Source organism: Roseateles sp. P5_E4, assembly GCF_054049255.1.
Map to the genome: position 1 here is coordinate 168,137 of NZ_JBFUMS010000001.1, position 115,343 is coordinate 283,479.

Consider the following 115,343-nt stretch of genomic DNA (forward strand, 5'->3'; position numbering starts at 1 on the left):
GACGCGCCGTCGGGGTCGACCTGATAGATGTCGAAGGGGCTACGCGCCTGCAGGTAGTTGTCGTTGGCGCCGACGAGGCGCAGCAGGCCGTCGGCATGATCAGCCGTGCGCTCGCGCACGACGAAGCGCTTGCGCGTGGCCGTGAAGGCCGTCCACGGGCGCTGGCTGTCGCCGATGGTTCCGCTGACGATGCGCAGCTGCATGAAGCCCGCGGCGGCCGATGCACCGGCCGCGGTGACGAGGGAGTCGAGCAGGTCGTTCTTCTCCAGCACGAAGTCGATCACCAACCCCAGGCGGCGCATCAGGTGGGGGTGGTCGCCATAGCTGGCGATGCGCTGGTGGAAGTCGTAGTCCGGCTCGACCGGCGAGGCCTCCACGCCCGTGAAGCCGGGGCGGCGCATGGCCTTCTGCGCGGCGGTCGGCACGCGGCGGTTGTAGAAGCGGTCGCTCTGCCACAGCGCGTACTCGCCCGGGCCGCTGAACTGCTCCATCAGCACGGCGCGCTTCTCGCGGTCGGCCGGGTCGGTGGCGATACTGCCGTTGCGGATGAGGGCCGGGTCTTCCCACTGTGGCGGCAGCGCACGCAGGCGGAAGGTGGTGCTGCCGCCCTTTTGCCCCGGCAGGCGTGCAGGGGCCGGGATGCAGCTGTTGGCGTTGAAGACGCTGCCGTCGATGGCGCGGTCATGGGCCCGTGAATTGCCGCGCAGCGCATGGAAGCGCCCGAAGCCGGGGAAGGGGACCTCGATGGTGCGATTGCCGAAGTCTTGCTTCAGCGTGCGCGTGCCGAGGTCGGTGAGCAGACCCTTCAGCGCCGGGTCGGCCGCGCGCCAGGGCAACAGCACGGGGTGGTCGCCGTCGCCCGCCGTCTGCGCGAGCTGGGTGTAGTGCTGGCGCAGCAGGCCCAGCACGCTGCGCACCGGGTAGGAGCGCAGGTTCTTGGCCGAGATGTCCATGAAGGCGAAAGGCGCCACCGGCAGGTCGGCCGGGAAGAGCTGCTTCCACAACGCGCTGTCGGGCTTGAGCTCGGGCGCCGCGACAAAGGGCTGCAGCGGCACGGCGCCGTTGGGCAGCACCAGTTCCAGTTTCAGCCCAGCCGCCGTGCTGGGCCAGTCGGCCCAGGGCTGCCAGGCGGGGTTGCCCAGCAGGCGCTCCGCCGTGCTGCCGGGCTCCAGCCGGGGCGAGATGACGACGGAGACGCACCAGCGTCCGCCGCGTTGGCCGTTGGGAAGCACCGTCCAAAGAAGCGTTTGTTTTGCCATGTTGTCGCTCCTTCAGGCGAAGGCCTCGCAGTAGTCACGCCAGCCGTACCGCGTGCTGTCGTCGATGGCGGCCAGCTCGGCGGCCAGCGCCAGCGTCGGGTCGGCCGACAGGCCCAGCAACTGCCGCAGCGTCGGGTCGCCGTTGCTGCCGGCGAACTTCTTCTCGCAACTGATGGTCACGCTGCCGGAGAAGATGAACACCTCGATCTCGATGGTCAGCGTCGCCTTGCCCACCGCCTTGCCGGTCTCGAACTCGTAGCGCAGCTCGAGGTAGAGCTCCAGCGACGCGGTGATCAGGCCCAGCACGTCCACATGGCCTTCGAGGCGGAAATAGCCCGTCAGGCTCGCCGCATCGGCCTCCATGCGGAAGTAGATGCCGGCCATGACCGACACGCCGCCGGAGGCCACACCAAAGTCGATGCTGATGGCGGCGCCGAACTCGAAGGCCGCCTCCAGGATCTGCACGCCTTTGGGGTCCAGCGTGATGCCGAAGAAGCCGCCGCCGCCGAAGACGTAGACCGTCAGATGGAAGGGCTGCTCGCGGGTGCAGAAGTTGAAGCGCACCGACAGCGGCTGGCCGATGAAGGGCACCGTGAAGCCCGCGCCCAGGCTCACGTTGCTGAGGTTGAGCACGCCGCAGGTGATGGCCGGCAGGGAGACGTCGAAGCCCGCATCTATGCCCTGGGCCGTGATGTCCAGGTAGGGCGGGTCGGAGAAGCCATCGAGCGGGATCAGGTCGCGCAGCGTCTCGACGAAGGACAGCGGGCCGACGAACTTGATGCCCGACAGCATCACGTCGACGTTCATCTTGGCGTTGCTGTCGACGCTGAACTCGATCTTCTCGAAGTTCAGCTCGATGAAGCTGGCCGGCGCGATGAGGACGAGGTCGAAATGGTGCAGGCCGCACAGCACCTGGATCTTCGGCGCGCCGCCGCTCTTCTTCATGCGCGCCTCGACGGCGACGATGAAGGCATGCTTGTCGTGTACGACAAAGAGCGGCGAAGCCGGGTCGAAGCCCCAGCTCTTGATCTCGGGCTTCCAGTCGAAGCGCACGACGAGTTCCTCGCCGAGCAGGTTCTCCAGCATCTGCAGCAAGGGGCCCACCGCGCCCAGGGCGTCTTCCACCACGCCCAGGATGTCGAGCAGGGTTTTGCGCGGCGGCCCTTCGAGCAGCGGGAAGGCCGCGACGTCGCCCTTCACAGCGCCGAGCGCGTTCTTGACGGCCTCCACCTTGGGTGCCAGCTCGGCGGGCTTGGTGATCAGCTCGCCCAGCGACTGGCCGGCGGCCGGGTTGTCCAGCAGGTTCTTCAGCGCGTCGAACAGGGTCTTGCCATGGCCGACGAGGCCGGCGATGAGCTTGATGGAGTCCAGCACCGTGAGGGCCTGGGCCACCACGGCGTTGACCTGCTGGCGAAAGCCCGCGGGGATGACCGTCGAGGCCTGGACGGTGTTCTTCAGGTCGACCAGCTTGGCGCGCAGCGCGCCATTGCCCTGCGGCGCGTCGAGGGCGTCGGCGAGGTTGATGCCGGCCAGCGGGTTGGCGGCGTCCAGGCTCTTGCTGCCCAGGTTGTCCAGCTGGGCCTTGACGCTGTCCAGCGTGGCGAGCAGCGTGTTGACCTTGGCGGTGATGGGCGCGAGCTGGGCAGCGCCGAAGGCGGCCGCCTGCTGCAGCAGGTCATTCACCGTGCCCTTGACGACGTCGAGCGCCGCGCTGCCCAGCGAGCCGGGCTGGGAAGCGAGGCTGCTGATGAACTGGTACAGCCGCATCAGGTCGTTGAAGAAGGCCTCGACCTTGGTGCCGGCCTCGGAGGCGAACTTGGGCGCCTTGTCGATGTTGTCGAAGAGCTGGGTGATGTCGTGGATCACCGCGCTCAGCGGGATGCAGCCGAACAGCAGCGGTAGCGGCAGGTCGCCCGCGCCGCCGGGCGGGAAGAAGTTGGTGGCCTTGATCTGGCCACCCACCACGTCGGCCACATTGCCGGCCGCCGGCCCGAGCGAGCGCGACAACGCCGACGGGCTGAGGTTGGGCATGACGAAGCCGCCGCTGCGGTCGCCTTGCTTGGAGAAGTCGAGGCGCCCCATGCCGGCGCGCTCGACGACTTCGGCAAACACCTCGCCCTTGTTGACCCCCGGGTCGAAGCCGCTTTGCAGATAGGTCGTGTTCCAGCGCAGGCGGTTGAAACCGTCGGAGCCGGTGAGCTGGGCCATTGCGCCAATGCGCGCCTTCAGCCGCGACACGCGCGGGTAGAACATGGGCTTGAGCAGGTCCGGCGTGAAGGCCTTGAAGGCCTTGAACGAGGTGCTCGTGGCGACCGTGGACGGCACATGGGCGTCGAAGGTGAGATGAGCCACTTCCACCGCCGTGTCGCCGGGCTTGCTGCTCAGCGCGAGCGTGACGCGCTGGCGCTTGAGCTGGGCGGTGGCGCGCTCGGTGCCCTGCGGGTCGTCCAGCGCGTCGGCGATCTGGAACTTGCGCCAGCCGGTGAGGGCGCGGTTGGCGGTGTCCGCCGCGCCGCCGGTGCCCGAATGCTTGGGCACGAGCTTGTTGCCGACCTTGTCCCGGGGGCTGGCCATGGTGTTGGACATGAAGATCAGCGGCAGCTCAAACTGCACCTCGCGCCCGTCCAGGTCGGTACCGGCCATGCGGAAGGGGAAGGGCGTCGGCGAGTCGCCCGGGCCCGTGGCGGGCCAGAAGAGCAACTGGCCCAGGCCCGGCTCGACCTGGGTCTTGATGGGCTGCGCGAGATCGGGCGTCACCGTCGTCAGCATGCGCACCGAGGTGAAGGGCAGCTCGTGCTCGACGGTGGCGTCCCCGGCGCCGAAGGGGCGCAACGTGGACGCGTCGTCGTAGTGCTTGATCTTCTCGCGCACGATCATGAACATGCGCTGGCGCAGATAGGCCGGGTTGCCCGGCAGCTTGTGGAACTTGCGCTCGCTGACCTTGATGAGCACGGCGCGGTGGCCGAAGGGGAAGAGCACGCCGCGGTAGACGACGCGCACATAGTGGTCGCGCCCCTGCGTGGCCTGGTGCACCCAGCTCTCCACATCCAGCCCCGGCGGCTCCCAGTCGCCGCGGCTGTCGAGCCAGGCGCCCTGGCTGGACAGCATCAGCAGCCGCGTGTCGATGGGCTGGGGCTCGTAGTTCGTCATCGAGAAGTTCGACGACAGGTGGGTGATCTGGTAGCGGTCGTAGTCCGACAGCGCCGTCTCGCTGGTGACGAAGGGGTTGCCCGCGTCGGGCCCCGGCAGCTCGGTGAAGCCGGAAGGGAAGGCCGACTGCATCGCCTTCTGGCCCCAGCCCGTGGTGGCCCAGACGGCGCGCACCGTGCGCCCCGCATCAGGGGCCGGCGAGTCGACACCCGCGGGGCCGAGCAGCCGCGTGTGCCACAGCTCGGTATGGCCTGAGTAAGGCGATGTGGCCGCCTTGGTGGCGTGCCGCCAATGCTCGCCGTCGTGCGGCGAGATGATGAGCCGCCAGGGCAGTTCGATCGCCGTCTGGGTGCTGGTGGGCAGCGCGGGTTTGGGCAGCACGCGCCTGACCGGCGGGACCTCCACGATCACCGCGTCGGGCAGCGTGGCCTGGCTGCCGATCACGTCGCCCAGGCGCCGGCGCAGCGTCGCCTGGGCGGCCTCGCCGMCGCGGCGGGCGATCTGTGTCTGGCGCAGGCTGAAGGCGTTGAGTGCTGGCCCGGTGAGGCCGACCATGGCTTGCACCGGCAGAAGGGTGGTCGCCGTGATGCTGGTCGCCTTGGCTTTGGTCTTGGTGGTCACCACCACCCCTGCGGCCCGCTGCCAGCGCGGCCACAGTTCCAGCACGCGGCGCTGCGCCGGGCGCGGCAGCGCGCCGGGTGGCACGCGCATGTCCAGCGTGCGGATGGCGCCCAGCAGCCCGTCCAGCGTGTAGGGGCACTCGAAGCCGGCGGGCCACTCGAACACGATGCGCGACTCGTTGGCCGCGCGGGCACGGATCGGCGGCGGATCGACCTCGTTGTCCGGGACCACCGCCGAGGGCGCGGGCTTGCCGTCGAGCGGCGGCGGCATGTCCGGCGCGCCGGTGCCCGGAGCTTGCTGCTCGAAGAACACCTCTTCGGCGATGGACTGCGGCGGGTGGTGGACGATCAGCGAGGCGGCGCCGCTGCCGCTGGCGGCGAGCACGGGTGGTTTGCTGCCCGGCTTGCGGGCGACGTTGACGAGCTCGATGCGCAGCGCGACGAGATCGTCAGGCCGCACCACCGCATCGCCGGGGCGGCTGCCGCTGAACAGGTTGCCGACGTACTCGATGGCGTGCGGGATGGGCCCTGGCGTGATGATGATGGGCGGCGGGGTCGGGCCGACCACGACGGGCGGCGCAACCGGACCGACCACGACATCGCCGATCCTGGCCGCCGCACTGGGCCCGATGGCACGGCTCTTCACCGGCTTCCTGGCCTGCTTCTTCGCCTGCTTCTCCGCCATGGCAGCGCTCCAGCGACCGCGCAATGCCGCGGCGCGGCGCGACTATAGGACCGGGATTTCCAAGCCGTACCCCTAGAACCACTCCACCGGCAACGCCAGCCCCACGCCCTTGAGCAGCCCCGCCCGCGCGGCCTTCAGCTCAGCCGTCGGTGCCGACCAGCGCCGGTAGACATGCAGGAAATCCAGCACAACGGTGGTGTTGTTGGAAGCCTCCTGCTGGCCGCGGCGGGCGCCAGGGTTCACATAGTCCTTGTGCATGACGGCGCCACCGCCCGCAACGTGCACGGGCATTGCGCGCGAGCAGACACCCAGCAACCAGTCCCAGTCTTCCTGCGAGGCGAGATGGGCGTCGAAGCTCAGCCCTTGCAGCAGGCTGCGGCGGTAGGCCAGGCAGTGCAGGGGGATGAAGTTCTTGACCCACAACGTGTTGACATCCGCCCCGGCGAGCGGCGTGGTCTGCCGGCCCAGCTCGGGGATGCCCGGCTGCTGGCGGTCTTCGGTGACGACGGTGATGTCGGTGAACAGGACTTGCGCATCCGGGCGCTCGCAGTGCGGCTTCAGCGTGGCCAGATGCTGGGGCTCGAACGTGTCGTCGTCATCCAGGAAGATGACCCATTCGCCGCGCGCCAGGGCCAGGCCCTGGTTGCGGCTCTCGGCGGGGCCGTTGGCGCCGGTGCGCTTGAGGAAGCTGTCGGCCGGGCCCAGATCGCGGGCGACGACGGCGGCGGTCTCGGCGTCCAGCGCATCGGCGACCAGCAGGATCTCGAAGTCCGCGCAGGTCTGGGCGCGCAGCGAGCGAATAGCCCGCGCCAGCGTGGCCGGCCGGTTGTGCGTGGCCATGACGATCGAGAAGAAGGGCTGCATCGCGATGCTTCAGGCCTTGCGCCGGGCGATGGCCAGCAGCGAGATGTTGTTGAAGAACCAGATGCCCTGCAGGTCCAGCGTCGTGTACTTGTGGATGACGTTGGCCAGCGTGTAGGGCGTGTACCAGCAGTTGTGATCGGGGTGCACGACCTCGACGAAGGTCTCGGCCTCGGTCTGGTAGTCGAAATGCCGCGCGAAGCAGCTGTAGGCGTCGGGCACCGTGATGACGTATTCCTTGGCGCCGACGCGGTCCAGCTGCTCCAGGAAGCCCTTCACGTCGGGCACATGCTCCAGCACCTCGGGCACCAGCACGAGGTCATAGGGGTCCTTGATGTCGTCCCAGGACGAGAACAGCCGGCCTTTCAGGTGCGGCAGCATGTGCGGGAAGGCCTCGTCGTGGATGTCGAAGCCGTCGAGCTGGCAGACCTTGTCGAGCTGCAGGTGCAGCGAGCGGTTCAGGTCGGTGATGGGCCAGTCGACGCAGCCCACGTGCAGCACGCGCTTGCCGCGGCACATCTCCTGCAGCACCGCCACGCGCGGATGGCCCATCAGGTTGCGGCTGACCGGAATGCGGTGCACGAAATAGGGCGAGTGGGCGCGCTCCAGCGCCGACACCGGCGGCAGGCCCTCGGGCTGGCACAGGGCCGGCTTGGGGCCGCGGTCCGTGTCGGTGGAAATCGTCGTCTCGCTCATGCCAGGCTCCGTGTATGCAGCTCGTCGTAGTTCTTGCGTGTGCTGCCCCATTCCTGGTCGGCGAAGACCGGGCCCTTGCCGCTGTAGCGGATGCCGGAGTAGTGCTGCGGGATGAAGAAGTGGCTGGGCCAGATCGTCAAGTTGATGTAGTTGTAGCGGCGGTGCGCCTCGGTCAGGAACAGCGGACCAACGCTTTGCCAGGCCATGCGGTCGATGACGGTCGCCTTTTCCTTCACGTCCAGGATGAGCTGGCGGAAGAAGGGGTTCTGCGGTTCAGAGGCGACATAGCCGGCGGCGATCAGGCCGGGGCGGATGATCTCGTTCTCCCAGCAGGCGCAGGCCTCGCAGTCGAACAGCCAGGGCTCCAGCGGGCGGCGGCAGATGCTGTCGGCGTCAACGACGAAGCCGCCTTCGCGGAACAGGATCTCCCAGCGCATGATGTCGGCCACGCCGTTGAGCTCGCGGCCAGACATGGCGCGGATGTGGTCGGCGTTGTACCAGCCGTAGGACATCAGGTCGGCATTGCCCCAGACCTTGAGCTGCCAGTCGGGGTTGTGAACCCGCCAGGTGTCTATGCAGTTGTCCGGTCGCTTGGATTCGTCGCCGACCCAGATGATGTGCAGGGTCTTGGGGATCATGGGGCTCTCCTGAGCTTATCCGGTGCAGTATCCAGCGGGCGCTCGGCGTCCCGTAGGGGGAACTGAGGTCCATTCCTCGCCCTTTTGCCCCCTGGGCAAGCGCCGCGCCTCCCCTATGCTCGGCCCCAAGCATCATGACCCCACGGCTTTTCGTTGCCATCGGCAGCTCGCATCTCTTCGGCCTGATCGACCGCTACATCGAGCCAGTGTCGTCGGCCAAGTACCGCTCGGTCTGGTCGACCGGCGTGCCGTTCCGTGAGCCCATCGAGCTGGACGCCCCGCCTGGTTGGCGCGGCGAGCATGTGCTCTACAACACCCCGGTGGCCGGGCCGCCGCCCATGCTCAAGGAAGGGGTGCTCTACATCCCGGATGTGCTGACGGGCGTGCTCGGTCACATCCCTCAGGAAGCCGAGGTCATCTTCTCGCTGCTGCGCGGCCAGGAGTTCGCGATCGCGGCCCTGGTCGACGATCCCTCGCATGGCGACTTCCTCGGCGACGACGGCCGGATGGAGCCGGGCCGACGCTGGATGTCGCGCACCGATGCGCTGGCCTGGGTGCGGCAGATCGCTGAGCCGCTGTGGACGACGCATCTGGCCCTGCGCCAGCAGTTCCCGCGCGCACGCATCGTGCATGTGCCGGCGCCGCCGCCGGTGGAGTCGCATGAGCACATCGCTGCCAATCCCGAAGCCTTCGGACAGCTGTTTGCCGTGCATGGCATCAAGCCGTTCACGATGCGCCAGCGCATTTACCGGCTGATGTACGGCGACCTGAACCAGCGCCTGGCGCAGATGGGCATCCTGAGCCTGGCGCCGCCCGTCGGCGCGCTGACCGGGAACGGCGGCCTGAAGGCCGAATTCGCGCGCGGCTGCCTGCATGGCAACGAGCTCTACGCCGAGCTGCTGGCGCAACAGATACGGGAGGTACTCGCCGATGTCCCACCCCTATGAGCAGATGCCGGCCCAGGCCTTCTGGCGCAAGACCGTCAGCGCCCAGGCCTGGGGCCAGCTCGACTTCAAGCCGAACACCAAGTTCAAGCTGACCCCGTCGCTGAAGATCGCGACGGCTGGTTCCTGCTTCGCCCAGCACATGGCCAGGCGCCTGGAGAGCTTCGGCCTCAGCCACTGGGTGGTGGAGCAGGCGCCCGCGGGCCTCACGCCCGAGCGGGCGCGTGAGCTGCAGTACGGCGTGTTCTCGGCCCGCTATGCCAATGTCTACACGGTGCGCCAACTGCGCCAGCTCGTCGAATTCGCCTTCGGCCTGCGTGAGGGCGACCCGCCGGTGCTGACCGAAAAGGGCCGTATCTTCGACGCCCTGCGCCCGCGCGTCCAGGCTGGCGGCTATGACTCGCTGGCCGACCTGCGTGCCGACCGTACCTGGCATCTGGCCCAGGTGCGGCGTCTTTTCAGCGAGTGCGATGTCTTCGTCTTCACGCTCGGCCTGACCGAGGCCTGGGTGGAGCAGGGCAGCGGTGTCGTCTTCCCGGTCTGCCCGGGCACGGCAGCGGGCGAGTTCGACGCGGCGCGGCATGGCTTCGTGAACTTCGAGTACCCCGAGATCCTGGCCGACCTGGAATGGGTGCGCGAGTTCGTCGCCGGCGTGAACCCGGGCATGCGCTGGATCGTCACGGTGTCGCCGGTGCCGCTGGTGGCCACGGCCACGGCGCATCCGGTCATCGTTGCGTCCAGCTATTCCAAGGCGGTGCTGCGCGCGGTCGCCGGGCGGTTTGCGGACGCGCATGACGAGGTCGACTATTTCCCCTCCTTCGAGATCATCTCGTCGGCCCAGAGCTTTGGCCAATACCTCGAAGGCGACCTGCGCGAGGTCTCGCCGCGCGGCGTCGACCATGTGATGCGCCAATTCTCGGCCGCCTTTGTCGAAGCCGGCGAACGCGCTGCCGTGGCGGCGCCCAGCCTGGCGGCCCAGGCGGCGGCGGCTGCGCAGGTCGAGTGTGAAGAGCTGCTGAACGACCGACCCTGACGGCCCGTTTTGCCCGCTGACGAGACGGCCCCGAGAGGCCGTTCTTTCTTGGAGGGCACAAAGAGCGCGGGCCCTGAGGAATGCTCCCCAGAGCCCGCGTGGGCCGGCGCCCCAGCGCCGGCGTCAGGAGATCTGCAGCGTCAGATCCAGTTGCCGCCGTTGTTGCGACGGTGCTCGTCGTCCTCGGCCAGCTTGCGGTCGATGGCGGCGAGGTGGGCGTCGGCGCTCGGCAGGGCGGCCTTGGCCAGGTCCACGGATGGCGCCCCCAGCAGGGCGTCGGCCGGCGCGGTCAGCAGGTCGCTCAGGCTGACCGTCGCATCCTTGCCGTCGTCGGCCTTTTGCGGCTGCACGTCCTTGGCGAACCAGACGTCGGCCACGTCATGCTTGCCGCCGTCGGTCGTCGTGTAGCTGGAGACCAGGCCGATGAGGTTGCCGTGGTCGCTGCCCGAACCCTTGGCGGCGTTCAGGTCGATGGAGGCGACACCCACCTCGTCCAGCGTCTTCAGTTCGCCGGCGTCGGTCTTGCCATCGTGGTTGGCGTCGACCCAGACCTGCAGCTGCTTCCAGTTGGCGTCGTGTGCATCGAGCTTGCCGTCATGGTTGCTGTCCTGCTCGGCCATGGCGGCATAGCCGTCCTTGGCGTGCTTGCCATTGGCCAGGATGGTGCCCATGCCGAAGAGCTCGCTGCCGTTGTTGATGATGCCGTCGAGGTTGCGGTCCATGACGAGCAGGCCATCGCCGCCGGCAATCCAGCCGACCTTGTCCACGTGGCCGGAGCCGATCAGGTCGAAGTTGACGCCCTGGGCGGCGGCCAGCGTGTTGATGCCGTGGCCGTCCAGGTCGAGCACGATCGGCGTCTTGGAGAAGTAGGCGTCGAGCTGGGCGCCGTTCATCTCGCCGACGGCCGCGTTGGTCAACGCGTCCAGCTGGGCCATGCTCATGGCGGCGATGTCGCGGGTCTCCAGGCCGGCGACCTGGTCGGTCGTGATGGCATGGACCTGGTCGGTCGTCAGCGCGGCGGCCTGGTCCGTCGTCAGCGCGGTGATCTGGGTCACCTTCAGCGTCGTGAACTGGGCCGTGGTGATCGCGTCGATCTGCGCATTGCTCAGGGCCGCGAAGTTGGCCGTGGTCAGGGCGCGCAGGTCGTCGGTCTCCAGCGCCTTCATCTGGTCGGTGCTGAAGGACTGGACCTGGCTCGAGGTCATGACGCCGAACTGCGAGGCCGTGAACGAGTTCAGATCGTCCGTGGACAGGTGGTTGATCTGGCTGGTCGTCAGTACATTGACGCGGCCAGCCAGGCCGGTCAGCTGATCAGTCGTCAGGGCTGCCAGCTGGGTGTCGGTCAGGGCACGCAGCGAGGCCGTGGACAGCTTGGCCAGGTCTGTGGCGTCGATGGCCACGATCTGGTCAGTCGACAGCGAGGCCACCTGTTCCGTCGTCAGCACCGAGACCTGCGTCGAACTCATCGCCGTCATGTCGGCCGCCGAGAAGCCGTCGAGCTGGCTGGTCGTCAGCGACAGCACCTGGGCGGTGCTCAGCGCGACGATGTGGTCGGTCGACAGGGCGGCGAACTGGTCGGAATCCAGGCCGGCCAGGGCGGCCGTTGTGACGGCGCGCAGGTCGGCGGTTTCCAGCTTGGCGAGCTGGCTGGTGGTCAGCGCACCGAACTGGTCGGAGTCCAGCGCGGCGAACTGCGCCGTGCCCAGGGCATTGAGGTTGTCGGTGACCAGGTGGCCGAGCTGGCTGGTGGTCAGTGCTTCGGCCTGGGCGGAGGACAGGTTGCTGAACTGGCTGGTGGTCAGGCTGTTCAGGTCGGCCGTGCCCAGGGTGTTGATCTGCGCCGTCGTCAGGTTGTTGATCTGCGTGCTGCTCAGTGCGCGCAGCTGGTCGCTGGTGAAGGCGTCGAGCTGGTCGGACGAGAGGTTGCGCAGGGCTGCCGTGGACAGCGACTTGATGTCGGCCGTCTCGATGGCGGCGACCTGGGCCGTGGACAACACGTCGGCTTGCGTCGAGCTGATCGCGGCGATCTGCGTCGACGTCAGGGCCACCATGTCGGCCGTGCTCAGGCCCTGGATCTGGGTCGTGCCCAGTGCGCCAATCTGTGTCGCTGTCATGGAACCGACGGCATCACTGGCCAGTGCAGCAACCTGGTCGGAGCTCAGTGCGTTCAGTGCGGCGGTGGACACCGCGCGCAGGTCGGCCGTCTCCAGCTTGCCCAGCTGGCTGGTGGTCAGCGCGCCGAACTGGCTGGAACCCAGCGCAGCGAACTGCGCGGTGCCCAGGGCGTTGAGGTTGTCGGTCGCCAGGTTGGCGAGCTGTGCGTTGGTCAGGGCCTGCACCTGGCCCGAGGACAGGTTCGCGAACTGGCCGCTGGTCAGGCTGTTCAGGTCGGCCGTGCCCAGGGTGTTGATCTGGGCCGTGGTCAGGCTGTTGACCTGGCCGCTGCTCAGTGCGCGCAGCTGGTCGCTGGTGAAGGCGTCGAGCTGGTCGGAGGACAGGTTGCGCAGGGCGCCGGTGGACAGCGACTTGATGTCGGCCGTCTCGATGGCCGCCAACTGGGCGGTGGACAGGGTGCCGGCCTGGGCGGAGTTCAAGGCCGCGACCTGGGTCGAGGTCAGCGCGACCATGTCAGCCGTGCTGAGGCCCTTGATCTGGGCGGTGCCCAGCGACCCGACCTGCGCCGTGGTCAGTGTGCCGACGGCATCACTGGCCAGCGCGCCGATCTGATCGGAGCTCAGCGCATTCAGGGCCGCGGTCGTCACGCCGCGCAGGTCGGCGGTTTCGAGCTTGCCGAGCTGGCTGGTGGTCAGCGCGCCGAACTGGCTGGACGACAGGGCCGCGAACTGTGCCGAACCCATCGCGTTGAGGCTGTCCGTCGCCAGGTTGGCGAGCTGGACGCTGGTCAGCGCCTGGACCTGGGCCGTGGACAGGTTGGCGACCTGGGCGGTGGTCAGCGCGTTCAGGTCTGCGGTACCCAGGTTGGTGAACTGCGGGCTGGTGCTCAGGGCATTGAGCTGGGCCGAGGACAGGGCGCGCAGTTGGTCGCTGGTCAGGGCGTCGAGCTGGTCGGTGGACAGGTTGCGCAGGGCTGCCGTGGACAGCGATTTGATGTCGGCCGTCTCGATGGCCGCGATCTGGGCCGTGGACAGGCTGGCCGCCTGAGCGGAGTTCAGCGCCGCGATCTGACCCGAGGTCAGGGCCACCATGTCGGCCGTGCTCAGCCCCTGGATCTGGGCCGTGCCGAGGCCGGCGATCTGGGCCGTGGTCATGGCGCCGACGGCGTCGCTGGCCAGGGCACCGATCTGGTCGGACGACAGACCGTTGAGGGCTGCCGTCGTGACGGCGCGCAGGTCGCCGGTTTCGAGCTTGGCCAACTGGCTGGTGGTCAGGGCGCCGAGCTGGCTGGACGACAGGGCCGCGAACTGCGCGCTGCCCAGGGCGTTCAGGCTGTCGGTCTTCAGGTTGCCGATCTGGGTGTTGGTCAGCGCCTGGACCTGGGCCGTGGACAGGTTGGCGAACTGGCCGCTGCTCAGGCTGTTGAGGTCCGCCGTGCCCAGGGTGTTGATCTGGGCCGTGGTCAGGCTGTTGACCTGGCCGCTGCTCAGCGCGCGGAGCTGGTCGCTGGTGAAGGCGTCGAGCTGGTCGGAGGACAGGTTGCGCAAGGCGCCGGTCGTCAGTGACTTGATGTCGGCCGTCTCGATGGCGGCGACCTGGGCGGTGGACAGCGAGCCGGCCTGGGCAGAGTTCAAGGCAGCGACCTGGGCCGAGGTCAGGGCGACCATGTCACCCGTGGTCAGGCCCTGGATCTGGGCAGTGCCCAGCGAGGCCACCTGGGCGGTGGTCATGGCGCCGACGGCGTCGCTCGCCAGGGCACCGACCTGGTCGGAACTCAGCGCATTGAGGGCGGCCGTGGTCACTGCACGCAGGTCGGCGGTTTCGAGCTTGCCGAGCTGGCTGGTGGTCAGCGCGCCGAACTGGCTGGAACCCAGTGCCGCGAACTGCGCCGTGCCCAGGGCGTTGAGGCTGTCGGTGGTCAGGTTGGCGAGCTGGGTGCTGGTCAGCGCCTGGACCTGGGCCGTGGACAGGGTGGCGATCTGGCCGGTGGTCAGCGCGTTCAGGTCGGCGGTACCCAGGTTGGCGAACTGCGGGCTGGTGCTCAGCGCATTGAGCTGGGCCGAGGACAGCGCGCGCAACTGGTCGCTGGTCAGGGCGTCCAGTTGATCGGTCGAGAAGTTGCGCAGCGCAGCCGTCGACAGGGCCTTGATGTCGGCCGTCTCGATGGCCGCGATCTGGGCGGTGGACAGGCCGGCCACCTGAGCCGAGTTGATGGCGGCGACCTGGGCCGAGGTCAGAGCGACCATGTCGCCGGTGGTCAGGCCCTTGATCTGGTTGGTGCCCAGCGAAGCGACTTGCGCCGTGGACAGGGCACCGACGGCGTCGCTGGCCAGGGCACCGATCTGGTCGGAGCTCAGGGCATTGATGGCGGCCGTCGTGACGGCGCGCAGGTCAGCGGTTTCGAGCTTGGCCAGCTGGCTGGTGCTCAGGCCGCCGAACTGGCCCGAAGTGAGGGCTGCGAACTGGGCCGTGCCCAGGGCGTTCAGGTTGTCGCTGGCGAGGTTGGCGAGCTGGGTGCTCGTCAGCGCCTGGATCTGGCCCGAGGACAGATTGGAGAACTGGCTGCTGGTCAGGCTGTTCAGGTCGGCCGTGCCCAGGGCGTTGACCTGGGCCGTGGTCAGGCTGTTGACCTGGCCGCTGCTCAGCGCGCGCAGTTGGTCGCTGGTGAAGGCGTCGAGCTGGTCGGAGGACAGGTTGCGCAGGGCGCCGGTGGACAGCGACTTGATGTCGGCCGTCTCGATGGCGGCGATCTGGGCCGTGGTCAGGCTGCCGGCCTGCGTGGAGTTCAGCGAGGCGATCTGGCCCGAGGTCAGGGCGACCATGTCGCCGGTGGTCAGACCCTTGATCTGGCTGCTGCCCAGCGAGGCGACCTGCGCCGTGGACAGCGAGCCGACGGCGTCGCTGGCCAGGGCACCGATCTGATCGGAGGACAGGCCATTCAAGGCCGCCGTGGTGACGGCGCGCAGGTCAGCCGTCTCGAGCTTGGCCAGCTGGCTGGTGGCGAGGCCACCGAACTGGCTGGAGCTCAGCGCCGCGAACTGGGCGGTGCCCAGGGCGTTGAGGTTGTCCGTGCTCAGATGGCCGAGCTGATCGGTGGTCAGCGCGCGGACCTGGGCCGTCGACAGATTGGCCATCTGGCCGGTCGTCAGCGAGTTCAGGTCGGACGTCGACAGGTTGGCGAGCTGCGGGCTGGTGGTCAGCGCATTGAGCTGGGTGGAGGACAGGGCACGCAGCTGGTCGCTCGTGAGGGCATCCAACTGGTCCGTGGACAGGTTGCGCAGCGCAGCCGTGGACAGCGACTTGATGTCAGCGGTCTCGATGGCGGCAATCTGGGCCGTAGACAGCACACCGGCCTGTGCGGAGTTGAGGGCGGCGACCTGGGCCGAGGTCAAGGCCACCATGTCACCCGTGGTCAGGCCCTTGATCTGGTCGGTGCCGAGCGCAGCGATCTGGGCGGTGGTCAACGAGCCGACGGCGTCGCTGGCCAGCGCACCGACCTGGTCTGAGGACAGGCCATTGAGTGCGGCGGTCGTGACGGCGCGCAGGTCAGCGGTTTCGAGCTTGCCCAACTGGCTGGTGCTCAGCGCACCGAACTGGCTGGAACTCAGCGCCGCGAATTGAGCGGTGCCCAGGGCATTGAGGTTGTCGGTGCTCAGGTGGCCGAGCTGATCGGTGGTCAGCGCGCGGACCTGGGCCGTCGACAGATTGGCGATCTGGCTGGTGGTCAGCACATTCAGATCGGCCGTCGACAGGTTGTTGACCTGCGGGGCGGTCGTCAGCGCATTGAGCTGCGTCGAGCTCAGTGCGCGCAGCTGGTCGCTCGTCAGGGCGTCGAGTTGGTCCGTCGACAGGTTGCGCAGCGCGCCGGTGGAGATGGACTTGACGTCGGCTGTCTCGATGGCGGCGATCTGGGCGGTGGACAGCGCACCCGCCTGGTTGGAGTTGATGGCGGCAATCTGGCCGGAGGTCAGGGCCACCATGTCGCCCGTCGTCAGCCCCTTGATCTGGGCAGTGCCCAGCGAGCCGACCTGTGCCGTGGTCAGCGAGCCAACGGCGTCACTGGCCAGGGCGCCGACCTGGTCGGAAGACAGGCCGTTGAGCGCGGCCGTGGTGACGGCGCGCAGGTCGGCGGTCTCGAGCTTGCCGAGTTGGGCGGTGGTCAGCGAGCCGAACTGGCCGGAGTTCAGGGAAGCGAACTGGCCGGTGCCCAGCGCGTTCAGGTTGTCGGTGGCGAGGTTGCTGAGCTGCGTGCTGGTCAGCGCCTGGACTTGGGTCGAGGAAAGGTTGCCGAACTGGCCGCTGGTCAGGCTGTTCAGGTCCGCCGTGCCCAGCGTGTTGACCTGGGATGTGGTCAGGCTGTTGACCTGGCCGCTGCTGAGGGCGCGGAGCTGGTCGCTGGTGAAGGCGTCGAGCTGGTCGGAAGACAGGTTGCGCAGCGAACCAGTGGTCAGAGACTTGACGTCAGCCGTCTCAATAGCTGCCAGTTGGGCAGTAGACAGGCTGCCTGCCTGCGTGGAGTTCAGTGCAGCGACCTGACCCGAGGTCAAAGCGACCATGTCACCCGTGGTCAGGCCCTTGATCTGGGCGGTGCCCAGCGAGGCGACTTGCGCCGTGGTCAACGAGCCGACGGCATCGCTGGCCAGGGAGCCGACCTGATCGGAAGACAGGCCGTTGAGGGCCGCGGTCGTGACGGCGCGCAGGTCGGCCGTCTCGATCTTGGCCAGCTGGCTGGTGCTCAGTGCGCCGAACTGGCTGGACGACAGGGCCGCGAATTGGGCAGTGCCCAGCGCGTTGAGGTTGTCGGTCGACAGGTTGCCGAGCTGGTCAGTCGTCAGCGAACGGATCTGAGCCGTCGACAGGTTGGCCATCTGGCCAGTCGTCAGCACATTCAGGTCGCCCGTGGAGATGTTGACGAGCTGCGGGCTGGTGGTCAGCGCGTTCAGCTGGGTGGAGGTCAGTGCGCGCAGCTGGTCGCTCGTGAGGGCGTCGAGTTGGTCCGTCGACAGGTTGCGCAGCGCGCCGGTGGAGATGGACTTGACGTCGGCTGTCTCGATGGCGGCGATCTGGGCGGTGGAAAGCACGCCTGCCTGGGTCGAGTTCAGCGAGGCGACCTGGGCGGAGGTCAGGGCGACCATGTCGCCCGTGGTCAGGCCCTTGATCTGGGCGGTACCCAGCGAGCCAACCTGTGCGGTGGTCAGCGAGCCCACGGCGTCGCTGGCCAGGGCGCCGACCTGGTCGGAGGACAGGCCGTTGAGCGCAGCCGTCGTGACGGCACGCAGGTCAGCGGTCTCGAGCTTGCCGAGCTGGCCGGTGGTCAGCGAACCGAACTGGCTGGAGTTCAGCGCAGCGAACTGGCTGGTGCCCAGCGCGTTCAGGTTGTCGGTGGCGAGGTTGCTGAGCTGCGTGCTGGTCAGCGCCTGGACCTGGCCCGAGGACAGGTTGGCGAACTGGCCGCTGGTCAGGCTGTTGAGGTCGGCCGTGCCCAGGGTATTGACCTGGCTCGTGGTCAGGCTGTTGACCTGGCCGCTGCTGAGGGCGCGGAGCTGGTCGCTGGTGAAAGCGTCGAGCTGGTCGGAGGACAGGTTGCGCAGCGAACCGGTGGTCAGCGACTTGACGTCGCCCGTTTCGATGGCGGCGATCTGGGCGGTAGACAGGCTACCGGCCTGGGTCGAATTGATGGCAGCGACCTGGGCCGAGGTCAGGGCGACCATGTCACCCGTGGTCAGGCCCTGGATCTGGGCGGTGCCCAGTGAGGCCACTTGAGCGGTCGTCAGCGAGCCGACGGCATCGCTGGCCAGCGCACCGACCTGATCGGAAGACAAGCCGTTGAGGGCGGCGGTCGTGACGGCGCGCAGGTCGGCCGTCTCGATCTTGGCCAGCTGGCTGGTGCTCAGTGCGCCGAACTGGCTGGACGACAGGGCTGCAAACTGGGCGGTGCCCAGGGCGTTGAGGTTGTCGGTGGCGAGGTTGGCGAGCTGGGTGTTGGTCAGCGCCTGGACCTGCGCGGACGACAGGTTGGCGAACTGGCTGCTGGTGAGACTGTTCAGGTCGGCCGTGCCCAGCGTATTGATCTGGCTGGTCGTCAGCGAGTTGATCTGGCCGCTGCTCAGCGCACGCAGTTGATCGCTGGTGAAGGCGTCGAGCTGGTCGGAGGACAGGTTGCGCAGGGCGCCGGTGGTCAGCGACTTGATGTCGGCCGTCTCGATCGCAGCGATCTGCGCCGTGGACAGACCGGTCACCTGGGTCGAGTTCAGTGCAGCGACCTGGCCCGAAGTCAGGGCGACCATGTCACCCGTGGTCAGCCCCTTGATCTGGGCCGTGCCCAGAGAGGCGACTTGGGTTGTCGTCAGCGAGCCAACAGCGTCACTGGCCAGCGCGCCGACCTGGTCCGAGGACAGGCCGTTGAGCGAGGCGGTCGTGACAGCACGCAGATCGGCCGTCTCCAGCTTGCCCAACTGGCTGGTGGTCAGAGCGCCGAACTGGCTGGAGCTCAGCGCCGCGAACTGCGCGGTGCCCAGGGCGTTGAGGTTGTCGGTGGCGAGGTTGCTGAGCTGGGTGTTGGTCAGTGCTTGAACCTGGCCGGAGGACAGATTGGCGAACTGGCCACTGGTGAGGCTGTTCAGGTCGGCCGTGCCCAGGGTGTTGACTTGGGCAGTCGTCAGCGAGTTGATCTGGCCGCTGCTGAGCGCGCGCAGTTGGTCGCTGGTGAAGGCGTCGAGCTGGTCAGACGACAGGTTGCGCAGGGCGCCGGTCGTCAACGACTTGACGTCAGCCGTCTCAATAGCCGCCAGTTGGGCGGTGGAGAGGCTGCCGGCCTGGGTAGAGTTCAGCGCCGCGACCTGGCCCGAGGTCAGGGCGACCATGTCACCCGTGGTCAGACCCTTGATCTGGGCGGTGCCCAGCGAGGCGACCTGTGCCGTGGTCAGCGAGCCGACGGCATCGCTGGCCAGGGAGCCGACCTGGTCGGAAGACAGGCCATTGAGGGCTGCCGTCGTGACGGCGCGCAGGTCGGCCGTTTCCAGCTTGCCCAGCTGGCCGGTGGTCAGTGCACCGAACTGGCTGGAGCTCAGCGAGGCGAACTGGCTCGTGCCCAGGGCATTGAGGTTGTCGGTCGCCAGGTTGGCGAGCTGGGTGTTGGTCAGCGCCTGGACCTGGCCCGAGGACAGGTTGGCGAACTGGCCGCTGGTCAGGCTGTTCAGGTCAGCCGTGCCCAGCGTATTGATCTGGCTCGTGGTCAGCGAATTGACCTGGCCGCTGCTGAGTGCACGCAACTGGTCGCTGGTGAAGGCGTCGAGCTGGTCGGACGACAGGTTGCGCAGGGCGCCGGTCGTCAGCGACTTGACATCGCCCGTTTCGAGGGCGGCAATCTGGGCGGTGGACAAGCTGCCGGCCTGGGTCGAATTGATGGCAGCGACCTGGGTCGAGGTCAGGGCGACCATGTCGCCCGTGGTCAAGCCCTTGATCTGGGCGGTGCCGAGGGAGGCGACCTGCCCGGTGGTCAGCGAGCCCACGGCATCGCTGGCCAGAGCACCGACCTGATCGGAAGACAAGCCGTTGAGGGCTGCGGTCGTGACGGCGCGCAGATCGGCCGTCTCGAGCTTGCCCAATTGGCCAGTGGTCAGCGCACCGAACTGGCTGGACGACAGGGCTGCGAACTGGGCGGTGCCCAGCGCGTTGAGGTTGTCGGTCGCGAGGTTGCTGAGCTGGGTGTTGGTCAGTGCCTGGACTTGGGCCGAGGACAGGTTGGCGAACTGGCTGCTGGTCAGGCTGTTCAGGTCGGCCGTGCCCAGCGTATTGATCTGGCTGGTCGTCAGCGAGTTGATCTGGCCGCTGCTCAGCGCGCGCAGTTGGTCGCTGGTGAAAGCGTCGAGCTGATCGGACGACAGATTGCGCAGCGCACCGGTGCTCAGCGACTTGATGTCAGCTGTCTCAATGGCCGCCAGTTGGGCGGTGGACAGGCCGGCCGCCTGCGTGGAGTTCAGTGAAGCGACCTGGCCCGAAGTCAGAGCGACCATGTCGCCGGTGGTCAGGCCCTTGATCTGGGCCGTGCCGAGCGAGGCGACCTGGGCCGTGGTCAATGATCCGACGGCGTCACTGGCCAGCGCGCCGATCTGGTCGGAAGACAGGCCGTTGAGCGCGACGGTCGTGACGGCGCGCAGGTCGGCGGTTTCGAGCTTGCCGAGCTGGCTGGTCGTCAAGGCACCGAACTGGCTGGAGTTCAGCGCCGCGAACTGGGCGGTGCCCAGCGCGTTCAGGTTGTCGGTCGCAAGATTGGCGAGCTGGGTGTTGGTCAGTGCCTGGACTTGGGCCGAGGACAGGTTGGCGAACTGGCTGCTGGTCAGGCTGTTCAAGTCGGCCGTGCCGAGCGTATTGACCTGGCTCGTGGTGAGGCTGTTGATCTGACCACTGCTGAGCGCGCGGAGCTGGTCACTGGTGAAGGCGTCGAGTTGGTCGGAGGACAGGTTGCGCAGGGCGCCCGTGGTCAGCGACTTGACGTCCGCGGTCTCAATCGCGGCCAGTTGCGCGGTAGACAGGCTGCCTGCCTGCGTGGAGTTCAGCGCCGCGACCTGGCCCGAGGTCAGGGCGACCATGTCACCCGTGGTCAGGCCGTCGATCTGGGCGGTGCCCAGCGAAGCAACTTGAGCGGTGGTCAGCGAGCCGACGGCATCGCTGGCCAGCGCACCGACTTGATCGGAAGACAGACCGTTGAGGGCAGCGGTCGTGACGGCGCGCAGGTCGGCAGTCTCGAGCTTGGCCAGTTGGCTGGTGCTCAGCGCGCCGAACTGGCTAGACGACAAGGCTGCGAACTGGGCCGTGCCCAACGCGTTCAAGTTGTCCGTGGCGAGGTTGGCGAGCTGGGTGTTGGTCAGTGCCTGGACTTGGGCCGAGGACAGATTGGCAAACTGGCTGCTGGTCAGGCTGTTCAGGTCGGCCGTGCCCAGCGTATTGATCTGGCTGGTGGTCAGCGAGTTGATCTGGCCGCTGCTCAGCGCACGCAGTTGATCGCTGGTGAAGGCGTCGAGCTGGTCGGAAGACAGATTGCGCAAGGCGCCCGTGGTCAGCGACTTGACGTCTGCAGTCTCGATCGCGGCCAGTTGCGCGGTAGACAGGCTGCCTGCCTGCGTGGAGTTCAGCGAGGCGACCTGGGCCGAGGTCAGCGCGACCATGTCGCCCGTGGTCAAGCCCTTGATCTGGGCAGTGCCGAAAGAGGCGACTTGCGCCGTGGTCAGTGAGCCGACGGCGTCGCTGGCCAGGGCGCCGATTTGGTCTGAGGAGAGGCCGTTGAGGGCAGCGGTCGTGACCGCACGCAGGTCAGCGGTTTCGAGCTTGCCGAGCTGGCTGGTCGTCAGTGCACCGAACTGGCTGGAGGACAGGGCCGCGAACTGGGCGCTGCCCAGGGCGTTGAGGTTGTCGGTCGACAGGTTGCCGAGCTGGTCGGTCGTCAGCGAACGGATCTGGGCTGTCGACAGGTTGGCCATCTGGGCCGTCGTCAGCACGTTCAGGTCGCCCGTGGAGATGTTGACGAGTTGCGGGCTGGTGGTGAGCGCGTTCAGCTGGGTGGACGACAGGGCGCGCAGCTGGTCGCTGGTCAACGCATCCAGTTGATCCGAGGACAGGTTGCGCAGTGCGCCGGTGGAGATGGCCTTGACGTCGGCCGTCTCGATGGCGGCGATCTGGGCGGTGGAGAGCGCACCCGCCTGGGTCGAGTTCAGCGAGGCGACCTGGGCCGAGGTCAGGGCGACCATGTCGCCCGTGGTCAGGCCCTTGACCTGGGCAGTGCCCAGCGAGGCCACTTGAGCGGTCGTCAGCGAGCCGACGGCATCGCTGGCCAGGGCACCGACCTGATCGGAAGACAGGCCGTTGAGGGCAGCGGTCGTGACGGCGCGCAGGTCAGCCGTCTCCAGCTTGCCGAGCTGGCCGGTGGTCAGTGCGCCGAACTGGCTGGACGACAGCGCCGCGAACTGGGCGGTGCCCAGGGCATTGAGGTTGTCGCTGGCGAGGTTGGCGAGCTGGGTGTTCGTCAGTGCCTGGACTTGGGCCGAGGACAGGTTGGCGAACTGGCTGCTGGTGAGGCTGTTCAGATCCGCCGTACCCAGCGTGTTGATCTGGCCGGTGGTGAGGCTGTTGATCTGGCCACTGCTCAGCGCGCGCAGCTGGTCACTGGTGAAGGCGTCGAGTTGGTCTGAGGACAGGTTGCGCAGGGCGCCCGTGGTCAGCGACTTGACGTCCGCGGTCTCAATCGCGGCCAGTTGCGCGGTAGACAGGCTGCCTGCCTGCGTGGAGTTCAGCGCCGCGACCTGGCCCGAGGTCAGGGCGACCATGTCACCCGTGGTCAGGCCCTTGATCTGGGCGGTGCCCAGCGAGGCGACCTGGGCCGTGGTCAATGATCCGACGGCGTCACTGGCCAGCGCGCCGATCTGGTCGGAAGACAGGCCGTTGAGCGCGACGGTCGTGACGGCGCGCAGGTCGGCCGTTTCCAGCTTGCCCAGCTGGCCGGTGGTCAGTGCACCGAACTGGCTGGAGTTCAGCGCCGCGAACTGGGCGGTGCCCAGCGCGTTGAGGTTGTCGGTCGCGAGATTGGCGAGCTGGGTGTTGGTCAGTGCCTGGACTTGGGCCGAGGACAGGTTGGCGAACTGGCCACTGGTGAGGCTGTTCAGGTCGGCCGTGCCCAGGGTGTTGATCTGGCTCGTGGTCAGCGAATTGATCTGGCCGCTGCTGAGTGCACGCAACTGGTCGCTGGTGAAAGCGTCGAGCTGGTCGGACGACAGGTTGCGCAGCGCACCCGTCGTCAGCGACTTGACGTCGGCGGTCTCGATCGCAGCGATTTGCGCGGTGGACAGGCTGCCCGCCTGCGTGGAGTTCAGCGCCGCGACCTGACCCGAGGTCAGGGCGACCATGTCACCCGTGGTCAGGCCCTTGATTTGGGCGGTGCCCAGTGAGGCGACTTGGGCCGTGGTCAGCGAGCCGACAGCGTCGCTGGCCAAGGCGCCGACCTGGTCGGACGACAGGTTGTTGAGTGCAGCGGTGGTGACGGCGCGCAGGTCGGCCGTTTCGAGCTTGCCGAGTTGGCCGGTGGTCAGTGCACCGAACTGGCTGGAGCTCATCGCCGCGAACTGGGCGGTGCCCAGCGCGTTGAGGTTGTCGGTCGCGAGGTTGCTGAGCTGGGTGTTGGTCAGTGCCTGGACTTGGGCCGAGGACAGGTTGGCGAACTGGCTGCTGGAGAGGCTGTTCAGGTCGGCCGTGCCCAGCGAGTTGACCTGGGCCGTCGTCAGTGAATTGACCTGGCCGCTGCTCAAGGCACGCAGCTGGTCACTGGTGAAGGCGTCGAGCTGGTCGGACGACAGGTTGCGCAGGGCGCCGGTGGTCAGCGACTTGATGTCGCCGGTCTCGATAGCCGCGAGCTGGGCGGTGGACAGTGTGCCGGCCTGGGCCGAATTGATGGCGGCGACCTGGGACGAAGTCAGGGCGACCATGTCACCCGTGGTCAGGCCCTTGATCTGGGCGGTGCCCAGCGAAGCAACTTGGGCCGTGCTCAGCGAGCCGACGGCGTCGCTGGCCAGGGCACCGACCTGGTCGGAAGACAGGCCGTTGAGGGCCGCGGTGGTGACGGCGCGCAGGTCAGCCGTCTCCAGCTTGCCCAGCTGGCCGGTGGTCAGCGCGCCGAACTGGCTGGACGACAGGGCCGCGAACTGGGCTGTGCCCAACGCGTTCAAGTTGTCGGTGGCGAGGTTGCCGAGCTGCGTGTTGGTCAGCGCCTGGGCTTGGGCCGTGGAGAGGTTGGCGAACTGGCCGCTGGTCAGGCTGTTCAGGTCAGCCGTGCCCAGGGTATTGATCTGGCTGGTTGTCAGCGAGTTGATCTGGCCGCTGCTCAGCGAACGCAATTGGTCGCTGGTGAAGGCGTCGAGCTGGTCAGACGACAGATTGCGCAGGGCGCCGGTCGTCAGCGACTTGACGTCGGCGGTCTCGATGGCGGCGAGCTGGGCGGTGGACAGGGTGCCGGCCTGGGTCGAGGTCAGCGAAGCGATCTGGCCCGAAGTCAGGGCGACCATGTCACCCGTGGTCAGGCCCTTGATCTGGGCGGTGCCCAGCGAGGCGACTTGTGCCGTGGTCAACGAGCCGACGGCGTCGCTGGCGAGGGCGCCGACCTGGTCGGAGGACAGACCATTGAGGGCAGCCGTCGTGACGGCACGCAGGTCAGCGGTTTCGAGCTTGCCGAGCTGGCCGGTGGTCAGCGCACCGAACTGGCTGGACGACAGGGCCGCGAATTGGGCGGTGCCCAGGGCGTTGAGGTTGTCGGTCGCCAGGTTGGCGAGCTGGGTGTTGGTCAGCGCCTGGACCTGGCCCGAGGACAGATTGGAGAACTGGCTGCTGGTCAGGCTGTTCAGGTCGGCCGTGCCCAGGGTGTTGATCTGGCCGGTTGTCAGCGAATTGACCTGACCGCTGCTCAGCGCGCGCAGCTGATCGCTGGTGAAGGCATCGAGCTGGTCGGAGGACAGATTGCGCAGGGCGCCGGTCGTCAGCGACTTGATGTCAGCCGTCTCGATGGCGGCAATCTGGGCCGTGGAAAGGCTGCCGGCCTGGGTCGAGGTCAGCGAGGCGACCTGGGCCGAGGTCAGGGCGACCATGTCGCCCGTGGTCAGGCCCTTGATCTGGGCGGTGCCCAGCGAGCCGACCTGTGCCGTCGTCAGCGAGCCGACGGCGTCACTGGCCAGGGCGCCGACCTGGTCCGAGGACAGGCCGTTGAGCGCAGCCGTCGTGACGGCACGCAGGTCAGCCGTTTCCAGCTTGCCCAGCTGACCGGTCGTCAGCCCGCCGAACTGGGTCGACGACAGTACGGCGAAATGGCCCGTGCCCAGCGCGTTCAGGTTGTCGGTGGCCAGGTTGCCGAGCTGGGTGGCGGTCAGGGCCTGGGCCTGGGCCGTAGAGAGGTTGGCGAACTGGCTGCTGCTCAGGCTGTTCAGGTCAGCCGTACCGAGCGTATTGACCTGACTCGTCGTCAGTGAATTGACCTGGCCACTGGAAAGGGCGCGGAGCTGGTCGCTGGTGAAGGCGTCCAGCTGGGTGGACGACAGGTTGCGCAGCGCAGCGGTGGTGATCGACTTGATGTCGGCCGTCTCGATGGCGGCGATCTGGGCCGTGGAGAGGTTGCCCAGCTGGGCGGACGTCAGCGCGCCGATCTGGGCGGAGGTCAGCGCCACCATGTCGGCGCTGCTCAGGCCCTGGATCTGGGCCGTCGACAGGACGGCGATCTGCGAGGTGCTCAGGGCCTGGACCTGGTCGGTCTTCAGGGCCTGGATCTGGTCAGAGCTGAAGCCGGCCAGGGCGCTGGTCGCGATGGCCCGCAGGTCTTCGGTCTGGAAGGCCCGGATCTGGTCGCTCTTCAGGACCGCCAGGCTGCTGGACAGGATGACCGAGGCCTGCGTGGTGGTGAACGCGATCAGCTGGTCGGTGCTGAGGGCGGCGTAGTCTTCCGTCGACCACCCCCGGATCGTGTCCGTGCTCAGAGTCGAGATGACAGATGGCGAAATGCCGGGGATGACGGTTGACATGTTTTCTCACCTGTACTGATGGCCGCCTTGCCTTGCGGCGTGGCGGCGTTGGACCATCGCTGGCCCACCCCCGAAACTGGAGGCGTTGTTCTGAGCGGAGCCTGTGCCCCGGCGCGTCGAGCAGCCAAGACGTGCCAGAGACACAAAAAAATTGAAACCCGAACCCAACCCAATGCGGCCGCAGGCGGGATGCGATCCCGCCTGGAGCGCCGCGATGAGGTGGGCTCGTGTTGTCATGCTAGGGACGAGTCCTCGGAACCAATCGGCAAAAAGACCGGGTTTCTCGACCCAAGGTCGACCGTTCGGCAGCTGCGCCGAATGGGCTTGAACGAATTCACGGACTTCACACCCAGTTGCCGCCGTTGTTGCGCCGGTGCTCGTCGTCCTCGGCCAGCTTGCGGTCGATGGCCGCAAGGTGGGCGTCGGCCGACGGGTGCGGCACGGCCGCCTTGGCCAGGTCGACGTGCTCGGCACCGAGCAGCGGGGCGGTCGGCGGTGCCAGCACGTCGTGCAGGCTGACCGTCGCGTCCTTGCCGTCATCGGCCTTCTGCGGCTGCACGTCCTTGGCGAACCAGACGTCGGCCACGTCGTGCTTGCTGCCGTCGGTCGTCGTGTAGCTGGACACCAGGCCGATGAGGTTGCCGCTGTCTGACCCGGAGCCCTTGGTGGCGTTCAGGTCGAGCGAGGTGATGCCCAGCTGGTCCAGCGTCTTCAGCTCGCCGGCGTCGGTCTTGCCGTCGTGGTTGGCGTCGACCCAGACCTGCAGCTGCTTCCAGTTGGCGTCGTGGCTGTCGAGCTTGCCGTCATGGTTGCTGTCCTGTTCGGCCATGGCGGCGTAGCCATCCTTGGCATGCTTGCCGTTGGCCAGCACGGTGCCCATGCCGAAGAGTTCACCGCCGCTGTTGATGAGGCCGTCATGGTTGCGGTCCATCACCAGCAGGCCATCGCCGCCAGCCACCCAGCCCACCTTGTTGGCCTGGCCGGTGCCCAGCAGGTCGAAGTTCACGCCCTGGGCGGCGGCCAGCGTGTTGACGCCGTGGCCATCCAGGTCGAGCACGATGGGCGTGACGTTGAAGTAGGCGTTCATCTGCGCCGCGCTCATTTCGCCGAAGGTCGTGCCTTGCAGCGCGTCGAGCTGAGCCATGCTCATGGCGGTGATGTCGCGGGTTTCCAGGCCGCTGATCTGATCGGTCGTGAGGCTGTGGATCTGATCCGTGGTCAAGGCCGCCGCCTGCGCCGTGGTCAGCGCCGTGATCTGCGTCGCCTTCAGCGTGCTGAACTGGTCGCTGGTGATGGCCTGGATCTGCGCATTGCTCATCGCGGCGACGTGGGCCGTGGTCAGTGCGCGCAGGTCGTCGGTTTCCAGCGCCGCGATCTGCGAGTTCGTGAAGGCCTTGACCTGGGTGGAGGTCAGGGACGCGAACTGCGCCGTCGTGAAGGTGTTCAGGTCGTCGGTGGCCAGGTTGTTGATCTGGCTGGTCGTCAGCACCGACACGCGGGTGCCCAGGCCGGTCAGCTGATCGGTGGTCAGCGCACCCAGCTGGGTGTTGGTGATGGCCTGCAGCGATGCCGAAGTCAGCTTGGCCAGGTCGTCGGAGTCGATGGCCACGATCTGGTCGGTGGACAGCGAATTCACCTGGGCCGTGGTCAGCACCGAGATCTGCGCCGAGCCCATGGCCGTCAGGTCGGCTGCGGCCAGGCCCTGGATCTGTGCGGTGGACAGCGACAACACCTGGGCCGTGCTGAGCGCGGCGATGTGCTCGGTCTGCAGCGAGGCGATCTGATCCGAGTTCAGGCTCGACAGCGCCGCCGTCGTCACCGCGCGCAGGTCGGCCGTCTGCAGATTCGGCAGCTGGTCGGTTGTCAGCGAACCGAACTGGGTCGCGTTCATCACCGCGTAGTGCTGTGTTCCCAGGGCCGTCAGATCGTCCGTCGTCAGGTGCGACAGCTGGCCGGCCGTCAACGCCTGGACCTGGCCCGTGCTCATGCGAGCGAACTGGTCGGTCGTGAACGCGTTCAGGTCGTCGCTATTCATCGTCGACAGCTGGGCCGTCGTCAGCGAGTTCACCTGCGCCGAGGTCAGCGATTGCAGCTGGTCGCTGGTCAGCCCATCCAGCTGGGTGCTGGTCAGGGCGCGCAGCGCGGTCGTGGTCAGGAAGCGGATGTCGCCGGTCTCGATGGCGGACAGCTGATCGGTGCTCAGCGCAAACGCCTGGGCGGAGTTCAGCACGGCCACCTGGGCGGTGCCCAGGGCCGTCATGTCGGCGGCCGTCAGGCCCTGGACCTGGGACGTCGTGAGCGAGCCGATCTGGGCGGTGCTGAGGCTGGAGACCTCGTCGGAGCTCAGTGTCAGGATCTGATCCGAAGACAGGCCACGCAGCGCTGCCGTGGTGACGGCGCGCAGGTCGGCCGTCTCCATCTTGGGCAGTTGGTCAGTGGTCAGCGAACCGAACTGACTGGAGTTCAGCGTCGCGAACTGGGCCGTCCCCATGGCGTTGAGGTTGTCGCTGGCCAAGCTGCTCAGCTGGGCCGTCGTCAGTACGGCGACCTGGGCGGTGGAGAGCTTGTTGAACTGGTCGGACGTGAGGCTGTTGAGGTCGTCCGTGTTCAACGTGCGGACCTGGTCGGTCGTCAGCGAGTTGATCTGAGCACTTGTCAGGGCGCGCAGTTGGTCGCTGGTCAGGCCGTCCAGCTGTGTGCTGCCGAGGGCCCGAAGAGCCGCCGTCGTCAGCGACTTCATGTCAGCCGCATCGATGGCCGAGAGTTGGTCGGTCGACAGGTTCTGGGCCTGCGCCGAGCTCAGCGCCGCGACCTGAGCGGTGGACAGGGCGGTCATATCGGCCGCGGTGAGGCCCTTGACCTGGGCGGTCGTGAAGGCCGCCACCTGGCCCGTGGACAGGCCGGACACCTCGTCGGAGGTCAGCGACTGCACCTGGTCGGAACTCAAGCCGCGCAGCGCGTTGGTCGTGACGGCGCGCAGATCGGCGGTCTCCAGCTTGGACAACTGGTCGGTGCTCAGGGCGCCAAACTGGCCGGAGGACAGCGTCGCGAACTGGGCCGAGCCCATCGCGTTGAGACTGTCGGTGGCCAGATTGACCAACTGAGTCGTCGTCAGCGCCTGGACCTGCGAGGTCGACAGGCGGGCGATCTGGTCCGTCGTCAAGACGTTCAGGTCATCGGTGTTGAGGCCGATGATCTGCGGATTGGTGGTCAGCGCGTTGAGCTGGGTGCTGGTGAGGCCGCGCAGCTGATCGCTGGTCAAGCCATCGATCTGGGTGCTGGACAGGGCTCGCAACGCGGCCGTCGTCAACGACTTCATGTCGGCGGCGTCAATGGCCGACAGCTGGTCGGTGGACAGCGACTGGGCCTGCGCCGAGCTCAGCACGGCCACCTGGGCGGTGCCCAGGGCCGTCATGTCGGCGGCCGTCAGACCTTGAATCTGGCCGGTGGTCAGTGAACCGATCTGGGCGGTGCTCAGGCTGGAGACCTCATCGGAGCTCAGCGTCAGGATCTGATCCGAACTCAGGCCACGCAGTGCGGCGGTCGTGACGGCACGCAGGTCAGCCGTCTCCAGCTTGGGCAGCTGGTCAGATGTCAGTGAACCGAACTGGGTGGACGACAGCGTGGCGAACTGGGCCGAGCCCAGCGCGTTGAGGTTGTCCGTCGTCAGGTTGCTCAGCTGCGCGGTCGTCAGGACCTGGATCTGGGCGGTGGAGAGCTTGTTGAACTGGTCGGACGTGAGGCTGTTGAGGTCGTCCGTGTTCAGCGTGCGGACCTGGTCGGTGGTAAGGGCATTGATCTGGCTGGAAGACAGGGCCCGCAACTGATCCGAGGTCAGGCCGTCGAGCTGGGTGCTGCTGAGGGCGCGCAGGGCGGCCGTTGTCAGCGACTTCATGTCAGCCGCATCGATGGCGGACAGTTGATCCGTGTTCAGTGCGGCCGCCTGGGCCGAGCTCAGCACGGCCACCTGGGCGGTGCCCAGGGCCGTCATGTCAGCGGCCGTCAGGCCCTGGACCTGGGACGTCGTGAGCGAACCGATCTGGGCGGTGCTCAGGCTGGAGACCTCATCGGAGCTCAGCGTCAGGATCTGGTCCGAGCTCAGGCCGCGCAGTGCGGCGGTCGTGACGGCGCGCAGGTCGGCCGTCTCCAGCTTGGGCAGCTGGTCGGACGTCAGCGAACCGAACTGGGTGGACGACAGCGTGGCGAACTGGGCCGAGCCCATCGCATTGAGGTTGTCCGTCGTCAGGTGGCTCAGCTGAGCGGTGGTCAGCACCTGAACCTGGGCGGTGGAGAGCTTGTTGAACTGGTCGGACGTGAGGCTGTTGAGGTCGTCCGTGTTCAGCGTGCGGACCTGGTCGGTGGTCAGCGAGTTGATCTGGCTGGAGCTCAGCGCGCGCAGCTGGTCCGAGGTCAGGCCGTCGAGCTGAGTGCTGGACAGCGAGCGCAGAGCCGCCGTCGTCAGCGACTTCATGTCGGCGGCTTCGATGGCGGACAGCTGGTCGGTCGACAGGTTCTGGGCCTGGGCCGAGCTCAACGCGGCCACCTGGGCCGTTCCCAGGGCCGTCATGTCGCCAGCCGTCAGGCCCTTGACCTGGGCCGTCGTCAACGTGGCGATCTGGGCCGTCGTCATCGAACCGACTTCGTCGGACGTCAGCGACTGGACCTGATCGGAGCTCAGGCCGCGCAGCGCATTGGTCGTGACCGCGCGCAGATCGGCCGTCTCCATCTTGGAGAGCTGATCGGTGCCCAGGGCGCCGAACTGGTTGGAAGACAGCGTGGCGAACTGGGCCGAGCCCATCGCGTTGAGGCTGTCGGTGACCAGGTTGCTCAGCTGGGTCGTCGTCAGCGCCTGGATCTGCGAGGTCGACAGGCGGGCGATCTGATCCGTCGTCAGCACGTTCAGGTCATCCGTGCTGAGGCTGATGATCTGCGGGCTGGTGGTCAGCGCGTTGAGCTGGGCGCTGGTGAGGGCGCGCAGCTGATCGCTGGTCAGGCCATCGATCTGGGCGCTGGACAGCGCACGCAGGGAGGCCGTCGTCAGCGACTTCATGTCGGCCGCATCGATGGCCGAGAGCTGGTCCGTGTTCAGCGCCGCGGCCTGGGCCGAGTTCAGCGCCGCGACCTGGGCGGTGCCGAGCGCCGTCATGTCGGCGGCGGTGAGACCCTTGACCTGGGCGGTCGTGAAGGCCGCCACCTGGCCCGTGGACAGGCTGGACACCTCGTCGGAGGTCAGCGACTGCACCTGGTCGGAACTCAGGCCGCGCAGCGCATTGGTCGTGACGGCACGCAGGTCGGCCGTTTCCAGCTTGGACAGCTGGTCGGTCGTCAGCGAGCCGAACTGGCTGGAGGACAGTGTCGCGAACTGGGCCGAGCCCATCGCGTTGAGGCTGTCCGTGGCCAGGTTGGACAGCTGCGTCGTCGTCAGCGCCTGGATCTGCGAGGTCGACAGGCGGGAGATCTGATCCGTCGTCAGAACGTTGAGGTCGTCCGTGTTGAGGCTGACGATCTGCGGGCTGGTCGTCAGCGCGTTGAGCTGGGTGCTGGTCAGGCCGCGCAGCTGGTCGCTGGTCAGGCCGTCGAGCTGGGTGCTGCTCAGGGCGCGCAGGGCGGCCGTCGTCAACGACTTCATGTCGGCCGCGTCGATGGCCGACAGCTGGTCGGTGGACAGCGACTGTGCCTGAGCCGAACTCAGCACGGCCACCTGGGCGGTGCCCAAGGCCGTCATGTCAGCAGCCGTCAGGCCTTGGATCTGGCTGGTGGTCAGCGAGCCGATCTGGGCGGTCGTGAGGCTGGACACCTCATCGGAGCTCAGCGTCAGCACCTGATCCGAGGAGAGGCCGCGCAGCGCGGCCGTCGTGACGGCGCGCAGGTCGGCGGTTTCCAGCTTGGGCAACTGGTCAGAAGTCAGTGAACCGAATTGCGTGGAATTCAGCGATGCGAACTGGGCCGTGCCCAGGGCGTTGAGGTTGTCCGTCGTCAGGTTGCTGAGCTGAGTGGTCGTCAGCACCTGGATCTGGGCAGTGGAAAGCTTGTTGAACTGGTCGGACGACAGGCTGTTGAGATCGTCCGTGTTCAGCGTGCGGACCTGGTCGGTGGTCAGCGAGTTGATCTGGCTGGAGCTCAGCGCGCGCAACTGGTCCGAGGTCAGGCCGTCCAACTGGGTGCTGGACAGGGCGCGCAGGGCGGCCGTCGTCAGCGACTTCATGTCGGCCGCCTCGATGGCTGACAGCTGATCCGTGCTCAATGCGGCCGCTTGGCTAGAGCTCAGCACGCCAACTTGGGCCGTGGACAGGGCCGTCATGTCACCGGCCGTCAGGCCCTTGACTTGCGTGGCGGACAGCGAAGCAATCTGTCCCGTGGACAGGCCCGCCACCTCGTCGGAGGTCAGCGTCAGGATCTGGTCGGAGCTCAGGCCCGCCAGTGCCGCAGTCGTGACGGCGCGCAGATCGGCCGTCTCCATCTTGGGCAACTGGTCCGACGTCAGCGAACCCAGTTGCGACGAATTCAGCGTGGCGAACTGGGCCGAGCCCATCGCGTTGAGGTTGTCCGTCGTCAGGTTGCTCAGCTGAGCAGTCGTCAGCACCTGCACCTGGGCGGTGGAGAGCTTGTTGAACTGGTCGGACGTGAGGCTGTTGAGGTCGTCCGTGTTCAGCGTGCGGACCTGATCGGTGGTCAGCGAGTTGATCTGGCTGGAGCTCAGCGCGCGCAGCTGGTCCGAGGTCAGGCCGTCGAGCTGGGTGCTGGACAGGGCACGCAGGGCGGCCGTCGTCAGCGACTTCATGTCGGCGGCTTCGATGGCGGAGAGCTGGTCGGTCGACAGGTTCTGGGCCTGGGCCGAGCTCAGCGCGGCCACCTGGGCGGTACCGAGCGCCGTCATGTCGCCGGCCGTCAGGCCCTTGACCTGGGCCGTCGTCAGTGCGGCCACCTGGGCAGTGGTCAACGAACTCACTTCGTCCGAGCTCAGCGACTGGACCTGATCGGAACTCAGGCCGCGCAGTGCAGCGGTCGTGACCGCGCGCAGGTCGGCCGTCTCCATCTTGGAGAGCTGGTCGGTTGTCAGTGAGCCGAACTGGCTGGAAGACAGCGTGGCGAACTGGGCCGAGCCCATCGCATTGAGGCTGTCGGTGACCAGGTTGCTCAGCTGCGTGGTCGTCAGCGCCTGGATCTGCGCGGTCGACAGGCGGGCAATTTGGTCCGTCGTCAGGACATTGAGGTCATCGGTATTGAGGCCGACGATCTGCGGGCTGGTGGTCAGCGCGTTGAGCTGGGCGCTGGTGAGGGCGCGCAACTGGTCGCTGGTCAGGCCATCGATCTGGGTGCTCGACAGGGCGCGCAGGGCGGCCGTCGTCATCGACTTCATGTCGGCCGCATCGATGGCGGACAGTTGGTCGGTATTCAGCGCGGCGGCTTGAACCGAACTCAGGGCGGCCACCTGGGCGCTGCTCAGCGCCGTCATGTCGCCGGCCGTCAGGCCCTTGACCTGGCTGGCCGACAGCGAGGCGATCTGGCCGGTCGACAGGCCGGCCACCTCGTCGGAGGTCAGCGTCAGGATCTGGTCGGAGGTCAGGCCGGCCAGGGCCGCGGTCGTGACGGCGCGCAGGTCGGCCGTCTCCAGCTTGGGCAACTGGTCGCTGGTCAGCGAACCGAACTGGGCCGAGCTCAGCGTCGCGAACTGCGATGAGCCCATCGCATTGAGGCTGTCGGTGGCCAGATGGCTGAGCTGGGTGGTCGTCAGCGACTGGACCTGGGCGGTGGACAGCTTGTTGAACTGGTCGGACGTGAAGCTGTTCAGGTCGTCGGTGTTCAACGTGCTGACCTGGGCAGTGGTCAGCGAGTTGATCTGGCTGGAGGAGAGGGCGCGCAGTTGGTCGGAGGTGAGGCCATCCAGCTGTGTGCTGGTCAGGGCGCGCAGGGCGGCCGTGGACAGGAAGCGGACGTCGCCGGTCTCGATGGCGGCCAACTGGTCGGTGTTCAGCGCCTGGGCCTGGGTCGAGCTCAGCACGCCGATCTGGGCGGTGCCCAGGGCGGTCATGTCGCCGGCCGTCAGGCCCTGCACTTGAGATGTGCTGAGTGAGCCGATCTGGGCGGTCGTGAGGCTGGACACCTCGTCGGAGCTCAGCGTCAGGATCTGGTCGGAAGAGAGGCCGCGCAACGCGGCGGTCGTGACCGAGCGCAGGTCGGCCGTCTCCATCTTGGGCAACTGGTCCGACGTCAGCGAACCGAACTGGCTGGAGTTCAGCGTCGCGAACTGGGCCGAACCCATCGCGTTGAGGTTGTCGGTGGCCAGGCTGCTCAACTGGGCCGTCGTCAGCACGGCGACCTGGGCGGTGGACAGCTTGTTGAACTGGTCGGACGTGAGGCTGTTGAGGTCGTCCGTGTTCAGCGTGCGGACCTGGTCGGTCGTCAGCGCGTTGATCTGGTTGGAGGTCAGGGCGCGCAGCTGGTCGCTGGTGAGGCCGTCGAGCTGGGTGCTGGTCAGGCCACGCAGGGCGGCCGTGCTCAGCGATTTCATGTCAGCCGCCTCGATGGCGGACAACTGGTCGGTGTTCAGGGCCGACACCTGGGCCGAGCCCAGGGCGGCGATCTGGGCGGTGCCCAGGGCCGTCATGTCGCCGGCCGTCAGGCCTTGCACTTGGGCCGTGGTCAGCGCAGCGATCTGGCCCGTGGTCAGGACGCCCACCTCGTCGGAGGTCAGCGTCTGGATCTGGTCGGAGGAGAGGCCGCGCAGTGCCGCGGTCGTGACGGCGCGCAGGTCGGCCGTCTCCATCGTCGGCAGCTGGTCAGAGGTCAGCGAGCCGAACTGCGTGGAGTTCAGCGTCGCGAATTGGGCCGAGCCCATGGCGTTGAGGCTGTCCGTCGTCAGGTGGCTCAGCTGCGCCGTCGTCAGCGCGGCGACCTGGGCGGTGGAGAGCTTGTTGAACTGGTCGGACGCCAGGCTGTTGAGGTCGTCCGTGTTCAGCGTGCGGATCTGGTCGGTCGTCAGCGCGTTGATCTGGCCAGAGGTCAGGGCACGCAGTTGATCGCTGGTCAGGCCATCCAGCTGGGTGCTGGTCAGGCCACGCAAGGCGGCCGTGCTCAGCGACTTCATGTCGGCGGCCTCGATGGCCGACAGCTGGTCGGTGTTCAGGGCCGACACCTGGGCCGAGCCCAGGGCGGCGATCTGGGCGGTGCCCAGGGCCGTCATGTCGCCGGCCGTCAGGCCCTTGACCTGGGCCGTCGTCAAGGCGGCGATCTGGCCCGTCGTCAGGGCGCCCACCTCGTCCGAGGTCAGGGTCTGGATCTGGTCGGAGGAGAGGCCGCGCAGTGCCGCGGTCGTGACGGCGCGCAGGTCGGCCGTCTCCATCGTCGGCAGCTGGTCGGACGTCAGCGCGCTGAACTGGGCCGAGTTCAGCGCGGCGAACTGGGTCGAGCCCATCGCGTTGAGGCTGTCCGTCGTCAGGTGGCTCAACTGGGCCGTCGTCAGCACGGCGACCTGGGCGGTGGAGAGCTTGTTGAACTGGTCGGACGACAAGCTGTTCAGGTCGTCCGTGTTCAGCGTACGGACCTGGTCGGTGGTCAGGGCATTGATCTGGCCCGAGCTCAGGGCACGCAACTGGTCGCTGGTCAGGCCGTCCAGCTGGGTGCTGGTGAGCGCCCGCAGCGCGACCGTCGTCAGTGACTTCATGTCGGCCGCATCGATGGCGGACAACTGATCAGTGTTCAGCTGGGCGACCTGGGCCGAGCTCAGCACGGCCACCTGGGCAGTGTCCAGGGCCGTCATGTCACCAGCCGTCAGGCCTCGCACCTGGGCCGTGGTCAGCGCGGCGATCTGGCCGGTCGTCAAAGCGCCCACCTCGTCGGAGGTGAGGGTCTGGATCTGATCGGAACTCAGGCCGCGCAGCGCCACCGTCGTGATGGCGCGCAGATCGGCGCTCTCCATCTTGGGCAGTTGGTCGGAGGTCAGCGAACCGACCTGCAGGGAGGACAGAGCGGCGAACTGGGCCGAGCCCATCGCGTTCAGGCCATCCGTCGTCAGGTGGCTGAGCTGGCTGGTCGTCAGCGACTGCACCTGGGCCGTGCTGAACTTGTTGAACTGGTCCGACGTCAGGGTGTTGAGGTCGTCGGTGTTCAAGGTGCTGACCTGGGCGGTGGTCAGCGCGAGGATCTGGCTGGAAGACAGGGCGCGCAGCTGGTCGCTGGTGAGACCGTCCAGCTGGGTGCTGGTCAGGGCGCGCAGCGCGGCCGTGGACAGGAACTTGATGTCCGTCGCTTCCAGGGCCGACAGCTGGTCCGTGGAGAAACCCTTGGCCTGCGTCGAAGTCAGGGCGCCGACCTGGGCGGTGGTCAGCGCCACCATGTCGGCGGCATTGAAGCCCTGCAACTGCGCGGTGCTCAGCTGCAGGATCTGGCCGGTGCTCAGGGCCTGCAGCTGGTCGGTCGTCAGGACGCCGATCTGGTCGGAATTGAAGCCGCCGATGGAGGCGGTCGAAATGGCGCGCAGGTCCTCGGTCTGGAAAGCGCGCAGTTGGTCGCTGCTCAAGACAGAAAGGCCGCTGGAGGTGATCACAGCGGCCTGTACGGTGGTCAGCGCAATCAGCTGGTCGGTGCTGAAGGCGGCCCAGTCTTCGGTCGTGAAATCCCGGATCGACGTGGTCGTGAGGCCAGGGATCTTGGAGACCGGAATGAAGGGGACGATGCTTGCCATGGTTGTACCTGCTGTGCTGACGGCCACGCCCTCATGGAGGTGGCGGCTTGCAACCCGGGGCAGCCGGCCAATGCCGTGGCACGGCCGTATCCCTAGATTTCAAGTGCTTCGATCGGTTATCGGGCCGGCCCCGCTTGACTTGAGGAACAAAGTCTCAAATCGGCCGGAATCAACCCGAACCGAGGCCGCCGCCCACGGCCCGAACACCCGGACCGGGGGTGGTTTTCCCAGTAATTGCCATGCTAGTAAGGACTTAGCGAAGCCACACGCCGATAAGCGCGGGCTTTCGGTGGCAGTTCACGCACCGCCCGTCTGCCTTCACAAAGCTGTCTGCGTGGCGCTCAGTCCGTTACAAAAATGGGCCGTGACAAGCTGCCTGCAGGCTTGCGCATCGCGCGCAAGCAGCGCTTGGACGATGGCGCGGTGTTCCTCCAGCGACTCCGCCAGCCGTCCCTCCCGGAACAGCGAATGGTGGCGATTGAGCTTCATCAGCCGCCGCAAGTCACCGACGATCTGCAGCCGCCAGCGGTTGCCGTCGATCTCCAGCACACGCAGGTGGAAGCGTTCGTTGGCGGCGAAGAAGGCGTCCCGGTCGGGCAACGCCTCCTCCAGCGCGCGATGCAGTTCGCCGAGTTCGTTCAACTCGGCATCCGTCGCCCGGACACAGATTTCGGCGGCGGCGTCACTTTCTAGAAGGGAGAGCAGTTGGTAGGCTTCCCTGACGTCCCGCTCGCTCATCTCCGTCACATAGGCGCCGCGCCGAAGCTTCATCGTTACCAGGCCCTCGGAGGCCAGCACCTTCAGCGCCTCGCGCATGGGCGTGCGGCTGATACCCAGCTCGGCGCAGAGCTTGAGCTCGTCGATCCACGACCCCGGCTCCAGCTCCCGCGCCAGGATCTGCTGGCGAAGACGGTCGGCCACCTGCTCATACAGAGCCGAGGCGGCGAGGGGGGCGTGGTCGAGGGAACCGGGCATGGCGGCCGAGTGTAGCGATTCTGAATTCATAATTATGAATAATCAGTCGGCTAAGATGCCGGCCCAGTTACAGGAGAGTTTCGATGTCGGACGACAGCCGCGCCGGGGACGCCCCGGAGTTCAAGACTGCCACGCTGGAGCAATGGACCAAGGCCGCCGCCAAGTCCGCTCCGGGCGGTGACGTGGCGGCACTGAACTGGGTGACGCCCGAGGGGCTGACGGTCAAGCCGCTCTACACCGCCGCCGACGTGGCCGACCTGCCGCACGCCGACACGCTGCCCGGCTTCGAGCCCTTCCTGCGCGGCCCGCAGGCGACGATGTACGCCGCCCGGCCCTGGACGATCCGCCAGTACGCTGGCTTCTCCACCGCCGAGGAGAGCAATGCCTTTTATAGAAAGGCACTCGCCGCCGGCGGCCAGGGCGTGTCGGTGGCCTTTGACCTGGCGACCCACCGCGGCTACGACAGCGACCATCCCAGAGTGACCGGCGACGTTGGCAAGGCCGGCGTGGCCATCGACTCGGTGGAGGACATGAAGATCCTGTTCGACGGCATCCCGCTGGACAAGGTGTCGGTCTCGATGACCATGAATGGGGCCGTGCTGCCGGTGCTGGCCGGCTATGTGGTGGCGGCGGAAGAGCAGGGCGTGTCGCAGGACAAGCTGGCCGGGACCATCCAGAACGACATCCTCAAGGAGTTCATGGTCCGCAACACCTATATCTACCCGCCGGAGCCGTCGATGCGCATCGTCGGCGACATCATTGAGTACACGGCGCGGGAGATGCCCAAGTTCAACTCCATCTCCATCTCGGGCTATCACATGCAGGAGGCGGGCGCCAACCAGGCGCTGGAGCTGGCCTTCACGCTGGCCGACGGCCAGGAGTATGTGAAGACGGCCATGGCCAAGGGCCTGAGCGTCGACGACTTCGCGCCGCGCCTGAGCTTCTTCTGGGCCATCGGGATGAACTTCTATCTCGAGATCGCCAAGATGCGTGCGGCGCGGCTGCTGTGGACGCGCATCATGAAGAGCTTCGGCGCGACCGCGCCTAAGAGCCTGATGCTGCGCACCCACTGCCAGACCTCGGGATGGAGCCTGACGGCGCAAGACCCGTACAACAACGTGGTGCGCACCACCATCGAAGCCATGGCGGCCGTCTTCGGCGGCACGCAGAGCCTACACACCAACTCGCTGGACGAGGCCATTGCCCTGCCCACCGAGTTCAGCAGCCGCATCGCGCGCAACACCCAGCTCATCATCCAGGAAGAGACCCACATCACCAGCGTCGTCGACCCCTGGGCCGGCAGCTACATGATGGAAAAGCTCACCCAGGACATGGCCGACAAGGCCTGGGAGATCATCGAAGAGGTCAATGCCCAGGGCGGCATGATCAAGTCGGTGGACTCAGGCTGGGCCAAGCTGAAGATCGAGGCGAGTGCAGCCGAGAAGCAGGCGCGCATCGACTCCGGCCAGGACGTCATCGTCGGCGTCAACAAGTACAAGCTGGCCAAGGAAGACCCCATCGACATCCTGGACGTGGACAACGTCAAGGTGCGCGACGGCCAGATAGAGCGCCTGAACCGCATCAAGGCCACGCGCGACACCGCCGCCGTGCAGGCCGCGCTGGCCGCGCTGACGCAGGCCGCCGAGACCGGTGAAGGCAACCTGCTGGACCTGTCCATCAAGGCCGTGCGCCTTCGCGCGACGGTGGGCGAGGTGTCCGACGCGCTGGAGGCCGTATTCGGCCGCCACCGTGCCGACACGCACAAGGTCAGCGGTGTCTACGCGGCCGCCTACGACTCGGCAGAGGGCTGGGCCAAGCTGCAGGAGGAGATCGCGGCCTTTGGTGACGAGCAAGGCCGCCGCCCGCGCGTGATGATCGCCAAGCTCGGGCAAGACGGCCACGACCGCGGCGCCAAGGTCGTTGCCACGGCGTTCGCCGACCTCGGCTTCGACGTCGACATCGGCCCGCTGTTCCAGACCCCCGAGGAATGCGCCCGCCAAGCCATCGAGAACGACGTGCACGCCGTGGGCATCTCGACACTCGCGGCCGGGCACAAGACGCTGGTGCCGGCCATCATTGCCGAGCTGAAGAAGCAGGGCGCCGACGACATCATCGTGTTCGTGGGCGGCGTCATTCCGGCGCAGGACTACGACATGCTGTACGCGGCGGGCGTGAAGGGCATCTACGGTCCGGGCACGCCCATCCCGGCCAGCGCCAAGGACGTTCTGGAGCAGATCCGGGCAAGCCTGCAATGACATACGGCCGCTTTCCCGGGAGCGTCTGGCTGCTGACAAATGAAAAGCGTTCTCGAGAGGGGTATGAAGGGCTGGTGGCTGCCCGAGTCGATCCCACGCTCGGGCTGGACATACCTCGCCTGGAGCCTGCGCCTAGCACTGCCCTCTATTCGCATGGTCAAGGGCCCCACCTTCACTTGCCCGTTGTTGGACCAGCCGTGCTCAGCCGCATGTTCGGTCGCATGAAGGAGCGGGCCAAGACCGCCGCCCTGGTGAACATCGAAGGTGAAAGTCTTGGCGACATCTTTCTCTTGAGCGGGTTGCACCTGAAGGAGATGCCCTCGGGGCATCAGCGCGTAACCAGTCTTCAGATACGGATGAATCTGGAAGAGGACCGGTTGGTCCTCACGGTATCAGGGAGCCTTGGGCCTTCGCAGGAGGGTTGGTATACAGGGGCCTCGATCTATCAGGCGTTTGAAATGTTCAATGCGACGATCTCGATCCCCGTCGATGAATGCAAGTACGCGCTGTTTGGTGCCCGGCGCCCCGAGGAGCGGTCAGTTGAATAGCGTGGCCACGGAGGTGCGGTGTTGACTCTGCATACCGAAACGGTGCGGGCGGCTGACTTCGAAGACATGCTGGCTCTGCGCATCGCGGCGCTGCGCGAGAGCCTGGAGCGGCTGGGCCGCTTCAATCCCGACGTCGCGCGGGCGCGGCTGAAGAGCCAGTTCCGGCCTGAGTGGATGCAGCACCTCATCGTCGACGGCGAGCGCGCGGGCTACTTCACCGTCGAGCCGCGCGACGGCGAGTTGCGCCTGCATCACCTCTATCTGCGCGCCGACAGGCAAGGGCAGGGCATAGGTGCCTGGGTGCTCGACCAGATCAAGGCACAAGGCCTGCCCATCACATTGGCGGCGCTGCGCGAAAGCCGCGCCAACGACTTCTACCTCCGCCATGGCTTCAAGGTTGTCGAGGAGCAGGACTTCGACATCGAATACCGCTGGGAGGCTGCTTGAGTCTTGCAACGCCCCTCCAGGCCGGCGACCGCCGCGCACTCGCCAAGGCCATCACGCTGATCGAGTCCACCCGGGCCGATCACCGCGAACAGGCCGACGCGCTGCTGACGGCGCTGATGCCCGCCACCGGCGGCGCGCTGCGCCTGGGCATCTCCGGCGTTCCGGGCGTGGGCAAGAGCACCTTCATCGAAGCCTTCGGCATGTTCCTGCTGGAACGTGGCCACCGCGTGGCGGTGCTGACGGTGGACCCGTCGAGCACGCTGTCCGGCGGTGCCATCCTGGGCGACAAGACGCGCATGGAAAGGCTTTCCATGGACCAGCGCGCCTTCATCCGCCCCAGTCCCAGCAGTGGCACGCTGGGCGGCGTGGCCGAGAAGACGCGCGAGGCCATGCTGCTGTGCGAGGCGGCGGGCTATGACGTCGTCATCGTCGAGACGGTCGGCGTCGGCCAGAGCGAGACGGCCGTGGCCGGCATGACCGACCTATACCTGCTGCTGCAACTGCCCAACGCGGGCGACGATTTGCAGGCCATCAAGAAGGGCGTCATGGAACTGGCCGACTTGGTCGTCATCAACAAGGCCGACCTGGACGACGTGGCCGCCACGCGTGCCCAGGCCCAGATCACGTCCGCGCTGCGGCTGTTGCCCAGGCATGCGCACGCCAACCATCGCGTGATGAAGGTCAGCGCGCTGAAGGCCGACGGCATAGCGCCCGTGTGGGACGCGCTGACTGCACTGCGCACAGCGAGTGAAGGCGGCGGCGGCTGGGCGGCCAAGCGCCGCGAGCAGTCCCTGGCGTGGATGTGGGCGCGCATCCAGTCCGGCCTCAAGCTGGCCTTCGTCTCGCACCCAGGCGTGAAGAGCCAACTCGACGCCGCAACCGCGGACGTTCGCGAAGGCCGTACGCCAGCATCCACCGCGGCACGCCAGTTGCTGGCGACCTTCAGGAGCACCCCATGATCACCGGCCTGCATCACATCAATCTGCGCGCACCCGCCGAGCTGCTCGCAGTGCTGCGCGATTTCTACCGCGACGTGCTCGGCCTCGAGCAAGGGCCGCGGCCGGACTTCGACAGCCCAGGCTACTGGCTCTATGCCAGCGGCCACCCGGTCGTCCACCTGTCCACGCAGCGGGCCAATGAAGCGGTGCGCGGCCCGGTGAACCCCGCCGCCCCGACGACCTACGACCACACGGCCTTCTTCGGCACTGACCCGGTGGGCACCGCGGCGCATCTGCGCGCGCTGGGCGTGAGCTTCCACGAGTCCCGCTCGCCCGTCACCGGCCAGCACCAGTTCTTCTTCCAAGACCCCGCCGGTAATGGCGTGGAGATCAATTTCCCGTTCGAGGGTTGAACCCATATGCAAGACATCCTGCAAGCACTCGAAGCCAAGCGCGCCCGTGCGCGGCTCGGCGGTGGCGAGAAGCGCATTGCCGCCCAGCACGCCAAGGGCAAGTTGACGGCGCGCGAACGGCTGGAGCTGCTGTTCGACGAAGGCAGCTTCGAGGAATGGGACATGTTCGTCGAGCACCGCTGCGTGGACTTCGGCATGCAGGACAACAAGATCCCCGGCGACGGCGTCGTGACCGGCTACGGCATGATCAACGGGCGCCTGGCCTTCGCCTTCAGCCAGGACTTCACGGTCTTCGGCGGCGCGCTCTCCGAAGCCCATGCCGAGAAGATCTGCAAGGTGATGGACCAGGCCATGAAGGTCGGTGCCCCGGTCATCGGCCTGAACGATTCGGGCGGCGCGCGCATCCAGGAAGGTGTCGCGTCCCTGGGCGGTTATGCCGACGTGTTCCAGCGCAATGTGATGGCCTCCGGCGTCGTGCCGCAGATCAGCATGATCATGGGCCCCTGCGCCGGCGGCGCGGTCTACTCGCCGGCGATGACCGACTTCATCTTCATGGTGCGGGACAGCAGCTACATGTTCGTCACCGGCCCCGAGGTCGTGAAGACCGTGACGCACGAGGAAGTGACCGCCGAGGAACTGGGCGGCGCCACCACGCACAACAGCCGCAGCGGCGTGGCTGACCTGTCGTTCGAGAACGATGTCGAGGCGCTGTTGATGCTGCGCCGCTTCTTCAACTACCTGCCGCTGTCCAACCGCGAGAAGGCGCCATGCCGCCCCAGCGGTGACCCGGCCACGCGCCTGGACTACTCGCTGGACACGCTGGTGCCCGAGAACGCCAACAAGCCCTACGACATCAAGGAACTGATCCTCAAGGTCGTCGACGACGGTGACTTCTTCGAGCTGCAGCCCGACTACGCGAAGAACATCGTTACGGGCTTTGCGCGCATGGAAGGCCAGACGGTCGGCATCGTCGCCAACCAGCCGCTGGTGCTGGCCGGCTGCCTGGACATCAAGAGCAGCATCAAGGCCGCGCGCTTCGTGCGCTTCTGCGACGCGTTCAACATCCCGGTCGTCACTTTCGTCGACGTGCCCGGCTTCATGCCCGGCACCTCACAGGAGTACGGCGGCATCATCAAGCATGGCGCCAAGCTGTTGTATGCGTACGCCGAGTGCACGGTGCCCAAGATCACCGTCATCACCCGCAAGGCCTACGGTGGCGCCTACGACGTGATGGCCTCCAAGCACCTGCGCGGCGACGTCAACTTCGCCTGGCCCAACGCCGAGATCGCCGTGATGGGCGCCAAGGGCGCGGTGGAGATCATCTTCCGCGAGGACAAGGGCGACCCTGCCAAGCTGGCGGCCCGCGAGGCCGAGTACAAGGCCCGCTTCGCCAACCCCTTCATCGCCGGCAGCCGCGGCTTCATCGACGACGTCATCCAGCCGCACGAGACGCGCAAACGCATCTGCCGCAGCCTGTCGATGCTGAAGGACAAGAAGCTGGAGAACCCGTGGCGCAAGCACGGGAACATCCCGCTGTGAAGCACGCTTGGTTCTTGGCGTTGGGGCTGCTGGCCTCCCATGCGCAGGCCGCGCAGCACAAGGACGCGGCCAGCGGCTGCGTGGTGTCCGCGCCGGCCTATCTGGCCAGCAACGACTATGCGTTCAGCTACCAGGGCGCCTGCCGCGACGGCCTCGCCGAAGGCCAGGGCAAGGCCATCTGGACACTGCGCAATTCGCCCCAGCACCGCGAGGAATGGGCAGGGCGTTTCAGCGCCGGCGTCTACCTGCCCGAGCCGTCGCAAGGCCTCAAGGCGCGCGCGCTGCGGGGCGACAACGTGCTGTTCGATCTCGGCCCCCTGCCCAAGCTGGAGGGCATGAGCCCGCGCCTGGCGGTGGAGGCCACCAGCGAGCTGACCAAGTATCCCGACCCCTGCAAGCCCGACACGCTCTTCGTGCTGCAGGCCGACGGCCCGGCGCTGGTGTCTGACGACGTGGCCAAGCAGATGCTGCGCTCGGCGCTGGACAAGCTCAAGCTCCGCTGTGGCGATGACCGCCTGCGCGAGCGCGGCCGACCAGGTGGCGAGCGCAGCCACGTCCGCGTGCGGGTGGTGCAGCAGGCCGATCTCGAGGCGGATCAGTACGGCAATCCCAAGGGCGTTGTCGTCGAGGCGTCGCTGCCGCTGGAAGCCGGCAAGGATTTCACCCAGTACAGCAACAGCGTCGCCAGCCAGCAACGCCAACGCCAGGCGCGTGAAGAGCGCGACGCACAGAAGCAGGCCAATGCGCAGCGCCTGCAGGCCTTTGCCAAGCCATTGGGTGCCGGCATCTGGGTCGGCCTGAACGCGCTGGCGCAGAACCCCTTCCGCTACCAGGACCAGGTCGTGCTGACGGCCGTGAAGCTCAACGATGTGGTCGCGCCGACGCGTGCCCGCGTCATGGCTGTTGGCGGCGGCTACCAGAGCAGCTTTGCCTTGATCGAAGGCGAAGGGCTTGCCAAGTGGGAACCCGGTGCGCGCGTCCTCGCCGTCAAGGTGCTGGGGCGCTTGCCCAACACCGATGCCGATCTTCCCGCCGGCTTGCATCTGCAACTGGTGGGCCAGTTGCCCTGCGCGCAGGGAGATTGCGGTGATCGCCTGTCCCTGCCCAACCCGCTGCGTGATGGCGAGGCACCCTGATGGCCAAGGCACGTTGCGCCGCCGAGGCGCTCAAGCTCACCGACATCCCCAACATCGGCAGGGCCATGGCCGCCGATCTCGTCCAACTGGGCTTGCCCACGCCTGCGCACGTGAAGGCCATGGACCCCTTCAAGACCTATGACCGCCTGCGCGACCCGATGGGCCAGCGCCATGACCCCTGCGTGCTCGACACCTTCATGGCTGCCCACGATTTCATGAACGGCGGGCCTGCCCAGCCGTGGTGGCACTTCACCGAACAGCGCAAGAAGCTGCTCGCGAAAACGAAATAACGAGGCACCTCATGTTTACCAAGATCCTGATTGCCAACCGGGGTGAGATCGCCTGCCGGGTCATCGCCACGGCAAGGAAGATGGGCATCGCTACCGTCGCCGTCTATTCCGAAGCCGACAAGGACGCCCGCCACGTCGAGCTGGCCGATGAAGCCGTGCTGCTTGGCCCGGCGCCGTCGCGCGAGAGCTATCTTGTCGCCGACAAGATCATTAGCGCCGCCAAGCAGACGGGTGCGCAGGCCATCCACCCCGGCTACGGCTTCCTGTCCGAGAACGAAGAGTTCGCGCGTCGCGTCGAGGAGGAGGGCCTGGTCTTCATCGGCCCCAAGCACGGCTCCATCGCCGCGATGGGCGACAAGATCGCGTCCAAGAAGCTGGCGACCGCGGCCGGCGTCAACACCATTCCCGGGCACAACGAACCCATCCTGTCGGCCGAGGAGGCCGTGGGCATCGCGGCGCGCATCGGCTACCCAGTCATGATCAAGGCCAGCGCCGGCGGTGGTGGCAAGGGCCTGCGCGTGGCCTTCAACGACAAGGAAGCCTTCGAGGGCTTCACGTCCTGCCGCAACGAGGCGCGCAACAGCTTTGGCGACGACCGCGTCTTCATCGAGAAGTTCGTCGAGGAACCGCGCCACATCGAGATCCAGCTGCTGGGCGACGCGCAAGGCCATGTCGTCTACCTGTGGGAGCGCGAATGCTCCATCCAGCGCCGCCACCAGAAGGTCATCGAGGAGGCGCCGTCGCCCTTTATCAGCGAGGCCACGCGCCGCGCGATGGGAGGGCAGGCGGTGCAACTGGCAAAGGCGGTGAACTACCAGAGCGCCGGCACGGTGGAGTTCGTCGTCGGCAAGGACCAGGGCTTCTACTTCCTGGAGATGAACACGCGGCTGCAGGTGGAGCACCCGGTCACCGAGTGCATCACCGGCCTGGACCTCGTCGAGCAGATGATTCGCGTCGCCGCCGGCGAGCCGCTGTCATTCACGCAGGAGCAGATCAAGCGCGAAGGTTGGGCCATCGAATGCCGCATCAATGCGGAAGACCCCTTCCGCAACTTCCTGCCCAGCACCGGCCGCCTGGTGCGCTACCAGCCGCCCGAGACGACGATGACGCAGGCCGAGCCGCAGCGCTTTGGCGTGCGCGTGGACACCGGCGTCTACGAGGGCGGCGAGATCCCGATGTTCTACGACTCGATGATCGCCAAGCTCATCGTGCACGGCCGCGACCGGGCCGAAGCCATCGCCAAGATGCGCGAGGCGCTGAACGGCTTCGTCATCCGTGGCGTGTCCAGCAACATCCCCTTCCAGGCGGCGCTGCTGGCCCACCCGGACTTTGCGAGCGGCGACTTCAACACCGGCTTCATCGCCCAGCACTACGCCGGCGGCTTCAAGGCCGAGGATGTGCCGCATGACGACCCGCTCTTCCTTGTCGCGCTGGCCGGCTTCATCCGCCGCAAGGCACGTGAGCGCGAGGCCGGCATCAGCGGCCAGTTGCGCGGCCACGAGGTGCAGATCGAGCACGACTACGTTGCCGTCGTCAATCTCGGCGCTGGCCACAGCGAGCGCCATGCGCTGCACATCAGCGAATACGCGGGCGCGCTGGGCGAGGCACGCGTGCAGGTGGGCGGCAAGGACTACCGCATCGTTTCCAGCTCCCGCCTGAACGACGTGCGCATCACCGGCACCGTCAATGGCCTGGCCTTTACCGCCCAGGCTGAGCGCGGCACGGCGAAGAACCCGCTGGCCTATCGCATCCACCATGGCGGCCTGTTGATCGAGCTGACCGTGCTGAGCCCGCGCGCGGCCGAATTGCAGACGTTGATGCCCTACAAGGCACCGCCGGACACCTCCAAACTGCTGCTGTCGCCCATGCCCGGGCTGCTCGTGCACCTAGTTGCGCAGGTCGGCCAGACGGTTCAGGCCGGTGAGCGGCTGGCGGTCATTGAGGCGATGAAGATGGAGAACATCCTGACCGCCGCGCAGGACGTGACCGTCGCCGAGGTGTTGGCCAAGCCGGGCGAGAGCCTGTCGGTAGACCAGCCCATCCTGCGCTTTGCCTGAATCCGTCGCCATCGTCGGCGCCGGTGTCGCCGGCGCGGCCGCAGCGATTCGTCTGGCCGAGCGCGGCGTCGCTGTTGATCTGTACGAGGCCGTGCCCGAGCCCAAACCCATCGGTGCGGGCCTGCTGCTTCAGCCCACCGGCCAGCGCGTGCTCACGGCCATGGGGCTGCTGGACGAGGCGCTGGCGCTGGGTACGCGGGTAGACCGCTTGTTCGGCGACACGCCCTCGGGCCGCGCGGTGCTGGACATGAGCTACCGGCGCTTCCATCCTGAGGCCTATGGCCTGGGCATCCAGCGCGGCGCGTTGATGGGCATGCTGTGGAAGCGCGTGCGCGAGCTCGGCGTCCGCTGGCATTGCGGCGCGCTGGTTGAAGGCTTCGAGCAGGACGAGGCCGGCGTCACCTTGCGTTTGTCCGGCGGAGCCAAGGCTCGCCATGCCGCGCTGATCCTCGCCAACGGCAGCTTCTCCAGGCTGCGCGAAGGCATGAAGGTCAGCCAGCATGCGCGCGCCTTCCCCTGGGGCGCCGTCTGGACCGTGCTGCCGGCGCCGCCTGGTTTCCCTCAGATCGAGCTGCGCCAGCGCTTCCGGTCGGCGTCGCAGATGATCGGCCTGATGCCGGTCGGCAGGGCCGATCACGCCGATGGCGCACGAGGCATCAACCTGTTCTGGAGTCTGCCCGTCGCCGAACTTGAAGGTTGGCGCGAGCGCGTTGGGCTGGATCGCATCAAGCAGCAGATGGCCGAGCTCTTTCCCGACGTCTTGCCGCTGCTGGCCGGCCTGCGCGATGCCGGGCACTTGCGTGAAGCCCGCTACGCCGATGTCCACATGGCGCGCTGGCATGACGGCCGCGTGCTGGCCATTGGTGACTGCGCCCATGGCATGAGCCCGCAGCTAGGGCAGGGCGCCAACATGGCGCTGATCGATGCGCACGAGCTGGCGAGCGAGGTCGGTGGCGACTGGCCCGGCGTGTTCGAGCGCTACGGCCGCCGCCGCCGCGCCCACCTGCGCTTCTACGGTCAGGCCAGCAAGGGCCTGACGCCGATGTTCCAGTCCCACGCCGTTGTCGCGCCCTGGTTGCGCGACCGCTTCTTCGGTTGGGGCGGGCGACTGCCCTATGTCCACCAGCAGTCCATCGCGGTGCTGGCCGGCTACAAGACCGGCTGGCTCTGGGGGCGGCTCAAGCTGGCCGGCTGCTGATGCGCTTCGGCCTGTTCGCCCATCTGCGTGTGCTGCGGGCCGCGCTGGCGCCGCTGCGCCAGCGCGGCTTCGGCAAGGCCCAGGCGCTGCTGTGGCAGTTGCCGGCGGCCGTGCTGCTGCGCGCCTGGCGCGCACTTGCCCAGCCCTGCAATGCGGCGCTGCTGAGCGGCACTGCCGGCGCGCGGCGCTGCGCCGAGTTCCAGCAGCGGCTGCCGCAAGACGGCCGGCCGCGGTTTTACGTCATCGTGATGCCGCAGACGCTGCATTTCCTGCAGCCCTGCCTGAGCCTGCTCGTGGACAGCGCACAGCTGGTGCTGCTGGCGAACGGCGCCCGGCGCTGGGAACGGCAATGGCTGGCGCGGCGCTTCCCGACGCTGCCCCTGCATGTGCTGCCGACGCTGCCGGCGTCCAGCGCACCGCATGGCGCGGTCGTCAGCCTGCTGCTGCGCACCGAGGGCGCCAGCTTTGGCATCCTCGACCATGACGCCTACGTCTTTGACGGCGGCCTGTTGCCGCGCTTGCTGCCCACGGGGCGGGACAGCATGGTCAGCTGCTTCGAGGCCCGCAGCGAGGGGACCGGCCTGGCCTACCCGCTGACGCATCTGCTCTTCCTCAACGCCCCGGTGCTGCGCGAGCTGATGGAGCGCTGGCAGGTCGACGCGCGCTTGTACCGTCGCGCTCCGGCCTCGGTGGCCGAGCCTTTTGCACAACTGCATCTCGGGCCGCGCAGCTACCTGAAGCCCTACCAGGGCTTCTTCGACACCCTGCACGTGCTGCTGATCGTGGCCCAGGCAGAGGGCTGGACGCCGCGCTTCGTGCCCATGGCCAGCGAGGCGCCGGTCTGGCATGTCGGTGGCACCAGCATCGGCAGCCACCACACCAAACCGCTGTTCGCCCTCTACCTGCACCTGCGCTTCCTGGAACTGGTGGGCGACGAGACGCTGAGCCGCCGCTACGCTTTCATGGCGGCACCGCTGACCCACTCCGATGAGGCGCTGCAGCGCTGTATGCCCGGCGATGCCGGCTGGCAAGGATTGCCCATCGCCTTGGCCCTTCTGGACAGGCTGCAGCAGCGCCTTCAGCCCCCCACAACCTGACGCGAGTCACGCCATGACCCAAGCCACGCCCCGTCCCTTCCAAGTCCTCGGCCTGCAGCAGATCGCCATCGGCGGCCTGGACAAGGACAAGCTGCGCCGCCTGTGGGTGGACCTGCTGGGCGTGCCGGTGACCGGCAATTTCAAGAGCGAGCGCGAGAACGTCGATGAGGACATCTGCACGCTGGGGCAGGGCGTGCATGCCGTCGAGGTGGACCTGATGCAGCCGCTGGACCCGGAGAAGAAACCGGCCGTGCATGCCACGCCGTTGAACCACATCGGCCTGTGGGTGGACGACCTGCCAGCGGCCGTGGCTGCCATGACGGCGCAGGGCGTTCGCTTTGCGCCCGGTGGCATCCGCAAGGGCGCGGCCGGTTACGACATCTGCTTCATCCACCCGAAGAGCAACGATGAGTTCCCCATCGGCGGAGAGGGCGTGCTGATCGAGCTGGTGCAGGCACCGCCCGAGGTGATTGCAGCACTGGGTTGAAAGGCGACTGCGCTCAGCCGGGCTGGCGCGCTGTGGTGGCGAGCTTGTTGAGGTCGACGCCGCTGATGACGCCGCGCAGCTGGTCGATGCCGACCTGCTCGCCCTTGGCCTCGACGATGACGCCGTTGGGCAGCAGCACCGACATCTCGGCGTGCGAGCCATCCTTGCGATAGTCCTCGCGCACCGTGCGGTCGCCCTGCTTGAACACGCGCTCGATGCGGCCATCGGCCTCCTTGTCGAGCGTCATGTTGGCCCAGCCGGCGAGGTTGGCCATGCCGGCGAGGCTGCCCATGTCGGTGATGTCCAGGCTGATGGACTTGTCGCCATTGCCATAGCGGGCCCGGGCGGATGACGAGTTGATGCCGATCGCGCCGCCGCTCTGGGCCTCGACACTGGTGCGCTTGAAGTCGCCGAGAGTCTCAGGCAGCAGCGCCTTGAGGTCCGCGGCCGGCATCGGCTTGGCCCCCCCGGTCGCACCCGTCACAGCGCCCATCATCTCGCTCAGCGCCTTGCCCGCTGCAGCGCTGTCTCCCTTGGCCTGAGCCTCCTCCATGCGTTTGCCCAGCGCCTCCATGCGCTTGGCGGCCGCGTCCATCTTGCTGGTGTCGAGGGTGACGTCGCCGCCCGGGCCCTTGAGCGTCACCGAGCCGCTACCCTGATGCCCGCCGCCCCAGCTGCCCATGCCGAGCACTGCGCTGCTCACCGCGCCCACCACCAACCCGGCCACGATGCCCGCCACCACGACCACGGCGGTGTAGCCGGCGGACTTCTCCGGCGGGTTGCGCATCAGCACTGGCAGCCCGAGGTAGATAAGGTAGATCGAATAGAGCCCGCACAGCAGGCCCAGCACGCTCAGCGAGGGCAGGAGCTGGAACACCCCGCCCACGAAGCCAGCCGTGCAGCCATACGCCACCAGCTTGAGCGCGGCCAGGGGGTCGGGCGTGCCGCCGAAGGTGGGCGCCAGCGCGTTCACCAGCAGCGAAAGCAGGTAGACCATGCCCAGCGACAGCACATAGCCCACCACCATATGCACCAGGCCGCTCACGAAAGGCACGCGGAAGCTGATGCCGAAGCCACCCATTCCGATCACCGACATGCCGATGAAGCCCGCCACCGCCGGTATCGCCGCCAGGATGAGCAGCCATTCCTTGTACAGGGACTGCACCGTGGCGGTCTCCTGGGCGATCTGCGGCCAGGTGTCCTTGGGCTTGAGCAGGATGTCTTGGATGCGCTGAACCAGAATCATGGCGATCTCCGCAGGGGTGCCGCATCGTAGAAGCCGGCACCTGCGTGGCACATGGGGCTTTCATGAAGCCGCTCGCGGCGCTGACGTCTTTGGCGTTGGCGAAGCCGCGCTTCCCGAATCGCCGCTTCTGCGAAACCGTACCCGCCCGTAATCTGCAAGCAGCAAAACTTGCGCGTGCCGCGCTGGGCTCACCGGCCCGTGGCACACCGGAAGGCGAGGGGGCCACAAGCCGTTTCGCGAGTTCGGTCGCAAGGGTTTGCTCAGCACGGGCCAGAATGCGCGGCTTCTCATGCCGCTGCCGCCGATGCGCCTCCTCCACGTCCTGTTCGCCCTGCTGTTGCCGACCCTCGCGCAGGCCTGGGGCAACCACACCCCCATGTGCTACCGCGCCTTCGAGCGCATGCCCGAGGTTGCGAACGTTGCGGTCGTGGAGGCCGAACCTCTCGTGGACTTCCTTCGCGACCAGGAAGTGGCCATCGCCGCTCGGCTCGACGCTCAGGAGGCTTTGCTGCGCGAGCGCCTGAAGGGGCATGCCCCCCGGCCCGACGCGTTGCGCTTTGTGGCCGATGCCAAACGCAGCGACGCCGAGCGACGCGCCGCCTTCCTGCGCGCGCTGCGCCTGTCGCCCCAGGCCAGGCTGGCCCTCTATCTGCAGATCGACCCGCGCAACCCCGACGCCAGCCGCCCTGCACTGGATGTCGGCGTGGTCAGTGCCGCCACCCCGGGCAAGGGCGCGACCCAGCGCTTCGTCACACTGCAGCCCGGCGAGACCGTCGCGCCGCTGGCCGTGCTGGCCTCGGCCTGCGACGAGCCCGACTACGGCCACGACCTCAATCTCTTTGACGACAACCCGGGCAGCCCGGCCGACCCGGCTTACGGCTTCGGCAAGCAGCCCTTTGGCAACGCGGCCGTCGCGATCGGCTCGCAGGCGCCTTTCCACATGGGCTTCTTTCACCAGGGCGCCGTCTTCAACACGCTGGCGCCCAGCTTTGCGCGCACCTTCACCGAGTTGCGCGTGCAGCAGTACAGCGCATTGGCCGCGTTGGCCTGGCAGAGCGGCCATGCCTATTGGGGTTGGCGCTTTGCGGGCATGGCCCTGCACCATGTCGAGGACCTGACGCAGCCCTATCACTCCAGCGCTGCGCCGGGCGCGACGCTGGGCCACATGATGTGGGTCAACCTCAAGGCCCAGCTGGGCGCGCCAGCGGATCGCCAGGGATTGGTCGTGCTGCAGAGCAACCGCCATTTCGTGCTGGAGCAGTTCCAGACGCGCTGGATCATCGACAACGCGCAGCAGCGTCGCGATGGCCCGCTGGAGCTCGCGCTGCGCGACGCCACCCGCGACGGCCGCTACCCGGCCTGGGGTTTCGACTATGTACGCGACATCGTCGCGGCCGAGGCGTTCAAGGCCGGGCCGGCGACGGATGCAGCCGTCGTGGTCGGCGCGCCGGCGAAATTCGTCACTGACCCCAATTTGGACTTTGCTGCCAACGAAGCCCAGTTCGGCCCCGAGCTGGCGCGCGACCTGCAGGGTCAACGCGATGCCTTGCACCGGGCCATCGCTGAGCTGCTGGGCCATTTCGGAGCGCACAGCCGCAACGCGCTGCGTGGGATGTTGAAGCAGGCCAGCGCGCCGCATTGATCTTCGCAAACCACGAAACGCCAGTCGTTTTCTGGCGCAGAATCTCTATCTTCACGAAGGCTATGCTGGAGTTGGACGATCAACATGCGCCACGACCTCACCACTCTCAATCTCGTGCTCGCCATCGAGCAGACCCGCTCGATCACGCGCGGCGCCGCCCAGGAACACCTGGCGCTGGCAGCCGCCAGCAAGCGCCTGTCTGACCTGGAAAGCCGCCTCGGCGTGCAGCTCTTTGAGCGGCGCGCGAGGGGGGTCGAACCTACCGAGGCCGGCCGCGCCTTGGTGCGCCATATCCGTTCGCTGCACGCGTCGCTCTACGCCCTCGAGACCGAGGTCATGGAGTTCTCGCGGGGCATCAAGGGCCATCTGCGCATCGCCGCCAACAGCAGTGCCATCACCGAGGCGCTGCCGCCGCATCTGGTGGGTTTCTCGCAGGCGCACAGCCAGATCCGCATCAGCCTGGAAGACCTGACCAGCGCCGAGGCCCAGGCCGCGGTGGCGGAAGGGCGTGCCGACATCGGTGTGTTCTCGCCGCCTCTGCTGGACAACCGGCTGCAGACGTGGACGTTTGCGCACGGTCGCCTCGCGGCGCTCGTGCCCTTGAAGCACCCGCTGGCCCAGCGCGAGGAAGTCACCTTCGACGACCTGCTGGCTTATGACCTCATCGGCCTGCATGCCGGTGCCAGCGCCCAAGAGCTGATGCGCGAGCAGGCGGCGGCACGCGGCAAGACGCTGAATGCGCGCTGGCAGGTGCGTGGCTTTGATGCCATCGCCCAGCTCGTCGAGGCTGGCCTGGGCGTGGCCGTGCTGCCCGAGCAACCGGCCGAGCGCTTCACGCGCGTCTTCGGCGTGCGCTGCCTGCGGCTTGAAGAGCCGTGGGCCGAGCGCGAATATGTATTGGGTGTGCTGCGCCAGCAGCGTCTGCCCACCGTGGTGCAACGCTTCGTGGACACCCTGATTCCTCGAGAGAAGCAATGACTTCAAGAACCCTCTACGACAAGCTCTGGGATGAGCATGTCGTGCACTCCGAGCCGGATGGCACGGCACTGCTCTACATCGACCGCCACCTCGTCCATGAGGTGACCAGCCCGCAGGCCTTTGAAGGCCTGGACCTGGCCGGCCGCAAGGTCTGGCGCTTGAGCGCCAACCTCGCCGTCAGCGATCACAACGTGCCGACGACGGATCGCTCGCAAGGCATTGCCGACCCGATCTCGCGCCTGCAGGTCGACACGCTGGACGCCAACTGCGACCGCGTCGGCATCACGCAGTTCAAGATGAACGACAAGCGCCAGGGCATCGTGCACGTCATCGGCCCCGAGCAGGGCGCGACGCTGCCGGGCATGACGGTCGTCTGCGGCGACAGCCACACGTCCACGCACGGCGCCTTCGGCGCGCTGGCACATGGCATCGGCACCAGCGAGGTCGAGCATGTGCTGGCCACGCAGACGCTGTCGGCCAAGAAGGCCAAGAACCTGCTCGTCAAGGTCGAAGGCCAATGCCCCAAGGGCGTCGGCGCCAAGGACATCGTGCTGGCCATCATCGGCAAGATCGGCACGGCCGGCGGCAACGGCTACACCATCGAGTTTGCGGGCGCGGCTATCCGCTCACTCTCGATGGAAGGTCGCATGACCGTCTGCAACATGGCCATCGAGGCCGGTGCGCGCGCCGGGCTCATCGGCGTGGACGAAACGACCATTGCCTACGTGAAAGGCCGCCCCTTTTCCCCGCAGGGCGTGGAGTGGGACCAGGCCGTCGCCTACTGGCGCACGCTGCATTCGGATCCCGGCGCCCATTTCGACAAGGTCGTCGAGCTCGACGCCGCGCAGATCCGCCCGCAAGTCAGCTGGGGCACCTCGCCCGAGATGGTGCTGGCCATCGACGACCGCGTGCCCGACCCCGACAAGGAAAAGGACGCCGTCAAGCGCGGCGCCATCGAGCGCGCGCTGACCTACATGGCGCTGGAACCCAACAAGGCCATCAGCGACATCCATGTCGACAAGGTCTTCATCGGCTCCTGCACCAACAGCCGCATCGAGGACATGCGCGAGGCTGCGGCCGTCGTGCGCCGTGTCGGTGGCCGGCTGGCCAAGAACATCAAGCTGGCCCTGGTTGTGCCGGGTTCCGGCCTCGTCAAGGCGCAAGCCGAAGCCGAAGGCCTGGACCAGGTCTTCAAGGCCGCCGGCTTTGAGTGGCGAGAGCCGGGCTGCTCCATGTGCCTGGCCATGAACGCCGACCGCCTGGAGCCGGGCGAGCGCTGCGCGTCGACCAGCAACCGCAATTTCGAAGGCCGCCAGGGTGCCGGTGGTCGCACCCATCTCGTCAGTCCCGCCATGGCCGCAGCGGCCGCGATGACCGGCCACTTTGTCGACGTTCGTACCCTGAGCTGATCATGGACAAGTTCACCATCCACAAAGGGCTGGTCGCGCCCATGGACCGCGACAACGTCGACACCGACGCCATCATTCCCAAGCAGTTTCTGAAGTCGATCAAGCGCAGCGGCTTCGGCCCCAACCTGTTCGACGAATGGCGCTATCTGGACCATGGCGAGCCTGGCCAGGACCCCGCCAGCCGCCAGCCCAACCCCGACTTCGTGCTGAACCAGCCGCGCTATGCCGGCGCCAGCGTGCTGGTCGCGCGCAGCAACTTCGGCTGTGGTTCCAGCCGCGAGCACGCGCCCTGGGCGTTGCAGCAGTACGGCTTCCGCGCCATCCTGGCGCCGAGCTTCGCCGACATCTTCTTCAACAACTGCTTCAAGAACGGCCTGCTGCCCATCGTCCTGCCGGAAAGCGCCATCGCGCGCCTGTTCGACGAGGTCTATGCCTTCCCCGGCTACCAGCTGGTCGTCGACCTGCCGCGCCAGGTGGTGGTCAAGCCCGACGGTGCCGAGCTCCCGTTCGACATCGAGCCCTTCCGTAAGGAGTGCCTGATCGGCGGCCTGGATGAAATCGGCCTGACGCTGCAGCACACCGACAAGATCCGCGCCTACGAGGCTCAGCGCATTGCCGCCAAGCCCTGGCTGAACAACCGAGTGATTTGAGATGAAGAAGATTGCAGTACTGCCGGGCGACGGCATCGGCCCAGAAATCATGGCCGAGGCCGTCAAGGTGCTGAAGGCGCTGGACCTGCCTTTGCAGCTCGACTGGGCCGACGTCGGCGGCAAGGCCTACGAGACCAGCGGCCACCCGCTGCCGCCCGCCACGCTGAAGCTGGCCCAGGAAGCCGACGCCGTACTGTTCGGCGCCGTGGGCGACTGGAAATACGACAAGCTGGAGCGCTCGCTGCGCCCCGAGCAGGCCATCTTGGGCCTGCGCAAGGCGCTGGGCCTGTTCGCCAACTTCCGCCCGGCCATCTGCTACGAGCAGCTCACGCACGCCTCGTCGCTGAAGCCTGAGCTGGTGGCGGGCCTCGACATCCTGCTGATTCGCGAACTGACCGGCGACATCTACTTCGGCCAGCCGCGCGGCCGCCGCACGGCCGTGGACGGCCACTTCCCCGGCGCCGACGAAGCCTTCGACACGATGCGCTACTCGCGTCCCGAGATCGAGCGCATCGCCCACGTTGCCTTCCAGGCCGCCCGCAAGCGCGGCAAGCGCCTGACCAGCGTCGACAAGGCCAATGTGCTGGAGACCTCGCAGTTCTGGAAGGACATCGTCATCGAAGTCCACGCCCAGTACCCCGACGTCGAGCTGGACCATATGTACGTGGACAACGCAGCCATGCAGCTCGTCAAGGCGCCGAAGAAGTTCGACGTCGTCGTGACCGGCAACATGTTCGGCGACATCCTGTCCGATGAAGCCGCGATGCTGACCGGGTCCATCGGCATGCTGCCGTCGGCCTCGTTGGACGCCAACAACAAGGGCCTCTACGAACCCAGCCACGGCAGCGCGCCGGACATCGCAGGCAAGGGCATCGCCAATCCTCTGGCTACAATCCTGTCCGCTGCCATGATGCTCAAGTTCTCCCTCAACCAAGCCGACGCTGCCGCTCGTATCGAGCAGGCCGTGCAGTCGGTGCTGGCCCAGGGCTTGCGCACTGCCGACATCTGGTCCGAAGGCACCTCGAAGGTCACAACCATCGAGATGGGCGACGCAGTCGTCAAAGCCATTACGACCACGAAAACCATCAAGAGCTAAAGCTCCGTCTCGTCTCGCCCCACCAAACCCGGCGAACGAGCCGGGGCCCAAAGTGGATGGGGTTTGGTGAAGCAAAGGAATGATGATGACGACCTTGGTAGGCCTCGTAGGCTGGCGCGGCATGGTGGGCTCGGTGCTCATGGAGCGCATGACCACTGAACGCGATTTCGACCTGATCGAGCCGCTGTTCTTCTCGACGTCCAACGCCGGCGGCGCTGCCCCGGCCCAGGCCAAGAACGAGAAGTCGCTGCAGAACGCCTTCGACATCGAACAGCTCAAGCGCTGCGACATCATCATCACCGCCCAGGGCGGCGACTACACGACCGAGGTCTACCCCAAGCTGCGTGCCGCAGGTTGGGCCGGCCACTGGATCGACGCCGCCTCGACCCTGCGCATGGCCGATGACGCCGTCATCATCCTGGACCCTGTCAACCGCCCGGTCATCGACCAGGCGCTGAGCAACGGCGGCAAGAACTGGATCGGCGGCAACTGCACCGTCAGCTGCATGCTGATGGGCGTGGGCGCGCTGTACAAGGCTGGCCTCGTTGAGTGGATGTCCACCCAGACCTACCAGGCCGCTTCCGGCGGCGGTGCCCAGCACATGCGCGAACTGCTGACGCAGTACGGCACGCTGAACGCGTCGGTCAAGCCGCTGCTGGACGACCCGAAGAGCGCCATCCTCGACATCGACCGCCTGTTGGCCGAGAAGCAGCGCACGCTGTCGCCCGACGAGGTGGCCAACTTTGGCGTGCCGCTGGGCGGCTCCTTGATCCCCTGGATCGACAAGGACCTCGGCAACGGCATGTCCAAGGAAGAGTGGAAGGGCATGGCCGAGACCAACAAGATCCTCGGCTCGGGCGCCATTCCCGTCGACGGCTTCTGCGTCCGCGTCGGCGCAATGCGCTGCCACAGCCAGGCCCTGACCTTCAAGCTGAAGAAGGACGTGCCCCTGGCCGACATCGAGGCCATGATCGCCGCCGACAACGCCTGGGTGAAGGTCGTGCCGAACACGCGCGAAGCCACCATCCGCGACCTGACGCCCGTGGCCGTCACTGGCACGATGACCATCCCCGTCGGCCGCCTGCGCAAGCTGGCCATGGGCCCCGAGTACCTGGGTGCCTTCACCATTGGTGACCAGCTGCTGTGGGGCGCCGCCGAGCCGCTGCGCCGCATGCTGCGCATCCTGCTCGAGCGTTGATAGACCGAACATGCCTTGCGCCCCGCGTGGCGCAAGGCATGATTTGCTTACGGTCTTTTACGGTTTGACCTAGGGTTCACCCGGGCGTCGATATTGGAACGAAGCGACACATCAGGTACCCCTTGAGCATTTCAGCGTATATGCTTGATGCCGTTGTGTTTTTTATTCCAGACTCGACACAGGCTATAACGTGCAGCCCAGCGTGCAAACCAGCGTGCAGACCAGGCTCGTGCCGCGCGTTCTGAAGATCGAGACAGGCGGGGCTTTGTGCCCCGCCTTGTTGCTTTGGGGAATGCCTTGAAAGATTACATCCGCGACGCATTCGAGGGAGTTCGACCCATGGGATTTGCTCGCCATCATCTGGCGCTTGCTGCTGCGCTGCTCGTAGCCGGCGGTGGTGCGCAAGCGCTTGGCCTGGGCAAGCTGAATGTGCAGTCGGCCCTGGGCGAGACCATGCGCGCCGAGATCGACGTCACCAGCCTGACACCCGAGGAGGCGTCGACGCTGAAGGTGCGCGTCGCGCCCCCCGAGTCCTACCGCGCCACTGGCGTGGAATACAACCCGGTGCTGACGTCGACCCAGGTTCAGATCGTGCGCAGCAACGGCCGCACCCTGCTGCGCGTCAGCAGTGATCGCTCGGTCCAGGAGCCGTTTGTCGACGTCATCCTCGAATTGAGCTGGTCCAGTGGCCGCCTGGTGCGCGAATACACGCTGCTGTTCGACCCGCCAAGCCTGCCCAAGCCCGCGCCGATCATCACGGCACCGCCGGCCGTGGCCGCCGCGCCTGCGCCGGCCACCGCTGCGTCGAGCGAGGCTGTTCCCGCACCGGCGCCGGCTGTGACTTCAGCCTTGCCGCGCAACGGTTCCGCATCGGCGCCAGCGCCGGCGGTCGCGGCCCGCCCGCCTGCTGCCGCACCCGCTCCCGTTCGACCACCGGCCACGGCGGCCTCCGAGTACGCCGTGCGCCCTGGCGACTCGCTGTCCAAGATTGCCACGCGCACCCAGGTCAGCGGCATCTCGCTGGACCAGATGCTGGTCGGCCTGTTCCGAAACAATCCCGACGCCTTCATCGACGGCAACATGAACCTGCTGAAGTCGGGTGCCGTGTTGCAGGTCCCGTCCAGCGACTCACTGGCCGCGGTGCCCGCGCCCGAAGCGCGCCGCGTCATCCTGGCCCAGAGTGCCGATTTCTCGGCTTACCGCCAGCGCCTGGCCTCCGCCGCGCCGACGCTGCAGAACAGCGGGAGCGAGCGCCAGTCCAAGGGTCAGGTGCAAGCCGCCGTCGAAGACCGCAAGCCCGCCGCAGCGCCGACGCCCGACAAGCTCACCCTCAGCAAGGCTGGCAGCACCGCCGCCAGCGCCGCCGAGGCCAAGCTGTCCAAGGACACCGAGAAGAAGGACGCCGCCGCCCGCGTGGCCGAGCTGACCCGCAATGTCGAGGAGCTGAAGAAGCTCTCCAGTGCGGCCAAGCCAGCGGCGCCGGCGCCCACCACAGCGTCTGCGCCCGCGCCCGCAACGCCGGTGCTGCCCGCGCCGGTCGTGGCGACTGCCGAGCCCGCATCCGCTGCTGCCTCGACGCCGGTTGCGGCTGCGGCGAGTGCGGCCGCGTCCCGTCCTGCGCCGCGCGCCAGTGCACCGCTGGCACCGCCGCCCGCTGCCGAGCCACCGGGCTTCATCGAGCAATTGCTCGACAGCCCCATCGTGCTGCCCCTGGCCGGTGTCCTCGTCGCCGTGCTGGGCGGCCTGGGCCTGTACCGCCTGCGCTCGCGCCGCCCGGCCCATGCAGCCGAGACCGGCTTCCACGAAAGCCGCCTGCAGCCCGATTCCTTCTTCGGCGGCACCGGCGGCCAGCGCGTCGACACGCGCGACGCGCAGAACAGCGGCCAGTCGTCGATGAGCTATTCGCTCAGCCAGCTCGACGCGATTGGTGACGTCGATCCGGTCGCGGAAGCCGACGTCTACCTGGCCTATGGCCGCGACCTGCAGGCCGAGGAAATCCTCAAGGAAGCCCTGCGCGCCAACCCCACGCGCCTGGCCATCCGCCTGAAGCTGCTGGAGGTCTACGCCAAGCGCCGTGACACCAAGGGCTTCGAGCAACTGGCCGTGCAGCTTTACGCCGAGACCAAGGGTTCGGGCGAGGACTGGGGCAAGGCCCAGGAGCTGGGGCGCGGCATCGACCCGGACAACCCGCTCTATCAGCCTGGCGGCGCGCCCGCTCATGTCGAGGATGGCCCCGAGCTGCGCCCCGAGCCGATGAATGCCAGCACGCTGCCCCAGACTGCGTTGCCGAGCGGCGCGTCGGCCGCTGCTGCGGCGGCTGCGGCTCATATGGCGACCGATGCGATGCGCGGCGGTCCCGACACCGGGCCGGTCAGCGGCTTCGACCTGGCGCTTGATCTGGATCTGGATGCGCCCGAGCCGGTTTCGCCGAATGCGATGGCGGCCACCCAGGCCATGCCCGCGTCGATTGAGCAGGTGCCGATGACGATGGACTTCGACATCTCCAGTCGCGGCACCCGCACGGCACCCCCCGCGCCGGACCTGAACTTCGATCTCAGCAGCATGGGTGGGCTGCCGCCGTCGCCTGCGGTCCCTGCATCGGCGTCCACCGACCTGGATTTCGACTTCGGCGAGCCCACGCTGCCTGGCGAGACGAATCCCGAGGTGCTGGGGGCGGCTCTCGAAGGGCTGGGTGATGACGAAGGCGACCCGCTGCTGCGTCAGCTCGAGCTGGCCGACGAATTCCGTCAGATCGGTGACACCGAAGGCGCCCGCGAAGTGCTCCAGGAGCTGATCCAGCGTGCCAGCGGCCCGTTGCGTGACAAGGCGCAGGCCATGCTGAACGAGCTGCGCTAAGGCTCAGCCGCGATACTTCAACGCCCGGCTTGCCGGGCGTTTTTACTTGGAGCCCATGAGAGTCGCACTAGGAGTCAGCTACCGCGGTGGCGGCTACAACGGCTGGCAGAGCCAGCCGGACGGCCGCACCGTGCAGGATGCGCTTGAAAAAGGCCTGTCCGCGTTCGCTGCACAGCCCATCCGTACGGTCTGCGCCGGCCGCACCGATGCGGGCGTGCATGGCATAAACCAGGTCATCCATTTCGACACCGAGGTCGAGCGCGAGCTGTTTTCCTGGGTGCGCGGCAGCAACCGCTACTTGCCGCCCGACATCGCCATCCAGTGGTGCCGCTTTCCGGGCGACACCTTTCACGCCCGCAATTCCGCGCGTGGCAGGCGGTACGCCTATCTGCTGCTGGAATCGGCCGTGCGGCCGGCCATCGAATCCGGGCAGTGTGGCTGGGTGTTCCGCCCGCTCGACCAATCTGCCCTCGAAGCCGCCGCGGAACGGCTGATCGGCGAGCATGACTTCTCGTCCTTTCGCTCCTCGGAATGCCAGGCCGCTTCGCCGGTGAAGACGCTGCGCGAGATCCGCGTGCAACGGCGCGGCGCCTACTGGCGCTTCGAATTCGAGGCCAGTGCCTTCCTGCATCACATGGTGCGCAACCTGATGGGCTGCATCCTCGCCGTCGGCAGCGGTACGCGCTCGGCGGATTGGGTGTCGGACGTGCTCGCCGCGCGTGACCGCAAGGTGGCGGCGCCGACCTTTGCCCCCGACGGCCTTTACTTCCTCGGCCCGACCTACGATGCCGAACTCGACATCCCGCGCGAGGTCGCGGCTTTGGACTGGTTGCCATGACTCGAATCAAGATCTGTGGCCTGACTCGTGAAGCCGACGTGGAGGCGGCCGTCGAAGCCGGCGCCGACGCTATCGGCTTCGTCTTCTACGCCAAGAGCCCGCGCGCCGTGACGCCCGAGCGGGCGAGGGCGCTGGCCAAGCTGTTACCGCCCTTCGTCACGCCGGTCGGCCTGTTCGTCAACGCGACGGGCGCCGAGTTGCAGGCCGGGCTGGACGCGCTGCCCAATATGCTCGTCCAGTTCCATGGCGACGAGACCCCCGCCGACTGCGACCGGATCAAACGGCCCTACCTGCGCGCTGCCCGCATGGCGCCCGGGGTCGATTTGCTAAACTTCGCCACTCAATTTCCCAACGCCCAGGCCCTGCTGCTCGACGCCCACGTCGACGGTTATGGCGGTGGCGGCAAGGTCTTCGATTGGTCACTCATTCCTCCAAGCGTCAGCTCTCGCCTCGTTTTGTCTGGTGGGTTGAATGCAGCAAACGTCGCCGATGGCATCGCGACGGTACGGCCCTGGGCCGTTGATGTGAGTTCCGGCGTCGAGGTGTCCAAGGGCATCAAGAGCGCCGACCTGATCCATGAGTTCTGCCGCGCTGTTCGTCTCGCTGACAGCCGCGCCGACGCAGAACTGACCCGATAGAGGAAGACCATGTTCCAGTACGACCAGCCCGACGCGACCGGGCATTTCCGCCATGCGGGCACCACGACCTTCGGCGGCAGCTTCGTCTCCGAGACCCTCGTCCATGCGCTGGACCAGCTCAAGGACGCCTACGCCCACTACCGCAATGACGCCGAGTTCATCGCCGAGTACAAGAAGGAACTCAAGCACTTCGTCGGCCGCCCGAGCCCGATCTATCACGCCGACCGCCTGAGCCGCGAACTCGGCGGCGCGCAGGTCTACCTGAAGCGCGAGGACCTCAACCACACCGGCGCACACAAGATCAACAACGTCATCGGCCAGGCCCTGCTGGCCAAGCGCATGGGCAAGCCGCGCGTCATCGCCGAGACCGGCGCCGGCCAGCACGGCGTGGCCACGGCGACCATCTGCGCGCGCTACGGCCTGGAGTGCGTCGTCTACATGGGCAGCGAGGATGTGAAGCGCCAGTCTCCCAATGTCTACCGCATGAAGCTGCTCGGTGCGACCGTCGTGCCGGTGGAGAGCGGCAGCAAGACGCTGAAGGACGCCCTCAACGAGGCGATGCGCGACTGGGTCACCAACGTCGAGAACACCTTCTACATCATCGGCACCGTGGCCGGCCCGCATCCCTATCCGATGATGGTGCGCGACTTCCAGCGCGTCATCGGGCTGGAGTGCCTGGAGCAGATGCCCGAGCTGGCCGGCCGCCAGCCGGACGCCGTCATCGCCTGCGTGGGCGGTGGCTCGAACGCCATCGGCATCTTCCACCCCTATATCCCGCACGAGGCAGTCCGGCTCATCGGCGTCGAAGCAGAAGGGCAGGGCATCGCCAGTGGCAAGCATGCCGCGACGCTGACCGCTGGCAGCCCCGGCGTGCTGCACGGCAACCGTACCTACCTGCTGCAGGACGAGGATGGCCAGATCATTGAGACGCATTCCATCTCGGCCGGCCTGGACTACCCCGGTGTCGGCCCCGAGCACGCCCATCTGAAGGACATCGGCCGCGCCGAATACGTCGGCGTCACGGACGCCGAGGCGCTGTCGGCCTTCCATCGGCTGTGCCGCACCGAAGGGATCATCCCGGCGCTGGAATCCAGCCACGCGGTCGCGCATGCCATCAAGCTCGCGCCGACGCTGGGCCAGGACAAGGTGCTGCTGGTCAATCTCAGTGGGCGAGGCGACAAGGACATCGGCACGGTGGCCGACCTGTCTGGCGCTGCCTATTTCGACCGACCTTCGCAAGCGGGCGAGATGGTCAAGGGAGGTGCGCAATGAGCCGCATCGCCACCACTTTCGACCAGCTCAAGGCCGCCGGCCGCAAGGCGCTGATCCCCTTCGTCACGGCGGGTGATCCGTACCCGAGTGCGACAGTCGATCTGTTGCTGGCCATGGCCGAGGCCGGCGCCGACATCATTGAACTGGGCGTGCCGTTTTCCGACCCGATGGCCGATGGCCCCGTCATCCAGCGCGCCGGTGAACGCGCCTTGAAGAACGGTATCGGCCTGCGCAAGGTGCTTGGCTTCGTGCGCGAGTTCCGTGCCCGCAACAGCAAGACACCGCTGGTGTTGATGGGCTATGCCAACCCAGTCGAACGCTACGGCCTGGATGCCTTCGTGGCCGACGCCAAGGACGCTGGCGTGGACGGCGTGTTGATCGTCGACTACCCGCCCGAGGAATGCGAGGAGTTCGCTGCCAAGCTGCGCGCTGCCGACATGGATGCGATTTTCCTGCTCGCCCCCACGTCCACCGAGGCGCGCATGGCCCAGGTCGGCAAGCTGGCCAGCGGCTATGTCTATTACGTGTCGCTCAAGGGTGTGACCGGGGCCGGCCACCTGAACACAGCGGCCGTGGCCGAAGCCGTGCCGCGCATCCGCCAGCACGTCAGCGTGCCGGTGGGTGTCGGTTTCGGCATCCGCGACGGCGCGACGGCGCGGGCCGTGGCCGACGTTTCCGACGCGGTCGTCATCGGCTCCAAGCTGGTCGAGCTACTGGAGCGCCAGCCAGCCGATAATGTCGCCCTGACCGGCGCGGCGTTCATCCAAGACATCCGTGCCGCACTCGACAAGAGGAACTGACATGAGTTGGATCGACAAACTGCTCCCGCCCAAGATCCAGCAGGGCGACCTCGCCGACCGGCGCACGGTGCCTGAGGGCCTGTGGATCAAGTGCCCGAGCTGCGAGACGGTGCTCTACAAGACCGACCTCGAGCAGAACATCAACGTCTGCCCCAAGTGCTCGCACCACCATCGCATCGGCGCCCGTGCGCGCCTGGACGCCTTCCTCGACGGTGAAGGCCGCTACGAGATCGGCCAGGAAGTGCTGCCGGTCGACGCGCTGAAGTTCAAGGACAGCAAGAAGTACCCCGACCGCCTGAAGGAAGCGCTGGAGAACACCGGCGAGACCGACGCGCTGATCGTCATGGGCGGCGCCATCATGAGCGTGCCCGTCGTGACCGCCTGCTTCGAGTTCGACTTCATGGGCGGCTCCATGGGCTCGGTGGTCGGCGAGCGCTTCGTGCGTGGCGTCGAGACCGCCATCGAGCAGAAGACGCCCTTCATCTGCTTCACCGCCACCGGCGGCGCACGCATGCAGGAGGGTCTGCTGAGCCTGATGCAGATGGCCAAGACCAACGCCTCGTTGACGCGACTGGCCAAGGCCAAGTTGCCCTATATCAGCGTGCTGACCGACCCGACCATGGGCGGCGTGTCGGCCAGCTTCGCCTTCGTCGGCGACATCGTGCTGGCCGAGCCCAAGGCGCTGATCGGCTTCGCCGGCCCGCGCGTCATCGAGAACACCGTGCGTGAGAAGCTGCCTGCCGGCTTCCAGCGCGCCGAGTTCCTGATGGAGAAGGGTGCCATCGACATGATCGTGGACCGTCGCCAGCTGCGCGAGACGATTGCGCGCCAACTGGCCATGCTGCAACGCCAGAGCGCGGACGCCGTCGCCTGAACGCCGCCCGCAGGGTCCCAAGCCAGGCCCCGTGCCTGGCTTTTGTTTTTTGTTTCGCCATGACGCTTGACCATGACGCTCGATGAATGGCTCGCCCACTGCGAGCGCCTGCACCCCAAGAGCATCGACATGACGCTGGACCGCGTTGCGACGGTGAAGCAGAGGCTGGGCATTGCCTTTGATTGCCCGACCATCGTTGTCGCCGGCACCAATGGCAAGGGCTCGACCTGCGCGATGCTGGAATCCATCGCGCTGCACGCCGGCTACCGCGTCGGCCTCTACATCAAGCCTCATCTCGTGCACTTCCAGGAGCGTTGCCGGGTCGGCGGCGCTCCGGTGGCGGCCGAGTCGCTCGAGCCGCATTTCGAGGCCGTCGAGGCCGCGCGCGGGGGCATCACGTTGACCTATTTCGAGTTCACGATGCTGGCCATCCTGCGGCGCCTGCAAGAGGAACCGCTGGACCTGGTCATCCTCGAGGTGGGCATGGGCGGCCGGCTGGACGCCGTCAACGTCATCGACAGCGACTGTGCCGTCATCACCAGCATCGACCTGGACCACACCGAATTCCTCGGCCCCGATCGTGAAAGCGTGGGCCGCGAGAAGGCCGGCATCATGCGCACGGGCCGCCCCGTCGTCGTCAGCGACCCGGTGCCGCCGGCCTCGCTGGCGGAGCGCGCCATGGAGATCGGCGCCGACCTGCGCCAGCTGGGCCGCGACTTCACCTTCAGCGGTGACCGCACGCAATGGCAATGGGCCGGGCGAGCCAAGCGCTTCTCCGGCATGGCCTATCCGGCGCTGCGCGGTGTCAACCAGCTGCTGAACGCCGCCGGCGTGCTGGCTGCCTTCGAGGCGCTAGCCGACCGGCTGCCCATCAGCGCCCAGGCTGTGCGCACCGGCCTGGCCCTGGTCGAGCTGCCGGGCCGCTTCCAGGTGCTGGCTGGCCAGCCGGCCGTCGTGCTCGACGTCGCCCACAACCCCCACGCCGTCGCGGCGCTGGCCCAGAACCTGGACCAAATGGGCTTTTTCCCGCGCACCCATGCCGTTTTTGGGGCGATGGCGGACAAGGATCTGGCGGGCATCCTGGCCAGGATCGCGCCGCTGGTGGACGTCTGGCATTTCACCGACCTGGCCATTCCCCGCGCCGCCAAGGCCGAGCAGCTTGAAGCGGCCTTTCTCGCCGCAGGGCTGAAGACGCCGCCCGATGTCGCGACGCACACCCATGCCAACCCCCTGGACGCCCTGCATGCAGCGGCGGCCGGGGCGACCACGGCCGATAGAATCCTCGTCTTCGGTTCCTTCTACACCGTGGGCGGGGTGCTTCAACAGGGCCTGCCGCGCGTGACGGCCGGTGCCACCGCACCCCAGCCTCCCACCTTCCACTGACGCCAGACGCCGCCGATGGGCCTGTTTTCCTTTCTCAAGCGCGACGACACCGCCGCCGCGGCGCCGCCCAAAAAGTCGGCCAAGTCCGGCGCCAAGGCGGCTGACGACGTGCAGCAGCTGCGCTTGCGCGCCCGCCGCCGCCTTATCGGCGCGGCCGTGCTGGTAGCGGCCGGTGTGGTCGGCTTCCCTCTGATCTTCGAAACCCAGCCGCGGCCGATTCCCGTCGACTTGCCTATCGACATCCCCCGCAAGGACACCGCGCCGCCGCTGGCCGTGCCGACTCGCGAGCCGCTGGCCCAGGCCGATACGGCTGCCGCGCCCGAAATCACGCCCCCGCCCGCCGTGGCCCCTGCTGTCGTGCCTGCGGAAGCCAAGCCGGCCGAAAAGCCCGCTGAGAAGCCGCCGGTCAGACTTGCCGAAAAGCCTGCTGAAAAACCGGCCGAGAAGCCCGCAGATAAGCCGGCCGACAAGCCCAAGGCCCATGGCGGCGACGGTGCGCGTGCCCAGGCCTTGCTGGAAGGCAAGGAGGCCTCGGCCAGCATGCCAACTGCGTCTGCCGCGCGCTTCATCGTGCAGGTAGGCGCCTACGGTGAGAACAAGACCGCGCAGGACGTACGCAGCAAGGTCGAGAAGCTCGGCCTCAAGACCTATGCCCAGGCCGTGGACACGGCCGATGGTCGCCGCGTGCGCGTGCGCCTGGGGCCGTTTGCAAGCCGCGACGAGGCCGAGCGCGCCGCGTCCAAGCTCAAGGGCGCGGGCCTGCCCGGCGCCATCCTGACGCTGTAGCCCGCCATGGACGTCGCGCTCAGCTGGGTCGACCTCGCGTTCGCGGCAGTGCTGCTGATCTCGATCGGCATCGGCCTGTGGCGCGGCCTGATCTTCGAGATCATGTCACTCGCCGGCTGGGTGGTCGCCTATTTCGCCGCTTCGCCGCTGGCGCCTGTCGTCGAGGACCTGCTGCCTGCCTCCATGACCAGCAAGTTCGGCCCTGCCGCCCTGCATGTCGTCGCGCTGGCGATCGCCTTCTTTTTCGTGCTGATCGTCTGGAGCCTGGCCTCGCGCCTGGTCAAGACGCTGATTCACGCCACGCCGCTGTCCATCGTGGACCGCCTGGGTGGCGCCGGTTTTGGTGCGCTGCGTGGTGTCTTCATCGCACTGTTGCTTGTGCTCGTCATCGGCGCTTCGCCCCTGGCGGAGTCAAGCACCTGGCGGGCCTCGCGTGCCGCACCCGTGCTCAGTGATGTGCTGCTCGACGTGGCGCCCTTGCTGCCCGAACCACTTGCCCGATTTGTTTCCCGCTCGATGACCCCATCTGAAGCGGAATCGACTGACTAAGGATCTCCGCCATGTGTGGCATCGTCGGCGCTCTTGCTGCCTCCCCCGTCAACCAGCTCCTGTATGACGCGCTGCTGCTGCTGCAGCACCGCGGCCAGGACGCTGCCGGCATCGTCACCATGCAGGGCAACAAGTGCTTCATGCACAAGGCGCGCGGCATGGTGCGTGATGTCTTCCGCACCCGCAACATGCGCGCGCTGCCGGGCAGCATCGGCCTGGGCCAGGTGCGCTACCCGACAGCCGGCAATGCCTACAGCGAGGAAGAGGCGCAGCCCTTCTACGTGAACGCGCCTTTCGGCATCGTGCTGGTGCACAACGGCAACCTGACCAATGCCCATGCACTGAAGGACGAGCTCTTCGACATCGACCGTCGCCACATCAACACCGAGAGTGACACCGAGGTGCTGATCAACGTGCTGGCTCACGAGCTGGAGCTGGCCGCGCGCGACCTGCCACTGACGCCCAAGGAGATCTTCTCCGCCGTGCGTGCGGTGCAAAAGCGCATCAAGGGCAGTTATGCAGTCATCGCACTGATCGCGGGCCAGGGCCTGCTGGCTTTCCGCGACCCCTTCGGCATCCGCCCGCTGTGCTTCGGCCGCTCGGCCAACGGCGAGGTCATGGTGGCCAGTGAAAGCGTTGCGCTGGAAGGCACCGGCCACCAGCTGGAGCGCGACGTGGCGCCCGGCGAGGCCCTGTTCATCGACATGACCGGCAAGCTGCACACCGAGCAGTGCAATGACAACCCGACGCTGAACCCCTGCATGTTCGAGTTCGTCTACCTGGCCCGCCCGGACTCGGTGATGGACGGCATCTCGGTCTACCAGGCGCGGCTGAACATGGGCGAGACGCTGGCCCAGCGGGTCATCTCCACGATGCCGCCCAACGAGATCGACGTCGTCATCCCGATTCCGGAAAGCAGCCGCCCGTCGGCCATGCAGCTGGCCCACCGCATCGGCAAGCCCTATCGAGAGGGCTTCGTGAAGAACCGCTACGTCGGCCGCACCTTCATCATGCCGGGGCAGGGCGCGCGCAAGAAGTCGGTGCGCCAGAAGCTCAATGCCATCGGTGTCGAGTTCAAGGACCGCAATGTGCTGCTGGTGGACGACTCCATCGTGCGCGGCACCACGTCCAAGGAGATCGTGCAGATGGCCCGCGAGGCCGGTGCGCGCAAGGTCTACCTGGCCTCCGCCGCGCCGCCGGTGCGCTATCCCAACGTCTACGGCATCGACATGCCGACGACCGAGGAACTGATCGCACACAACCGCTCCGTCGAGGAGATCCGCCAATACATCGGCGCCGATGCGCTGATCTACCAGGACGTGGATGCTATGAAGCGCGTCGTCGCCGCGCTGCGCCCGGGCCTCGCTGGCTTCGAGGCAAGCTGCTTCGACGGCCACTACGTGACCGGTGACGTGAGTCTCGAAGACTTCGCCACGCTGCGCGCGCAACGCACCAGCCAGCCCAGCGAGGAAGACGCCGACGCACGTGGCCGCCTGGCGCTGCAAAGCGACAGTGAGCAATAGGGGCTGAACGCATGAGCGCCCCCGCTCGCCGCACCTTGCCCGAGGGCCTGCGCCCGGAGACGCTGGCCGTGCGCACGGCGCTGGCGCCTAGCCAGCATGGCGAGAACTCCGAAGCGCTGTTCCTGACCACGGCCTACGTCCAGCCCGACGCGGAAACCTCGGCGCGCAAGTTCTCCAACTCCGAGGACTTCACCTACTCGCGCACCAGCAACCCGACCGTGCGCAGCCTGGAAGCGCGCCTGGCTGCGCTGGAGGGTACCGAGGCGGCGATCGCTACGTCCACTGGCATGAGCGCCATCCTGCTGCTCGGCATGAGCGTGTTGAAGGCCGGCGATCACGTCGTCTGCTCGCGCTCCGTGTTCGGCTCGACCATCAACCTGTTCGCCAAGGAATTCGCGAAGTTCGGTGTCGAGACCAGCTTTGTCTCGCAGACTGACCTCGCCGAATGGCGTGCAGCCGTCAAGGCGACAACCAAACTGCTCTTCGCCGAGACGCCGACCAACCCGCTGACCGAGGTCTGCGACATCCGCGCCTTGGCGGGCATTGCCCACGGAGCCGGCGCCATCCTGGCGGTCGACAACACCTACTCGACGCCAGCGCTGCAGCGCCCCACCGAGATGGGTGCCGACATCGTCATGCATTCGGCCACCAAGTACATGGATGGCCAGGGTCGCGTGATGGCCGGCGCGCTGTGTGGCTCCAGCAAGTTGATCCGCGATGTCTTCGGCCCGGTGCTGCGTACCGTCGGCATGACGCTGGCGCCTTTCAACGCCTGGGTCGTGCTCAAGGGCTTGGAGACGCTGTCGCTGCGCATGAAGGCCCAGAGCGAGCAGGCCCTGGCCGTTGCGCGCTGGCTGGAGGCGCAGCCGGAGGTGGACCATGTCTACTACCCATCGCTCGCATCCCATCCTCAGCATGACCTGGCCATGCGCCAGCAAAGCGGGCAGGGCGGGGCGGTGCTGTCCTTCGACCTGCGCGCCGATACCTCTGAAGCTGCACGCGCAGCGGCTTTCCACGTCATCGACAGCACGCGCGTGCTGTCCATCGCCACCAATCTCGGCGATACGAAATCCATCATCACTCACCCCGCGACGACCTCGCACGGCCGCCTGACCGAGGACCAGCGTCAAGCCGCCGGCATCGGGCAGGGGCTGATCCGCCTGGCCGTTGGCCTCGAGCATGTAGACGACATCACTGACGATCTGCTGCGTGGCCTTTCCACTTTGAAAATCCGATGAGCTTCACTTTCGACAAGGTCCGCACGCGCATCGCACCGTCGCCGACCGGCTTTCTGCACCTGGGCACGGCCCGCACCGCCCTTTTTTCCTGGGCCTATGCCCGGCACCACGGCGGCGAGTTCGTGCTGCGCATCGAGGACACGGATGTGGCCCGCTCCACGCAGGACTCGGTCGACCAGATCATTGCGGCGATGAACTGGCTCGGCCTGAACTACGACGAGGGTCCGATCTACCAGATGCAGCGCCTGGACCGCTATCAGGCCGTCGTCGAACAGTTGATCAGCGAGGGCAAGGCCTACCGCTGCTATGCGACGCCCGAGGAACTGGACGCGATGAAGGAGGCTCAGCAGGCCCGCGGCGAGAAGAAGCTCTACGACCGTCGCTGGCGCCCCGAGCCAGACAAGCTGCTGCCTACACCGCCCGCGGGCGTGAAGCCGGTCATCCGGTTCGCCAACCCCATCGACGGCGACGTGACCTGGGACGACCTGGTCAAGGGCACGATCACGATCAACAACCGCGAGATCGACGACCTCATCATCGTGCGCACCGACGGTGTGCCGACCTACAACTTCGCCGTCGTCGTCGATGACTGGGACATGCGCATCAGCCATGTTTTCCGCGGCGACGAGCACATCAACAACACGCCCTGGCAAATCAACATCTTCAATGCGCTGGGCGCACCGCTGCCGCAGTTTGGACACCTGCCCATCATCCTGGGTGACGATGGCCAGAAGTTGTCCAAGCGCCGCGGCGCTGTCAGCGTGACGGCCTATGCCGACGGTGGCTACCTGCCCGAGGCCATGCTGAATTACCTGGCCCGCCTGGGCTGGAGCCATGGCGACGATGAGTTGTTCACGGCCGAGCAAATGGTGGCCTGGTTCGATGGCTCGCACCTGTCCAAGAGCCCCGCGCAGTGGGACCCGGCCAAGCTGGACTGGGTCAACGGCCATTACCTGAAGCAGATCGATGAGGGCCGGCTGGCTGATCTTGTCGTCACGCAACTCAAGGCCAAGGGTATTCAAGCCACGGCAGAGCAGGTCCAGCCCAAGGTCGGTCTGTTCAAGGATCGCTGCGCGACGGCCGCCGCACTGGCCGATTGGCTCGCGATGTATTTCGCGCCCGTCATGCCATCGGTCGAGGATCTTGCGGCTTACATCACCGATGCCGTGCGCCCGGCACTGGCTGTGCTGGCAGAACGACTGTCGGCCATGACCGACTGGAACAAGGCCGGCATCCAGCAGGCCTTGAAGGAAACCCTTGCGGCCACCGGACTGAAGATGCCGCAGTTGGCGGTACCGGTGCGCGTGCTGGTGTGCGGGCGTTCTCAGACCCCGAGTGTGGATGCCGTGCTGGAGCACTTCGACAAGAAAAAAGTCCTCGAACGCTTGCATTCCATTTGAATTTCGTCATATACTCTTGGTCTCGCTTGAACAGCGCTGTTAACGAAGAGACTGACAACAGTCAATTCGAAAACACGGGGGTATAGCTCAGCTGGGAGAGCGCTTGCATGGCATGCAAGAGGTCAGCGGTTCGATCCCGCTTACCTCCACCAAAAAGGCCTTGGCTTATTGGATGGCGCGCGGTTCAAGTTGCGAAGGTTTCGTCCCCTTCGTCTAGAGGCCTAGGACACCACCCTTTCACGGTGATTACAGGGGTTCGAATCCCCTAGGGGACGCCAAGTTTGATGAGCTTGGATATTGTCGAAAGACGGTATCGAATTCATCCCACGCGGAGTGGTAGTTCAGTTGGTTAGAATACCGGCCTGTCACGCCGGGGGTCGCGGGTTCGAGCCCCGTCCACTCCGCCAAGGATTCCATCGGGTCCACCCGATAAAAGAACGGCCAATTTATTGGCCGTTTGCTTTTTGCGACCGGTTTATACCGGGGGTATAGCTCAGCTGGGAGAGCGCTTGCATGGCATGCAAGAGGTCAGCGGTTCGATCCCGCTTACCTCCACCAAATACTCTTGTGGTTTTTGTGTGGCACGCAGTTTGTTTAAAAAGTTCTGTCCCCTTCGTCTAGAGGCCTAGGACACCACCCTTTCACGGTGATTACAGGGGTTCGAATCCCCTAGGGGACGCCAATATTGGCAATCTCGTCGTATGATGGGAATGCGATTGGCAATCCCGTCGCAAGACGGGCAAGTTTGATGAGCTTGGATATTGTCGAAAGACGGTATCGAATTCATCCCACGCGGAGTGGTAGTTCAGTTGGTTAGAATACCGGCCTGTCACGCCGGGGGTCGCGGGTTCGAGCCCCGTCCACTCCGCCAAAAACAGCAATGCCCCGAAACCATAGGTTTCGGGGCATTTTTACTTGGCTGCTTAGGAGACGAGGCCGCGGGCCGGGGCGGGCGCTGTGCCAGCGTCGTCATTCCCGCCGGTGCCATGAATCTGTGGGCTGGCCGGGCCGGCAGGGCGCTGTTCAGCCGGCGCGGCCCGTGGGGCTTCGGCGGGACCGCGCTTGCCACTGACAACAAGGCGAGCGAGCTTGACAACCTCACTGGCTTTTGCCGGCATGCCGCCGATCAGCAATCCGAGCATCAAGCTCAAGCACCACCATCCCTTTTTCACTCTTGGCATCTCCGGCTCCAGCCTTGCTCGTTGGCAGGGCGCAGACTGCAGTGTTGAGCAAGGCAGGACAGCGGGCCACCTTGACGCGACGAACTGCGCTTTCTGAGGGCTGAACTGCGACTGAATGTCGATCAATCACGAGCCAGAAAAGCAAAACGGGCCCAGTGGGCCCGTTCATACTTTGGCGGAGAGGGCGGGATTCGAACCCGCGGTGGGTATTAGCCCACACACGCTTTCCAGGCGTGCGACTTAAACCGCTCATCCACCTCTCCTGCAAGCCCGCGATCATAGCCTATCGCGACGGCCTTCAGTGAATCATTCGGTCAATTGGCGCTACGCCAGTCCAATGCCCCGCGCCAGTCAAGCTGATGCACGACGTTGTTGAGATGCAGCATGCGGCGCGAACGCGCCAACTCATGCCCGTGGCCGTCAATCAGCGCGACGTTGCACAAGATGTTCATCGGGTCGAACAGCGCCACGACGTCAGGCTGGATCTCCGTCCATTCCCATGCAATCTGGATGGCTTCGCCATCGGCCAGTGCGGCCCACACTTCCTGGCCACATCGCAGCCCGGAACGTGCATCGTGCACTCTGACACTGCTTCCGATTTGACGCAGGTCGTCTGTCACTTTTTCAAACTCGTTTACAGTCTTGACGACCGTTTCGCAGGCCATCAGTTGCCAGGCTGCCATCTGCATTCGGATCTCCCGTCATTTGGATGGTTTGCAGTTTGCGTTCGTCGAGGCCGCACTGCGCCTACCAACCCTAGTAGCGCATGAACCTCCAGCGGTACGAACAAGTCAGTCAAGCAGCAGATCTCACGTCTTTTCGACAGGGGCTGATCGCCTTCGCGAATGACCTGGATTTCGGTCTGGTCGTTGGCGTGCTGGCCATCGAGCACCGTGGGCCGGGTGCGAAGACTGAGTACGTCGCCGTAGGTAACACACCTGAGGCTTTCTTGGAGATTTCCAGGGACAACAGCTACGCGCAACGCGACCCCGTGCATCAACGTTTGGCGAGCCTGACCAAACCGCTGATTTACGACCAGGCTTTCTACGTGGACGCCGGTGCAGGCGAGTTGTGGGAGATGTATGCACCGTTCGGCTACCGGACCGGTGTTGCCGTAGGTGTCCAAATGCCTGGCTACCGCCGGTTGCTTCTCGGGCTCGATCGGGACGCACCCTTGCCCAAAGATCCGATCAAGCTGAATCGGATGATCGCGGACTTGCAATTGCTCGCCGTTCATGCACAGGACGCTGCAGGGCGGCTGCTTGTGTCCAAGAGATCGGCACAACCTGCGGTGCAGCTTCCGTCACGACAGCTTGAGATCCTGAAGCTGACGATGGAGGGCAAGAGCGCCTGGGTTGTCGGGAGCCTGCTAGGCATCAGCGAGAACACGGTGAACTACCACATGAAGCAACTGTTCAAGCTGCTCGACGTGTCCACCAAGCACCAAGCCGTGCTGAAGGCGATGGAGCTGGGGCTGCTCTGACCGGCTACCGGCCCTACCAGGGTTTGTAGTTCTCTGTTGTCTGCCCGTCCTACACACTGCGCGCCATCTCAACGCTGCTAGCCGGACGGTGCAAATGGAAAAAGTTTCTTTCTGGGAAGTTCTCGCAGAACTGCTCGGCTTCCCGATTACGGGTAATTGATCCCGATCCTCTGAGCAGATCTTAGGAAAAGCGACACCTCCATCGCTTTCGTTCGGCGCCCCCCGAACGTCTTGCGCCCGCGACTGCCCTTGTTCAGGGCCCTCGCGGGCTTTTTTGTTCTGGGCCTCAGGCCTTTGCGCCGCCTTTGAACAACGCCATGGCGGTGCCGATCAAACCAGCGACTTCCGTCATATTGCCCGGCACGATCATCGTGTTGTTCTTCTGCGCAAGCTGGGCATAGGCGTCGACAGCCTTCTCGGCGACCTTCAGCTGCACAGCCTGATCACCGCCCGGCTGCTGGATGGCCGCTGCGATCTTGCGGATGGCGTCCGAAGTCGCGTCCGCCACAGCGGTGATCGCTGCGGCCTGGCCCTGTGCCTGGTTGATCTCGGCCTGCTTCTCACCCTCCGAGCGTGCAATGGCCGCCTCACGTTCGCCGGTCGCGATATTGATCTGCTCCTGGCGCCGGCCTTCTGACGCCGCAATCAGCGCGCGTTTCTCGCGCTCCGCCGTGATCTGAGCCTGCATGGAATGCAGGATGGCTGGCGGCGGCGTCAGGTCCTTGATCTCGTAGCGCAGCACTTTGACGCCCCAGTTCAAGGCCGCCTCGTCCAGGGCCTCGACGACGGACGTGTTGATGACGGCACGCTCCTCGAAGGTGCGGTCCAGCTCCATGCGGCCGATGACGGAGCGTAGCGTCGTTTGCGCCAATTGCGTGATGGCGACAACATAGTTGCTCGCGCCGTAGCTCGCCCGCATGGGGTCGGTGACCTGGAAGTAGAGGATGCCGTCAACCGTCAACTGGGTGTTGTCCTTGGTGATGCAAACCTGGCTGGGCACATCGAGCGCGATCTCCTTCAGTGAGTGCTTGTAGGCCAGCCGGTCGACGAAGGGCACGAGGAAGTTGAGCCCCGGTGTGAGCGTCCCGTGGTATTTGCCCAGGCGCTCCACCACCCAGGCGTTCTGCTGCGGGACGACCTTGATGGAGCGCGCCACGAAGATGGCCGCGATGACGAGGATGACGAGTGCGATTTGGAACCCCATGAGGCCTCCCGGTGTTGTTGGTTTGCAGGCTCAGCGATCGAGGAGCAGACAACTGCCTTCGACCGCGCGAATCACATGCCGGCCACTTTGGGCCGGCGGACTGCCGATAAAGCGTGCCTGCCAGGCAGCGCCGCGGTATTGCACCTTGGCCCGGCCGTCGGTTGACCAGGTCTCGACCTGGACGGATTGACCGATGTCGAGGTTGACATCTGGGTTGCTTGCAGCGGGAGCGGCTGCGGGCATGCGGCTGCGCCGCAGGTGCCAGCCCACGACCGCTGCGCCGCCCGTGACGGCGGCGGTCAGCACTTGTGCGGTCAAGCTCGCGCCGAGATGAGCCGCCAGCGCACCGGCGATGGCGCCCACGGCCAGCATCAGCAGATAGAAGGTGCCGCTGGCCAATTCGGCCGCGACGAGCGCTCCTGCAGCGATCCACCAGACGGTGGCCCAGTTCCATTCCATCTTGTCTCCCCAGGTAAGTGTTGTCGGGTCAGTTTATAGACTGCGCTGACGCGAGTGGGACATGCTGCGGCCCTACACTTCGCCGCTTCGTTTTTTGATGCCCGCCCGCTGGAGGCCGCCGATGATCCGTTTTCACTTTCCCATCGTCATCATCGATGAGGATTACCGCTCCGAGAACACCTCGGGCCTGGGCATCCGCGCGTTGGCCGAGGCCATCCAGAAGGAGGGCATGGAAGTCCTGGGCGTGACGAGCTACGGCGATCTGTCGCAGTTCGCCCAGCAGCAAAGCCGCGCCTCGGCATTCATCCTGTCCATTGACGACGAGGAATTCACCGCGGGGCCCGAGATGGACCCTGTCGTGCTGAATCTGCGCAAGTTCATCCAGGAGATCCGCAACCGCAACCCGGACATCCCCATCTACGTCTATGGCGAGACGCGCACCAGCCAGCATCTGCCTAACGACGTGTTGCGCGAACTGCATGGCTTCATCCACATGTTCGAGGACACGCCGGAGTTCGTAGCCCGCCACATCATCCGTGAGGCCAAGAGCTATCTCGATGGCCTGGCACCGCCGTTCTTCAAGGCGCTGATGGACTACGCCCAGGACGGCTCCTACTCCTGGCATTGCCCAGGCCACTCGGGCGGCGTCGCCTTCCTGAAGAGCCCGGTGGGGCAGATGTTTCACCAGTTCTTCGGCGAGAACATGTTGCGCGCCGACGTGTGCAACGCCGTCGAGGAACTCGGTCAGCTGCTGGATCACACCGGCCCGGTCGCGGCCAGCGAGAAGAACGCGGCGCGCATCTTCAACGCCGATCACTGCTTCTTCGTCACCAACGGTACGTCCACGTCCAACAAGATGGTCTGGCACCACACGGTGGCGCCCGGCGACGTCGTCGTCATCGACCGCAACTGCCACAAGAGCAATCTGCACGCCATCATCATGTGTGGCGCCATCCCCGTCTTCCTGACGCCGACGCGCAACCACTACGGCATCATCGGGCCCATTCCCGAGAGCGAGTTCAGTCCGGAGACCATCCGCGCCAAGATCGCCGCCAACCCGCTGCTGGCGCACATCGACGCTGCCACGGTCAAACCCTCCATCGTCACGCTGACGCAGAGCACCTATGACGGCGTGCTCTACAACACCGAAACCATCAAGAAGAAGCTCGACGGCTACATCCCGACGCTGCACTTCGATGAGGCCTGGCTGCCGCATGCGGCCTTTCACGATTTCTACGGGCAGTTCCACGCGATGGGCAAGAACCGTCCGCGCCCGAAGGAAGCCATGGTCTACGCGACGCAATCCACGCACAAGCTGCTGGCTGGCATCTCGCAGGCCTCGCAGGTGCTCGTGCAGGATTCGCAAAGCGTCAAGCTGGACAAGCATCTCTTCAACGAGGCCTACCTGATGCATACGTCGACCTCGCCGCAATACTCGATCATCGCGAGCTGCGACGTGGCTGCAGCGATGATGGAGCCGCCCGGCGGTACGGCGCTCGTGGAGGAAAGCATCCGCGAGTCGCTGGACTTCCGCCGTGCCATGCGCAAGGTCGAGTCGGACTATGGCGACGACTGGTGGTTCAAGGTCTGGGGGCCGGACTTCCTGCGCGCGCAGGATGACCAGGGCAGCGAGCCCGTGTCGGCGGACTGGATGCTGCACGCCGACGAGGACTGGCATGGCTTCGGCGCGCTCGCCGAGGGCTTCAACATGCTGGACCCGATCAAGTCCACCATCATCACGCCCGGGCTGGACATGGAAGGGCGCTTTGCCACCACCGGCATCCCGGCCTCGGTCGTCACCAAGTTCCTCGTCGAGCATGGTGTCGTCGTCGAGAAGACGGGGCTGTATTCCTTCTTCATCATGTTCACCATCGGCATCACCAAGGGCCGCTGGAACACGCTGTTGACTGCGTTGCAGCAGTTCAAGGACGACTACGACAAGAACGCGCCGCTGTGGCGCATCCTGCCGGAGTTCTGCGCGAAGTTCCCGAAGTACGAGCGCATGGGCCTGCGCGACCTCTGCCAGTCCATTCACAGGGCCTATGCCGAAGGCGACATTGCACGCCTGACGACGGACATGTATCTGTCCAATCTGCAGCCGCTGATGACGCCGACGGAAGCCTATGCCCATATCGCACAGCGCAAGACCGAACGCGTCGGCATCGACGACCTGGAGGGGCGCATCACGACCTCGCTGCTGACGCCCTATCCGCCCGGCATCCCGCTGCTGATTCCTGGCGAGGGCTTCAACAAGAAGATCGTCGATTACCTGAAGTTCACGCGCAGCTTCAATGCGAAGTTTCCGGGCTTCGCGACCGACGTCCACGGCCTTGTCCATGAAGTGGACGAAGAGACCGGTCGCGGCCGCTATTACGTGGACTGCGTGAAGGCCTGATCAGGCCGCTGCGCCCATCCGCCGGCGCGGTTTCTCGTGGTACGCCAGGTCGCGACGCACGCCATGCCGCGACCTCACTTGATCACTCGCCGCCGGCGAGTGCGACATGGCTGAAGCCGCCATCGACATACATGATCTCGGCGCTGACGCCGGCGGCCAGGTCGGACAGCAGGAAGGCAGCGGCGTTGCCGACGTCCTCGATGGTCACGTTGCGCCGGATCGGCGCCGAGGCGGCGAACTGGCTCAGCAACTTGCCGAAGTCCTTGATGCCGGAGGCTGCCAGCGTCTTGATTGGGCCGGCGGAGATACCGTTGACCCGCACGCCCTTGGCGCCGAGGTCGTGAGCCAGGTAGCGCACGCTGGCCTCCAGCGCTGCCTTGGCCATGCCCATGGTGTTGTAGTTGGGCACGTAGCGCTCGGCGCCCAGGTAGCTCAGCGTGAGCAGGGCGGCGCCGGGGCGCAGGCGCGGGGCGGCCAGCTTGGCCATGGCGGGGAAGCTGTAGGCCGAAATGTCGTGGGCGATGCGGAAGTTCTCGCGCGTCATGCCGTCCAGGAAATTGCCGGCAATCGCCTCGCGAGGCGCAAAGCCGATGGAATGGACGAAACCGTCGAACTCCGGCCAGACCTCGCCGAGCTGGTTGAACAACGCCTCCATCTGCTCGTCGCTGGTCACGTCACAGTCGTAAATGAGTTTGGAGCCGAATTCGGCAGCGAACTCGCTGATGCGGTCCTTGAAACGTTCGCCCTGATAGCTGAACGCCAACTCGGCACCTTCGCGGTGGCAGGCCCGGGCAATGCCGTAGGCGATGGAGCGGTTGGACAGCACGCCCGTGATCAGCAGCCGCTTGCCGGCGAGAAAGCCCATTCTTGTCTCCTGTGAGGTCTCAAACAGCCTCAGATTCTGGCACGCGCAGGGCGTAGCGGCTTGCCGGCATGGGACTTGCACAGTACAATCCGAGCTTCACCAGAAATGAGAGAACTCTGCAAAGAGTCTTTCAACGAGCCCCGGACGATATCCCCCGGGGCGCGATATCAGGTGAACGAGTGGGCGGATTCATCCAGCCCATTTTTTTTGCTTTTTCGATTTTCTTTCGACCGAAGACCGCACACCCCGAATGAGTTGGCAAACCGCTGTGGAAACGACCGTGACCGGACTCGGTTACGAACTCGTGGACTGCGAACGCAGTGCCAGTGGTGGAACGCTGCGCGTGACGATTGACAGGCTGAACGCCGGGGCGGATGCCGGCGAGCTGATCGATGTGGATGACTGCGAAAAGGTCACCCGACAGCTGCAGTATGTGCTCGAGGTCGAGGGTTTGGAATATTCCCGGCTCGAAGTGTCTTCACCGGGTCTGGATCGGCCGTTAAAAAAGGCCGCGCATTACGCGCGCTTTGCCGGCCAGGAAATCGATATCACGCTCAAAGCACCTTTCCAGGGCCGCAAGAAGTACCGCGGCGTGGTCAGCGCGCAGCCGGATGCGGCGGACGACCAGGCCTGGCGCCTGGTGTTCGACGACGGCGAGGCCGATCAGGCGCTTGATTTCACGCTCGACGAGGTGCGCGAGGCACGCCTCGTGCCGTCGTTCAGCTTCAAGGGTCGTGGCGGCGAACCGGCGCCTGACCGCAAGCCCGGCCAGCGTGGTGTCATCAAGCCGAAAAAAGCAGCACTCAAGAAACAAGCGGGCGCGCTCAGTGATGCGGCGCCCGGCCAAGACAAGGTTGACGGAGGTCTCAAGCAATGAACCGCGAAATGTTGATGCTGGTGGACGCGATCTCGCGCGAGAAGAGCGTGGAGCGCGATGTCGTGTTCGGTGCGGTGGAAGCCGCGCTGGCCTCGGCCACCAAGAAGATTTACGGCGCTGAGGCCGACATCCGCGTCAGTGTGGATCGCGAATCGGGTGAGTACGAGACCTTCCGCCGCTGGCATGTCGTGCCCAACGAGGCCGGTCTGCAGAACGCCGACGCCGAAATCCTGCTGTTTGAAGCCCAGGAACAGATCTCCGACATCGAGGTGGACGACCACATCGAAGAACCCGTCGAGTCCCTGCCCATCGGCCGCATCGGCGCACAGGCCGCCAAGCAGGTCATCCTGCAGAAGATCCGTGACGCCGAGCGCGAGCAATTGCTCAACGACTTCATGTCGCGCGGCGAGAAGATCTTCGTCGGCACCGTCAAGCGCCTGGACAAGGGCGACATCATTGTCGAAAGCGGTCGCGTCGAAGGGCGCCTGAAGCGCAGCGAAATGATCTCGAAAGAGAACCTGCGCACCGGTGACCGCGTGCGCGCCGTCATCCTCGGTGTGGACCCGACCCAGCGCGGCCCGCAAATCATGCTTTCGCGCTCCAGCCCTGAGTTCATGAAGGAACTCTTCGCCCAGGAAGTGCCGGAAATCGAACAAGGCCTGCTGGAAATCAAGAGCTGCGCCCGCGACAGCGGTTCGCGCGCCAAGATCGCCGTCATCAGCCATGACCGCCGCGTCGACCCCATCGGCACCTGTGTCGGCGTGCGCGGTTCGCGCGTCAACGGCGTGACGACCGAACTCGCCGGCGAGCGCGTCGACATCGTGCTGTGGAGCGAAGACCCGGCCCAGTTCGTCATCGGCGCTCTGGCCCCGGCCAACGTGCAATCCATCGTCGTGGATGAAGAGCGCCATGCCATGGACGTCGTCGTTGACGAGGAAAACCTCGCCATCGCCATCGGCCGTGGCGGCCAGAACGTGCGCCTGGCGTCCGAGCTGACCGGCTGGCGCATCAACATCATGTCGGCCGAGGAATCGGCCGCCAAGCACGAGGTCGAGGCCGAGAGCGTCCGCAAGCTCTTCGTCGAGAAGCTCGACGTCGATGCCGAGGTCGCCGACATCCTGATCGCCGAAGGCTTCACCAGCCTGGAAGAAGTCGCCTACGTGCCCATGCAGGAAATGCTGGAGATCGAGGCCTTCGACGAGGACACCGTCAACGAGCTGCGCACCCGTGCCAAGGATGCCCTGCTGACGATGGAAATCGCCCGCGAAGAGAAGGTCGAAGAGGTCTCGCAGGACTTGCGCGATCTCGAAGGCGTGACCCCTGAACTGTTGAGCAAGCTGGCCGAAGGCGGCATCAACACCCGTGACGATCTGGCCGACCTGGCTGTCGACGAACTGGTCGAGCTGACCAGCCAAGACGAGGCCGCTGCGCGCGCGCTGATCATGAAGGCCCGCGAACACTGGTTCAACGCCTGATCAACACACGCCGCGCCGCACCGAAAGTAATTTGAAGGATCCCCACATGGCCGTGACTACCGTCGCCCAATTCGCCGCCGAGCTGAGCAAGCCGGCGGGCACGCTGCTGGAGCAGCTGCATGCCGCGGGCGTCAAGAAGTCTTCCGTCGACGACTCGCTGAGCGAGAACGACAAGGAACGCCTGCTCGACCACCTGCGCTCTTCCCACGGCACTGCCGGTGCGGATCGCAAGAAGATCACGCTCGTCAAGAAGTCGACCACCGAGATCAAGCAAGCCGATGCCAGTGGCAAGGCCCGCACGATCCAGGTCCAGGTCAAGAAGACCCGCACCTTCGTCAAGCGTGACGACGAGGTCGCTGCCGGCCCCGACGACGCCGAACTGGTGCGCCGCGAGGAAGAAGCCCAGGCCCAAGCCACCGCGCTGCGTGCCCAGGAAGAGGAACTCGCCGCCAAGGTGAAGGCTCGCGAGGACGCCGAGCGCGCCGCGCGTGAAGCTGCCGAGGCGCGCCGCGCCGAGGAGCAGGCTGCCGCCGAAGCCGCCGCCAAGGCCGCTGCCGAAGCTGCCGCTGCAGCTGCCGCCGCCAAGCCGGAGGTCACGCCCGTCGAGCAGGCCGAGGCCCGCCAGCGCAATGCCGCTGCTGCCGCCGCCGAAGCTGCCGCGATCAACAAGGCCGCCTCCAAGCGCGGTGCCAAGGCCGCCGCGCCTGCGCCCGAGCCTGAAGTCGTTGCGCCGCCGCCGCCCGCACCTGCGCCTGAAGTCGTCGCCCCGCCACCGCCCGCGCCCGAAGTGGCCAAGCCGGCGCTGCGCGTCGTCAAGGCCGTCGATGCCGCTGCCGAAGAGAAGCAGAAGCAGGACGACCTGGCCCGCCGCCGCAAGGCCGCCGAGGACGAGGCCGCCAAGATCCGCGCGATGATGAATGCACCCAAAAAGGTGCTGGTCGCGAAGAAGCCCGAAGAGCCCAAGCCGGCCGAAGCCGCCGCGGGCATCAAGGGCACCATCCACAAGAAGGCCGGCACGCCAGGCGCAGCACCTGCTGCAGCGGGCGCAGGCGCCGGCAAGCCGGGCGACAAGAAGTCGGTCAAGTCCGAGAAGCTGTCGTCCAGTTGGGCCGATGACGCCGCCAAGAAGCGCGGCCTCAAGACCATCGGCGCCGGCCCCGCCGGCGCGAACCGCCCGGGTGGCGGCGGCAACTGGCGTGCTCCGGCGCGCGGTGGTGCCGGTGGCCGTCGTGGCGGCAATGACCGTGGTGGCAATGGCCAAGGCAACTTCCAGGCACCTGCAGAGATGCAGATCCAAGAGGTGCACGTCCCCGAGACGATCTCGGTGGCCGACCTCGCCCACAAGATGTCGGTCAAGGCCGCCGAGGTCATCAAGCAATTGATGAAGCTGGGCCAGATGGTCACCATCAACCAGCAGCTGGACCAAGAGACGGCCATGATCCTGGTCGAGGAAATGGGCCACAAGGCCTTCCCCGCCAAGCTGGACGATCCGGACGCCTTCCTGGAAGAAGAGGGCACCGCCGAGCAGGAGCACGAGTCGCTGTCGCGCGCCCCGGTCGTCACCGTCATGGGCCACGTCGACCACGGCAAGACCTCGCTGCTGGACTACATCCGCCGTGCCCGCGTCGCCGCAGGCGAGGCTGGTGGCATCACGCAGCACATCGGCGCTTATCACGTCGATACGCCGCGCGGCATGATCACCTTCCTGGACACCCCGGGTCACGCGGCCTTCACGGCGATGCGTGCCCGCGGTGCCAAGGCAACCGACATCGTCATCCTCGTTTGCGCGGCCGACGACGGCGTCATGCCTCAGACCAAGGAAGCCATCCACCACGCGAAGGCGGCTGGCGTGCCGATCGTGGTCGCGATGACCAAGATCGACAAGCCCGACGCCAACGTCGAGCGCGTGAAGAGCGAGCTCGTGGCCGAACAGGTCGTGCCGGAAGAATTCGGTGGCGAGTCGCCCTTCATCGGCGTGTCGTCCAAGACCGGCCAGGGCATTGATGACCTGCTGGAGCAGGTGCTGCTGCAGGCCGAAGTGCTGGAGCTGAAGGCGCCGGTGGCCTCGATGGCCAAGGGCCTGGTCATCGAAGCCAAGCTGGACAAGGGCCGCGGCCCGGTTGCGACGGTGCTGGTGCAGAGCGGCACGCTCAAGCGCGGCGACGTCGTGCTGGCTGGCTCCACGTTCGGCCGCGTGCGCGCCATGCTGGACGAAGACGGCAAGGCCTGTACCGAGGCTGGCCCGTCCATCCCGGTCGAAATCCAGGGCCTGACCGAAGTGCCGCAAGCTGGCGATGAGTTCATGGTGCTGGGCGACGAACGCCGCGCCCGCGAGGTCGCGACCTTCCGTTCGGGCAAGTACCGCGACGTGAAGCTGGCCAAGCAGCAGGCCGCCAAGCTGGAGAACATGTTCAGCGAGATGGGCGCCGGCGACGTGCAGACGCTGCCGCTGATCATCAAGAGCGACGTGCAGGGCTCGCAGGAAGCGCTGGCCGCTTCGCTGCTCAAGCTCAGCAACGCCGAGGTCAAGGTGCAGATCGTCCACGCGGCGGTTGGCGGCATCAGTGAGAGCGACATCAACCTCGCCATCGCTTCTAAGGCCGTCATCATCGGCTTCAACGTGCGGGCCGATGCCGGTGCGCGCAAGCTGGCCGAAGGCAACGCGGTCGATCTGCGTTACTACAGCATCATTTACGACGCTGTGGATGACGTGACCAAGGCGATGTCCGGCATGCTGGCGCCCGAGCAGCGCGAAGAAGCGCTGGGTACGGCCGAGATCCGCGTCGTGTTCGTCGCATCCAAGATCGGCACGGTGGCCGGCTCCATGGTCACCAGCGGCCTGGTCCGTCGTGGCGCTCGCTTCCGACTGCTGCGCGAGAACACCGTCGTCTACACGGGTGAGGTGGACTCGGTGCGCCGCGAGAAGGACGACGTCCGCGAAGTCAAGGAAGGCTTCGAGTGCGGTATCAAGCTCAAGAACTACAGCGACATCAAGGAAGGTGATCAGCTCGAATTCTTCGAGATCAAGGAAGTGGCCCGCACGCTCTGACCTCCAATCCCGAGGGTTAACCCCGCCCCTCGGGGCGGGGTTTGTTCTTTGTTGGCTGTCCGCGCGTGAACCGCGCAAACAGCCTGATCAGGAAACCTGCCATGAGACACAAACGCGCCATCCCCAACCGAGCTTTCCGAGTCGCCGACCAGATCCAGCGTGATCTGGCGGAGCTGATCCGCGAGCTCAAGGATCCGCGCATCGGCATGGCGACGATCAATGCGATCGAGGTTACGCCGGACTACGCCCATGCCAAGGTGTTCTTCTCAGTGCTGGTCGGTGACCCGAAGGAAACGCAGGAAGCGCTGAACGAGGCCGCGGGTTTCCTGCGCAACGGCCTGTTCAAGCGCCTGCAGATCCACACGGTGCCGACGCTGCACTTTCAGTTCGACCGCACCATCGAGCGTGCGGCCGAGATGAGTGCGCTGATCAACAGGGCCAACGCGACACGCGCAATAGAAGACGAGGAGCCGAATGACTGAGGCCGTCGTCACCGCCAAGCCTGCCCGGGTACGCATCCAGCGTCGCCCGCTGCACGGCGTGTTGTTGCTCGACAAGCCGCTGGGCTTGTCGAGCAACGACGCGTTGCAGAAAGCCAAGTGGCTGCTGCGCGCCGAGAAGGCCGGGCATACCGGCACGCTGGACCCGCTGGCGACGGGCTTGTTGCCGCTGTGCTTTGGCGCGGCCACCAAGTTCAGCCAAGTCAGCCTCGACGCCGACAAACGTTACCTCGCGACCCTGGCCCTGGGCATTCGCACGACGACGGGCGACGCCGAAGGCGAGGTGCTGGAGCGCCGTGACGCCGACGGCATCACGCAAGCGCAGATCGCTGCCGCCTGCGCCGCCTTCACCGGCGAGATCGACCAGATGCCGCCGATGTACTCGGCGCTCAAGCACGAGGGCAAGGCGCTGTACGAATACGCCCGCGCCGGCATCGAGATCGAACGCAAGAGCCGTCGCGTGACGATTCATGCCGTCGACATCGTCAGCGTGCAGGCTGGTACCGTGACCCTCGACGTCCGTTGCACCAAAGGCACCTACATCCGCACGCTGGCCGAAGACATTGGCACTGCACTCGGTTGTGGCGCTTCGCTTGCCGCACTGCGCCGCACCGGCTCCGGCAGCCTGACGCTGGACGGCAGCATCACGCTCAGCGGCCTGGAAGCCCTGCCCGAAGAACAACGCGCCGCGCTGCTGACCTCGCCCGACCGCCTGCTGGCCGAAGCCCCCGAGCTTCGTCTGCCTGCCGACGAGGCCGCACGCTTCCTGTCTGGGCTGCGCCGCCGCGTGACCGCAGCCGACGCCGAGCGCGTGCGTGTCTACGGCCCCGAACCCCGCGCCTTCCTCGGCAGCGCCCACATCTCCTCTGGCGAACTGATCGCCGACCGCCTGTTGACCCCGCCGGAGGTCCAGGCTCTGCTTTCCGCCTGACCCGGTTTTCTTCCAAGCATCACCATGACCACCCCGATCCGCAACATTGCCATCATTGCCCACGTCGACCACGGCAAAACCACCATGGTCGACCAGCTCCTGCGCCAGAGCGGTACCTTCGCCGACCACGAAAAGGTCGTCGACACCGTCATGGACAGCAACGCCATCGAACGCGAGCGTGGCATCACCATCCTGGCCAAGAACTGCGCGGTGTCGTGGGGCGGCACGCACATCAACATCGTCGACACGCCCGGACACGCGGACTTCGGCGGTGAAGTCGAGCGCGCACTGTCCATGGTCGACGGCGTCGTGCTGCTGATCGACGCCCAGGAAGGCCCGATGCCGCAGACGCGCTTCGTGACCAAGAAGGCGCTGGCACTGGGTCTCAAGCCCATCGTCGTGGTCAACAAGGTCGACAAGCCGGGCGCCAAGCCCGACGCCGTCATCAATGCCGCTTTCGACCTGTTCGACAAGCTGGGCGCCACCGACGAGCAGCTCGACTTCCCGGTCGTCTACGCCTCCGGCATCAACGGCTGGACCTCGCTGACCGAAGGCGCGCCTGGCGAGCAATGGGGCCCCGATATGTCGGCCCTGTTCGACACCGTGCTGAAGCACGTGCCCGCCCAGTCGGGTGATCCCGCTGCTCCGCTGCAGCTGCAGATCTCGGCGCTGGACTTCTCCACCTTCGTCGGCCGCATCGGCGTGGGCCGCATCAGCCAGGGCACCATCAAGACCGGCATGCAGGTCGTCGTGATGGAAGGTCCGGACGGCAAGGCTGTCAACGGCCGCATCAACCAGGTGTTGACCTTCCACGGCCTGGACCGCGTGCAGGTCACCGACGCCGGCCCGGGCAACATCGTGCTGATCAACGGCATCGAGGACATCGGCATCGGCGTGACCGTGACCGACCCGGCCAACCCGTCGCCGCTGCCCATGCTGAAGGTCGACGAGCCGACGCTGACGATGAACTTCTGCGTCAACACCAGCCCGCTGGCCGGCCGCGAAGGCAAGTTCGTCACCAGCCGCCAGATCTGGGACCGCCTGCAGAAGGAACTGCAGCACAACGTGGCCCTGCGCGTGAAGGAGACCGACGAAGACGGCATCTTCGAGGTCTGCGGCCGCGGTGAACTGCACCTGACCATCCTGCTGGAAAACATGCGCCGTGAAGGCTATGAGCTGGCCGTCTCCAAGCCGCGCGTGATGTTCAAGGACGTCGACGGCGAGAAGCAGGAGCCGATGGAGCTGGTGACAGCCGACGTGGAAGAAATCCACCAGGGCGGCGTCATGCAGGCGCTGGGCCTGCGCAAGGGCGAAATGCTCAACATGGAGCCGGACGGCCATGGCCGCGTGCGCCTGGAGTACCGCATCCCGGCCCGTGGCCTGATCGGCTTCAGCAACGAGTTCATGAACCTGACCCGCGGCTCGGGCCTGATCTCGTCGATCTTCGACGGCTACGAGGCCCACAAGGGTGACATCGGCGGCCGCAAGAACGGCGTACTGATCTCCATGGACGACGGCGAAATCTTCACCTACGCCCTGGGCAAGCTGGACGATCGCGGCCGCATGTTCGTCAAGCCCAACGACCCGGTCTACGAAGGCATGATCGTTGGCATCCACAACCGCGACAACGACCTGGTCGTCAACGCGACCCGCACCAAGCAGCTGACCAACTTCCGCGTCTCCGGCAAGGAAGATGCGATCAAGGTCACGCCGCCGATCGAGCTGACGCTGGAGTACGGCGTCGACTTCATCGACGACGACGAACTGGTCGAGATCACGCCCAAGAGCGTGCGGGTTCGCAAACGCTTCTTGTCCGAGAACGAGCGAAAGCGTGCTCAGCGAAGCTGACACGCTTTCGCTGGCGCGGCGCCTTGAGCTCCCCCCAGCCCCCCTTCAGGAGGGGGTTCTAGTCAGTTGATTGCCCGCGCCCCGAAAGGGGCGCTCTTCGTTGATGAGCCACCGGTCTGCTGTTTTGCTGATGCTGCTGGTCACGCTGATGTGGAGTTCGGCGGGCGTGGTCACGCGGCATCTGGACGCGGCGCGGGGCTTCGAGATCACGTTCTGGCGCAGTGCGTTCAATGCGCTGGCGCTGGTGCTCATCCTTGGCGTGATGCGGGGCAGGGCGCTGTTCGGCAGCCTGAAGGGCCGCGCGGTCTGGGCCTCAGGCCTGTGCTGGGCTGTCATGTTCACGGCCTTCATGGTCGCGCTGTCGCTGACGACGGTGGCCAATGTGCTGGTCACGATGTCGCTGTCACCGCTGTTCACGGCGATATTTGCGCGGCTCTTTTTGCATCAGCCGATTCCGGCCCGCACCTGGTGGGCCATTGCCGTGGCCGGCGCGGGCATCGCGTGGATGTTCGGTGGTCAGCTGGGCGGGCCGCTGTTGGGCGTCATCGTTGCGCTGGGCGTGCCGCTGGCCGCCGCCAGCAATTGGTGCCTGCTGCAGAAGGTGGGGCAGGGCGACACTGACATGCTGCCCGCGGTGCTGATCGGTGCTGTGATCTCCATGGTGTTCACACTGCCGCTGGCCTGGCCGTTGCAGGCCAGTGCGCACGACCTGTCCCTGCTGGGTTTTCTGGGCGTCTTCCAGCTTGCCGTTCCCTGTCTGCTGGCCGTGCGCCTGGCGCGCGAGCTGCCGGGCCACGAACTGGCCCTACTCGGCCAGGCGGAAACCCTGCTCGGCGTGCTTTGGGCCTGGGCTTTTGCGGGCGAACACCCAGGCAGCGCGGCCCTGATCGGCGGTAGCCTCGTGCTTGCGGCGCTGATCGCCAACGAAGCGCTGGCGCCTCCTACTGTCAAACCCGCCTCCTTGAATAACGCATGAGTGACCTGATCCCGACCCTGGTGTCTGACGGCCATATCCTGGCCGACGTCAACGGCTGTCTCGGCCTCATCACGCTGAACCGCCCGCAAGCGCTGAATGCGCTGTCGCTGGCCATGATCCGCGACATGACGGCGCTGCTGCGCCACTGGGCGTCTCGACCGGAGATCCAGGCCGTCGCAGTGCTCGGTGCGGGCCGCGAAGGCAAGGCGCCGGCCTTCTGCGCGGGCGGCGACATCCGCTTCTTCCACCAGGCCGCTCATGCCGGTGACCCGGCGCTGGAAGACTTCTTCACTGAGGAATACCGCCTCAACCACCTGATCCACCACTACCCCAAGCCCTATATCGCGCTGATGGATGGCATCGTCATGGGCGGCGGCATGGGTATCAGCCAGGGCGCCAAGCTGCGCGTGCTGTCCGAGCGCTCCAAGCTGGCGATGCCCGAGACCGGCATCGGCCTCTTTCCCGATGTCGGTGGTGGCTACTTCCTCGCCCAATGCCCCGGCCACGTCGGCGAATGGTTGGCACTGACCGGCCAGGCCATTGCGGCCGGCGACGCCATCGAATGGGGCCTGGGCGACGTCTATGTGCCGGCGGCGCAATGGGCCGACCTTGTCGAAGCGCTGAGGGCCAGCCCCCAGCCCAGCGCCGAGCACGTCATCGCGACCGTCATGGAGTGTGCCGATCTCGCCCCCACCGCCGACCCCAAGGCCGCCGCCGAACGCATCGACCGCCATTTTGGCGAGCCGACACTGGCCGGCATCCTGGCATCCCTGGCCGCGGCCGATGACGACTGGGCGCACCAGACCCGCGAGACGCTGTTGACCCGCTCGCCAACCATGATGGCGGTGACGCTGGAGCTTGTGCGCCGCGGCCGCAAGCTCGGCCTGGCCGACGATCTGCGCCTGGAGCGTGATCTGGTGCACCACGCCTTCCATTTGCGCGGCGCGGCCCGCAGCGAGACCGTCGAAGGCATTCGCGCGCTGGCGGTCGACAAGGATCACGCACCGCGCTGGAGCCCAGCCTCGGTCGCCGATCTGGACGCGGGTGAGGTGGCCGCCTTCTTCGTCAGTCCCTGGCCTGCGAACGAGCATCCGTTGCGCGACCTGAGCTGAAGCTGTCGCCCCCTGGATCGGGGGTTGGCCTGGCGCGGGCATCTCCACACACTCGCGAAAATTTTTCACGTTCGACGGAGACAACAATGCGCAAAGTGCTCATGACGGCCTTGCTGGCCACCGGCCTGTTCGGCCAGGCTGCCCAAGCCTCGCCGGTGCTGTGGGATTCCGCCTCCGGCGGCAATGACCACTACTACGAGTTCTTCGACGCCAACGTCAGCTGGGACGATGCCTTCACGGCGGCCCAGAGCGCGAGCTATCTGGGCATGACCGGCTACCTGGCCACCATCACCAGCGCCGGCGAAAACCGCTTCGCTTCCGTCACCGTGGCCGGTGGCATCCTGGCATGGCTGGGCGCTTCGGACGCCGGCAATGAAGGCACTTTCACCTGGCGTGATGGTCCCGAGAACGGCCAGGCCTTGACCTACACCAGCTGGAATCCGGGCGAGCCGAACAACTGCTGCGGTGGCGAGAACTACCTGCAGACCAACTTCGGCGCCGTCATGGGCTGGAACGACCACGGCGGCCCGGGCAATGCTGGCCAGATCAACGGCTATCTGGTCGAGTTCAGCGCCGCCCCCGGCACCGTGCCCGAGCCGGCCAGCCTGGCCCTGGTGATGGCGGCCGCCCTGGCGGGCGTTGGCGTGTCCCGCCGCCGCAACCGCTAAGCCCTCACGGTTCAGCATTTCTCAACGCCCGCGTCAGCCCGACGCGGGCGTTGCCATTTGCGGGCCGGGATAATCCGCTGCGTGACTGCTTTTTCTCCCTGGCGCCTGTCCGTCGCGCCGATGATGGACTGGACCGATCGCCATTGCCGCCATTTCCATCGGCTCATCACCCGCCATGCGCTGCTCTACACCGAGATGGTGACGACCGGCGCCTTGCTGCATGGCGACCAGCCGCGCCATCTCGACTTCAACGACACCGAACACCCGGTCGCGCTGCAGCTGGGTGGTAGCGAGCCCGCTGACCTGGCTGCCTGCGCCAGGCTCGCCGAGCGCTGGGGTTATGACGAGGTCAACCTGAACTGCGGCTGCCCCAGCGAGCGAGTGCAGAAGGGCGCCTTCGGGGCCTGCCTGATGGCCGAACCCCAGCTGGTGGCCGACTGCGTCAAGGCCATGCGCGATGCCACCTCGCTGCCGGTCACCGTCAAGCACCGCATCGGCATCGACAAGATTGAGAGCTACGACTTCGTCCGCGACTTCGTCGCCACCGTTGCCGAGGCCGGCTGCGAAGTCTTCATCGTGCATGCCCGCAATGCCTGGCTGCAGGGCCTTTCACCGAAGGAAAACCGCGAGATCCCACCGCTGCGCTACGAGCTGGTGGAGCAGCTCAAGCGCGAATTCCCGCAGCTGACCATCGCCATCAACGGCGGCCTGAAGACGCCGGACCAGATCGCCGAGCAGCTGGCCGTGCTGGACGGCGTCATGATCGGCCGCGAGGCCTATCACGAGCCCTGGAGCATGGCGCAGTGGGACTCGCGCTTCTTCGGCCAGCCTGACCCGGCGGCGTCGCGCGAGCAGGTCGAAGACGCCTGGCTGGATTACCTGGATCGCGTGCATGCCGCTGGCCGCTCCTGGTCCCATGCGATGCGCCACGCGCTCGGCCTGTGGAACGGCACGCCCGGCGCACGCCGCTGGCGCCAGGTCTGGAGCGACCATCGCCTGAAGACCCTGCCGCCGCGTGAGGTGGCCGAGCGCGCGAACGCGGCGCGTGTGCAAGGCACGTCGGTCGCGGCATGACGACCGGCCGCGGCGCGGCCCTCGGCGAGCATGTGAGCATGCATCCCTCCATGACCCGAACCGCCGCCCTGGCGCTGTGCCTCGCCGTGGCGGGCAGTGTCCATGCCGCACCCTGCAAAGAACAGCCGGGCGCTGCCGCCCGCCGGCAAGCCGTCGAGCAGGGCCTGCTGCCTGCGGTGGTGTTCGATGGCGAAACACAGCCGCAGACACTGGCCGCTCGCATGGCCGAGCACGGCGTGCCCGGCCTGGCCGTGGCGGTGCTGCGCGGCGGTGAGGTGGACTGGGTGGCCGTGTACGGTCGCCGTGCGATGCAGGCGCCGGCTGTCAGTTGCGCCACGCTGTTCCAGGCCGGCTCACTGGCCAAGCCCGTCACGGTGCTTGCCGCGCTGCGCCTGCAGGACGCCGGCCGGCTGGACTGGGACCGCGACGTCAACGGCCTGCTCACGTCGCTGCGCCTGCCTGCGGGCCGGCAGGCGCCCGATTACCCCGTCACGTTGCGTGGGCTGCTCGCGCACACCGCGGGCATCACGCCGGGGGGCTACCCCGGCTACGCCCAGGCCGGCCCCGTGCCGACAGTGTTGGAGGTGGCGACCGCGGCACCGGGCACGAACACGCCGCGGCCCGAGGTCGTGCTGCCGCCCGGCGAGCAGCTGCGCTATTCCGGCGGCGGCTACACGCTGGCCCAGATCGCCATGCAGGATAGCCAGAAGCTGGCCTTCGAGCCGCTGATGCAGCGCTGGCTGTTCCAGCCGCTTGGCCTGCGCCATGCCACGTTCGCACTGCAGCGCCAAAGCGCCGGTGGCGATGTGGCGGCCGGCCACCAGGGCGACGCCGCGCCGGTACCGGGCGGCTGGCTGCACCTGCCCGAAAGCGCCGCGGCCGGCCTGTGGTCCGACGCGGGCGACCTCGCCACGCTGCTGACGGAACTGCGCAAGGGCTGGCAGGGCCGCAGCCAGGTGTTCCGCCAACCCGGCGTGCGCACGCTGCTTGGCACGCCTGTCGAGGGGCATCTCTACGGCTTCCGGCTTATCGGCGAAGGGGAACAGCAGGTCCTCGTCCACTACGGCGGCACGACGGGCTACAACGCCGGCATGGCCATCAACCTGCACACGGGTGATGGTGTCGTCTACCTGGCTAACGCCGATGCGGGCCGGGCGCTGAGCGCTGAACTGCTGGCGGCCGTGTCACGCGCCTATGGCTGGACGCAGTTCCGCGAGACGCGCGTGCGCCGGGCTGCCGTGGACGAGGCGGCTCTGCAAGGCCTCGCTGGGCGCTACCTGTTCGCCGCCATGGGGGTGCGCGTGCAGATTGAACAGGCCAAGGCGCAGCTGACCCTGGTGTTTCCCAACGGTGACCGTCTGGCGCTGACGCCCATCGCCGCCGATGGCGTGCCGCTGCAGTTCATCCATCCCACCGGCGTGCGCGTTGGCTTCCAGCGCGGTGAGGCCGGCGCGGTGACGATGCAGCTCTATGGCGACCAGGGCATTCGCGAGAGCTCGCCATGAGGGGGTGGTGACGGTGCAGTGGCGCGCCTGGGCCGCAGCACTGTGCCTGGCCGCCGCGGCGGCGGTGACGGCGCAGCCGCTCGCGCTCGGCGTCGTCCTGGTGCCCGGTGGTTTCGGGGCTGGCCGCCAGCCCGACGGCAACAGCCTGCTGCTGCAGGGCGATCAGGGCTGGCTGCTGATCGACAGCGGCCGCCACCGCGCTCATGCCGAAGCGGCGCTCGCGGCGGCGGGCGGGCAGGTGAGGGCGGTGCTGAACACGCATTGGCACCTCGACCACCTCGGCGGCAACGCCTGGTTGCGTTCGCAAAGGCCTGGGCTTGAAGCCTGGGCGTCGCCCGCGGTAGCGAAGGCGCTGGCGGCCGATGGCTGGCTGGACCGCTACCGCCGCCAGCTGATGGAGGCCATTCCCACGGCACCGGCCGATCAGGCGGCCGTCATGCGCGTTGACCTCGAACTGCTGAACCAGGCTGCGGCCCTGCGCCCCGATCGTGAGATTGGGACAGCCTCGGCCCGGACCATCGCCGGCCGCCGCCTGCAGATCGGCATCGAAACCGCCGTCAGCGGTGGCGACTTGTGGGTGTTGGACGCGGCCACCGGCACACTGGCCGCTGGCGACCTTGTCACGCTGCCGGTGCCCTTCATGGACACCGCCTGCCCACCCGCCTGGCGCGAGGCGCTGGTGCGCCTCTCCGCCCAGCCTTTCCAGCGCCTGGTACCCGGCCACGGTCCGGTGATGAGTCGCGCGGACTTCGAACGTTGGCGCGGCGGTTTCGAGGCCTTGCTGGACTGCGCCGGCCAAGACCTGCATCCGGCCGCCTGCGCCGCCGTCTGGCGCTCGCGTGTGGACAGCTGGCTGGACGATGCCGGCCGAACCCGCGTCAATGGCATGCTTGGCTACTATTTCAAGACCCTGCTGCAAGCACCGACCGAACAACGTGAGCGATTTTGTCGACGACCCTGACATCGGCCCGGTCCTGCCTCTGGACGAGGCCTTGTGGAGCCACAGTTTTGACACGGCACTGGGCCGCTGCGGCGTTGTCTGGAGCGAGCGCGGCATCGTCGCTTCTCTGCTGCCTGATGCCAGCCCGGCGCGACTGAAGCGCCGACATCCCACCGCCGAACTGACGACGGAGCTGCCCGCCCACATCGCCCATGCCGTCGATGGCATTCGCGCACTGCTGGCCGGCGAGGCGCGTGACCTCGGCGACGTCGTCCTCGACGAGCGCGGCATCCCCGAGTTCCGCCGCCAGGTGCATGCGCTGACCCGCGCCATCCCGCCCGGGCAGACCCGCACCTACGGCGAGATCGCCACGGCCCTCGGCCAGCCCGGTGCGGCGCGCGCGGTCGGCCGCGCCGAGGGCGACAACCCGTTTCCGCCCATCGTGCCCTGCCACCGCGTGATGGGCGCAGGCGGCGAGCCCACGGGATTCTCGGCGCCGGGCGGCGTGGAGACCAAGCGGCGCATGCTGCTCATCGAGGCCCGCGCCGTCGGCCAACTCGCGGGCGATCAGCAGAAGTTGTTCTGACCGCGACAATCGCGCATGTCCTTTTCTTCCCTGGGCCTCTCGCCCGCTCTGCTACGCGCTGTGCGCGAAGAGGGCTATCACGCGCCGACCGCCGTGCAGTCAGCTGCGTTGCCTCCCATCCTGGCCGGTGCCGACGTGCTCGCGCTGGCGCAGACCGGCTCCGGCAAGACCGCCGCCTTTGTGCTGCCGCTGCTGCAACGCCTGGTCGCCGCGCCGCCTCGCCCAGGCCCGCGTGCGTTGGTGCTGGCGCCGACGCGTGAGCTGGCCGCCCAGACGGCCGAGCTGATGCGCAACGTCGCCGCGCTGCTGATGCACCGGCCCAAGGTGGCGCTGGCCTTTGGCGGCGTGTCCATCAACCCTCAGCTGATGGCGCTGCGCGGCGGCTGCGACGTGATGGTGGCCACGCCGGGCCGCCTGCTGGACTTGATCGACCACAACGGCCTCACGCTGGCCGGCGTGGAATGCCTGGTGCTGGACGAAGCCGACCGGCTGCTCAACGCCGGCTTTGCCGACGAGTTGCAGCGCGTGCTGGCGCTGGTGCCCGCACGGCGCCAGACCCTGCTGTTCTCCGCCACCTGCCCGCCTGCCGTGCAGGGGCTGGCCGAGCAGTTGCTGCGCGAGCCGGTGCGCATCGACATCCAGGAGGCACCGCCGCAGATCACGCAGCGTTCCATCCAGCTCGACCGCGCCCAGCGCCTGCCCGCACTGCGGCAACTGCTCAAGGATGAGGCCTGGGATCGCGCGCTGGTCTTCGTCGCCAGCCGCTACACGGCCGAGCTCGTATCGGACAAGCTTTTCGCCCATGGCTTCAAGGCCGGCGCCTTGCATGGCGAGCTGAGCCAGGGTGCACGCAGCGACGTGCTGGCGGCGCTGAAGAACGGCAGCGTCAAGGTGCTTGTCGCGACCGACGTGGCCGCGCGCGGCTTGCACGTCGATGCGCTGGACGCGGTCGTCAACTACGAGCTGCCGCGCTCGGCCGCCGACTACACCCACCGCATCGGTCGCACCGGCCGCGCCGGCGCCACCGGGGTGGCAGTCAGCTTCATCTGCGCAGACAGCGCCGAGAACGCCGAGAGCCACTTCCGCCTCATCGAGAAGCGCCAGGGCCAGCGCGTGCCACGCGAGCGGCTGGAGGGCTTCGAGCCCGAGGCAGTCGCCACCGAAGCCCAGGCCATCGGCGGCATCAAGAGCACGACGCGCAAGAGCAAGAAGGACAAGCTGCGCGAGGCCGCGGCGCGTGGGGAATGAGCGATGGGCATTGAGATCGAACGCAAGTTTCTCGTCACCGGCGACGGCTGGCGCTCGCCCACCGAGCGCCAGACCCGCTTCAGCCAGGGCTATCTGAGCCGTGACCCGGCCCGCACGGTGCGCGTGCGCATCGCCGGTGAACGGGCCTTCCTGACCATCAAAGGTGCGACCCAAGGGGCCACGCGGGCCGAGTTCGAGTACGAGATTCCGCTCATTGATGCCCGACAGCTGCTGGCGCTGTGCGATGGCCCGCTCGTCGAGAAGATCCGCCACCTGTGCCCGCATGAGGGCATGACCTGGGAGGTTGACGAATTCCTGGGAGCCAACGCCGGCCTCGTGGTTGCAGAGATCGAGCTGGCAGCCGAGGGCCAGGTCTTTGCCCGGCCGGACTGGCTGGGTGCCGAAGTGACCGGCGACGGCCGATACGTCAATGCCAACCTGGCGGTGAACCCGTTCACGCGCTGGCCGGCCGGCCGGGCCGCGGACTCGTAACACGGCGAGTTCGACACCCATGGCCCGCGCCGGGCCATGACGCAGGTCAAAGCGGACGCTCATCCTCGTCTGGCGCCTCGTCTCTCGCCTGCCTACACTGCAAGAGTTCGGCGATACATCTGGAGACAACGTGAAACACGCTCCAACGCTCCGCCCGAGGCTCCCGCAGACAGTAGTCGCGCTAGCCACTCTAGCGATGGCCGTCGCCGCACACGCGCAGGACACGCCCTTGAGCGCTGGACCTGCCGCCAGCGCCCCCTCGTCCGCAGCGCCAGCTCCGTCGACGCCCCCGGCGGCCAACCGCCTGAGCCTGGACCGGATGGTGGTCACCGGCACGGGTGTGGCCCGCCGCAAGTTCGACACGTCTTACGCCGTTTCGAGCCTGTCATCTTCGGACATCGACAAGCTCGGGCCGCTGAACACGGCGGATCTCCTCGGTCAGGTGCCGGGTGTGCAGGCCGAAGCTACCGGCGGCGAGGCCCAGAACATTTATCGCGTGCGCGGCATTCCGAACGAGTCGAACTTCTTCACGTTCCAGGAAGACGGCATGCTCATCTACGGGGAGAACGACGGGTACTTCTTCAAGGGCGACGTCATGCTGCGCCCGGACCTGATGACCCAGAACGTCGAAGTCGTCCGTGGCGGGCCGGCGCCGATATTTGCGGACAACGCGGCCGCCATCCTCAACCTGATCACGCGCCAGGGCGGTGAAGTGGCGGAGCACGGCGCCCGACTCACGCTGGGCGACACCGGCCTGTACCGCTTCGATGGCTTCGCCTCCGGCAAGCTGGCCGACCGGACGTATTACGCCTTCGGCGGCTTCTACCGCAAGCACCGGGGCTACCGTGACAACGGCTTTCCCAGCGACACCGGCGGCCAGTTGCGGCTGAACATCCGGCACAGGCTGGACAACGGTGAAGCCAGGTTTTTTGCCAAGGTCTTCGACGACAGCAATGTGTTCCTGCTGCCTATTCCCGTGGCAGACCCGCGCGATCCGTCAAAGTCGCTGAACCCCTACATCGACTACTTCAAGGGCACGCTGAATTCGCCCTACCTGCGCAACGTCAAGTTCATCTACCCGACCGTGGGCGGCGCGGGCAGTGCCACCGAATCGCGTGACCTGTCCGACGGCCGGCACCTGCGCTACTTCAACACCGGCGCTGATCTCAACCTCAACCTGGGTGGATGGCAGCTCAGCGAGAAGCTGAGGCTGACGAAAGGCAAGCTTGACTTCGATGCCCTGTACTCGACCGTCAACCCGGCGGACGCCAACACCTTTGCCACCAGCTTCCTGACTGCCTCGCGCACGGCGTTCGGTACTGGCGTCAACCGCCTGGGCTATACCTACGCCGGCCAGTCCGCGGCCTACGATCCGTACGCTGCATCGGGCCTGGTTGCGCAGGCGGGCTACCGCTCGATCCAGAACGACTTCAACACCATCGCCAACGACCTGCGCGTGACCCGTGACTTTGAACTTGCAGGCCGGCACAGCCTGACCGGCGGCCTGCTGCTGTCGCGCTACAAGTCCACGATGAACCTGCGCTTCCAGGACTTGCTGCTGGAGTTGGCCGGCAAGCCCCGGCCGCTGGACCTGGTCGCCTATGACGCCGGCGGCGCCGTGCTGGGCCGCGTCACCGACAACGGCGTGCTGCGCTACTCGTCCACGCTGATCGGCGGCGAGTCCACGGTCACCCAGACATCGGTCTACCTGGCCGATACCTGGAAGCCGGCGCCGCAGACCGCGCTTGATTTCGGTGTCCGGCGCAGCGGCTACAAGGGTGACGGCTACAGCAAGAACACGGCCCGGTACGACCTGGGCAACGCCGCCACCCTGGCCGACAACTCGACGCTGGGTTACACCGGCGTCAACGCCCCGCGCCCGATTGACGGCCACCCGACCTCCTGGACCGTCGGTGTCAATCAGGAGCTCACGCGAGCCATGGGCGTGTATGCGCGCGCCTCCGTGGCCTACCGTCTGCCGGGCGAAATCAACGTCTACACATTCGCTGCGCCGACGACGACCAAGGCCAAGCAGTACGAGGCCGGCTTGAAGTACTCGACCGAGCCGTTCTCGGCTTTCGCCACCGTCTTCCTGAGCCAGTTCAAGCCCTTTGCGACGACGGTGGCCGAAATCAATCCCGCCACTGGAACCATCACGAATCAGGTCTTCATCGGCGACGTGAAGAGCCCTGGCGTGGAGTTCGAATTCTCGTGGCGCCTCATTTCAAGTTTCACGTTGGACGGCGCTGCGACCTACAGCCCGGCCAAGTCCGGCAACATGGTCAGCGCTGCAGGCAACCAGTCGCTGACGACCGAAGGCAAGTTGCCCATCCGCCAGCCCAAGGCCTGGGGCAACATCCGTCCCACTGTCCACTTCGCCGTGGCGGACTGGCAGGCCAGCGCCTACGCCCGCTTCAACTTCACCGGAAGGCGCTACGTCGATCTGCAGAACACGACGGCGCTGCCGGCCTACCAGACCCTGGCGCTGGGCACGTCGGCCAGCAGGGGCGGCACCACCGTGCAGCTGATGGTGGACAACGCCACCAACGCCAAGGGCCTGACCGAAGGCAACCCGCGCGCCGATGCGGTGGCCGGGCAGGGTTCGGCCGATGCCATCTATGGCCGACCGCTGTTTGGCCGCAATGTTCGCCTGACGCTGACCCAGGAATGGTGACTCGAGCGGCACAGGGGCCGGTACGGCCAAACACCAATCCGCGGACTGGAGATGTGGAATAGAGTGGGATCGAGGTTGGTGAGCACGGCTTGGCTCGATTCGGTGGGTTGCGCAAGGCCCTCCGATATCGACGCACCCCCGGCCTCATGGAGGCGACATGACTCTGAGCAGGCTCATGGGTGCATGCCTGGTGCTGTTGACCGGCTGGATCCCGCTGGCACAGGCCGCTGACGGCCCGGAGGCCAACGCGCCCGTCAGGCCCGAGAGCACCACCGTCACGGTTGGCCAGGCCAACGATGTCCCCGTGCCGCGTGTGCTGCCAGCCTGCGCGCCGGGTACGTGCCTGTTTGCGGGTCAGAAGGTGACGGTGATCGCCACCAAGAGCGCGATCAGCGTGGCGCTGCTCGAAGTGAAGCAGGAGTTCGAGGCGGCCACCGGTGCTCAACTCGACATCGTGCGCTTGGCCGGTGTGGAGCACTACCCGACCATCATCTCGGACATGACCAACCACACCGGCAAGTACGACGCGTCGATCGCCGCTGCCTGGTGGGTCGGCGACATGGTGGCTGGCGGGCACCTGCTGTCGTATGAGAAGTTCTACAACGACCCGCGATTTCCGAAGTGGGACATCGACGACGTACTGCCCGGCCCGCGCACCCTGCTGTCCTACGGCGGCAAGAAGTACATGGTCGCCTACGACCACGACGGTCAGGTGCTGTACTACCGGCGCGACCTGCTGAATCACCCGCGGCACCAGGCGGCGTTCAGGCAGAAGTACGGCTACCCGCTGGCGGTGCCGCAGACCTGGGCGCAGTTGCGCGATGAGGTCGAGTACTTCAACGGCCAGGACATGAATGGCGACGGCACGCCGGATCACGGCATCGTGCTGGCGCTGCAGCCGGGCAGTCAGGGCATGTTCAATTACATGACGCTGTCGGCCTCCTTCGTCATCGGCCCCACCAATGCGCGGCTGTACTGGTTCGACCCGCAGACGATGGAGCCGCTGATCAAGAGCCCCGGCCACGTGCGCGCCCTCGAGTTGTTCGTTGAATTGGTGAAGTTCGGCCCGCGCGAGATGCTGACCTGGAACCATGGCCGTGGCTGGGACCATTTCCTGGCGGGCCGCGCGGCGTTTGCGCTCACCTGGGGCGACCTCGGCGCGCTGGCTCAACAACAGGGCAGCAAGGTCAGGGGCAAGACCGGCGCTGCGCCGGCGCCCGGAACGCACGCGTACTACGACATAGCGCGGGGCAAATGGACCAGCACCGCAGGCGTCAACCAGGTCGGCAACACCAGCGGTGCCTCCTGGGCCGGCGTGATTTCCAAGTATTCGAAGGTGCCCGAGGCCGCGTACTTCCTGCTGGCGCTGCTGGCGGCGAAGGAGAAGTCGCAGGTCTATGCGGCGCGGGGCTGGGACGGCGTCGATCCGGGGCGCAAATCCCAGATGCTGCCGCCTGAAGGCACGGGCAGCCTGGCGCCGTATCTGCGAGCGAACTGGGACCCGGCCGACGTCCGCGACTATCTCAGCGCGTTCGAACGCACTTTCAGCAACAAGCAGCAGATCCCCTACCTGCGAATCCCTGGAACCTACAGCTATGTGCTGGCGCTGGATCTGCGCCTCATGCAGGCGGCGGCCGGTCAATTGAGTCCGGCAGAAGCGCTCGAGGCCGCTGCCGTCGATTTCGAAGAGATCACGATCCGGCTCGGCCGCGAGCGGCAACGAGAGGCGTATCGAACTTCACTGGGCTATTGATCACGGGCATGCGCTGGAATTTCCGGGTAGCGTCACTGGGCATCGGCACCAAGCTGACCGTCGGCGTCGGGGTCCTCGTCGGGCTGACGCTGCTGGTGGTGGCACTCGCCATCCTGGCGGGCCGCAACGCCAGCCGGGACATCGAAATCAGCGAAGGCCTGCGGGCGCCGGCCTCGCGGGCGTCGGCCCAGGCGCAGGAGGCGCTGCTGAGCATGCAGTTGCACCTGCGCGGCTTCCTGGTGCTGTCTGACCGCGAAGACATCGGGCACTACCACGCAGCACGCGGGGCGTTCGAGAGCGCGCTGACATCGCTGGAGGGCTTGGCCGACGGCTGGGAGGAGGGCGAGCGCAAGCAGGTGCAGGCCTTGAACGAGCGTTACGCGCGCTGGAAACGCCTGCCGCCACAGCTGTTCGAGCTGCACGAGGACACCTTGCGCAACCGGCCGGCGCTGCGACTGTCGAGCATGGACGTGCAGGCGCAGCGGGTGCGTGTGCTGGCCGAGACCGAGGCCATGATCAAGTTGCAGAATTCGCGCCCTGCCGACGCGGTGAACCGCGAAGTGCTGGCGGAGATGCTCACCTTCCAGAGTTCGTTCGATGTGCTGGCCACCAACGTGATGGCGTTCGGCGCCTCGGGCGAAGGCAACTTCAGGCTGACGTACAGCTCGCAGCTGGTCACCAATGCGGCCTTGTGGGACGGGCTCTACGCCCGTCGCCCCTTGCTCACGCCTGCGCAGCGCGCCCACCTGGACCGCATCGCGGCGGCGCGGGCCGCGCTGACCGAGCTGACCCTGCGCATCCGCATGATCCAGGACAGCGCGCGTGCCTACGAGGACCTCTACCTGTATCGGACCGAGGTCGTGCCGCAGGCGCAAGGGCTTCTCGACCTGCTGCACCAGATCACCGCCGAGCAGCAGGCGCAGTTGCAGACCGAGCTGTCGCGGGCTCGGGACAGCCTGGCCCGCTCGCGTGCCCAGACGGCTGTCGGTGGCCTGGCTGCGCTGGCATTCGGTGCAGCCTTGGCGTTCCTGCTTCGGCGCAGCATCGTCGGGCCGGTGCAGCGCCTGACCCAGGTGGCGGCACGGATCGCCGCCGGAGACCTCACCGCCCAGGCGCCCGTCGAAGCGCGCGACGAGACCGGCATGCTGGCCACCAGCTTCAATTCGATGACGGCCCGCCTGGCCCACACGATTGCCGACCTCGAAGCCGCGTACAGCGAAGCGCAGCAGGCCAAGAACGTCGCCGAGCTTGCCAACCAGGCCAAGAGCAGCTTCCTGGCCAACATGAGCCATGAAATCCGCACGCCGATGAACGCGATCTTGGGCATGTCGCACCTGGCGCTGCAAAGCGGCCTCAACCCGCAGCAGCACAACTACATCCAGAAGGCGCATGCGGCGGCGGAATCGCTGCTGGTCATCATCAACGACATCCTCGACTTCTCCAAGATCGAGGCCGGCAAGCTCGACATCGAGACGATCCCGTTCAGCCTTGGCGACGTGCTGGACAACCTGAGCAATGTGGTGGGCCTGAAGGCCGACGAGAAGGGCCTGGAGCTGCTGCTGGACCTGCCGCTCGCGGTCCCCCGGGCACTGGTGGGCGACCCATCGCGCCTGGGCCAGGTGTTGCTCAACCTGGGCAACAACGCCGTCAAGTTCAGCGACAGCGGCGAGGTCATCGTCGCCGTGAAGGTGGTGGAACAGGACGGCGAATCGGCCCGGCTGCGCTTCACCGTGGGTGATTCCGGCATCGGCATGAGCCCTGAACAACTGCAACGCCTGTTCCAGCCCTTCACGCAGGCCGATGCCTCGACCAGCCGGCGCTATGGCGGCACCGGCCTCGGGCTGGCGATCAGCCGCCACCTGGTGAAGCTGATGGGCGGCGAGCTCACCGTCGAGAGCGAGCTGGGCCGCGGCAGCCGTCTGCACTTCGAGCTGCATTTCGGGTTGCAGCCCGGCGCTGCGGACGCAGCCATGGACACCAGCCTGCGCGGCACGCGTGTGCTGGTCGTCGACGACAACGCCGCCGCGCGCGAGCTGCTTGCGACGATGTGCGGCACGCTGGGCCTGCAGGTCGATACCGCCGCTGGCGGCGAAGAAGCGTTGCACCGGGTGATGCAGGCCGACGCGGGCGACGCACCCTTCCAATTGCTGCTGCTCGACTGGAAGATGCCGGGCATGGACGGCGTGGCCTGCGCGCAGGCGCTGGCCCAGCAGACCGAGCTGCGCCACCCGGCACCGCTGGTGATGCTGGCCACGGCCTTCAGCCGCGAAGAGGTGAGGCAGCGCCTGGCCGAGCACAAGCTGCGGGCCGGCGCGCTGCTGACCAAGCCGGTCACGCCCTCGACCTTGCTGGATGCCTGCGCTGCCGCACTCGGACGCTCGCTTGCCGTCCCCACGCGCAATGCGCGGCGCGAAGAAGCCCAACTCGACCATCGAAAGGCGCTGGCCGGTGCCCATGTGCTGCTGGTCGAGGACAACGCGATCAACCAGGAACTCGCCGTCGACCTGCTCAGCCGCGCCGGTATCGTCGTCAGCGTCGCCGGCAATGGCGAGGAAGCGCTGCGCAAGCTGGCCAGCGAGCGTTTTGATGCGGTGCTCATGGACTGCCAGATGCCCGTCATGGACGGTTATGCAGCGACGCGGGCGTTGCGCCAGCAGCCGGCGCTGCAGGCGCTGCCCGTGATCGCCATGACCGCCAATGCGATGGTCGGCGATCGTGAAGCCGTCATCGCGGCGGGCATGAACGACCACATCGCCAAACCGATCAAGGTCGATGAGATGTTCGCCACCCTCGCGAAATGGGTCAAACCGAGCGGGTTGGTGGTGGTGGGCAACGACAGCAGCGCCGACGCGTTGCAGGCGCTGAACGGCATCGACGCGCATTGCGGCTTGGCCAATGTCGGCGGCAACGGCGTGCTGTACCGCCGTGTGCTGAGCATGTTCCGCGACCGCGAGGCCGATTTCGCGCAGCGTTTCAACGCCGCACGCCGTGCAGGCGACGCCGACGCCGCCATGCGCGCCGCGCACGACCTCAAGGGCCTGTCCGGAACGCTCGGCATGCATGCGGTGCAGGCCGCTGCCGCTGCGTTGGAGCGGGGGTGCCTGCATGGCGCGCGCGACGCCGAGGTGGACGCCATGGTGCATGACGTGGCGAGCCACCTCGACAAGGTCGTCGACGAGCTCCGGGCCGTCGAGAGTGAGACCGCGCAGGCCGCGTGATCGTCATTGCCAGGCTGCGGCGACGCCTTCAGTGAATCCGGCCACCGATGGCCCACGTAGGACAAGCAAGCGAATGTCATACGCGGGAAATGCTGGTGCCCGAAGATGCGTCGCCTGGCCTGCGTCCGCCTCGGTCCCTTCGTCATCACGCCCGTGCCATCCACCCTGTCATCACTGCTCCATCGAACGCGTGCTGCCGTCCTGGTGCTGCTGCTCGTCGTGTTGCCGCTCCAGGGTATGGTGCAACTCGTTGCGGGCCTCCAAGGTCACAGGCATGTGCATATCGGCACGGCGACTCGGCATGACGCCGTGCTGGCGGGCCTGACCCAGCCACTGCGCGCCCTGCTGGACCATCTGCACGCCGCACAGGACCCGCGGCTGCAGGGCTCCAAGCGCTCTCAGGTGCTGAGCAATGGGCATGGCGCGGAAATGCACGAGCATGGGGGTGTCTTTCACAATCACTCCCAGCACGACGCCGACGTGCTCGAGGTCGGCGATCCGGCTGACGACACCGCCCAGGGCGCTGTGACGGCCTTCCTCGCCTGGCTGCCGGCCGGCTTGACCTTGCCGGTGGGCGAGGGCGGCGATCACCCTGCCGCGACCTACCTCGATTGGCGCGACCGTGTCGTCGCGCCGCCGTTGACCCCTCCTCGCGGCTGATCGACAGGCGCCTTCGCGTGCCATGGCGCTTGCTGCGCCAATCCGATCCCCTGACTTCCGCCCGTCCTGACCGGACCCAGCGGTGCCTGCGTGCGCGCAGGCTTGCCGAGAACTCCCATGTCCAAACATTGCCGCTTCCAGCCGACGCTGCTGGCCGCCGCCTGCCTGCTCGCCGCCTCCGCAGCCCAGGCCGAACCCTCAGCCGTGCTTGAAAAGGTCGAGATCACCGGCCGCCATTACGACAACGCCGTCGGCAGCACCGACGCCGCGTCCCAAGGCACCATCCGCGCCGAGCTGCTGAAGAGCCGCCCCGCGCTGCGCCCGGGCGAGGTGCTGGAGTTCGTGCCCGGCCTCATCGTCACGCAGCACTCGGGTGACGGCAAGGCCAACCAGTACTTCCTGCGCGGCTTCAACCTTGACCATGGCACCGACTTCGCCACCACCGTCAACGGCCTGCCGGTCAACATGCCGTCTCACGGCCACGGTCAGGGCTACTCGGACCTGAACTTCCTGATCCCCGAGCTCGTCGACCGCATCGAGTACCGCAAGGGCCCGTACTTTGCGAAGAACGGCGACTTCGCCGCCGCCGGCTCGGCCGACATCGCCTACCGCAACACGCTGGACGAAAGCTTCGCCGCATTGACGCTGGGCCAGCGCCAGTTCCAGCGCTTTGTCGGCGCCGGCTTCACGCACCTGGGCGACATGCATCTGCTGGGCGCCATCGAGGTGCAGCACAACGACGGGCCGTGGCAGTTGCCCGAACACCTGCGCAAGACAAACGGTGTGCTGATTCTTTCGGGTGGCACGCGCGCCGAGGGCTGGAGCACGAGCCTGATGACCTATGACGCCCGGTGGACCTCGACCGACCAGGTGCCCGAGCGTCTCATCACAGCCGGCAGCTTCAACGGCCAGCCGTTCGGCCGCTTCGATGCCATCGACAAGAGCGACGGCGGCGAGACGCGCCGCAGCAGCCTGTCCGGTGAATGGCATCGCAATACCGGCACAGAGACCACCAACGTCGCGGCCTATGCGATGAACTACCGGCTCAAGCTCTTCTCCAACTTCACCTACGCGCTGGAGCGGCCCGACGACGGCGACCAGTTCCTGCAGCAGGACAGGCGCAGCGTCTACGGCGCCAATGCCAGCCACGCCGTCGACCACCGCCTGGGCGACCTGCCGGCCCGCAGCGAGATCGGCCTGCAGCTGCGTCACGACCGCATCCGCGTCGGCCTTTACGACACCGTGGAGCGCCGCATCACCGCAACGACGCGCGACGACGAGGTGCGCGAGACCGAGCTTGGCGTCTACGGCCAGACCTCGGTCGAGCTGACGCCCTGGCTGCGCGGCGTCGTCGGCCTGCGCGCGGACGAGGCGCGCTTCAAGGTGCATAGCTACAGTAACGCCGCCAACTCCGGCAGCGCCTCGGCCCACCTGCTGTCGCCCAAGTTCTCGCTGATCGCCGGGCCGTGGGCCAAGACGGAGTTCTTCTTCAACGCGGGCCGCGGCTTTCACAGCAATGACGCGCGTGGCACGACGGCCACCATCGACCCCAAGACCGGAGACGCGGTCGACAAGGTGCCGGGTCTTGTCGCGGCGCGCGGCCTGGAGCTGGGTGCACGGACCGAATGGGTGCCGGGCCTGCAGAGTTCGGTCGCGATCTGGAAGCTGGACTTCGACTCCGAACTCGTCTATGTGGGCGACGCGGGCGCGACCGAGGCCACCCGGCCCAGCAAACGTCATGGGCTTGAGTGGAACAACCGCTATGTCCCTGTACCCTGGTTGCTCATCGACGCCGACCTGGCCTGGACGCGTGCCCGTTTTGCCGATTTCGACCCCGCGGGCAACCGCATTCCCAATGCCGTCGACAAGGTCGGATCGATCGCCGTCACGCTGCGCGACCTTGGTCCCTGGTCGGCCAGCCTGCAGTGGCGTTACCTCGGCTCGGGCTCGCTGGTCGAGGACAACAGCGTGCGCTCGCGCTCGTCGCTGACGACCAACCTGCGCGTCAGCCGCAAGCTGTGGGACAAGGCCGAGCTGACGGTGGACGTGTTCAACCTGATGGACCGCAAGCTCAACGACATCGAGTACTTCTACGAGTCGCAACTGCCCGGCGAGGCGGCGTCGGTGGCCGACCGTCATGTCCACCCGGCCGAGCCGCGCACGGTGCGGGTGACGCTGAAGATGGGGTTCTGAAGAGACGACGATGCGCGCGTTGCTGCCCCGCTGCTGATCCGGGCTCTTGAAGCGCTTTTGCACGCGGCCCGGCCCGGGCAATGCACTGGAGTCATGCGCCTTCTGAAAGCGTGAATGCCGGATCGGTATTCATGCTGGCCCGTTTCTCGCATCTACTCGCGCTGGTTTCTTTACAACCAGAGGAGAACCCTGCATGCAATCCATGACCTTCGGCCTGCGCGCCGCCTGCGCCGCGCTGCTGGCGGCCAGCGCCTTCGCCGGCTTGCCGGCGCTGGCCCAGACCGCCAAACCCACCGTGGTGATCGTCGCCACCGGCGGCACCATCGCCGGTGCTGGCGCCTCGGCGTTGAACAGCGCCACCTACCAGGCTGCCAAGGTGCCGGTGGACAAGCTGATCGCCGGTGTGCCCGAACTGGCCAGCGTGGCCAACGTGCGCGGCGAGCAAGCCTTCCAGATCGCCTCCGAGAGCTTCACCAACGACAAGCTGGTGACCCTGGGCAAGCGCGTTTCCGCGCTGCTGAAGGACCCGGAAGTGGGCGGTGTGGTCGTCACCCACGGCACCGACACGCTGGAAGAGACCGCCTTCTTCCTGAACCTGGTGGTCAAGAGCGACAAGCCCATCGTGGTGGTCGGCTCGATGCGGCCGGGCAGCGCGATGTCGGCCGACGGCATGCTGAACCTGTACAACGCGGTGGTGGTGGCGGCTTCGCCCAGCGCCAAGGGCAAGGGCGTGCTGATCACCATGGCCGACGACATTCTGTCCGGCCGTGACACAGCCAAGCGCGTGAACATCAAGACCAGCGCCTTTGGCAGCCAATGGGGTTCGCTGGGCATGGTGGTCGAGGGCAAGACCTTCTGGTTCCGCAGCCTGGCCAAGCGCCATACCGCGAACTCCGAGTTCGACATCGACACCATCGACGCGCTGCCGGACGTGTCCATCGTCTACGGCTCGGGCAGCATGAACATGGCGCTGTACGACGCGGCGGCCACGCCGGGCGTCAAGGCCATCATCAACGCCGGCACGGGCAATGGCTCGGTGCCCGACTACGCGGTGGACAAGCTCAAGTCCATCCGCGACAAGGGCGTGCTGGTCATCCGCTCCAGCCGCGTGGCTGACGGCATCGTGCTGCGCAACGCCGAACAGCCCGACGACAAGTACGACTGGGTGGTGGCCCACGACCTGAACCCCCAGAAGGCCAAGATCCTGGCCGCCGTGGCCCTGACCAAGCCGCAGACCACCGCTGAGCTGCAGCGGATCTTCTGGGAATATTGATCTAGCGGAGCGTGCCGAGAGCTTGCGCGGCTGACGGCACCGTTGTGGCGTGCCTGCCGGTGCCGCGCCAAGCTACCCAAGCGATCCGACGCCTGGGGTGTCACCAGGGCGGTGACTCACTGAGTGCGTCCTCAGGCACATTCGCCGGCAGAGAGGCGATGGCGGGCGCGGGCGCTGAGGCGGGCGCACCTGCCGCGGCGAAGTCATGCTCGCCGCCCAGGCCTTCGATGAGCGCCGGGATCAGCCGGCCCAGTTCGCCGGTCGCCAGGGCCGCGTCGGCGTCGAAGGCCTCGTCGCCGCTGGCTTCGGGCCGGCCTTCAAAAGCCAGGTCCAGGAAGCTGATCTTCTTGATCGCGAAGCCCTCGGTCAACGTGAAGGCAACGCGGTCGTTCCAGCTCAGGGCCAGGCGGGTCGGCATCTTGCCGCTGGTCAGGTGGGCGCGGACCTCGTCGATGTCCAGCGGGTGGCGGGCGTAGCGCACGACGGGTTTCTCGTCGTCGCTGCCTTTGAGCTCGCACTCGCGCTCGATCTGGAAGCCTTCGGGCGTCACGCCGTCCAGCAGCCAGGCGGCCATGCAGGCGGCGGGGCTCTCGGCCGTCTGCACCAGCTGCAACGACAGGCCGTCGGCGGCCTGGATCAGCAGCGTGACGACCTCATCGGCGCGGCTGGCGGAGCCGGCGTCAACGAACAGCAGGCGCTGCTCCGGCGCGATCCAGACGCGCGTGGCCGAGGTCTTGGTGAAGGCGCGCGGCAGCAGCTCGTGCGTGGCCTGCTCCTTCATGTCCTTCTTGGCCTTCTTGCCGGGTTTGCGGCCGGTCTGCGCCTCGATCTGCTCGGCGAGCTCGTCGATGCGCTCCTGCACGACGGAGGAGGGCAGCAGGCGCTGCTCGCGCTTGAGCTTGAGCAGCCAGTGGCCGTCGATGACTTCGACCAGGGGTGCGTGCTCGACGTCCCGCGGCGGGGCCCAGCCGACGGCCAGGGGCTGCGTGGGGGCGCAGGACAGGAAGGGTTCCTTGGCCAGCTTGTCGGCCAGCTGGGTGGCGTCGGGCTGCCAGCCCTCGCCGATGCGGTAGACGATGAGGTTCTTGAACATGGGCTCGATACAAACAAGAAACCCGCCAGCGGCGGGCTTCGGAAATAGGCAGCGATCAGGCCGCGATTGTCTCAGGTCGCGCGGCGGCGCCGGCGAGGGGTGGGTCAGGCCAGGTGCGGTTCGTCCATGACCTGGCGCAGCAGCTTCTCGAACACCTCGACCGATTGGCCGCCCTGGATCAGGTGGCGCTGGTTGACGATGATGGCCGGCACGGCGTGGATGCCCTGGGCGTGCACTTCCGCCTCGGCGGCAGCCACTTCCTCGGTATAGCGCGTGCCCGCCAGCAGTTCGCGCGCCTCGGCCTCGGGCAGGCCGGCGGCGGTGGCCAGGCTCAGCAGCACTTCGTGATTGGATACATCATGGCCATCGGTGAAATAAGCCTTCAGCATTGCCACCTTCAGCGTGCGCTGCACGGCGCCGCCAAAGGCTTCATCCGCCCAGTGCAGCAGGCGATGGGCGTCGCGCGTGTTGTAGATGCGGCCGCGCGCCTCCATGCGGAACTCGAAGCCCAGCGCCGCACCGCGCTCACGGATCGCCTGGCGCGTGCCGGCCAGCGCCGCCGGGCTGGCACCGTATTTTTCGGCCAGATGCTCCTCGATGTCCTGGCCTTCGGGCTTCATGCCGGGGTTGAGCTCGAAGGGGTGGAAGTGCAGGTCCAGTTCCAGCCCGGGGATGCGGGCCGCCGCCGCTTCCAGCGAATACAGGCCGATGGCACACCAAGGGCAGACGATGTCGGAAATGAAGTCGATGCGCATGGGTGGCATTTTCGCGGGCATCGAGATGCCCCTCTGGTTTGCAGGTTTGCGAGGTGTGACCGGCTTTTGCGCTAGCGTTGCCGGGTTTGCATCCTGGAACGCCCGCATGACCGATCCGACAACGACCGACTACATCCCGCCCCAGGTCTGGACCTGGGACAAGGCCAGCGGCGGCCAGTTCGCCAGCATCAATCGCCCCATCGCCGGCGCCACCCATGACAAGGCGCTGCCCGTTGGCCGCCATCCGCTGCAGCTGTATTCGCTGGGCACGCCCAATGGCGTCAAGGTCACCGTGATGCTGGAGGAACTGCTGGCGCTGGGCCACACCGGCGCCGAATACGACGCCTGGCTGGTGCGCATCAACGAGGGCGAACAGTTCGGCAGCGGCTTTGTCGAGGCCAATCCCAATTCCAAGATTCCGGCCCTGGTGGACCACAGCGGGCCAGAACCGGTGCGGGTGTTCGAGTCGGGCGCCATCCTTGTCTACCTGTCGGAAAAGTTCGGTGGCGCCTTCTTGCCCGAAGGTGGCGCGGCGCGCGCCGAGGCGCTGAGCTGGCTGTTCTGGCAGATGGGCAGCGCGCCCTTCCTGGGCGGCGGCTTCGGGCACTTCTACGCCTATGCGCCCACCAAGCAGGAGTACCCCATCGACCGCTATGCCATGGAGGTCAAGCGCCAGCTCGATGTGCTGAACCGCCGGCTGGCTGAAGCGCCGTATCTGGCGGGCGAGGCCTACAGCATCGCCGACATGGCCATCTGGCCCTGGTATGGCGCGCTCGCCAAGGGGCAGCTCTACGGCGCGGGTGAGTTCCTGTCGGTGCACGAGTACAGCCACGTCATCCGCTGGGCTGACGAGGTCGCCCAGCGCCCGGCCGTCAAGCGCGGCCGCAAGGTCAACCGCACCTGGGGCGAACCCAACAGCCAGCTGCACGAGCGCCACGAGGCCAGCGACTTCGATACCAAGACGCAAGACAAGCTGGCGGCACCATGATCACCCTCTACGACTGCGCCACCGCGCCCAGCCCGCGCCGCGCGCGCATCCTGTTGGCCGAGAAGGGGGCGCCGCACGAAACGGTGCAGGTCGACCTGCGCAATGGCGAGCAGATGGGCGAGGCGTTCCGGCGCATCAACCCGCAGTGCACGGTGCCGGCGCTGGTGACGGAGGAGGGCGCCGTGCTGACTGACAACGCCGCGATTGCGGCCTACATCGAGGCGCGTTTCCCCGAGCCGCCGCTGCTCGGCCGCAGCCCGCTCGACAAGGCCGAGATCGCGGGCTGGCAGTGGCGCGTCGAGTTCGAGGGCCTGCTGGCGATTGCCGAGGCATTCCGCAACAGCAGCCCGGCCATGGCCAACCGCGCGCTGGCGGGGCCAGTGGACTACGCGCAGATCCCCGCGCTGGCCGAGCGCGGGCTGGCTCGGGTGCAGGCCTTCTTCGCAATGCTGGATGCGCATCTGGCGGAGCGCGACTTCATCGCCGCTGGCCAGTTCAGCATTGCCGACATCACGGCCGTTGTGGCGGTGGACTTTGCGCGGGTCGTGAAGGTCAGGCCCGGTGACGAGCATCCCCATCTGCGGCGCTGGCGAGCGGCGATGGAGATGAGAGGCACGATGGCGTAGGCCATCGATCACCGTCAGACATTGAAAGGCAGCACCATGGGAGCGGACGCATTCATCGCCTTCTACGGCATCAAGTTCGGGCTTGACCCTGATGACGAGGAGGGGCTTGACGCCTGCGATACGGGCAGCGATGTCCGTTGCCAGAAGGCGAGGTCGGTCGGGCTGGAAACCTACACGGGACGCATGACAGACGGTGAAGACTACTTCCTGTACATCGGCACAAGGCTGGCCTCACTGGGCATCGAGCATGATCAGTACGTGACGCAATCCGTCGAGCAGCTCTCTTCTCTCGCCGCTAACGTCAAGGCCAAGCTGAGGGCGGCGGACTTTCCACAGTCGCCCGAGCTTCACTTCCAGTTCATCGGTCAGTACTAGCCACGCGGGGGGGGTACCATCCGTCAGTCCGCATTGCGGCAACTGATGGGGTCGTGCATGTCAACTGGACCGCAACGCATCGAAGCGGTCCTGGCACGTCAGCTCGCAGAGGGCGCCAGTGCGGCGGTGATTGCCGACGCATCCTGTGAGGTCTGGCGCCGGATCGACGCCGCCTTGTCACCCATCGTCGGGCGCCATGGCGTCGCAGCGCTGCTCAAGCGCAGCCTGCACCTCACGCGAACCGCTCATCCTGCGCTGGCCGCCGCTGCAAATGCGGATGCCCGCCCTGGCGATTTCCGTGCATTGCGCGCGGTCCTGGCGGGTCAGGCCAGCGCCGAAGCCGCCGCGCTGAATGCCGCGTTGCTGGGTACCTTCTACGACCTCCTGTCCAGCCTGATCGGCGCCACGCTCACGGAGCGGCTGCTGGATCCCGTATGGGCACCCCCTTCCACCGACGCGCCCGCACAGGACTCCCAGACATGACCACCGCCAAAGCAACCATCAACCGCCTGGCCACAGGCGTGCAGGGCTTGGACCAGGTGCTGGGCGGTGGCCTGCCGGAGTTCTCGTTCAACATCATTGCCGGCCCGCCGGGCTGCGGGAAGACCACGTTGGCGCACCAGATGATGTTCGCGCTTGCCACGCCCGAACGACCGGCGCTTTATTTCACCGTGCTTGGCGAACCGCCGCTGAAGATGCTGCGCTACATGCAGCAGTTCGAGTTTTTCGACAGCGACGAGGTCAACCGTTCGATCTACTTCATCAACCTGGCCGACGACACCGCCGCCGGGGATCTGGACAAGGTGCTCGAAAAGATCGTTGCTGCTGTCGAGCAGCATCGCCCCGGCCTGGTCTTCGTCGACTCCTTCCGATCGGTCATGCTGGCCAGCCAGGGCAACGGCAACAGCTACATCACCTTGCAGCATTTCGTGCAACAGCTCGGCATGTTGATGACCAGTTGGCAGGCAACCACCTTCCTGATCGGCGAGTACTTCACCGACGCCGATCCCAACCCCGTCTTCACCGTCGCCGACGGCCTGATCTGGCTGCGCCAGAGCACCAAGCGCAACTCCGTCGTGCGCAATATGGAAGTCATGAAGTTGCGTGGTCAGGCGACTTCGCCCGGCCTGCACACCTTCCGCATCGGTTCTGACGGCATCACCGTCTTTCCGCCCGTGCTGCAGTCGTTTCCGCCCGTCAATGCGGGCGCTGAAACAGGCGAGCGGCTCAGCATCGGCGTGCCCGACCTTGACGCCTTGATGGGCGGCGGCCTGCCACGCGGCTATTCACTGCTGGTGGCGGGGCCCTCGGGTTCGGGCAAGACCATCCTGGCCTCGGCCTTTCTTGCAGAAGGCGCACGGCACGGCGAGACGGGCGTCATCGCCTCCTTCGAGCAGCGCCCAAATCTCTCGCGCACGCCGGTGGTGGCCGAGCTGGTCGGGAGCGGCCGCGTCGGGCTTGTGGACACGCAGGCGGCCGGCATGTCGGTCGACGAACTGTCGATTTTGCTGATCGCGGAGATCCAACGCCTGGGCGCGAGCCGCGTGGTCATCGACTCGCTGTCGGGCTTCGAGCTCGCGCTCGCGCCAACCTTCCGCGAGGATTTCCGCGAGTCGCTCGCGCGCATGGTCACCGCACTGGCCAGCACCGGCGCCACGCTGTTGATGACGTCGGAGCTGGAAGACCGCTATGACGACCTGCGCTTCAGTCCCTATGGCACGGCCTTCCTGACCGACGCCATCATCGTGCAGCGGTATATCGAGGTGGACAGCCGCCTGCAACGCGTGCTGGCCGTCGTCAAGGTCCGCGCCAGCGCGCACTCCAACGAGCTGCGCCTGTTCCACGTCAACGACGAGGGCATCCAGATCGGCGCAATGCTGGAGGGCTATGAAGGCCAGCTGGCCGGCCGGCCAACCCGCCAGGCAGGGGCTCCGGCGCCTCCTGCGTCATTTCGAGCACCGAAGCCGCCGTGAGCGACGACGCCCATCCGCCGCGGGCGCCACCTGCCCAAGCACAGCAGCCTGACGAAGACGTCGGTGCCATCCGTGCGGAGCTCCTGCGCCTGCGGCAAGACCTGGAACAGGTGCAGCAGCAGTTCAGCGCCACGCAGGCCGCGCAACTGCGGGACGCGAACGAGCAACTCGTGCTGGCGGTGATGCAAGCCGAGGCGATTGCCGAGGCGGCGACGGACAAGTTGATGGCGATGACGCGCATCACCCAGCGCGATGCCCTGACCGACACGCCCAATCGCGCGCTGATGCTGGACCGGCTGCAGACGGCGTTGTCGATGGCCAAGCGCCGGCACACACGCAGTGCGGTGCTGTTTGTCGACATCGATCGTTTCAAGCACATCAACGACAACTTCGGCCATCTGATCGGCGACGAGGCGCTCAAGCTGGTCGCCCTGAATCTTGGGATGGCCGTGCGCGATTCGGACACCGTCAGTCGCCACAGCGGTGACGAGTTCCTGGTGCTCCTCGCCGAGATATCGAAAGCCGGTGACGCCGCTCAGATTGCATTGAAGATGCTGCACGGGATTGCTGCAATTCGCATCGACAGCCTGCCCGCGTTCAGGGTCAGTGCCAGCGTCGGCATCGCGATCTACCCCGATGACGGTCGTACGGCCATGCAGCTCATCGACAAGGCCGATTCGGCCATGTACCGCGCCAAGAAGATGGGCGGTGCCATGTTCCAGTTCCACGGCGCAGAGGACGTGCCCGACAGCGGGCACGTGCCGGACTTCGGCGACACGCACGGTCTGGGGACGCAGCCTGTGCCGCTGGATGCAACGCCCAGCCCGGATCCCCACCGTCATGCTTTGCGTGACGCCAACGAGCAATTGCTCCTGTCAGCGCTCGCATCCAGGGTATCGGCGG

Annotated in this window: 76 protein-coding genes, 7 tRNA genes and 1 pseudogene (2 of these 84 running past the window's edge); 68 read left to right on the forward strand and 16 right to left on the reverse strand. The window is 66.8% G+C overall.

Features of this window, described 5'->3' with window-relative positions; translation table 11 throughout:
* From ACXJLH_RS00770 to ACXJLH_RS00790, 5 genes are all read right to left on the reverse strand, one after another.
* Positions 1–1,259 carry the 5' end (the start) of a hypothetical protein gene (locus ACXJLH_RS00770; protein ID WP_457442165.1) on the reverse strand. 3,598 nt of this gene lie to the left of the window's left edge, so only the first 1,259 of its 4,857 coding nucleotides appear in the window; the start codon lies at positions 1,257–1,259; the stop codon falls past the left edge of the window.
* A 12-nt stretch (positions 1,260–1,271) separates the two neighbouring features.
* A complete protein-coding gene (locus tag ACXJLH_RS00775) occupies positions 1,272–5,714 on the reverse strand; it encodes a hypothetical protein (RefSeq protein WP_457442166.1) in 4,443 nt (1,480 codons plus the stop codon).
* 72 nt (positions 5,715–5,786) lie between these two features.
* Positions 5,787–6,578: a glycosyltransferase family 2 protein gene (locus ACXJLH_RS00780; RefSeq protein WP_457442167.1), complete on the reverse strand. Its 792-nt coding sequence runs from the start codon at positions 6,576–6,578 to the stop codon at positions 5,787–5,789.
* Between the two features lie 9 nt (positions 6,579–6,587).
* Positions 6,588–7,271 carry a methyltransferase domain-containing protein gene (locus ACXJLH_RS00785; protein ID WP_056196555.1) on the reverse strand — a complete coding sequence of 228 codons (684 nt, stop codon included), beginning with the start codon at positions 7,269–7,271 and terminating at the stop codon, positions 6,588–6,590.
* Positions 7,268–7,909, reverse strand: coding sequence for a glycosyltransferase family 32 protein (locus ACXJLH_RS00790; protein WP_056196558.1), 642 nt, complete (start codon positions 7,907–7,909; stop codon positions 7,268–7,270). The genes ACXJLH_RS00785 and ACXJLH_RS00790 overlap by 4 nt, the downstream gene beginning before the upstream one ends.
* A gap of 134 nt (positions 7,910–8,043) precedes the next feature.
* Here ACXJLH_RS00790 and ACXJLH_RS00795 point away from each other — a divergent pair, with 134 nt between their 5' ends.
* Positions 8,044–8,856: a hypothetical protein gene (locus ACXJLH_RS00795; protein ID WP_457442168.1), complete on the forward strand. Its 813-nt coding sequence runs from the start codon at positions 8,044–8,046 to the stop codon at positions 8,854–8,856.
* Entirely contained in the window at positions 8,840–9,886 is a 1,047-nt protein-coding gene (locus ACXJLH_RS00800) for a GSCFA domain-containing protein (RefSeq protein WP_457442169.1), read from the forward strand. The genes ACXJLH_RS00795 and ACXJLH_RS00800 overlap by 17 nt, the downstream gene beginning before the upstream one ends.
* Positions 9,887–10,026: 140 nt before the next feature.
* Here the strand turns inward: ACXJLH_RS00800 and ACXJLH_RS00805 are convergent, their stop codons facing one another.
* The 3 genes from ACXJLH_RS00805 to ACXJLH_RS00815 all read right to left on the reverse strand — a co-directional run bounded on the left by ACXJLH_RS00805 (position 10,027) and on the right by ACXJLH_RS00815 (position 37,210).
* Positions 10,027–25,551 (reverse strand): beta strand repeat-containing protein, encoded by a 15,525-nt coding sequence (locus tag ACXJLH_RS00805; RefSeq protein WP_457442170.1) that lies wholly within the window; start codon positions 25,549–25,551, stop codon positions 10,027–10,029.
* A gap of 343 nt (positions 25,552–25,894) precedes the next feature.
* A complete protein-coding gene (locus ACXJLH_RS00810; RefSeq protein WP_457442171.1) occupies positions 25,895–36,235 on the reverse strand; it encodes a hypothetical protein in 10,341 nt (3,446 codons plus the stop codon).
* Between the two features lie 318 nt (positions 36,236–36,553).
* Positions 36,554–37,210, reverse strand: a complete 657-nt coding sequence (locus ACXJLH_RS00815; protein WP_457325842.1) for a GntR family transcriptional regulator — start codon at positions 37,208–37,210, stop codon at positions 36,554–36,556.
* A gap of 83 nt (positions 37,211–37,293) precedes the next feature.
* Between ACXJLH_RS00815 and scpA the strand changes: the two genes are divergently transcribed.
* Genes scpA through ACXJLH_RS00875 form a run of 12 tightly spaced genes read left to right on the forward strand, consistent with a single transcriptional unit; the run spans position 37,294 to position 49,615 of the window.
* The gene (gene scpA, locus ACXJLH_RS00820) at positions 37,294–39,465 is read left to right on the forward strand and encodes a methylmalonyl-CoA mutase (RefSeq protein WP_457442172.1); all 2,172 of its coding nucleotides are present in this window, start codon (positions 37,294–37,296) and stop codon (positions 39,463–39,465) included.
* Complete coding sequence (locus ACXJLH_RS00825; protein ID WP_457442173.1) at positions 39,462–40,013, forward strand: hypothetical protein; 552 nt, start codon at positions 39,462–39,464, stop codon at positions 40,011–40,013. Before scpA ends, ACXJLH_RS00825 begins: the two co-directional genes overlap by 4 nt.
* Positions 40,014–40,031: 18 nt before the next feature.
* Positions 40,032–40,460, forward strand: a complete 429-nt coding sequence (locus tag ACXJLH_RS00830; RefSeq protein WP_457442174.1) for a GNAT family N-acetyltransferase — start codon at positions 40,032–40,034, stop codon at positions 40,458–40,460.
* A complete protein-coding gene (gene meaB, locus ACXJLH_RS00835) occupies positions 40,457–41,419 on the forward strand; it encodes a methylmalonyl Co-A mutase-associated GTPase MeaB (RefSeq protein ID WP_457442175.1) in 963 nt (320 codons plus the stop codon). Before ACXJLH_RS00830 ends, meaB begins: the two co-directional genes overlap by 4 nt.
* Entirely contained in the window at positions 41,416–41,811 is a 396-nt protein-coding gene (locus ACXJLH_RS00840) for a VOC family protein (RefSeq protein ID WP_056196607.1), read from the forward strand. Before meaB ends, ACXJLH_RS00840 begins: the two co-directional genes overlap by 4 nt.
* A 6-nt stretch (positions 41,812–41,817) precedes the next feature.
* Positions 41,818–43,350, forward strand: coding sequence for an acyl-CoA carboxylase subunit beta (locus ACXJLH_RS00845; protein WP_457390008.1), 1,533 nt, complete (start codon positions 41,818–41,820; stop codon positions 43,348–43,350).
* Positions 43,347–44,486, forward strand: a complete 1,140-nt coding sequence (locus ACXJLH_RS00850; RefSeq protein ID WP_457442176.1) for a hypothetical protein — start codon at positions 43,347–43,349, stop codon at positions 44,484–44,486. Before ACXJLH_RS00845 ends, ACXJLH_RS00850 begins: the two co-directional genes overlap by 4 nt.
* Entirely contained in the window at positions 44,486–44,776 is a 291-nt protein-coding gene (locus tag ACXJLH_RS00855; protein ID WP_457442177.1) for a helix-hairpin-helix domain-containing protein, read from the forward strand. The genes ACXJLH_RS00850 and ACXJLH_RS00855 overlap by 1 nt, the downstream gene beginning before the upstream one ends.
* Before the next feature lie 11 nt (positions 44,777–44,787).
* The gene (locus ACXJLH_RS00860; RefSeq protein ID WP_457442178.1) at positions 44,788–46,833 is read left to right on the forward strand and encodes an acetyl-CoA carboxylase biotin carboxylase subunit; all 2,046 of its coding nucleotides are present in this window, start codon (positions 44,788–44,790) and stop codon (positions 46,831–46,833) included.
* The gene (locus ACXJLH_RS00865; protein WP_457442179.1) at positions 46,826–48,031 is read left to right on the forward strand and encodes an FAD-dependent oxidoreductase; all 1,206 of its coding nucleotides are present in this window, start codon (positions 46,826–46,828) and stop codon (positions 48,029–48,031) included. Before ACXJLH_RS00860 ends, ACXJLH_RS00865 begins: the two co-directional genes overlap by 8 nt.
* Positions 48,031–49,128: a hypothetical protein gene (locus ACXJLH_RS00870; RefSeq protein WP_457442180.1), complete on the forward strand. Its 1,098-nt coding sequence runs from the start codon at positions 48,031–48,033 to the stop codon at positions 49,126–49,128. The genes ACXJLH_RS00865 and ACXJLH_RS00870 overlap by 1 nt, the downstream gene beginning before the upstream one ends.
* Positions 49,129–49,141: 13 nt before the next feature.
* On the forward strand, positions 49,142–49,615 hold the full coding sequence (locus tag ACXJLH_RS00875; RefSeq protein ID WP_056196628.1) for a VOC family protein: 474 nt from the start codon (positions 49,142–49,144) through the stop codon (positions 49,613–49,615).
* A gap of 13 nt (positions 49,616–49,628) precedes the next feature.
* On the opposite strand, the gene ACXJLH_RS00880 is transcribed toward ACXJLH_RS00875, so the two are convergent.
* Positions 49,629–50,861, reverse strand: a complete 1,233-nt coding sequence (locus tag ACXJLH_RS00880; RefSeq protein WP_056196631.1) for a Yip1 family protein — start codon at positions 50,859–50,861, stop codon at positions 49,629–49,631.
* Positions 50,862–51,165: 304 nt separating this feature from the next.
* Between ACXJLH_RS00880 and ACXJLH_RS00885 the strand changes: the two genes are divergently transcribed.
* From ACXJLH_RS00885 to ACXJLH_RS01005, 25 genes are all read left to right on the forward strand, one after another.
* Positions 51,166–52,503: a hypothetical protein gene (locus tag ACXJLH_RS00885; RefSeq protein WP_457442181.1), complete on the forward strand. Its 1,338-nt coding sequence runs from the start codon at positions 51,166–51,168 to the stop codon at positions 52,501–52,503.
* An 84-nt stretch (positions 52,504–52,587) separates the two neighbouring features.
* The gene (locus ACXJLH_RS00890) at positions 52,588–53,481 is read left to right on the forward strand and encodes a LysR family transcriptional regulator (protein ID WP_056196636.1); all 894 of its coding nucleotides are present in this window, start codon (positions 52,588–52,590) and stop codon (positions 53,479–53,481) included.
* On the forward strand, positions 53,478–54,890 hold the full coding sequence (gene leuC / locus ACXJLH_RS00895; protein WP_457442182.1) for a 3-isopropylmalate dehydratase large subunit: 1,413 nt from the start codon (positions 53,478–53,480) through the stop codon (positions 54,888–54,890). The genes ACXJLH_RS00890 and leuC overlap by 4 nt, the downstream gene beginning before the upstream one ends.
* A 2-nt stretch (positions 54,891–54,892) precedes the next feature.
* Entirely contained in the window at positions 54,893–55,540 is a 648-nt protein-coding gene (gene leuD, locus ACXJLH_RS00900; RefSeq protein WP_457355768.1) for a 3-isopropylmalate dehydratase small subunit, read from the forward strand.
* 1 nt (position 55,541) lies between these two features.
* A complete protein-coding gene (gene leuB / locus ACXJLH_RS00905; protein WP_056196644.1) occupies positions 55,542–56,636 on the forward strand; it encodes a 3-isopropylmalate dehydrogenase in 1,095 nt (364 codons plus the stop codon).
* Between the two features lie 85 nt (positions 56,637–56,721).
* Positions 56,722–57,834, forward strand: coding sequence for an aspartate-semialdehyde dehydrogenase (gene asd, locus ACXJLH_RS00910; RefSeq protein ID WP_056197236.1), 1,113 nt, complete (start codon positions 56,722–56,724; stop codon positions 57,832–57,834).
* A gap of 339 nt (positions 57,835–58,173) precedes the next feature.
* Entirely contained in the window at positions 58,174–60,690 is a 2,517-nt protein-coding gene (locus tag ACXJLH_RS00915) for a FimV/HubP family polar landmark protein (protein WP_457442183.1), read from the forward strand.
* 55 nt (positions 60,691–60,745) lie between these two features.
* Complete coding sequence (truA, locus tag ACXJLH_RS00920) at positions 60,746–61,528, forward strand: tRNA pseudouridine(38-40) synthase TruA (protein ID WP_457442184.1); 783 nt, start codon at positions 60,746–60,748, stop codon at positions 61,526–61,528.
* Complete coding sequence (locus tag ACXJLH_RS00925) at positions 61,525–62,166, forward strand: phosphoribosylanthranilate isomerase (protein WP_457442185.1); 642 nt, start codon at positions 61,525–61,527, stop codon at positions 62,164–62,166. The genes truA and ACXJLH_RS00925 overlap by 4 nt, the downstream gene beginning before the upstream one ends.
* A gap of 9 nt (positions 62,167–62,175) precedes the next feature.
* A complete protein-coding gene (gene trpB, locus ACXJLH_RS00930; protein ID WP_457355778.1) occupies positions 62,176–63,438 on the forward strand; it encodes a tryptophan synthase subunit beta in 1,263 nt (420 codons plus the stop codon).
* Complete coding sequence (gene trpA, locus ACXJLH_RS00935; protein WP_457442186.1) at positions 63,435–64,238, forward strand: tryptophan synthase subunit alpha; 804 nt, start codon at positions 63,435–63,437, stop codon at positions 64,236–64,238. Before trpB ends, trpA begins: the two co-directional genes overlap by 4 nt.
* A 1-nt stretch (position 64,239) precedes the next feature.
* Entirely contained in the window at positions 64,240–65,112 is an 873-nt protein-coding gene (accD, locus tag ACXJLH_RS00940; RefSeq protein WP_056196658.1) for an acetyl-CoA carboxylase, carboxyltransferase subunit beta, read from the forward strand.
* A gap of 72 nt (positions 65,113–65,184) precedes the next feature.
* Positions 65,185–66,495 (forward strand): bifunctional tetrahydrofolate synthase/dihydrofolate synthase, encoded by a 1,311-nt coding sequence (gene folC, locus ACXJLH_RS00945; RefSeq protein WP_457442187.1) that lies wholly within the window; start codon positions 65,185–65,187, stop codon positions 66,493–66,495.
* A gap of 15 nt (positions 66,496–66,510) precedes the next feature.
* Positions 66,511–67,281, forward strand: coding sequence for an SPOR domain-containing protein (locus tag ACXJLH_RS00950; protein WP_457442188.1), 771 nt, complete (start codon positions 66,511–66,513; stop codon positions 67,279–67,281).
* Between the two features lie 6 nt (positions 67,282–67,287).
* Positions 67,288–67,830 (forward strand): CvpA family protein, encoded by a 543-nt coding sequence (locus ACXJLH_RS00955; protein WP_457442189.1) that lies wholly within the window; start codon positions 67,288–67,290, stop codon positions 67,828–67,830.
* An 11-nt stretch (positions 67,831–67,841) separates the two neighbouring features.
* Complete coding sequence (purF, locus tag ACXJLH_RS00960) at positions 67,842–69,353, forward strand: amidophosphoribosyltransferase (RefSeq protein WP_056196671.1); 1,512 nt, start codon at positions 67,842–67,844, stop codon at positions 69,351–69,353.
* An 11-nt stretch (positions 69,354–69,364) separates the two neighbouring features.
* Complete coding sequence (locus ACXJLH_RS00965; RefSeq protein ID WP_457442190.1) at positions 69,365–70,591, forward strand: O-succinylhomoserine sulfhydrylase; 1,227 nt, start codon at positions 69,365–69,367, stop codon at positions 70,589–70,591.
* Entirely contained in the window at positions 70,588–71,991 is a 1,404-nt protein-coding gene (gene gltX, locus ACXJLH_RS00970) for a glutamate--tRNA ligase (protein WP_457442191.1), read from the forward strand. Before ACXJLH_RS00965 ends, gltX begins: the two co-directional genes overlap by 4 nt.
* Before the next feature lie 76 nt (positions 71,992–72,067).
* Positions 72,068–72,143 (forward strand) — tRNA-Ala (locus ACXJLH_RS00975).
* A 50-nt stretch (positions 72,144–72,193) separates the two neighbouring features.
* Positions 72,194–72,269, forward strand: a tRNA-Glu gene (locus ACXJLH_RS00980).
* 52 nt (positions 72,270–72,321) lie between these two features.
* A tRNA-Asp gene (locus ACXJLH_RS00985) sits at positions 72,322–72,398 on the forward strand.
* 75 nt (positions 72,399–72,473) lie between these two features.
* Positions 72,474–72,549 (forward strand) — tRNA-Ala (locus tag ACXJLH_RS00990).
* A gap of 48 nt (positions 72,550–72,597) precedes the next feature.
* Positions 72,598–72,673, forward strand: a tRNA-Glu gene (locus ACXJLH_RS00995).
* A 112-nt stretch (positions 72,674–72,785) separates the two neighbouring features.
* A tRNA-Asp gene (locus ACXJLH_RS01000) sits at positions 72,786–72,862 on the forward strand.
* A 218-nt stretch (positions 72,863–73,080) separates the two neighbouring features.
* Positions 73,081–73,269 (forward strand): hypothetical protein, encoded by a 189-nt coding sequence (locus ACXJLH_RS01005; RefSeq protein ID WP_457442192.1) that lies wholly within the window; start codon positions 73,081–73,083, stop codon positions 73,267–73,269.
* 76 nt (positions 73,270–73,345) lie between these two features.
* Here ACXJLH_RS01005 and ACXJLH_RS01010 read toward each other — a convergent pair.
* Together ACXJLH_RS01010 and ACXJLH_RS01015 are read right to left on the reverse strand one after the other, a co-directional pair.
* Positions 73,346–73,435 (reverse strand) — tRNA-Ser (locus tag ACXJLH_RS01010).
* A gap of 51 nt (positions 73,436–73,486) precedes the next feature.
* Positions 73,487–73,861, reverse strand: coding sequence for a hypothetical protein (locus ACXJLH_RS01015; RefSeq protein ID WP_457442193.1), 375 nt, complete (start codon positions 73,859–73,861; stop codon positions 73,487–73,489).
* A 77-nt stretch (positions 73,862–73,938) separates the two neighbouring features.
* Here ACXJLH_RS01015 and ACXJLH_RS01020 point away from each other — a divergent pair, with 77 nt between their 5' ends.
* Complete coding sequence (locus ACXJLH_RS01020; RefSeq protein WP_056196685.1) at positions 73,939–74,655, forward strand: helix-turn-helix transcriptional regulator; 717 nt, start codon at positions 73,939–73,941, stop codon at positions 74,653–74,655.
* Positions 74,656–74,941: 286 nt separating this feature from the next.
* Here ACXJLH_RS01020 and ACXJLH_RS01025 read toward each other — a convergent pair whose 3' ends face one another.
* The gene (locus ACXJLH_RS01025) at positions 74,942–75,859 is read right to left on the reverse strand and encodes an SPFH domain-containing protein (protein ID WP_056196690.1); all 918 of its coding nucleotides are present in this window, start codon (positions 75,857–75,859) and stop codon (positions 74,942–74,944) included.
* A gap of 30 nt (positions 75,860–75,889) precedes the next feature.
* Entirely contained in the window at positions 75,890–76,318 is a 429-nt protein-coding gene (locus ACXJLH_RS01030) for an NfeD family protein (protein WP_056196692.1), read from the reverse strand.
* A 121-nt stretch (positions 76,319–76,439) separates the two neighbouring features.
* Here ACXJLH_RS01030 and ACXJLH_RS01035 point away from each other — a divergent pair, with 121 nt between their 5' ends.
* Positions 76,440–78,713 carry an arginine/lysine/ornithine decarboxylase gene (locus tag ACXJLH_RS01035; RefSeq protein WP_056196695.1) on the forward strand — a complete coding sequence of 758 codons (2,274 nt, stop codon included), beginning with the start codon at positions 76,440–76,442 and terminating at the stop codon, positions 78,711–78,713.
* Positions 78,714–78,795: 82 nt separating this feature from the next.
* On the opposite strand, the gene fabI is transcribed toward ACXJLH_RS01035, so the two are convergent.
* Complete coding sequence (gene fabI, locus ACXJLH_RS01040; protein WP_056196698.1) at positions 78,796–79,578, reverse strand: enoyl-ACP reductase FabI; 783 nt, start codon at positions 79,576–79,578, stop codon at positions 78,796–78,798.
* Positions 79,579–79,828: 250 nt separating this feature from the next.
* Between fabI and rimP the strand changes: the two are divergent.
* From rimP to ACXJLH_RS01145, 21 genes and pseudogenes are all read left to right on the forward strand, one after another.
* Positions 79,829–80,335 (forward strand): annotated as a pseudogene (rimP, locus tag ACXJLH_RS01045) (ribosome maturation factor RimP); the annotation flags it as partial.
* Positions 80,336–80,451: 116 nt separating this feature from the next.
* Entirely contained in the window at positions 80,452–81,930 is a 1,479-nt protein-coding gene (nusA, locus tag ACXJLH_RS01050; RefSeq protein WP_457355792.1) for a transcription termination factor NusA, read from the forward strand.
* A 46-nt stretch (positions 81,931–81,976) separates the two neighbouring features.
* The gene (gene infB, locus ACXJLH_RS01055) at positions 81,977–84,979 is read left to right on the forward strand and encodes a translation initiation factor IF-2 (RefSeq protein WP_056196705.1); all 3,003 of its coding nucleotides are present in this window, start codon (positions 81,977–81,979) and stop codon (positions 84,977–84,979) included.
* 101 nt (positions 84,980–85,080) lie between these two features.
* Positions 85,081–85,461, forward strand: coding sequence for a 30S ribosome-binding factor RbfA (gene rbfA / locus ACXJLH_RS01060; protein ID WP_457390026.1), 381 nt, complete (start codon positions 85,081–85,083; stop codon positions 85,459–85,461).
* Positions 85,454–86,410, forward strand: a complete 957-nt coding sequence (truB, locus tag ACXJLH_RS01065) for a tRNA pseudouridine(55) synthase TruB (protein WP_457442194.1) — start codon at positions 85,454–85,456, stop codon at positions 86,408–86,410. The genes rbfA and truB overlap by 8 nt, the downstream gene beginning before the upstream one ends.
* Positions 86,411–86,434: 24 nt before the next feature.
* A complete protein-coding gene (gene typA, locus ACXJLH_RS01070; protein WP_056196714.1) occupies positions 86,435–88,258 on the forward strand; it encodes a translational GTPase TypA in 1,824 nt (607 codons plus the stop codon).
* Between the two features lie 103 nt (positions 88,259–88,361).
* On the forward strand, positions 88,362–89,234 hold the full coding sequence (locus tag ACXJLH_RS01075; RefSeq protein ID WP_457442195.1) for a DMT family transporter: 873 nt from the start codon (positions 88,362–88,364) through the stop codon (positions 89,232–89,234).
* Entirely contained in the window at positions 89,231–90,346 is a 1,116-nt protein-coding gene (locus ACXJLH_RS01080) for an enoyl-CoA hydratase/isomerase family protein (RefSeq protein WP_457355797.1), read from the forward strand. Before ACXJLH_RS01075 ends, ACXJLH_RS01080 begins: the two co-directional genes overlap by 4 nt.
* Before the next feature lie 86 nt (positions 90,347–90,432).
* Positions 90,433–91,014 carry a lectin-like protein gene (locus tag ACXJLH_RS01085; protein ID WP_457325510.1) on the forward strand — a complete coding sequence of 194 codons (582 nt, stop codon included), beginning with the start codon at positions 90,433–90,435 and terminating at the stop codon, positions 91,012–91,014.
* Between the two features lie 120 nt (positions 91,015–91,134).
* Positions 91,135–92,088, forward strand: coding sequence for a tRNA dihydrouridine(20/20a) synthase DusA (gene dusA / locus ACXJLH_RS01090; protein WP_457442420.1), 954 nt, complete (start codon positions 91,135–91,137; stop codon positions 92,086–92,088).
* A 50-nt stretch (positions 92,089–92,138) separates the two neighbouring features.
* The gene (locus ACXJLH_RS01095; protein WP_457442196.1) at positions 92,139–93,593 is read left to right on the forward strand and encodes a serine hydrolase domain-containing protein; all 1,455 of its coding nucleotides are present in this window, start codon (positions 92,139–92,141) and stop codon (positions 93,591–93,593) included.
* 7 nt (positions 93,594–93,600) lie between these two features.
* Complete coding sequence (locus ACXJLH_RS01100; RefSeq protein WP_457442197.1) at positions 93,601–94,554, forward strand: MBL fold metallo-hydrolase; 954 nt, start codon at positions 93,601–93,603, stop codon at positions 94,552–94,554.
* Positions 94,529–95,119 carry a methylated-DNA--[protein]-cysteine S-methyltransferase gene (locus ACXJLH_RS01105; protein ID WP_457355803.1) on the forward strand — a complete coding sequence of 197 codons (591 nt, stop codon included), beginning with the start codon at positions 94,529–94,531 and terminating at the stop codon, positions 95,117–95,119. Before ACXJLH_RS01100 ends, ACXJLH_RS01105 begins: the two co-directional genes overlap by 26 nt.
* A gap of 15 nt (positions 95,120–95,134) precedes the next feature.
* Positions 95,135–96,367 carry a DEAD/DEAH box helicase gene (locus ACXJLH_RS01110; RefSeq protein WP_457442198.1) on the forward strand — a complete coding sequence of 411 codons (1,233 nt, stop codon included), beginning with the start codon at positions 95,135–95,137 and terminating at the stop codon, positions 96,365–96,367.
* A gap of 3 nt (positions 96,368–96,370) precedes the next feature.
* On the forward strand, positions 96,371–96,859 hold the full coding sequence (locus ACXJLH_RS01115) for a CYTH domain-containing protein (protein WP_457442199.1): 489 nt from the start codon (positions 96,371–96,373) through the stop codon (positions 96,857–96,859).
* A gap of 229 nt (positions 96,860–97,088) precedes the next feature.
* Positions 97,089–99,533: a TonB-dependent receptor gene (locus ACXJLH_RS01120; protein ID WP_457442200.1), complete on the forward strand. Its 2,445-nt coding sequence runs from the start codon at positions 97,089–97,091 to the stop codon at positions 99,531–99,533.
* Positions 99,534–99,708: 175 nt separating this feature from the next.
* On the forward strand, positions 99,709–101,286 hold the full coding sequence (locus ACXJLH_RS01125) for an ABC transporter substrate-binding protein (RefSeq protein ID WP_056196740.1): 1,578 nt from the start codon (positions 99,709–99,711) through the stop codon (positions 101,284–101,286).
* Positions 101,287–101,294: 8 nt separating this feature from the next.
* The gene (locus ACXJLH_RS01130) at positions 101,295–104,504 is read left to right on the forward strand and encodes a response regulator (protein ID WP_457442201.1); all 3,210 of its coding nucleotides are present in this window, start codon (positions 101,295–101,297) and stop codon (positions 104,502–104,504) included.
* Between the two features lie 276 nt (positions 104,505–104,780).
* On the forward strand, positions 104,781–105,164 hold the full coding sequence (locus tag ACXJLH_RS01135; RefSeq protein WP_457442202.1) for a hypothetical protein: 384 nt from the start codon (positions 104,781–104,783) through the stop codon (positions 105,162–105,164).
* A gap of 117 nt (positions 105,165–105,281) precedes the next feature.
* Positions 105,282–107,357, forward strand: a complete 2,076-nt coding sequence (locus ACXJLH_RS01140; protein WP_457442203.1) for a TonB-dependent receptor — start codon at positions 105,282–105,284, stop codon at positions 107,355–107,357.
* A gap of 202 nt (positions 107,358–107,559) precedes the next feature.
* The gene (locus ACXJLH_RS01145) at positions 107,560–108,630 is read left to right on the forward strand and encodes an asparaginase (RefSeq protein WP_457442421.1); all 1,071 of its coding nucleotides are present in this window, start codon (positions 107,560–107,562) and stop codon (positions 108,628–108,630) included.
* A gap of 100 nt (positions 108,631–108,730) precedes the next feature.
* Here the strand turns inward: ACXJLH_RS01145 and ACXJLH_RS01150 are convergent, their stop codons facing one another.
* On the reverse strand, positions 108,731–109,723 hold the full coding sequence (locus ACXJLH_RS01150; RefSeq protein ID WP_457324421.1) for a recombination-associated protein RdgC: 993 nt from the start codon (positions 109,721–109,723) through the stop codon (positions 108,731–108,733).
* Positions 109,724–109,827: 104 nt separating this feature from the next.
* Complete coding sequence (locus ACXJLH_RS01155) at positions 109,828–110,478, reverse strand: DsbA family oxidoreductase (protein WP_457442204.1); 651 nt, start codon at positions 110,476–110,478, stop codon at positions 109,828–109,830.
* 106 nt (positions 110,479–110,584) lie between these two features.
* On the opposite strand from ACXJLH_RS01155, the gene yghU reads away from it, so the two are divergent.
* The 6 genes in view from yghU to ACXJLH_RS01185 are tightly spaced (at most 36 nt apart) and all read left to right on the forward strand, a layout consistent with a single transcriptional unit that may run on beyond the window.
* Positions 110,585–111,466 (forward strand): glutathione-dependent disulfide-bond oxidoreductase, encoded by an 882-nt coding sequence (gene yghU / locus ACXJLH_RS01160; protein WP_457442205.1) that lies wholly within the window; start codon positions 110,585–110,587, stop codon positions 111,464–111,466.
* Complete coding sequence (locus ACXJLH_RS01165) at positions 111,463–112,092, forward strand: glutathione S-transferase family protein (protein ID WP_457355824.1); 630 nt, start codon at positions 111,463–111,465, stop codon at positions 112,090–112,092. The genes yghU and ACXJLH_RS01165 overlap by 4 nt, the downstream gene beginning before the upstream one ends.
* Positions 112,093–112,128: 36 nt before the next feature.
* Positions 112,129–112,467: a hypothetical protein gene (locus tag ACXJLH_RS01170; RefSeq protein WP_457355826.1), complete on the forward strand. Its 339-nt coding sequence runs from the start codon at positions 112,129–112,131 to the stop codon at positions 112,465–112,467.
* Positions 112,468–112,500: 33 nt separating this feature from the next.
* Positions 112,501–112,950 (forward strand): hypothetical protein, encoded by a 450-nt coding sequence (locus tag ACXJLH_RS01175; RefSeq protein ID WP_457442206.1) that lies wholly within the window; start codon positions 112,501–112,503, stop codon positions 112,948–112,950.
* Positions 112,947–114,440, forward strand: a complete 1,494-nt coding sequence (locus ACXJLH_RS01180; protein ID WP_457442207.1) for an RAD55 family ATPase — start codon at positions 112,947–112,949, stop codon at positions 114,438–114,440. Before ACXJLH_RS01175 ends, ACXJLH_RS01180 begins: the two co-directional genes overlap by 4 nt.
* Positions 114,437–115,343: the 5' portion of a diguanylate cyclase domain-containing protein gene (locus ACXJLH_RS01185; RefSeq protein ID WP_457442208.1), read on the forward strand. 716 nt of this gene lie beyond the right edge of the window; 907 of the gene's 1,623 nt are visible here — the first part of the coding sequence; it begins with the start codon at positions 114,437–114,439; its stop codon lies off the right edge, out of view. Before ACXJLH_RS01180 ends, ACXJLH_RS01185 begins: the two co-directional genes overlap by 4 nt.

What these genes read in the sequence shown, in the direction of transcription:
- ACXJLH_RS00780 (WP_457442167.1), bottom strand. Translation starts at nt 6,578, where the DNA reads ATGCAGCCCTTCTTCTCGATCGTCATGGCCACGCACAACCGGCCGGCC.
- ACXJLH_RS00785 (WP_056196555.1), bottom strand. Translation starts at nt 7,271, where the DNA reads ATGAGCGAGACGACGATTTCCACCGACACGGACCGCGGCCCCAAGCCG.
- ACXJLH_RS00790 (WP_056196558.1), bottom strand. Translation starts at nt 7,909, where the DNA reads ATGATCCCCAAGACCCTGCACATCATCTGGGTCGGCGACGAATCCAAG.
- ACXJLH_RS00795 (WP_457442168.1), top strand. Translation starts at nt 8,044, where the DNA reads ATGACCCCACGGCTTTTCGTTGCCATCGGCAGCTCGCATCTCTTCGGC.
- ACXJLH_RS00800 (WP_457442169.1), top strand. Translation starts at nt 8,840, where the DNA reads ATGTCCCACCCCTATGAGCAGATGCCGGCCCAGGCCTTCTGGCGCAAG.
- ACXJLH_RS00805 (WP_457442170.1), bottom strand. Translation starts at nt 25,551, where the DNA reads ATGTCAACCGTCATCCCCGGCATTTCGCCATCTGTCATCTCGACTCTG.
- ACXJLH_RS00810 (WP_457442171.1), bottom strand. Translation starts at nt 36,235, where the DNA reads ATGGCAAGCATCGTCCCCTTCATTCCGGTCTCCAAGATCCCTGGCCTC.
- ACXJLH_RS00815 (WP_457325842.1), bottom strand. Translation starts at nt 37,210, where the DNA reads ATGCCCGGTTCCCTCGACCACGCCCCCCTCGCCGCCTCGGCTCTGTAT.
- scpA (WP_457442172.1), top strand. Translation starts at nt 37,294, where the DNA reads ATGTCGGACGACAGCCGCGCCGGGGACGCCCCGGAGTTCAAGACTGCC.
- ACXJLH_RS00825 (WP_457442173.1), top strand. Translation starts at nt 39,462, where the DNA reads ATGACATACGGCCGCTTTCCCGGGAGCGTCTGGCTGCTGACAAATGAA.
- ACXJLH_RS00840 (WP_056196607.1), top strand. Translation starts at nt 41,416, where the DNA reads ATGATCACCGGCCTGCATCACATCAATCTGCGCGCACCCGCCGAGCTG.
- ACXJLH_RS00845 (WP_457390008.1), top strand. Translation starts at nt 41,818, where the DNA reads ATGCAAGACATCCTGCAAGCACTCGAAGCCAAGCGCGCCCGTGCGCGG.
- ACXJLH_RS00855 (WP_457442177.1), top strand. Translation starts at nt 44,486, where the DNA reads ATGGCCAAGGCACGTTGCGCCGCCGAGGCGCTCAAGCTCACCGACATC.
- ACXJLH_RS00860 (WP_457442178.1), top strand. Translation starts at nt 44,788, where the DNA reads ATGTTTACCAAGATCCTGATTGCCAACCGGGGTGAGATCGCCTGCCGG.
- ACXJLH_RS00870 (WP_457442180.1), top strand. Translation starts at nt 48,031, where the DNA reads ATGCGCTTCGGCCTGTTCGCCCATCTGCGTGTGCTGCGGGCCGCGCTG.
- ACXJLH_RS00875 (WP_056196628.1), top strand. Translation starts at nt 49,142, where the DNA reads ATGACCCAAGCCACGCCCCGTCCCTTCCAAGTCCTCGGCCTGCAGCAG.
- ACXJLH_RS00880 (WP_056196631.1), bottom strand. Translation starts at nt 50,861, where the DNA reads ATGATTCTGGTTCAGCGCATCCAAGACATCCTGCTCAAGCCCAAGGAC.
- ACXJLH_RS00885 (WP_457442181.1), top strand. Translation starts at nt 51,166, where the DNA reads ATGCGCCTCCTCCACGTCCTGTTCGCCCTGCTGTTGCCGACCCTCGCG.
- ACXJLH_RS00890 (WP_056196636.1), top strand. Translation starts at nt 52,588, where the DNA reads ATGCGCCACGACCTCACCACTCTCAATCTCGTGCTCGCCATCGAGCAG.
- leuC (WP_457442182.1), top strand. Translation starts at nt 53,478, where the DNA reads ATGACTTCAAGAACCCTCTACGACAAGCTCTGGGATGAGCATGTCGTG.
- leuD (WP_457355768.1), top strand. Translation starts at nt 54,893, where the DNA reads ATGGACAAGTTCACCATCCACAAAGGGCTGGTCGCGCCCATGGACCGC.
- leuB (WP_056196644.1), top strand. Translation starts at nt 55,542, where the DNA reads ATGAAGAAGATTGCAGTACTGCCGGGCGACGGCATCGGCCCAGAAATC.
- asd (WP_056197236.1), top strand. Translation starts at nt 56,722, where the DNA reads ATGACGACCTTGGTAGGCCTCGTAGGCTGGCGCGGCATGGTGGGCTCG.
- ACXJLH_RS00915 (WP_457442183.1), top strand. Translation starts at nt 58,174, where the DNA reads ATGGGATTTGCTCGCCATCATCTGGCGCTTGCTGCTGCGCTGCTCGTA.
- truA (WP_457442184.1), top strand. Translation starts at nt 60,746, where the DNA reads ATGAGAGTCGCACTAGGAGTCAGCTACCGCGGTGGCGGCTACAACGGC.
- ACXJLH_RS00925 (WP_457442185.1), top strand. Translation starts at nt 61,525, where the DNA reads ATGACTCGAATCAAGATCTGTGGCCTGACTCGTGAAGCCGACGTGGAG.
- trpB (WP_457355778.1), top strand. Translation starts at nt 62,176, where the DNA reads ATGTTCCAGTACGACCAGCCCGACGCGACCGGGCATTTCCGCCATGCG.
- trpA (WP_457442186.1), top strand. Translation starts at nt 63,435, where the DNA reads ATGAGCCGCATCGCCACCACTTTCGACCAGCTCAAGGCCGCCGGCCGC.
- accD (WP_056196658.1), top strand. Translation starts at nt 64,240, where the DNA reads ATGAGTTGGATCGACAAACTGCTCCCGCCCAAGATCCAGCAGGGCGAC.
- folC (WP_457442187.1), top strand. Translation starts at nt 65,185, where the DNA reads ATGACGCTCGATGAATGGCTCGCCCACTGCGAGCGCCTGCACCCCAAG.
- ACXJLH_RS00950 (WP_457442188.1), top strand. Translation starts at nt 66,511, where the DNA reads ATGGGCCTGTTTTCCTTTCTCAAGCGCGACGACACCGCCGCCGCGGCG.
- ACXJLH_RS00955 (WP_457442189.1), top strand. Translation starts at nt 67,288, where the DNA reads ATGGACGTCGCGCTCAGCTGGGTCGACCTCGCGTTCGCGGCAGTGCTG.
- purF (WP_056196671.1), top strand. Translation starts at nt 67,842, where the DNA reads ATGTGTGGCATCGTCGGCGCTCTTGCTGCCTCCCCCGTCAACCAGCTC.
- ACXJLH_RS00965 (WP_457442190.1), top strand. Translation starts at nt 69,365, where the DNA reads ATGAGCGCCCCCGCTCGCCGCACCTTGCCCGAGGGCCTGCGCCCGGAG.
- gltX (WP_457442191.1), top strand. Translation starts at nt 70,588, where the DNA reads ATGAGCTTCACTTTCGACAAGGTCCGCACGCGCATCGCACCGTCGCCG.
- ACXJLH_RS01015 (WP_457442193.1), bottom strand. Translation starts at nt 73,861, where the DNA reads ATGCAGATGGCAGCCTGGCAACTGATGGCCTGCGAAACGGTCGTCAAG.
- ACXJLH_RS01020 (WP_056196685.1), top strand. Translation starts at nt 73,939, where the DNA reads ATGAACCTCCAGCGGTACGAACAAGTCAGTCAAGCAGCAGATCTCACG.
- ACXJLH_RS01025 (WP_056196690.1), bottom strand. Translation starts at nt 75,859, where the DNA reads ATGGGGTTCCAAATCGCACTCGTCATCCTCGTCATCGCGGCCATCTTC.
- ACXJLH_RS01030 (WP_056196692.1), bottom strand. Translation starts at nt 76,318, where the DNA reads ATGGAATGGAACTGGGCCACCGTCTGGTGGATCGCTGCAGGAGCGCTC.
- ACXJLH_RS01035 (WP_056196695.1), top strand. Translation starts at nt 76,440, where the DNA reads ATGATCCGTTTTCACTTTCCCATCGTCATCATCGATGAGGATTACCGC.
- fabI (WP_056196698.1), bottom strand. Translation starts at nt 79,578, where the DNA reads ATGGGCTTTCTCGCCGGCAAGCGGCTGCTGATCACGGGCGTGCTGTCC.
- nusA (WP_457355792.1), top strand. Translation starts at nt 80,452, where the DNA reads ATGAACCGCGAAATGTTGATGCTGGTGGACGCGATCTCGCGCGAGAAG.
- infB (WP_056196705.1), top strand. Translation starts at nt 81,977, where the DNA reads ATGGCCGTGACTACCGTCGCCCAATTCGCCGCCGAGCTGAGCAAGCCG.
- rbfA (WP_457390026.1), top strand. Translation starts at nt 85,081, where the DNA reads ATGAGACACAAACGCGCCATCCCCAACCGAGCTTTCCGAGTCGCCGAC.
- truB (WP_457442194.1), top strand. Translation starts at nt 85,454, where the DNA reads ATGACTGAGGCCGTCGTCACCGCCAAGCCTGCCCGGGTACGCATCCAG.
- typA (WP_056196714.1), top strand. Translation starts at nt 86,435, where the DNA reads ATGACCACCCCGATCCGCAACATTGCCATCATTGCCCACGTCGACCAC.
- ACXJLH_RS01075 (WP_457442195.1), top strand. Translation starts at nt 88,362, where the DNA reads ATGAGCCACCGGTCTGCTGTTTTGCTGATGCTGCTGGTCACGCTGATG.
- ACXJLH_RS01080 (WP_457355797.1), top strand. Translation starts at nt 89,231, where the DNA reads ATGAGTGACCTGATCCCGACCCTGGTGTCTGACGGCCATATCCTGGCC.
- ACXJLH_RS01085 (WP_457325510.1), top strand. Translation starts at nt 90,433, where the DNA reads ATGCGCAAAGTGCTCATGACGGCCTTGCTGGCCACCGGCCTGTTCGGC.
- dusA (WP_457442420.1), top strand. Translation starts at nt 91,135, where the DNA reads ATGATGGACTGGACCGATCGCCATTGCCGCCATTTCCATCGGCTCATC.
- ACXJLH_RS01095 (WP_457442196.1), top strand. Translation starts at nt 92,139, where the DNA reads ATGACCCGAACCGCCGCCCTGGCGCTGTGCCTCGCCGTGGCGGGCAGT.
- ACXJLH_RS01110 (WP_457442198.1), top strand. Translation starts at nt 95,135, where the DNA reads ATGTCCTTTTCTTCCCTGGGCCTCTCGCCCGCTCTGCTACGCGCTGTG.
- ACXJLH_RS01115 (WP_457442199.1), top strand. Translation starts at nt 96,371, where the DNA reads ATGGGCATTGAGATCGAACGCAAGTTTCTCGTCACCGGCGACGGCTGG.
- ACXJLH_RS01125 (WP_056196740.1), top strand. Translation starts at nt 99,709, where the DNA reads ATGGGTGCATGCCTGGTGCTGTTGACCGGCTGGATCCCGCTGGCACAG.
- ACXJLH_RS01130 (WP_457442201.1), top strand. Translation starts at nt 101,295, where the DNA reads ATGCGCTGGAATTTCCGGGTAGCGTCACTGGGCATCGGCACCAAGCTG.
- ACXJLH_RS01140 (WP_457442203.1), top strand. Translation starts at nt 105,282, where the DNA reads ATGTCCAAACATTGCCGCTTCCAGCCGACGCTGCTGGCCGCCGCCTGC.
- ACXJLH_RS01145 (WP_457442421.1), top strand. Translation starts at nt 107,560, where the DNA reads ATGACCTTCGGCCTGCGCGCCGCCTGCGCCGCGCTGCTGGCGGCCAGC.
- ACXJLH_RS01150 (WP_457324421.1), bottom strand. Translation starts at nt 109,723, where the DNA reads ATGTTCAAGAACCTCATCGTCTACCGCATCGGCGAGGGCTGGCAGCCC.
- ACXJLH_RS01155 (WP_457442204.1), bottom strand. Translation starts at nt 110,478, where the DNA reads ATGCGCATCGACTTCATTTCCGACATCGTCTGCCCTTGGTGTGCCATC.
- yghU (WP_457442205.1), top strand. Translation starts at nt 110,585, where the DNA reads ATGACCGATCCGACAACGACCGACTACATCCCGCCCCAGGTCTGGACC.
- ACXJLH_RS01165 (WP_457355824.1), top strand. Translation starts at nt 111,463, where the DNA reads ATGATCACCCTCTACGACTGCGCCACCGCGCCCAGCCCGCGCCGCGCG.
- ACXJLH_RS01170 (WP_457355826.1), top strand. Translation starts at nt 112,129, where the DNA reads ATGGGAGCGGACGCATTCATCGCCTTCTACGGCATCAAGTTCGGGCTT.
- ACXJLH_RS01180 (WP_457442207.1), top strand. Translation starts at nt 112,947, where the DNA reads ATGACCACCGCCAAAGCAACCATCAACCGCCTGGCCACAGGCGTGCAG.